Below are 113,094 nucleotides of genomic sequence, written 5' to 3' on the forward strand. Positions count from 1 at the left end.
AGGCACGATAGGGGCGCCAGGCCGGCGGAAGTAGGCGCCCGTCACTTGGTCGCCACGGATGGTTTTGCCATCCAGCGTAATTGACCACGCTGTACGAGGATGACTATCCATGGTGCACAAGGATTGTGGGAGCAACTCCGTGTTCCCGCGAAAGTATGGAGTGTTACGACGACGCACCTCGGCGACAATGTAATCCATCGTGATATCACGACGGTTGGTAACCAATAACAACATGAGCGTCTCCCCCATCAGCCTTCGTAGTACCGGGTATCCAGTCCGAAGGTGGGATCGCCATTGTCGTCGTGCTCCAGTTGGAGATTAGTCTTGGTGATCAACTCAAGGATATAAGTGGCTTCGCAGCGGTCGTCGCGTTCGGTAGTCGAATCGGTCTTGGTCACGAGTTGAAGGAGATGGTTTGCTTCCCGAGTGTACTCGTCATCGCTTTCGACTTTTTGGGCAGTCTTCGTCGTCAGCTCCAATTGCCAGGTAGCCTCATCATCCTGCTCAGCATTCACCTTCGTCTTGGTGAGGAGCTCGCTCAGCGCCCCTTGCGCGATGATGGGTTTTACGCCCTCCGCGGTATCGACAACCCACATGTCAAGGGCAGCAGAGTAGTAGCCTGGGATCTTTTCCTCACCAGTTCGCGTCGTAGCGCCATCCGCCAGAAAAGGCGAGGACGCCAACGTCTTTTCCATTGCACCCATACGTCGAACCTCCTGTTGACCTGTCGCGCCAGCGCGGCGGGTAGCTGACAGTACCATCAGGCCATCATGACGGTAAATATTAACGATCGGGATAGTGGCTGCGTACCACTACCGCCATCCTTGGAGAGATGCCTTTAGCTCATGCCAAGCGAGCGAACGACATGGTTTTTAGATTTGCAGAGCGGTGGGGCATCCGCGGTAAGGCCCCACGTAGGATCCGCCCAAGCAAGCGCAAGTCCAAAGACGTGGTCGCACACCCTTTCCGCAGGTCGCCCACGAATACACTTTCGAAGGTCTTGCTGTTGGCGCTGGCGTCGAATTGACCCATTAGTCGATGCCATGATGTTCCAACAGCAATCCGCAAAAAACCAGCACTGGTAACGGTTCATAAGGTAGAAGGTTGGATCAGTAAGGTTTCAGCCACTGGCTCAATGCTGTGCTGGCGATAACACCTGCGGCTAACAACTGAGCATCTCTGCAGCTATGTCACTGCACTGTTCGAGAAGCGCCGCTATCACAACTTGTAACTTACTCGCATCATAGGCACCTGATCCAATGGCTTCAGGGGTCGCCTTATAAAACGCCTTCGCATAGCAATCTTTGTAGTCGAGCGAACCTTGGTATATACCCAGCGACTCCTTGTAATTCGTCCAAGTGACCTGCGGTGATGGCCGGCCCTTCAGCCTGAGGTCGAGGTAACATTCGATAGCCGCCGCGCAGCCGTTGATATCAGCATTCGCAACCCCACTCGGCCCTTTAGCCGGGAAATCGCGCAACTCATCCAAATCAGGGAGCGTCATCACTCTCATGTTCACAGGGAATTTAAAGCGCTGAAGGAGGTTCCGGTAGGTATCAATGCCTTCGGCATCGTTGTCTAAAAGGAAGATCACGCGATTGTGAACATCAATTTTTACCAGCCCTTCCGCGAATTTGGAGAGATTACCGGTACCGGAGAAAGGGTGACGCTCTTCGGTATCGATGAAGCGGAAAAAATCCTCGATATCTGGCCTTAGCAGCGATAGGCCGCGCTTCAAAATGTGAGTATCAGATGTGCCTTCAGTCGCGATTAAATAAGTCTGGGTTCGACGCGCGCTGTCGACGAAATCCTCGTTTTTTGCCCAGCCGGCATCAACGAAGTTGCCGTAATCCCAGACAACATCCTCGTTCAGGTTGGCAGGATTTTCAGCAAGGACCCGAAGGGTTGAGTACGGGCTCAAGAAGCCGATCAGAGAGCCGAAGTGGCTGCGCTCCGAATAACCTCCGATGTCGCGGTCAAAACCCCCGCCCGGCAATAGCGAAACCGCTGGATCAGCGGCGAAGCGGCCTTGTCCATGCGCATGTTCAGCATCATAGCCGTCTACATACTCATTTTTAAGGTCCCTCAAAGCATGCGCCTTGATGAAGTCTACAAACTGTTCGAACGTCAAACGCTCGGGCCGTACTTCGGTGGGCTCATACTCGGCGAACTGGTCGCGGTCGAGCACGACCTGCTTTTCATACTCCGATTTGACTGATCCCATTGTGTACCCGAGTAGCTCCAGCCGTGACACCATGGAACCAAGAGTTCGGCAAAAACATAACTCCATTTGGTGAAGACCTTCAGGGCTATGGGCGTAGTCGTAATCAATATTGCCATAACGACGGAACCGGCGGTCGCTCTCCTGATAGAGCATACCGTGGTCCATACCCATGTAGCCCGTATTATAAGTGAGATCAATATCGCCCACAGACAGTGTGATTGGAGTGCTCATGAAAACCTCATCACCTAGCGTTGATCTGTTATTGATATCCCGATGCTGGCCGCAATGGCGGTACACCAGACATTCTCCAACTTTAGAACCGAGATAGCGCCCGTCGATACCAAACACCTTCCCAAAGCGGCGATACGCAAGCCCCTGAAGATGGACACCATTTTGGTACGCAAATCTATTACTAAACTTCCGTACCATGTCATTACCGCAGCCTGTCGACTCCCTGCTGCTGCGCTCTTCGTGCGTACCTACTTCAAAGCAGGAAGCTCCTCAAAACCAACTGCACGTAACTCGTCGCGCAACTCTTTGATGCAGGAAATGGGCACTGCCAACCAGAACAGATTTCTTGCTCTGGTTACCGCCACATAACCGATACGACCCTCTTCGACATCGGTGCCTGCCAATAACGCTTGGACATTGGACTTCTTCGCCACATACAGCACTGCGCCGATGGACTCAACTTTTACCTGATGGACCGTGTCTACCCTGATACCCGGCCCCTGTTTGGCATCTGCACCTTCACCAGCAAGAGGGAGCTCAAGAAGCTTGGTCTTTGCCAGCTTGTTACCAAGGGTGCCAACTGCCTTCAATCCAAACTGCTTTTCGATCGTCGCAAGCAGGATTTTAAGATTCTTCACAAGCCAGGGATGCCAATCGGTTTTGGCAATGAGAGTTGAGGACGGTAAACCATCGTTTTCATTGCGAATAAAGGCCCATAGCAGTCGCCTCAACCGCAGCATCCATCCCTCATGCGGGGCACCTTGTAACTCGGTACTGAGTCCGTGGGGAGGATCATCCAGCAAACCTACGACAGCTCTGCATACACATTTAAAGCACTCCTGATAGCGCCCTTGCTGATCGCGTAGCAACGCCGCTTCACTGAACATGGCAACGGTGCCTTGTCCCGGAGGGGCGACCTTTCCAGCCAGCACCATCGCTCGATCCGCCGATCTGCAGATAATTGCCGCATCGTCGTGCTGCATTTCCAACTCGTCGATTCGAGCTTTGAAGGAGTCAAACAGCCTGGGGAGCTCCGAATCTTTGTACCCAATGAAATAAGCTCCCCCCGCCTCGATATCTCGATCTGATTTGTCGTTCCTGCCACAAAGTCGGTTCGCAATGTCGATGATCGGTGGTAACGAACGATAATTTCGAGTCAGTTTGTATGGGGTGACACCGGCCCGCGCCGCGTAGGTGTGCAGAAACATACCGTCAGCGCCTGCGAAAGCGTAGATGCCTTGATTGACGTCCCCGATGAGGGACACGGTTGCACCGGCCTTTATCAGGAGTTCCAAGATAGCCTGATGCAGCGTGCCCAGATCCTGAGACTCATCAACGAGGATTTGCGGGTAACGGGCTACTAAAGCTCGAAGCACAGCCGGCTGCTCTACCAAGGTTCGATAAACCCAGTAGCGTCCGAGGTCATGGGTGTAAGCGCCTATGCTTCCAAGCCGTGTAACAGAATCTAGCGCCTTCCAGGTGACTAGGCGTGCTGGCCCTGCGTGGGTATCGACGAAGAAAAACGGACTCCCGTCTTCCATTCCTACCTTTAGTTCCTTGACCGAGAGCGGGCGGTCGTCGCCCCCTGGCCAATACAGATAGTTACTCAGGAACGGCTCAGAACCTGCTACGAGGTAGGCAGCCTTGGTCGCTGCCATGGACCGATAGGCATGAGGTCGAAGTACGTGCTGCGTAAAAAAACCATCCAGCGTGTTGACCTCCACTAGCTTGCGATTGACATCATCCGGCAGCGCCGACGCGAGCTGTTGGTATCCCTTGTTGAACGTGTTGACGGCCACATTGGAGAACGACAACAGCACGACACGACCCCGGCTTTTTTCCATCTTCTGCCGAACTGCGATCAGGCGTCTGATTGCGGTAGCAGTTTTTCCGCTTCCAGCACACGCCGTTACTGAAATCGGACCCAACTCGGCGTCGATGACATTTTTCTGTTCATCAGACATCCTCATGCTTGTTCACTCCCTTGCAGACGTGCCGTATCGCTTGCTCCAGGTACTCGGGTACCTTACAGCCAGGTTGCTTGGCAATGTACTCGGCGAGTGCCTGGGCGTAACGGCCTTTCTGCACATTGCTGCTACTATCTTTGCGCTCGAACATGCCGCAAAACAGTGCTTTGGCCTTCGCCGTGTTGTCTGGCTGAGCGTTGACGATCTTGCCCAACGCCTTGGCAATTCGTGGATGGGGATCGCCGAGAGCCGCCAGCATGGCCTTACGATTCTCCTCAAGAAGCGCCAAGTCATATTCCAGAGTTTTTAAACCATGGAAGATCTTCACAAATGCATCTTCCATACCCTTCATCTTGGTTGTATTGCTGGAGATCCGCACCTCATCCCCAAGGGACGGATAGACCTCAACTCGCTTGACCTTTTTCTTTTTCGCTCCGACTTCGGCTTCAGCTGGATCTTCGTCCTCTGGCTCACCGGCCTCTTCCTGTTAGCTAGCCTCAGCGAGAAGATCTTCGATCACTTCGTCGCTCAATTCACCCTGTGCCTTGCCCTGAATCTCAACCTCTTCGAAAGGGTCGGCGTCAGTGATTACAGAAACCGGAATCCGCAAACCTTTTTCGCCGAACAATGGCAGGAAGGAATCGAAATTGAGCCCCTCCACGCTGATAAGGCTGACACCATACTCACGCAGATCGAGATTTATGAGTTTTGCGAGTGCATCGACCAGCATGAGCTCGGCTGCACCTTCGACGAAGATCACTCGACGAGCAAAAAACAGCTCGGCTCTGGTTACATCCAGATAGCGTTCGAGCTTTTCGCGCTTCCCCTTCTCAAAGGTTATGTCACGGGGGAAGAACGTCTGCACACCTGCCTCGTTCTCGACCAGACAGACCAGCGCCTCAAGCTCTGAGTTACTGGCAAAATTGGGGGAATGGCTTGTGACGAAGAGTTGGACTGATTTGTCGCCCTCACTTTTAGGCACGCTAGCGAGGTAGCGAAGTAGAACCCGCTGCAATTGCGGATGCAGGTGCGCCTCAGGCTCTTCTACAATCAAACTCCGATAGGCAGCATCGGGATTTTTAGCCAGCTCGCTCAGCACCACAGCCATGAAGATCAGGTTGTTGAAGCCCAGGCCGTTCTGCTCAATCTCCAACGCCTCTGCAGTGATGGAGAGTCTTGCCGAAAGACGCTGGAAGTCCGTGGCAGTTAGGCCAATAGCAAGCGCCTGCGCCAACTGCTCACCCATCATCAAGCCGTGACGGGACGAAATTGCGGCATGAGTGCTCTTGAGTGACTCGTTCAATTGAAGTTCGTCATCCAGCTTCTTCAGCGCATCATTAATCGTCTTGCGGCCATCGTCATCGGTCAAAAGATGAAGCAAGCGGGCCAGTTGGCTGTTTCGGCTAGGACGCAGTCCCTGGGCCGCATCACGCAGAGGCTGCAAATAGACGCCGCGAAGATTCTCCATCATATCGGAGGTGAGCGCGACCTCCTGATGATCGCCGCACCATCGTTTTACTTTGAATCGTCCCGTCTGATCCGCGTCGGTGTACCGGACATGGATGTGCGCCTCCATGGTGTTGTCTTCACACGGTTTTAGCGCCGCAATGAAGTCTGCTTCATCCTCATGGCTGAGTCCTTTAAAGACAAAATGGAAGGTGATGTCGCCTGCCGGCTCGCCTTCGTTGGGACGGTGTCGGTCAGAAGTATCAAGACGGGGGTACGGTTCATCATGACCGGCGAGAAGGGTCCGAAGCGCGTCGACTACGGCGCTTTTGCCCACATTGTTTGGGCCTACCAACACATTCAGTCCCGGCTGAAATTTCAGCTTGGCGTCACGCAATTTGCGAAAGTTCTTGATCGTCAGCTCAGCGAGGTACATGAAAGACTCCATCCTTGTTTTGCAGATCAAATCCTATTGAGCTGAAGCGTGCAATAACGGATACGTGATGGATGCTGCCTCAATCGCTCCAAGCTGGAGCAGCCTCTTGCTTGCACAGTGACAAAGCCGTCCGGAGTCATGCTGGAATTTGTCAGGAACTACCATTCTCGATCGCTCACATATCGAGTGCGGTTGGGAGCAAATAATGAGGTAAATTTCATTTTTCTCTGCCTGGAACTGCCGTTCTAGAGCCAAGCCAAAATGTTTTTGGCGACCGTGAGAGTATTTGAAGAAGCCTGGCACCGCCGATAAGCTATTCAAAGACAGGCTTTACACATGCCTTCCGAGTTTTAACTCCTCAATTACGAGCCCCGCCCCTAGGTAGTCAGCTATCGGAGAGAGAATGAACGCAGTTGACGTTGGCGGGATATCAGTGCGCGACACGTCACTCACCGCTAATCCTGCGGGCGTCGACGGACTGATTAGGATCAACCCCTCCTGCTTCTGACTTTAGCCCTGACGTAACGCTGAGGTAGACTCATCGCATTCAGCCCCACAAGCGTGAGATCAATAATGGCTAGAGACACAATTACCGAAGGGGGCGGCGAGCGCTCGGCAACCCCTTTAGAAATCTATGGACGTAAGGCCAATGGGCAGTATCTCCCTCGGCTCGCACTCGCCAATCAGTTGCTCAAATGCGTGAATGTCGAAGTCACAAACATCCAGATTCATGCTGGGCGCCCGCTTGATCTGACTCCTGTCTTCGAAGCGCTTAGGGCATTACCACTGCAGCTCCAGCACCAAGCGCTGCTCAAGAGCTACAAAGGTGTACTCAATCTCTACGAAAGCTACCTCCACCATGGCGATGAGCTGTATCTCAAGGATGTGCTACTAAATTGCGCCAATGAGGTACCAGGATTCGATTCGGCGCTGGCTGAGACGCTGCAGACCCTGGTGCCTGATCCATATGATTATCGCTTCAGACAAACCCACTTGGAACCGCTCAACAGCCTCTGTAATTCGTACCTCGGCATGCTGGCCTACAACTTCCACGCCGTGACGATCTATCACCCAGCGACTGCAGCCAACGAGCCAGTGATCCAGGGGTTCGTCAACCGCGCGATTATGTTGCTCAAAACGAAGCTGGGTGAAACCCTAAGGCCCAACGGTGCTATACAGGGCTCGCTGTATCTTGAGGCATTCCACGAGGTGGACACAGATCGATTCGAACGCTACTTAGCTTACGATGACCGGAATGATTCTAGTCGGAGCATTCGTACATTCGTAGCAAATGCCAATCGCAACGAGAGTTGGGAAAACGAAGTTCGACTGGCAAAGCCGAAGGTTGACGATAGCTCCCGATGGCTCGCCGATAAGCTGATTGAGCTCATTGATCGATTCCAAGCACTAAACACCGCAAAAAATAGCTTCGACCCACAAGTGAACGACGAGCCAGGCCTCCCGATCGAAACCTGAAGCTGGCCTGAAGGGCGGCGTCAAACTCAACGCTACGACAATGCGCGTCGCCCATTCGCCACCAAACCGCAAAACCGCAAAATCCACGAAGCTTCGCAGCTTCGGCGTCATCCGTCCGGTCTTGGGCATACAAGAGATTCAAGGAGCGAGCAGGAACTGCGTACTGGGGGAGCAGCTCAACCAGTAAGGGTGATGACAAGTAAACAGGCTGCCCCGAACTGCAACCGGTTTAGACGATGGTGGCCACTTCGTTCGGAGCAGTTCCACTCACATCGGGGTGCCTGAGACCACTTCAACGTATCGGTATTTCTTACGGGCAGCCTTGATTGCCTGCTGCTCTGCCAACAGAGTGCTGAGCGTGTCAGCCTCATGGATCAGCTCAAACATGCGGCCTTCGTACTCGTTGCTGACATGTAACGTGACTTTGATCCTTGGCCTAAATGGTTTGGTTGCCTTCTTCTTGTCTGTCGGAGCACCAGGCCTGGAGAATATTACGCTTGGAACGGACTCTGGCTGGGATGCCACCCTCTCTGGCACAGCAGATTCAATGCTACCGAACAACGCTCGGCGCATCTCATCTTCGCTCAATTCAGTACCACATAACTCCTCAGGTGCAGTAGCAAACCTGCAGGATCTCACCATCATGGTAGAGAGCCACTGCACCCCGTCGACTGAACGATGCATGCTCAATTAAGCTTTCTCAGAAAGTCTGAGGCAATCGCTTTCAATCACTTACCCCCGCACATTTCCCAGTGGACTGTCGGCAGATAGGTGCCTCGCGTTTCGGACAGCAGAGCCCTCATCCACGAGCTCTCGCCGTCCCCTACCCTCAACCGTTCCTCAGCACTTCTAGACCCCGATCCATTGCAAGAGCAGCCGTTACAATCGTGTTGACCGCGGCTCGATCAAACTCATGATCTTGCTGGGAGTCGTGCGTCCCGCTGTTCAGATAACTCCATTCAATGGAGGCCCCATTGATGTGAAGCAGAGCCTCAAGCCCAGCAAGGAAGTCCTGAAGGCCCTGGGCAGGATTCGGAATCCGACCAAGCGCAGCTCGAAGCTTGAGACATTTGTTGTTCAATTCCCATTTGGCTCGGGGGCCGCCAAGCTTGAGCTCTAATCGTCCATCCTGACGTTTCCCAAACCATGTCCATGCCCGATCCGTCAAACTTTCAATTGCCGCCCTTGAGTGGCGCAATGCATCGCGCTTCTCTTCGGCTTGCAACGCCGCATTGGCAAGCAAAACGTAATTCTTTGTAGGTGGGTCGGTGTCGATGCGTAGATGATGCTCGCCATGGTGGGGAAGGAAGCGGTACCGACGAATCTGCGCTGCCCGCTGGGCGCCAATCTCCTGCTGGATTCGGTGCAAAAATTCCTCGGCATGCGAGGTGAGGATGACCTGCTTGGCATCGAGCAGACCACTCTCAAAGAAGGTACGCCAGATGCCATCTCGATGCTCATCATCAATCGCGTTGACGACATCGTCGAAGATCACGATTGGGCAGTCCTCTGCGAGATTTTTCGCCAGAAGAATCGCCAGACCCAGGCACCGGATATGTCCCTCGCTCAAGATCAGCAAGGCGTCATAACGTTCACCTGGCTGACCTACGAATTCAATTTCGATTTTCCCGTTTTCAGCCAATGGCAGCCATAGCGCATTGATCTGAGCTGGCCGTGGATCTTCCCGGTTGAACAGGTTGTAGAGATCCCGAGCACTGTCACCCAGCCCCTGCAGCAATTGAGCAGGCAATGCGGCCAGGTACGCCTGCAGCTGGAGCAGATAGGCATCGTAAGCAACCTTGATCCGCCTATTGTGCTCAAGCACCAGCGCCTCGCGCCCCACCTCTTCGATCAATTGCTGATTATCAGTTTCGAATTGGGTGATCGTTGCTTGCGCCTGAGTGAACTCTTGAAGTGCTTGAGCGCGCATCAGCCTGCAGCGCTCGATTTCACCTCTGAACCCATCGAGCGTCTGACGTTGCTGTACAAAGGTCTGTCTTTGCTCGACGACCTGACGGCTAGCAGCATCCGCCTGCTCAATGAAAGTCATCAGTTGCATCAGCGCTTGCCACGACCTCTCACTGTCACTCATCCAGGGCTGCAGCCACTGACCGACAGAAGTGGGAGGAAGTACGGGCAATTGAGCTGCCTGGAATTCGTTTGGGCATACCTGTGACGCGACATCGCACACCCGCCGCATTTCAATGAGCAACGACCGCAAGGCTTCATTGCAGTTATTGGTGGCGTCCACTGACTGTTGCTGCAAGGTTCTAAGCTCGGCGAGTTGCGCCAATCCCGTTCGCGCGCGTTCAAATGGATCATAAGCGACCCTATCCAGTGGCGTACCACACGCCGGGCACGCAGCTGCACCCTCTGCCAACTGCAGGAGGGAATCGTAGAGGTTGGAAAACGAAACGTCCGCCGCTCTGGCATTGAGCGCCTGCTGCGCTGCTTGGCTTGCCCCATGCCACTCATAGACCTGTGCGCGCATTTGCCATAGGCTCGCGGCAGTGCACCCATGGATGATGGGTAACGGTGACTCCAGGACACCTTGCAAATACGCCAATTGGCCCGGCCTCTCCTGCGTGCCAAAAATCCAGTCGACACAGCCTTGATAAGTGCTGCCCGGATAAATTCTGGCTGCCAACGCCTCCTCTCCCTGAGCAATCCCTACGAGCCGTTGTGGATAGCCATCCAAGGTCTGCTGAGAGGCGGCGACCTGGTTGCGCCTTCCCTCCAATTGAATAGCTTTGATGCTGGAAATACTAAGGTTTTCATCCAGCGTGGCATTGAAGCCCCTGACAAATTCGCTGAACTGGTCGACGCCGAACAAGGTGGCGATCAATTGGCGCTGATCACCTGGAGTTCTTGCGGCGATGCGACCGAAGTCATCGAGCCGGTTTTTCTCCACGAAGCAGAAACGAAAGCTCTCTTCGTCTGCCTGCACCTGAGCCGCAGTAGCACCGTTTAGCGAACCCATCAACCGCGGCGCTACATGGCGTCCCAAGCGTGCGTTATTACAGTAGGCGCGATTATCAAATCGCTTGGCCTCTGCCTCACTGATCGAGCCGAGCATGGCCATTTCGAGCGCTTCGAAAAAGCTGCTTTTCCCTGTCCCGTTCGGCCCGTAGATCAAGGTGATATCACGGCTCAAGTCGAATGATTCGGCCTGCATGAACCCTCGAAACGGGCCGACCTCCAATCGGTCCAGGCGCAAATGACTGCGAGCGGCTTGAGCAAGCTGAGTGGCCCCAGGTAGCTCTGCAGGCGTTTGAGCAAGCTGCTGAAGCGCGAGAGGAGCCAGCCTCGTAGAGCGCCCCCGTCTTTGGGTACCCACCTCCGCCAGAATGCGAAGATTTGCCATGATCAGGTTCGCCATGCGCCGGACGTCATCGTGCACTGGCTGGCCGGCCAGATAGACCAAAAACCGCTGATATTCCGCCTGTAAACTAGACATGACCGCTCCCTATGTTGATCAAGTAACCGCACTCCCTCTTTGGAGAGCTCGGCAAAGAGCGTAGTCGGAAAAATGCGGTACTAGCATGCGGCAACTCCCTGGCGAGGAGTGTTAGCGACCACTGTGCAGAGTGATAAGAGAAGCAGAGGTGCAACCAAGCGGCATTGTCAGCCAGAAGCGGCGATGATAGTGTCAGCACTAGGTGCTCGGTAGGTGCCTGCAGTCCACACTCGTGAAGCTTTAGCACTATCGTGATCGTTGAAGTACCCCGACCTGACTCTCATCAGGTTGCCTTGTAGTGGACGCCGGGCAAGCATTGCAGGAGCTGCTCCATGCAGATTACCTACAGCCACATCAAGAAAATCAAGCGTGTCGCGAAAGAACTGAAGCACACTCACCCTTCCCTCAAACTCGGCCAACGGCAAGACATCGCTGCCGTCCAAGAGCTTGGTGTCAGGAACTACTATGAGGCGAGTCGTCTGTATGACAGATGGCTCATGGAACATGTCCACACTCCCCCAGGTGGCACTGGCGTAAGCAAATGCTCGTTCTGTGAGTTCAGCTTCTCAGCTGACCTCAAGCAGGATCGTGATCTTCATCGTGAGATCCATGAGCGCTACCATGAAGTTAGCGAAGCGTTGGGATATGTCCCGGCTGGTTTGATGGATCGCGAACGGATGAAGCGCAACGCTTTCTACAGAAGACCTGGAAACAAGGCTCGAAGGGCTGCTACAGGCACTGCATGGCTGGTTCGACCGATCGCTCTCAAGCGCGATCTACGGCGGATACTGGCGCAAACATCCGACCTTCGACGACTACGTGTCTATGATCCAGGACACGCTCTCCGACAACTATGAAAAACTGAAAGCCGAACTCAAAACCAGATACGGGTACAGACCGGGACAGATTGCTCCCGGTGACAGTAATTGGTATCCGAAGACGCGCTAATCCTGGTGTGGGCCTTACCTGATGGGTAAGGCCTGCTGGAGAACCCAGCCTAGATGCAGATGCCATGCTCAAGCCGCATCAACCAATCATGGACATCTGAGTATCCTGATGGCCGGGACAGCAGGACGCACGGAGCTTTATGACCTAGGGCCTGGAATAACTTTGCATTTGGTTACCCAGAGGGGATCCGGCACGTTTACTCAATTGCCGGAAATAGCCCGACACTGCCTGCAACCGCGTATGCTCGAGATGCATTGACCAATATTGTGGCCGACGGCTGTGATGCCGGTATACGCGTGGGCGAGGGTCTGGCCGAACACATGGTCGCCGTCCCGATCACGCCGCCATTGTCGATGGCTGTTGTGGGCACGCCAGCCTATTTCAAATGTCACGGCCAGCCCTAAACACCCGATGATCTGGCGAAGCACAATTGCCTGCGCTTTCGCCTCCCCAGCGGCGCCATAGCCCCTTGGGAGTTCACGTCACCGAGCGAGGATGGCCACTCGTTTACTCTGGAGCCTGTTGGTAACCTCACAACCAACGAGGATGACAGTATGATCCGTGTTGCCCTGCAGAATGTGGGATTGGTGCAACACATCGACATCGCAGTGCGTGAGCACCTGGAGTCAGGCGCGCTGGTACAGGTGCTGTCAGAGTGGTGTAAATCCTTTGCAGGTTTCTACATTTACGCACCTACCCGCGCGCAGATACCAGCAAAAGTCAGTACGTTGATTGATTTTCTAGTAAAGAAACGGGAGGCATTGGCTGCCAGGCGCCCACGGTCGTGACAGGAGATTTGCCATTGAGGCCTGGATCGCAGAAGACTACCTTCCCACTACGGCAGTGAATTGAGGCTCCGCTGAAGACCACCATGCAACACCATCGGCTTCTGTCAGAAATCGCCATTCTCGATCGCCCCCATATCCCGCGCTACTGGGGGCAAAACCGGGGGCATATTTTAGTTTTTCCGACCTGGGAATACTGCACTAGAGCCAAGTCAAAATGTTTTTTGGCGCCCCTGAGAGTCTCTAGGCGTCTCCTGTCAGGCTGTTAATATAATCATTTCTGCCTTTTCATAGACCATGGAGAGCCATCCACTTCCAGAAAATTGCTACATTGGGGGCATATCTGAGGGCATGCTTTGGATGGTTTGAAAAGGATGCCCCCAGCCTCACTGGCTTGCTCCATGCGGTGTTCTGACAGCGACCGGCACACCAGGGCGCGCCGGTTACTTCCACCACCGTTAATTCTTTCCTATTGAAACAATAGTGGCGTTGCCGCCCTCTAGCCGAAAGGAGAATGTCACGCGGTCGCCGACTGTCAGCCCTGTTAGCTGATCTTCCGTGACGGAGAAGGCCATGGTCATTGGCGGCCATTTCACCGCTGGAACAGCGCCGTGAGAGAGGGTCACTATATGCTTCGTAATATCAATCGCCTTGATCGTTCCGTCAGCGGTGGCGACTGGAGCCTGGGTTGTTTCCTGCTGCATCTGCATGCCCTCCATTCCGTCCATTTTCATGCCCGGCATGTCCTCTGCGGGGACCGAAAGAGATAGAGTAAAGACAGTGCTTGCTACTGCAATCAGGGTCAGTTTCATACGAGGTTTCCTTCAGGTTTGATGGGTTCAACTGAGAGGTTTCTGCGGCGCATCAGGCGATAGGCCGCCGGAATGACAAACAGGGAAAGCAAGGGGGCCGTGACCATGCCGCCGACCATGGGCGCGGCGATTCGGCTCATCACCTCACTGCCGGTTCCACTGCCCAGCAGGATGGGTAACAGGCCGGCTATGATCACGGCAACGGTCATGGCCTTGGGTCTAACACGCTGCACGGCGCCTTCACGAATCGCCGCCACCAGCCCGCGTTCAGTACTGTCACCGAGGTCTTCACGTTCGGCCCAGGCGTTCTTCAGGTAGAGCAGCATGATTACGCCAAATTCGGCGGAAACACCGGCCAAGGCGATAAAACCGACCCCGGTGGCGACAGACAGATTGAACCCCAACAGATAGAGGAACCACGCCCCGCCAGTCAATGCGAATGGCAGAGTGGTCATGATCAATAAGGCCTCATCGAAGCGGGAGAAAGTGAGGTAGAGCAGCACGAAGATGATCAACAGCGTGGCCGGCACCACCAGTTTGAGTCGTGCGTTAGCCCTTTCGAGAAACTCGAACTGCCCTGAGTAACTCAGGCTCATGCCGGGCTGCAACTTGACCTGCTCGTTGACCACCCTACGTAGATCGGCGACTACCGAAGCAATGTCCCGGTCACGCACGTCGATGTACACCCAACCAGAGGGCCGTGCGTTCTCGCTCTTGAGCATCGGCGGACCGTCCGTGACCTTGACCTTCGCCACAGTGCCAAGGGTGATCTGGCTCCCCAAAGGGGTATAGATCGGCAATTGCTCCAGGGCGCCGAGCGAGTCACGCCACTCCCGTGGGTAACGCACGTTGATCGGGAAGCGTGCGAGCCCTTCAATGGTCTCGCCGACATTTTCACCGCCGATAGCGCCGGCCACGATGGACTGCACATCGGCGATATTCAGTCCGTAGCGAGCGGCGGCTTTGCGGTCGATATCCACATCGATATAGCGACCACCAGTTAGTCGCTCGGCCAGAGCCGAACTGACGCCGGGTACGCCCTTGGCCACCCGTTCGACTGCCTGAGTCGCGGCATCGATTTCCGATAGGTTGGTGCCCGCAACTTTCACTCCGATGGGACTCTTGATCCCCGTAGCCAGCATGTCGATACGGTTGCGAATCGGTGGTATCCAGATATTGGTAAGCCCAGGGACTCGTACCACTCGATCCAGTTCTTCCACCAATTTTTCCTGTGTCATGCCTGGACGCCATTGCTCGTGCGGCTTGAATTGGATGGTGGTTTCGAACATCTCCAGCGGTGCCGGGTCGGTGGCGGTTTCAGCGCGGCCGGCTTTACCGAAGACGTGTTCGACCTCTGGAACGGTCTTGATCAAACGGTCGGTCTGTTGCAGCAATTGCGCCGCTTTCTGCGCCGACAGCCCCGGCAGAGCGGAAGGCATATAGAGCAGGTCACCCTCGTCTAACGGGGGGAGAAACTCGCCACCCAAGCGCGACAATGGCCATAGCGCACTGACAAAAACCAGCAGCGCCACCAGCAGCGTGATTTTGGGTCGGCGCAAGACTGCGTCCAGGGCGGGCTGATAGACCCGAATCAACCACCGGTTCAACGGGTTCTGTTGTTCACTGGGAATTCGTCCCCGAATCCAGTAGCCCATCAGCACTGGCACCAAGGTCACTGACAATCCCGCCGCTGCGGCCATGGCGTAGGTCTTGGTGAAAGCCAAAGGACCGAACAGCCGTCCCTCCTGAGCCTCCAGCGTGAACACCGGAATGAACGAAAGGGTGATGATCAACAAACAGAAGAACAGTGCTGGGCCTACCTCTGCTGCCGCTTCAGTCATAACATGCCAATGACGCTCCCCCTTCAGTTCCTCTCCAGGGTTGGCCACGTGCCAAGCTTCAATCTTCTTGTGGGCGTTCTCGATCATCACCACGGCGGCATCGACCATGGCGCCGATGGCGATAGCAATCCCGCCCAAGGACATGATATTGGCGTTGATCCCTTGGTAGCGCATGACAATAAAAGCGATCAACACCCCCACCGGCAGGGAGATGATCGCTACCAGCGACGAGCGCAAGTGCCAAAGAAAGATACCGCAGACCAAGGCGACGACGATGAACTCTTCGATGAGCTTGTGGCTGAGATTTTCCACCGCGCGGTCAATCAGCTTGCTGCGATCGTAGGTGGTGACGATTTCCACGCCGGCCGGCAGGCTGCTTTTCAGTTCGTCGAGTTTGGTCTTGACCGCCGCAATGGTCTCGCGAGCGTTCTTGCCGCTGCGCAAAATCACCACGCCACCGACGGTCTCGCCTTCGCCGTCGAGTTCAGTGATGCCACGGCGCATCTCCGGGCCCAACTGAATCGTGGCGACATCGCCAAGGGCCACCGGTACGCCGCCCGCACCCAACTTGAGTGGGATCGACCGGAAGTCATTGAGCGTCTTCAGGTAGCCGGACGCGCGCACGATGAACTCGGTCTCTGCCATCTCCAGCACTGCGCCACCGGTTTCCTGATTGGCCTTGCCGATAGCCTCAGTTACCTCGGCCTGAGTGATACCCAGGCTGGCCAGTTTGAGCGGATCAAGCTGCACCTGGTACTGTTTAACCATGCCACCCACGGTGGCCACTTCCGCCACGTTGGGCAGGGTCTTGAGTTCGAACTTGAGGAACCAGTCCTGAAGTGCGCGTAGCTGCGCCAGGTCGTGTCCGCCACTGCGATCCACCAGTGCGTACTGATAGATCCAACCCACCCCCGTCGCATCCGGCCCCAACGCCGGCTTGGCGCTGACCGGCAAGCGGCTTTGTATTTGGCTCAGATACTCCAACACCCGAGAGCGGGCCCAGTACAAGTCAGTGCCGTCTTCGAACAGCACGTACACGAAGCTGTCACCGAAGAAGGAATAACCACGCACCGTCTTGGCTCCCGGCACCGAGAGCATGGTGGTGGCCAACGGATAGGTCACCTGGTTCTCGACAATCTGCGGCGCTTGTCCCGGAAAAGGGGTGCGGATGATCACCTGAACATCCGAGAGATCTGGCAGCGCATCGATGGGCGTGCTCTGCACCGACCAAATGCCCCAAGCCGTGACAAACAGCGTCGCCAGTAGCACCAGGAATCGGTTGGCCACTGACCAACGAATCAGGGCAGCGATCATCGCTGGCTCCCCGATTTTTCCAGGCGCTCAACACGCAGGCCATCGTCGGTCTGACTCACCGCAACCCGAACCTTGTCACCCGTTTTGAAGCCCTGCATCAGCGCCGGGTTGGCGAGTGGGAACGTCATCGTCATGCCCGGCATGCCCAGCGTCTTGAAGGGACCATGGGCGAGCGTGACTTCTTTGTCGTTGATCTCAACGATCTGCCCATCCGCTTCATGAAAGCTGGAGGCTGCTGCGCTGGGTGGTGACTCTTCCTCCGAGCTTGCAACGATGCCCTTGAGACTGGCCTCCGAGTCGAGCAGGAACTGGCCAGAAGTAACCACCTTCTGGCCTTCTTCCAGCCCTTTCACTATCGCCGTCTTGCCGTCGCTTTCCTGCCCGAGTTGCACCGCCACGGGACGGTAGCGGCCGGCGTCTTCAGCGAGCATCACCAGAGCACGTCGGCCCGTGCGAATGACGGCTTCGCTCGGCACCCACAACACACTTTGCCCGGTCGAGCGGTTCAGGCGTACCTGCGCGGTCAAACCCGGCCTGAGGCGCCCGTCCGGATTGGGTAGTTCCACCCGTACACGAAGGGTGCGGCTGTCCGGATTAGTCTCGGGCAAAATCGCGCTGACCTTGCCATTGAGCGTTGTCCCTGGGAGGGCTGGCAGACGCGCTTCGACCGCCTGCCCCACGGTGATCGATCCGGCATCCGATTCTGGAACGGCCACCGCTAGCCAGACACTGCTCAAGCCATTGACGCGTGCCAACGTATCGCCAGTCGCCACGGTCATGCCCGCACGTACGTTCAATTCTTGCAGCACACCGGCAATGGGGCTGGTAAGCGTCAGATAGGGCTGAACCTTACCGCTACGTTCTACCTGAGTAATCAGTGTTGCCGGCATCCCTGTGAGTCGTAGTCGCTGGCGAGCCGCAGCCAACAGGTCAGCATCCCCGTTGCGCTTCAGGGCAAGAAACTCTGTCTGGGCAGCGGCCCACTCAGGCACCAGGATATCCGCCAACGCCGCGTTGGCTTTGAGTACATCGCCGGGAGCATGGGCATAGACCCGCTCCACAAAGCCAGTGGTGCGTGCCTGAATCACAGCGACATCACGTTCGTTGAACATCAAGGCACCTGTCACATCGAGGCTCGACTCAAAGATCCCACGAGTGATAGTCGCAAAACGCAGACCTAGATTCTGGGTCAGAGCTGGATCGATACTGACGGCCGCACGGTCCCCTGCGCCATTGGCATATTGGGGAACCAGTTGCATGTCCATGAAGGGGGATTTCCCCGGCTTATCGAACTTTTGCTGCGGGTACATGGGGTCGTACCAATACAGCGCCTTGCGTTCATCCGGTGAGTTGAGGCGCTGTTCCGGGGCGGTACCTGGTACGCCGCTCATGCGCTGGTGAGCGAACCAGTAGCCACCGGCAACACCCAATGCCAGCGAGATGCCTACCAGCAATGCCCCGTTCCATTTTTTAAGGATCATTGGCTGGACTCCCCATAAGCAAAATACAGACGCGCACTGGTCAGTGCTCGCTGCTCTTCCACATCGATCTGTTTGAGACGGGCTTCGATGAGTTCACGTCGGGCGGTAACAACGGTGTTTAAATCGCCTTTGCCGGCGCGATAACTGGCCATACTGAGTTCGACCTTTTCCCTGGCCAGCGGCAACAGGCTTTCCTGGTTGCGGCTTACCGCACGATTCAAGCGCTCATAGTCAGCCAGTTCGTTTTCCAGTTGCTGAGTGTGCTCGCGTGACAGAGCATCGCGCTCAGCCTCAAGCTGACTGAGTTCAGCCTGTTTGGCTGCGATTTTGGGATTTTGCCGAGAGTCAGGAAACAGCGGTAGATCCCAGGAAAATTGCACACTGACCATGTCGCCAAACTCACGGCCACGGCGCAGGTAATCCAGTTCCCAGCTCCAGTCCGACTGCTTCTCCGACACGGCTTCACGAACCTTGGCTTGCGCTTCACGGGTCATCGGCGCAAACGCTGCCAACTCGGGGTGGTGTTGCAGTTTATGGGCGTAGCTTGAGGGATCGACAGGCCATTGAGGCAAGCTGCCCACAGGCTTGTCGTTGGCGGCGGAGCCAATCCAGCGTTTGAGGGCCGCTCGGGCCTGCACGCGCTGGCGAACCAGATCGTCCTGTTGCTCCGCCAGTTGAGCCGCTTCTTGCTTGGGCGTCACCGCATCGGCGGGTTGAGCGCGGCCACCGGCAATCTGGGCGCGGACGGTATCGGTCAGCAGGCGGTTTTCTTTGTAGAAGTCCTGGAACAACGCATCTTTGCGCTCAACCGAGTAGCTGCTGATCCAGGCCAACGCCGTGGACTGGCGTACCTTCAGGCGTTCGACTCGACGCTCCGCAGAGGCACGATCAATAGCTGCATCGGCGACTTCGATACGCGCTTTTCGCTTGTCGCTGTTGGGCATCTCCTGCCTGACCCCGACCATCTGCATGGTCATGAAGTCCTGGTCGATGCTCCAACGATCCGGGCCGCCAATGGGATAGTTCTGCACACCCACCAATAATTTGGGGTCAGGTAATTCTCCGGCTGGAACAGCCGCGCTGCTAGCAGCCTGAATTTTGGCGTCTTGTGCGGTCAGCGACGGTGCATTGTTTTCGGCCAGCCGCAACGCTTCATCGAGTGTCAAAGCGGCAGCGAAGCTCGGCAATGCCAGTACGCTTGCCGCCAGACCGGCCACGAGGGACCAACCTGTGCAATAGCACTTGGGATTCATGTTCACGATTCCTGTGATGATCCACTACGCGCTTCATAAGACATGTGCGCAGATATGCCATCCCGCTAAAGCGGAATGAGGCTCAGTGTGGTACAGGAATCAAACGCGAGGCGGTCGCCATACCCCGGACGGGGTTTGTACGGGCAGAGAATCGCTGAAGAAGGAAACCACTACGGGGCTGAATACGGTTACAGGAGGCTTGAGGATCGAGACTTGCAGCATGCCGCCAGTCTTGCATTCCTGGCCCGGCTTGCAAGGTTTGCCGTGCTCGGAAGGGCTTTTCATATCGTTGCAACAGTCCATGCCCATGTCGTCCATCATCGCCATGCCCATCGTCTTCATCGGGCAAGGTTCTGTCGGTGCCTGAACACCCGCCATCCCGCTGAGGGGAAGCGCCAGGCTGATCAAGAAGATGAGGAAAAACCGCAGATAGCGTTTCATGGGCTGGAGTGTAGTCGCTGCAAATGACTCTTACAATTGGACACGGGTCATCAACAACCACTCGTCAAAGTCTGAGGTAGGCGATAACACCTGACGTGAATTAAGCCAACATTATGTGTAAAAAAATAGGCGTTCACGCCGAATTATTTACCCGTCATACGTGGGCTCGCAACACTCCATCCCGCCATTGAGCGGGGAATTTAGCCGAGAATTGACTTGGTTACCCTAAAAGTTCGCATTCGGCACCTGTGCTGTCATCGGATCGCTTCTCGATTGTGTGGCGGGGCTAATTCGCCGAGTGATCACTTCCAATCGAACGTACTTAAAACTTCCGCCTAAACGGCGCGACCAACTGGGCTCGATACCCAGTTGGATAGTCCCGCTCTTGCAGCCCTACCTGCGCATCGCCGAGCCTGTCTGCTCCGTCATAGAAGGTTCCGAACATGTGATCCCAAAGAAGTAAGAACTCGCCGAAGTTTACTTGGGCATCTTCGAACTCTCGCTTATGGTGCCAACGATGTGTCTCCGCGACCCCAATCACGTTGCGTAACCAACCCAGTGAGTAATCCAGGTTCGAATGCTGGAAAGCCAGGTGGACGGTCAAGATGCTGAACCAAGTTGCGATTACAGCAGACGGTGCCCCTGATGCGAGCAGAACCACCAACCCTGGTCCGGCCATCAGCGCCGCATGCAGAGGATGTCTACGCTCCCCATTCATCCAATAAAGTCGCTCTGCGCTGTGATGAATCATGTGAAAACGCCACAACCAGTGCACTCGATGGCTGATGCGGTGCATGACATACAGGCTTAGATCGAGCACGGCGGCGACTAGTACCAGCTGCAACCACAGAGGACTCTCGATCGGAAAGAGGCGAACCGAAGCCGGCACCGCATCGCCAAGCCTGGCCAGGATTTCAGCAGTGAATTGAATGACGGTAAGGTTGATCAGCATGTGCAACAGGTCTGTGGCGGTGTCGTGATGATCTTCGAGCCAAGCTTCGCGAAAAGGCTGGAGTCTCTCTAAACCAACGATAACTATCAGCCCCACGGCGGCGACCAGGGGCATGATGGGCCACGACGGTACGCCGGTGTATAGCGCCCAAATCATAAAGGCGGCACTGCCACCAAATACCAGCGGATAGCTCATCCAGCGTATGGCAAATCGAAGGGAAAGAGGCATCGCTCAACTCCTGTATAGGGAGCCATGACAATACATAGCGAGGCTAACGCTTGAATTGAACGAAAGAGCTACGATCTTGGAAATTAATATTTCTATGCTTGACCTTATAGCTGCTAGAAGGTTTGTAATCGATAGGACTAAGTCCACTTGGAGAAGCGGCTCATGAGTTCTTGTGATAAATCCTGCGGCTGTGGCCCCGCTTCGGCGGGCTCGAAAGCAGCTGCTACACCTTCAGCTGAAGGGACCTGGGTCAGCAATTTTTCGGTTCCGAAAATGGACTGCCCGTCCGAAGAACGAATGATCCGGCTCGCGCTAAACGGCTTACCCGAGATCGATTCATTGTCCTTTGATCTATCGGGCAGACAGGTAAGCGTATTTCACGAAGGAGCAGTTGATCAGATTGCCATTAAGCTGGAGTCACTTGGCCTTGGAGCAACGCTGCTAGGCACACAACCAGCCAGCCGGGAGTCCGCGTCGGCCAATAGTGCCAATGAAGAGTTGAATGCTTCGAAAGAAGCCGGCACGCTGAAGATCTTGCTCGCCATCAATGCCGCAATGTTTGTCGTCGAAATGGGTGCTGGCTTATTCGCTCAGTCGACTGGTCTGATTGCTGACTCGCTGGACATGTTTGCTGATGCTGCCGTCTACGGGCTAGCTCTCTATGCGGTCGGCCGCAGCGCGCAGATGCAAGTACGTGCAGCCCATTTGGCAGGTTTTTTCCAGATCGTATTGGCTTTGGGTGTGCTTTTTGAAGTGGCTCGACGCTTTCTCTACGGCAGTGAACCTGAATCGATGCTGATGATAGGGATTGGCACCGTCGCGCTGGTGGCAAACGTCAGTTGTCTGTGGCTGATCTATGGCCACCGCGAAGGTGGCGCACACATGAAAGCGAGTTGGATTTTCTCAGCTAACGATGTGATCGCGAACATTGGCGTAATCGCTGCGGGGGCATTGGTCGCGTGGACAGGATCTCCCTCCCCAGACTTGGTTATTGGTACGGTCGTGGGCCTCATCGTTCTGAACGGTGCGCGCCGAATTCTGTCGTTGAAGGCCTAACCAATCGGATCGGCACATGGTCTTAATACCCTATGATCGCGCAGCTCGCGAGGCACTCGCTTCGTGCAGATACACCTCGGCGAGCGCCGATGAGGGATCGATGCCCAGTAGCGATCGAAAGGTCCTGGAGAAATGAGCAGAGTCGGAGAAGCCTGACTCGTGCGCGGCATTTGTCATTGGTCGTCCGCAGGCCAAGTATCGAACAGCTTGGGTCAGGCGTAGCCACTTGGCGTAGCTGCGCAGCGGCAAACCAGTTTGCTCCACGAACCAGTGCGAAAATCGAGTTGGGGACAGGTGGACCAGTGCTGCTAATTCTTCGCGTCGTACCTTGCCCTGGTGAATCGCTGTGCTGACTATCGCCAGGCGTGGATCTGGGGCTGGTAAGACGTCGAGTACCTGTAGAGCCTTTCGTACCGCAGACCGAGGGTCTCCCGCGCGTTCGTTCAGGGAATCAGCAATTCTTTGAGCGTCAGATAGTGCGATCTTAATTGGCGTCGGCGTAATGCTATGTGGCAACGCTTGCGCTACATCTGTCAGTACATCCAAGTAAATCGAAACGATGAGCGCGCCGCTGATTCGATGGCGGACTCCCGCGGGAATGAACACCGAGAACCCAGTGTGCTCGCTTTGCGGGCATTCCACGGTCACAGGCACATCGAGGCCGATGGCTATTTGATGAGCCTGATGGTGATGCCAATCCTGATGGCCGGCACGGCCAGCAAAGACCGCCAGCCCAGGCGCTAGCCAAGCGCGACCGGACCACCTGAGCGGGCCGACTGTAAGGTCGCGCTCCATCATCAGCGCTTACCTAACATCGCAGGGCTTACCAGGCTACTGACTAACAAGAGCAGCACGCCGCCAACGATGGCGATATCCGCTATATTGAACGCCGGCCAGTGCCAGCCTTGGTAGTGAAAGTCCAGATAATCCACGACAAACCCCCGGACAGACCGGTCGATGAGATTACCCACCGCCCCACCCAAGACGAGGCTATAACCCAGGGCTTCGCTCCATCGACGTTCTCGGCGAAGGATCACGATGAGCGTCGATGCAACGGCCAGGGCAATGACAACGAAGAGGTAACGCTGCCAGCCGCCAGCGTCAGCCAAGAAGCTAAACGCGGCACCGGTATTACGGGCATGCACCACGTTGAAGAAGGGGCCTACGGCGAAGGACGAACCCAGCTCATACAGGTGCTCGATGGCGAACTTGAGGCCTTGGTCGAACAATGCCAGGAAGGCCGCGATTCCCCACCACAACCCAGGCATCGGGGCGTATGTAGCCTCTTGGTAAGTGTTCATTGACTGTCCCGTAGTAGCTGTTTCAGCTCATCTGATAGCGGCATCGGTTGAAAGGCGCTGACTCTTGCTCGTCCGGTATTGCCCAGAGGCACCCATATCTTGGAGAACAGCAAAGCAGCCGGAATGCGCGCCGCCTGGCCAAGCATCTCTCGGTAGTCCCGCTCCTCCCAGCCGGCCAGAAACATCAGCCAATGGCTGTAAGCATGGAGCAGAGGCATTCGCTGCGTAAGGATGTGAGCTTTTTCCAGCCAGGGATAAGCCCGCTGAGGGGATTTTGCCCCCAGGGCCTGCCTGGCGTTCAGGAAGGATTCGTCGATAGCCGCGCGCAAGTCGTTGTTCACGTCAGTCTCACTTACGCAGCAAGCGCAGGCCATTCAGGACGACTAAAAGGCTCACCCCCATATCAGCGAATACCGCCATCCACATCGTGGCATGACCGGTGAGCGTGACGACCAGGAAGATGACTTTAATGCCCAGAGCGAGCGCGATATTTTGCGTAAGCACTGCTCCGGTCTGGCGGGAGAGACGAATGAAGGCCGGAATTTTGCGCAAATCATCATCCATGATTGCGACATCGGCGGTCTCGATCGCAGTATCGGTGCCGGCAGCGCCCATGGCGAAGCCCACATTGGCCCGAGCAAGCGCCGGTGCGTCGTTGATGCCATCACCCACCATACCCACGGTGCCTTGGTTATTGATCAGGGCTTCAATGGCACTGAGCTTGTCGATCGGCAGCAGGCTGCCCTTGGCCTCGTCGATACCCACCTGGGCGGCGATCGCCTGCGCGGTGTGCGGATTATCACCCGTCAACATCAAGGTCTTCACACCTAGTGCGTGGAGTTCCTCAATTGCGACCCGGCTGGTGTCCTTTACCGTATCGGCTACTGCAAACAATGCCAGCGCCTGGGTATCATCGGACAGAATGACCACAGTTTTACCCTGCCGCTCAAGGTGATCCAGCGCCACTTCGATGTCCGGCGAGCAGAAGCCCAGCTCTTCCAGCAAACGATGGTTGCCTAATTGGTAGCGCTTCCCCTCGATCGTGCCATGGACGCCGCGACCAAGTAGGGCTTCGAAGTTTTCCACCTCCAGTATCCGCAGCGATTGCTGGGCCGCTTGTTTGGCGATGGCCTGCGATACTGGATGATCCGAGCGGTGGGCAAGGCTCGCAGCGGCACTGCGATAATCTCCAGGCACTCCATCAGCCAGAGGCAAAAAGTCGGTTTGTATTGGCTTGCCGTGGGTAATAGTCCCAGTTTTATCCAAGGCCAGATGAGTGATCTTGCGACCGCTTTCCAAGTACACGCCACCCTTGATCAGGATGCCTTTTCTGGCCGCCGCAGCGAGACCGCTTACAATGGTAACCGGAGTGGAAATCACCAGAGCGCAAGGACACGCCACTACCAGGAGCACCAGCGCCCGATAGATCCAGTCAGTCCACAATCCGCCCAAAAGCAGCGGCGGTAATACCGCAATAGCAACGGCGAAGAAGAACACCGCCGGTGTATAAACCTTGGCAAACCTATCGACGGTCCGTTGGATCGGCGCCCGCGAACTTTGGGCTTCTTCAACCGCATGAATGATTCGAGCCAGCGTCGTATTACTGGCCTCAGCCGTCACGCGGTACTCGAAGGACCCAGACTCATTGATGGAGCCGGCATACACAGCATCATCGACAGTTTTCTCGATGGGCAGGCTCTCCCCCGTGATAGGGGCTTGGTTGACGGTAGAGTTGCCGGAGGCGACATCTCCATCCAGGCCGATACGTTCGCCAGGGCGGACCCGAACCAAGGAACCGATCTCGACGGTTTTCACATCGACTTCCAGCCAGCTGCCGTCTGACTGGCGTACCGTTGCTCGCTCCGGGGTCAGGTCCATCAGCCCCTTGATCGCATTGCGTGCACGATCCAGCGACTTGGCCTCGACCATTTCGGCAACGGTAAACAAAAACATGACCATAGCCGCTTCTGGCCACTGTCCGATCAGCACTGCTCCCGTCACCGCGATGCTCATCAAGGCATTGATGTTCAGGTTGAGGTGTTTGAGCGAAATCCAGCCTTTCTTGTAAGTCGTGGGCCCGCAGAGGGTGATGGCGACTAAGGCGACGGCCGCAACCACCCATTCCGGGGCTGACTGGGTGAAGTGCAAACCTTCCGCGACTACCGCAGCAACACCAGACAGCGCTAATGGCCACCAACTGCTTTTACGCGGTGATGAAACTTGAGGTTCGGCATGTGGCGCATCGGCGTTAGATGCCTTGCCGTCAGCCATCAACGGTTCGGCGTGCATGCCAAGCGATGACACAGCCGCTTCAATGCTCAACGTGTCCGGCAGTTTGTGCCAGACGCCCAGAGTACGCTTCATCATGTTGAACTCCAGCCTTTGAATCCCACTCATTCGAGCGAGCTTGCCCTCGATCATTGTCTGCTCGGAAGGACAGCACATTTGTCCGATCCGGAAACTGCTGAAGCGAGTCGTGTCGCCAGCATCGGCTGAAGACACTTTTGCTTCCCAAGCGCTGGAGCCATCCGCATCAGAGGTAGGACAGCACGCGTCGGTAAAGAGATCGTTACCAGCCGGGGCGGCAGGTTTGCTCGGTTCGGCGAGGGCATATAAAGTGGAAGCCGGTGTTACGGCATCGCAACTTGATTCGGCGCCGTCCAAAGAAGGAGAGCAACAACCGGTGCCTTCTGCTTTGGTCGGCACCGGATTAACGTCCAAGGTTTTCGGAGCGCAGCAACTGCTCTTGAACTGGTTCTGGACTGCGTTTGTATCGCAAGTCGTTGGGGCGGGTGCACAGCAACCTGTAAGTGGCGTCGGGTCAAAGACCTCAACGCCGGTTTGACTTTCAGTTGCTTTCTTATCATCGCAGCAGCTTTTCACAAGGACACTCTCCACAAGTCATGGTAAAGAGTGAACACCCTATAGCCACTATAAGGTCAAGCGCTGATTCGATACCGAAGAGCATTTTTCAGCGCGACCGTTCGTGCTCATCGCGATTGGTTGATTTCGCTCCAAATCAGATCATAGAGCTGCTGAGCACCGAAGTTGGTCAGCGGCTTACCATTGACGAAAAATGTCGGTGTTCCGCTTACGCCTACGGTTTTCGCATCCGCGGCATCCCGTTCAATAGTAGCTGTGATTTCTGGGGACGCCATTTCTTTACGAGCCTTGGCCACGTCTAAGCCTGCCTGAGCCGCTGCGTCCCATGCTGCTGAAGCCTGTGCATCATCATGCCATTGCGGTTGGGCCTCTAGGACAGCTTCAAGCACCGGTGCAAATACGTCCTGTTTACGCGCAGTCTCAAGAAGCCGGATGGCTTCTTCAGACCCCGGGTGAAGCTTCACATAGCGCAGCACCAGACGAACGTCGGTCGGGTGCTGGGACATCATCTTTTTGACGATAGGATAGAAGGCACGACAGCTTTCACACGACGGGTCAAAGAACTCAACAATGGTCACCGGGGCGTTGGCAGGGCCGAAGCTTGGCGAATTAAAGCGCTCCAGAGCGCTGTTTTGCGGCACGGGGACGGTGGCCTGGGGAACAGTGGTGGCACGATCATAAAAAAAAGCAACGACTGCGAAGCCCACTACTGTAAGGACGCTAATGACGAGGACGATGGTACGTCTACTCATAGGTAAATCTCCGACGGATGAGAACGAGAAGGATGGTCAGGATGCTGAACACGCCCAGCGATAACAGTGGTAGCGGAATACCACTAAGAATGGTCATGTCGGCGCCAGAGCAGGACGGACCGGCCCCGCAGGGTTTGATGGTTTCGGGGATCAGTCCGAAATAAAGCAGGTTGTGATAGAGCGCGATGAGCCAGCCCATAACGGCTAATGGCAATGCATAACGCCAAACGCCCGCGTCCGACATGCTGCAAGCAACACCCAGCACCAGGACGAGCGGGAACATGAATGCGCGTTGAAACCAACAAAGAACACAGGGCACTTGCCCCATGACTTCGCCAACGAACAACACGGCAAGTGTTGATATAAGCGCAAGCAGCCATGCGCAGAGCAGGAGCGCCCATACCCCGGATTGACGTGGTAGGTGTGTGGTTTCCATCGGATCAAAACCCTTTATGTCGCATGGTAAGGGCGAACACGGATTTGCTAATCGCCTGAAGCGAGTAGAATGAAGGTTCTAGCCACTATAAGGTCAAGCGAAATGAGTGTGGCCACTTACACGGTCGGTGCCTTGGCGAAGGCGACCGATACCAAAGCGGTAACCATCCGCTATTACGAGCAGTCAGGGCTGCTTCCTTCAGCAGGAAGATCACCATCTGGCTACCGCTTTTACACGGATGGAGAGCGCAACCGGCTATTGTTCATTCGCCGCAGCCGCGCATTGGGTTTCAGCCTGGATGATATTCGTGAGTTGCTGGACCTTGCTGATCGACGCGATGCCTCTTGTGCTGCGGTGGACGCAAAAGTCGAAGGGCAATTAGAGCAGGTGCGAATGCGTATTCGAGACTTACAAGGTTTAGAAGCCGAACTGACACGACTCAGCGCTTGCTGTCAGGGTGGTGTTATAGAGCAATGCCGCATCATTGAGTCGCTGTCGAATCGCAGTTAACTGACGAAGCATTTCGTAAAAAATGTAAAGGCAGCAGAATGGCGGCATTTAGTGCCGCCAGAAAAGGACCAAGAGACTATTTCAGTGACTTGCATGCCGGGGCAATGCAACTGAAATCAAAGCTGCAAGCAGCACGAAGACACTCGATATCCATAAGCACGCACCCAGACCATACACCTGATAAACCCAGCCGGAGAGCACCGTGCCGATCAACCGGCCCATGGCGTTCGACATGTAATAAAACCCAACATCCAGCGACACGCCGTCTTCCTTGGCATATGACACGATCAGGTAGCTGTGCAGCGACGAATTCACCGCAAACAGCACACCAAAAACCATGAGACCGCCTAGCAGTACCGTCTGCGGTGACCACCCGGCGTTGAGCCCAAGCGCAATCAATGCCGGCAGCCCCGCCAGGACAAGTGTCCACACAAAGGCCGCACGCCCATCCGGGACATGCCCACTCTTCTTGCCGGTGATGCTGGGAGCGAAAGACTGCACGATGCCGTAACCAATCACCCAGGCCGCCAGGAAGCCGCCCACCTTCCAGAAATCCCAGCCGAAGACGCTGCTCAAGTACACCGGCAAAGCCACCACGAACCAGACATCCCGGGCACCGAATAGGAACATCCGCGCCGCCGAAAGAATGTTGATCGCCCGACTCTTGGACAGGATGTCGCGAAACTTGGGTTTGGCTTTTGCCTTGCCCAGGTCCTTCTTCAACAACATCACGCTGCTGATCCAGATCACGGCCAGGACACCCGCCATGGCCAGCAAAGCGCCTTTGAAGCCGATCAGGGCCAGCAAGGCTCCGCCAAGAAAGAAGCCAACACCCTTGAGTGCGTTCTTCGAGCCGGTGAGGATCGCCACCCATTGGTAAAGCTTGCCCTGCTGACCATCGGGGACCAACAGCTTGATCGAGCTTTTGGCGCTCATCTTGTTCAGGTCTTTGGCAATCCCAGACAGCGCCTGGGCACCCATCACCCAGGGGATGGTCAGCCAGGCCACCGGAACCGTAAGCATCAGCAATGCTGCGACCTGGATGCCCAGCCCGATGTTCATGGTCCGGTTAAGACCCAGCCTGGCGCCGAGGTAACCACCCACCAGATTGGTGATCACACCAAAGATTTCGTAGAACAGAAATAACGCGGCGATTTGCAGCGGGCTGTAGCCCAACGCGTGAAAGTGCAGCACCACCAACATGCGCAGGGCGCCGTCGGTGAGGGTGAAGGCCCAGTAGTTGCCCGTCACGAGCAGGTACTGCCGCACTTCCGGAGCAAGGGCTGACAAGGCTTTCATGACCGCTCCTCAGACTGCCAGGCCGACCAGTTTGGCCAGTTCGACGGCGCGGTTGGCATAACCCCATTCGTTGTCGTACCAGGCATAGAGTTTGACCTGGGTGCCGTTGATGACCATCGTCGACAGCGCATCGATGATCGATGAGCGCGGGTCGGTACGGTAATCGATGGACACCAACGGACGCTCCTCAAAACCGAGGATGCCTTTCAGTTCGTTCTCGGAAGCGTTCTTGAGGAACTGATTCACTTCTTCGACAGTGGTAGCCCGCTCGACTTCAAAGACACAGTCAGTCAGCGAAGCGTTGGCCAGCGGCACGCGTACGGCGTGACCATTCAGGCGCCCACGCAGCTCCGGGAAGATTTCGGCGATGGCGGTGGCCGAGCCGGTGCTGGTCGGAATCAGGCTCATGCCCGAAGCACGTGCACGGCGTAGATCCTTGTGCGGCTGATCGAGAATGCTTTGGGTGTTGGTCAGGTCATGAATAGTGGTGATCGAGCCGTGGCGAATGCCCAGTTTTTCGTGGATGACTTTCACGACGGGCGCCAAACAGTTGGTGGTGCACGAAGCCGCGGTGACGATGCGGTGCAGCGCAGGATCGAACAGGTGCTGGTTGACGCCCATGACGACGTTCAAAGCGCCCTGCTCTTTCACTGGAGCGCAGACCACTACACGCTTGACGCCCTGATCCAGGTAGGCCTGCAACACGGCCACGGTTTTCATTTTGCCGCTGGCCTCGATCACCAGATCGCAGCCCGACCAATCTGTCCCGGCAATCGATTTGTTGGCCGTTACTTTGATCCGTTTTCCGTCGATGACGACGTTGTCGCCGTCGGCGGTGGCCTCATTGCTCCAACGGCCATGCACCGAGTCGAAGTTGATCAGGTGCGCATGGGTTACTGCATCCCCCGCTGGATCGTTGATCTGCACGAACTCGAACTCAGGCCAGTTCCAGGCTGCTCGTAGAGCAAGGCGACCGATCCGGCCAAAACCATTGATGCCAATTTTAATAGTCATGTTGTCGTGCTCTGTCTCTGGTGTCAGTGGGCGTTCGTCTGGGTGTCGAACTGGCCGATGTATTCAATGTGGGCGGGATGCTGGATGGCACGCGGACGCAACGACTGGACATCACGAATGGCATCGCTGAAGAGCACGCCGGTTTCGATCAACAGTTGAGCGGCGACCAAACCGGTACGGCCCGAACCGCCTTTGCAATGAATGGCGATGGTTTTCCCTTCAGTCAGCAGTTGCTTGAGTCGCGGGACGTGCTGCGCCCATGCGGCGTTGAAAGCCTCACCAGGTGCTTGATCGTCTTCTATCGGTAGGTGAAACCACTCGATGTCGAGCATCTGGCACTCTTCCGGCAGCAGGTCGATCTCGTTCTGAAGCAACTCCTCGGTTGGCATCAGCGTCAGCAATGCCGAGACACCAGCGTCTTTAAGCGTTTGCAGCGCCTCGAAAGGCCGGGTGCCCTTTGTGCCAGGGCAAGGGGTGAAGATCAGCTGGCCTTTGAACTGCACCAAGGGCAAAACGGAGTATGGATGCTGTTGCACGATGAAGAATCCTCAAAAAAATGCACCGAACTGAACGGTGCCGTGAGCTGCGCAGCCCAACTGAACACAACGTAGATGCCGAGAAACCAAGGACGGGAGCAGCCATTCATTCGGCTTCAATATATACGATAAAACAAATATAAGAACATTTGACGTCAGGGCTCCTCATCATCCTGACGGAGCGACGGCCAAGAGATATTTCAGAGTACCGATGTGAAAACCGTTGGCACGATGGCTTCCAATCCTAAAAGTGATAAGTATGTCATCCAGCAAACGCACCCGACTCATTCGAAAATACATATATGCATATTTTGTAATATGCCTGTCATTACGCAGGCGCTAATCTCACTCTGACGGTCACTCAAGCAGGAGGCTGAAATGAAGGAGCCAGTTGTGAACAGCTTGCCGGCACCAGGCGTTCGCCTTTGCTGCCGGATGCTTCGGAATCATCGCCTTGAATAACGCTCCAGACCATGAAACTCCCAAGAACGACGTGTCTCCGGTTCCATGCGCTGAGCAATTGAAGAGCGAAGCCCAAGACTGGATCGTGCGCCTCACTTCAGGGCGCGCGACCACGACTGATGCCAACGCTCTCAATGCTTGGTGCCAACGTAGTCCTGCGCATGCCCACGCGTTTGCAGAGGCAAAAGCTCTTTGGCATGCCTTGAAAAGTGCGGCACAAAGCTCGTTCTAGCCGAAAACGATGCCCCCCCTTTCAAATCGACCGCTGGTTAACACGCTTCATCAGTTCCTCTGCGGACTCCTTGCGCTCAGAATAACGATCCACCAGATAGTCCTGACGGTCGCGAAGCAGCAGCGTGAATTTCACCAACTCCTCCATCACGTCCACGACACGGTCATAGAACGCAGAAGGTTTCATCCGGCCTTGATCGTCGAATTCCATATAGGCCTTCGGCACGGAGGATTGGTTGGGGATGGTGAACATGCGCATCCAACGTCCCAGCACTCGCAGCTGATTGACCACGTTGAACGATTGCGAGCCACCGCACACCTGCATGACCGCCAGGGTTTTACCTTGGGTCGGGCGTACCGCGCCCATGGCCAGCGGCACCCAATCGATCTGCGCCTTAAACACTGCGCTCATGTTTCCGTGACGCTCTGGAGAGCACCAGACCTGCCCCTCGGACCACAGCATCAGCTCGCGCAGTTCCTTCACGCGTGGATGGTCCTCGGGGGCGTCATCTGGCAGCGGTAAACCAGACGGATTGAAAATCCGCGTCTCGGCGCCGAAGTGTTCCAGCAGTCGAGCGGCCTCCTCCACCAACAGACGACTGAAGGAGCGCTCACGAGTGGACCCGTACAGCAGCAAGATGCGCGGTTTGTGGATGGAGGTCTTTTCGATACCGAGCTTGTCTGCCGAGGGAAGATCAGCCAGGTCGGTATCGAGTTGAGGAATAGCGTCATCAAACATAGTCTTTGTCCTGCGCAACGGTGTTCTTGGATTCATCGAACCAGCGACGTTTCAGCCAGAGGGCCACACCGACCAGGGAAATCAATACCGGCACCTCTACCAACGGTCCAATCACCGTGGCGAAAGCGATCGGGGAAGCCAGGCCGAAGGTGGCAATGGCCACGGCAATCGCCAGTTCGAAGTTATTGCTGGCGGCTGTAAAAGCCAGTGCGGTGGTACGTGGGTAGTCAGCTTCGAGTAATTTGCCCATCCAGAAGCTGATGAAAAACATCACCACGAAGTAGATCGTCAGTGGAATGGCGATGCGCAACACATCCAGGGGCAACTGCAGCACCACGTCGCCCTTGAGGCTGAACATGGCCACGATAGTCAAGAGCAGCGCCACCAGCGTCAGCGGGCTAATCTTTGGAATGAAGCGCTCCTGAAACCAGGCTTCGCCTTTACGAGCGATGAGGATCTTGCGGGTCAGTAATCCTGCCAGGAATGGCACACCCAGGTAGATCAGCACCGACTCGGCAATGCTGACAAAGCTGGTTTCAATCACGCTGCCTTCCAGTCCGAACAGCGGTGGCAACAGCCCCAAGAAGACCCAGGCATACAGACTGAAAAACAGGATCTGAAAAATGCTGTTGAAGGCCACGAGTCCGGCGACGTACTGATTGTTGCCACCCGCGATCTGGTTCCAGACCAAGACCATCGCGATGCAACGAGCCAAACCGATGAGGATCAGACCGGTCATGTACTCCGGCTGGTCCCGCAGGAAGATGATCGCCAGTGCAAACATCAGCACCGGGCCGATGACCCAGTTCTGGACCAACGACAAAACGAGGATGCGCTTGTCCTTGAAGACCTCCGGCAGTTCCTCATAACGAACCTTGGCCAGAGGCGGATACATCATCACGATCAAGCCGATAGCGATGGGGATATTGGTTGTGCCCACAGAAAGACTGTTGAGCCACTGCGGCCAGCCTTCGAACAGACTCCCCAGACCGATGCCCAAAGCCATGGCGAGAAAAATCCACAGCGTCAGGTAACGGTCCAGAAATGAAAGGCGGCTTTTACTCATGATCATTGCTCCTGTGGTTACAGCGTGCCAATGAGAGCCAGCTCTGCCTTGAGCTGCTCGGCATTCAGTTGAGAAAGCGGTAAAGCCAGGAAGGCTTGGATACGGGTTTTGATCTGCTCCAGGGTGGCTTCAAACGCCGCCTCTATCTCTTCCTGAGTTCCGTGGTATTCCGAAGGGTCAGCCAACCCCCAGTGGGCCTTGGTGGCCGGCCCGAAAAAGACAGGACATGCCTCCCCGGCAGCCTTGTCGCATACCGTGATGACGAAATCAGGTGCCAAGTTCATATGGGCATCACTGGACTTGCTGGACAGCCCGAGCGTCGAGATACCGGCCTTTTCCAACGTTTTGAGACTCAGCGGGTGCACTTCGCCTTTGGGTTGACTACCCGCGCTGTAGGCTTTCATGCCGTCAGGCGCCAAATGATTGAAGACCGCCTCACAAAGGATGCTACGGCAGCTGTTGGCAGTGCAGAGAAAAAGGATTTTCATCGAGCGGTCTCATAGTCGAGGGCGGAATCAAGCGACCTTGTTTTCACAGCACACAGCTGCACGTTCAGGACGGTCACCCATTTCATCAAGGCGCTTGGCATCAGGGCTTAACCAATGCTTGTTGCTTTCGAACGTAATCGTCAGCACTTGATGAACCCAATCGGGGAGATTTGGGTGCAGCCGGTAATAAACCCATTGGCCTTGCCGACGGTCCGAAAGCAGACCACACGTGCGCAACTGCGCCAGATGCCTGGATATTTTTGGCTGACTCTCGTTCAACGCGCAGGTCAGTTCGCAGACACAAAGCTCCCCTTCCCGCGTGATGAGCAGCATGGTGCGGACACGGGTTTCATCAGCCAGGCATTTAAAAACAGTGGTGGGTGTCAGATGGTCAGCCATATGGATTCTCAGCGTTTGGTTTTCACCAAGACAAACATCTTGATGCGCTCATGAATTTCATGAAGCGTGTGGCGAAATGCGTCGGGCTTGGTGCTGGCGACCGGATCCTCGAAACTCCAAGCCAACACTTCGCCAGCACCCGGTAAGGATTGGCACTCCGCTGCTGCTTTATCGCACAACGTGATGACGAAATCGAAACGCTCACCTCGAAACTCGTCGATCGACTTACTACGCAGCCCTTCGGTACTCACCCCAAGGTGGGAGAGCGCGTCAAAGGTACGTGGATCGACCTGGGTGGGAACGGTGCCGGCGCTGAACGCCTCGAAATGCTCCGAATCGGTATGGCGCAGCAGCGCTTGCGCCAACTGCGAGCGGGCAGCGTTGGCGGTACAAATGAACAGAACACGGGTTTTGCTGGTCATCGTGGAGATCTCAGCTAACATACGGTTTTTCGAATATACGTTTCCATGCATGAGCAGTAAAGCCGTAGGCCGAAGAAAACTCTGAAAAAGTCATATTCTCCGTTCACTCCACTGCCAAGCCTCACATTTACTGGGATAGCACAAAATTACCCAGCAGAACTTCAGCGTGTGTATCTGGAAAATCGGATATATGAATTTTGTAATAAGCTTGTCATGCACTTGGGGGTAGCCTCGGCTCCGATCCAACCAACCTGGAGCCTGAGAGATGAAAAAACTGACAATCACCATTGCCTTGCTGGCCAGCCTGTTTACAGGCATCAGCTTCGCGAGCCAGTACGACAAGCCCGGATTCTTTACCAAAGTGGAAGACGGCCGCCTTTGGGTCTTCTATTCAGGCTCAGAACAGTTGAAGGAATTCAAGGCGCACGGCGAGCCGGCCAAGCAGTACACGGCAGTCGGGGCAGGCCCAGAGGGGATGACCGTTAAGTCCGGTGACGAGAAAGCGCTCAAAGACTATTTGAGTAGGGTTAAGAAATAAGACAGCTACCCGGATCCACCCTGAAACAAGGGGTGGATCCGGTAGATGGATGCTAGCCTTTGCAACAACCAGGCGAGGCCCGAGAAGCAACTTCAACCGCGTCGCCTCCAGCCCCACAACAAGAGCGCTGAACTGGCGAAACCTCCGATCGATCATCAGCCTCATCGAAGTTCGAGTTGCAAATGCCAGTCTCCGGAAGGACCAGCTCAACCCTTTTGGCCGCATCCCAATCGCCGGCCAATGCCGCGACAACAGACCGTATCTGCTCATAGCCCGTCATCAACAAAAACGTTGGTGCTCGGCCATAGCTTTTCATTCCCACAATGAACAAGCCTTCCTCGGGATGCGACAGCTCTACCGCGCCATGGGGCCTGACCGTACCGCAGCTGTGCTCGTTGGGATCAATCATTGGTGCGAGCAACACAGGGCTTCGGGTCGCAGGATCGAGTGCGATACGTAGCTCGCTGAGCAGGCTCATGTCAGGGCGGAATCCAGTCGCCACAATCAGCTCGTTCACTGGTGGTAGCACCTGCCCTCCCGCTTTCACGACCAACCCCTGGCTATTGCTTGCGACTTGATCGATAGCGACATTTTTGAACAACTCGATCACACCGTCATTGAGCAACTGACGAATTTTCAGGCCGAGCTTTCCGCGCTCTTCCAATTGGTCATTCGCACCACCACCCAGAATGCGCTCAAGAGAATTACCCCGGATCGCCCAGAGCACTTTGGTTTGCGGCGCCTCCTGAGTCAGTCGCACCAGATCCTGAAGGGCGTTGAACGCGGAGTGACCACCACCTACCACCAGCACTCTTTTGTTGGCATAACGATTCCTGGCGCGCCCCAATACCTGCGGAATGCCGTACGTAATGCGTGCTACATGCTCGATCTCGCCCAAAGCAGGGATGCCATGGGCGCCCATCCAGTTGGGTGTCAGATAGGTGCCCGAGGCATCAATGACAGCGCAGGCCAGCACATCTTGTTCACCCGCTGCTCCTGCGACACGCAGTAAAAAAGGCGCTGCCGATCTGCCCTGGGTCTTCATCACATCCTGACCGAGGCGCGTGACCGCCAGAACACGGGTCTTAAGTTGCAAATGACGCTTGATCTGGTCCAGGTCCGCGAGCGGTCGAACAAACCGGTCCAGCAGTTCACGGCCCGTCGGATACTCGTTTTCCGGTGGTGGAATCCAACCATTGGCGAGCAAAAGCTTGGCCGCCTCCTTGTCCACGTTGAACTGCCATGGAGAAAACATCTTCACGTGCGCCCACTCTTCAATACTGGACCCGGCTTTCGGGCCAGCTTCCAGAATCAGCGGTGTGAGACCTCTGGCCAGCAGGTGAGCGGCGGCGGCAAGGCCCACTGGCCCCGCGCCAATGATGGCTACCGGCAGTTGATTGTTCTCCATGTTTGAGTCCTTCTTCAGGCTGGCTGATTAATCGGAAACAGGCGCTCGACAATCGCGCAGTCGAGCCAGCGACCTTCGAGACAAGCGTGTTTTTCATACACCCCCACCTGGCGGAAACCGCAGGCTTCGCACAAAGCGAGGCTGGCGTGATTGAAGGTAAAAATGCGCGAAAGGACTTTCCAGAATCCGTGCGTTTCGGCTTCTTTCAACAATGACTGAAGTAACTGCTTGCCGAGTCCCTGACCGCGAATGCTGCTATCCAGGTAGATGGAAAAGTCCGCAATGCCGTCGTAACAGGCGCGAGCGCGGTAACTACTGAGCCCAGCCCACCCAACAACCCGATCTGCATCGTCGACCATGACCAGCACCGGATAACGTTTCATAGAGTTGATGCGTTCAAGCATGTCTGCGGGACTTCGAGGTGTCGTCTCGAACGTAGAGCTGCGCTCTTCGATCCCCTGGTTGTAGATGGCCGCAATTAAAACAGCGTCTTTGGGTTCAGCTGGACGAACTCGCATTGATGGAGCCCTATTACGTTGGTAGTAACAACATTATTGGCAAAAAAAGGGAAATTCTCCCCTTTCAATCCTTGCTCGTCACGGCTGGGCAGCAGTCACTCGCGAGCCCGCAGCGAATCTCCGTGGCCCGTGTAATCTGCCTGAGCAAACTCAGCGCTCCTTGCCTGGCTTCAGCCGAGAGGTTCTCGATCATCCCTCGCTCCTCAGCAATCAGGTCAGCCCTGATTTTCTCGTATAACTCACGTCCAGCATCCGTTGCCTGGATTCGTACTGCACGCCGATCTTCATCATCCTCAACACGGGAAACATACCCTTTGCGTTCCAAGGTATCGACCACGCGGCTTGCCGTGCTTTTGTCCAGGAACATTTCTTCTGCCAAGACCTGAAGACGCAGAGCGCCCTTCTTGACCAGCGTCTCGACGGCATAACATTGGGTTACTGATACGTCATAGCAGCAGATCCGATCCCGATCCCGAAACTGATAGACGCGTACCAACTGGTTCAACGCCTCATACAGGTCCTCGGCATCCTGGGCCAGTTGATCGTTTTTACGCTTCGTCATAATCGTCACAAATTAGTTGTTAGGTGCAACAATAAGCCTGATCTGTCGAGATCGTCAACACTGACTCTCGGTTGACGTTAGTCAATGGAAGGCGCTAGCTTGTTGTTACTGACAACAAAAGCATGGACGTACCGGTTGTGACACTTCCAGAGCAGATTCATCCTCCGATCAATCGCTCCAGGCTCGTATGGGCCATGGGGTTCACCCAGATTCTCGCCTGGGGTTCGACCTACTACTTGCCGGCGGTGCTTGCGTCTCCGATAGCCAAAGAGACGGGATGGTCCATGACCAGTGTGGTGGGCGGCCTGTCCTGGGGGCTACTGGTAGCGGGTGCGTCCTCGCCGGCCGTTGGTCGTCAGATTGACCGCCGTGGTGGGCGTTCTGTCCTGGCCGCCAGTTCGCTGCTGCTAGCTCTCGGCATGCTATTGATGGGACTCGCGGACAACATTGCCACCTACTATGTCGCCTGGACTCTGATCGGCATTGCCATGGCGGCAGGCCTATACGACGCCGCCTTCTCAACCTTGGGCCGACTTTTCGGCGAGTCGGCTCGAACGTCAATCACCGGGCTGACCTTGTTGGGTGGCTTCGCCAGCACCCTAGGTTGGCCGTTGATTGCGGGACTGGAGAGTTGGATCGGCTGGCGATACGCCTGCCTTACCCTCGCCGCAGCTCATCTGCTGATCGGATTGCCCATCCATGCGTTGTTGATTCCTGGAAGCACAAAGCAACCGCCCCACCCCGTAGCAGTAGAATCACCCAATGCATCCGAGCTTCGCCCTAGGGCCACCCACCAATTGTTTTTGCTGATTGCCGCCATGCTGACGGTTCTGGCGCTGGTCGTATCAGGTATCTCAGTACACCTGCTCAATGTCCTCAAGCAATTGGGCATCGCGACTGCCGTGGCCTTAGCCATCGGCATGGTGATTGGTCCTGCGCAAGTTTTGGCACGGGTGGCGGAGTTTTCCGTAGGCAGGCACCTCCATCCAACCTGGTCCGCACGGGCCGGTGTGTTGCTGTGTTTGATTGGGCTTGGGCTGCTGATTGCAGGCCTGCCCTGGCTGGCCTTTGTGGCGATAGCATTTTACGGCGCCGGTAACGGCATCCTCACCATCGCTCGCGGTACCCTCCCCTTGGCGCTGTTCGGGCCTCAAGGATATGGCGTACGAATGGGACTGCTCGCAAGACCCGTCCTGGTCGCCCAAGCCTGCGGCCCCATCGCCGCCGCTTACGTTCTGGACAGCTTCGGAGCATCAGTTCTGCTAAATGTGATGTGCGGGCTTCTGTTGCTGTGCTTCATCGCCACTTGGCGCCTGCCAACTACACAAAAAGACATGTAGACGCAGTGCTGAGCGGGAAAACTGATTCCTGGCATCAAGCGAACACGGGGTGCGATGCATTGTCGATGTAGCGCATCAAACTGGGGATGATGTGAGAAGCATCTGGCCCAACGCCTCTGAGGGTGGCCGAGGCAAAATTGCGCTGCTTCGGTAATCCCACGAAATACAAACCCGGCACATGCTCCGCCTCTCCGTTGCGTTGAGTCAGACTTTCGTTTCCCGCCACGTGCAGACCTGCCAAAAAACCAAGATTCGGACGAAACCCTGTCGCAAAAATCAGACTGTCCACCTCAGCATGCTGCCCATCAGCCCAGATAACGCCCGTTGGCGTTACCTGCGTGAACATTGGTTTGCGTTCAAACACTCCCCGCTTCATGGCTCGACGATAGGTGCCGTCATCCAGCACAGGGGTACTTTGATCATTCAACCAACGAGTCTTCTCCAGTCCTGTCCACTCGAGCCAAGCATGGAAATCCACACCGAGGACCTTTTGCGGAAAAAACCGAATCGATTCCCTCGTTGCCAATACGACTCGGCTGACTTGAGCCAATTCATGGGCAATTTGTACAGCTGAGTTGGCCGCACCGATGACCACGACGCGTTGATCACCCAAGCCGTCGACATTTCGGTAATCCGCACTGTGTAAACGTTGCCCGCGAAAACTTCCCAGCCCTGGAATGTCAGGAGTGAAAGGCTGATTGAATCCACCTGTGCAAACAATCAATGCTTTTGAGCGGAAACACCGGCCATCAGATGTGTGAAGCAAAAATAGTCCATCCTCCCTACGCACTTTCTGGACGCGTGTGTTCTGCCGAATGGGTAGCTGGAAAACGTCCGCGTACTGCTCCAGATAACGTACGACTTCATCGCGTAGCGGGTAATGCTTGGCTTGCGCCGGAAAAGGCAATCCAGGTAACGATGAATAAGCAGCAGGGGAAAAAAGTCTCAGATTGTCGTAATAATTGCGCCAATTTCCACCTGGCTGGCTCTCGGCATCCAGGATAAGAAACCTGAGGTTCTGCTGCTGCAGATGCCAACCGCACGCGAGCCCAGCTTGGCCCGCACCAACAACGATGACATCCGTGGACTCGTTAACTACGTTCATATGTGCACATCCATGCATATATACAGATAAATAAAAACTACTTTGGTGCACCAGGGCAGCAAAACGGGGCCAGACTCTTCATGTGCTGGAGAATGGCTTCGAGCCGTGTCACCACCGCCGGTCCATCCACCTCATAGAACATCTGCCGACTGACCTTGGTAGCACGGACGATGCCCGCCTCTAACAGCACTTGCAGATGTCGGGATACCACTGAACGCTCTTGAGGCAGCCCTTCGGCAATCTCGGCGATATCCGCTCGCCCCAGTTGCATGACTCGCTTGAGCACAGCTACCCGCGACGGCTCGCACAGAGCTTTGAAGAAAGCGCCATCGAGAGAGTCGATAGCAGCATCAATTGCACAGGTACGTGTAGAGGTTGGGTTTGTCATGCGGAAGACTATATGTGCACGATCATACACACGTCAACTTGCCGAAGCAGTGACCGACATTCAGCTTTGGGTGAACTACTTTGAAATATCGTTTCGCGATTTCCTGACCATAAACGAGTACGTTGCGCTTGGAAGGCGGAGTACCCGCGGAACGCAGCTCGTCAGACGCAAATCCCAAACCGTGTGCTCGCAGGCGAAATGGCATAATATGCCAATTATGTTTGTCCAGATCTGGAGCTAATCATGGCGACGCGAAACGTTGTGCTCACCCCTCACCAGGAGCAGGTTATCCATGATCTGGTTCAGTCCGGCCGTTATCAGAATGCCAGTGAAGTGATGCGAGAAGGCTTGCGGCTATTGGAACAGCGTGTCGCCGAAGATGCCGCCAAAATCGAGGCCCTGCGTCAGGCGACCTCAATCGGCATCATGGATCTTGATCGCGGACACTTCACTCAATTAAATGAAGGGGATCTGGAGCAATACCTTGAGGGGTTGAGCCAGGAGGCCAGTGTCCCGGCGAGGGAGAAGCACTGAGCATGCCGCAGTATCGGATTTCCAATGCAGCACGCGCAGACATTGTCGACATCCTCAGGCTCTCCCAGACGCAGTTTGGCGATCAAGCACGCCAGCGCTACCAGGCGCTAATCCTCGCGGCGCTGCAAGCTCTTGCCGACACGCCTTATCGCATTGGCAGCCACGACCGCGATGAGCTCGCTCCGGGTCTTCGCAGCTATCACCTCATCTATTCACGTCAGCAGGCCAAACACCCCCACGGGACGGTCAAAAGCCCACGCCATATCGTGTTTTATCGTGTGGCAAGCGACGACGTGATCGAGGTCGTCCGACTTCTTCATGACGCCATGGAAGTGCAGTTGCACTTGCCTAATGACTGATCAGCGACCTGGATCATCGGCTTAACTGGCCAAGAACAGCCGGCAACTCCGCTTAAGAATATCGACTCATTACTCATATCCTCTTCCGAACGGCCAAGGACCTGCCAGATATTGGTTGCTCATCCAGCATACTGGAGTGCACTGAATACCAGCCAGTGCCACACTGGAGTCCGTCGGAGATCGCCATTCGCGATCGCTCGCACACCCGATGTGGATGGGGGCAAAACTGGGGGCACAATTCGTTTATTTCAGGCTAAAACAATCGCGCTAGAGCCCTGTCAAAATGTTTTTTGGTGACCCCGATAGCCTTTAGCGGAAAATCCACAAAACGCCACAAAACAACTCAATAACAAGCGGCTACAGCGGCAGTCAGCCCACTACCTCTTCAGCGCTCACGGGGTATAACTACATGTTCCTGTCAGCCTCCGATCCCTCTGACGTCAGATCCTTCTCCGGCCGTAAACGACGAGATGCGCATGTTCAACGCCGCAACGATGTGTCCGCCGCCGTCAGTCATGGGCGATCAATCGAAATCACCTGACACGCTCAAAGACGATGTGAACCTTCGTCCCATCGGGGCGCCGAAAGTTTTCCACCATCCGGTCGCCATCGACCTTCAGTTGCAGGTCATCCTGCGTACGCACGGCGCCCACCCAGTTTGGAAAAGTAGACCCTTCGACGGTGTTGCCCGTGAACTCGCCATTCTGGTTAACGGTATATCGTCCAAAGAAACCTATGCTACCCGCCATGGCCGCGCGATTTTCCTCATCGGTGCCTTCGCCGCGCACGTTGGAGCGAAACGCCGGCACGCGTGGATCAGTGAGCACTTCAACAAATGTCAATTCTGGTGTGAAAACGAGCCAGCCATGAGGATTAGGGCCATAAGCATTTGAGCGGTTGCCCTCTCGCTCAACCGTTGCGCTGACCACGCGCCACGTGCCGACCAACGAGTTTTCCGCGCCCGCGAAGGCCGTGGAGAAAACCGAAAAGGCAATGACCGCACCTACTCCCAGTACCTTGTTTTTTAGAGTCATCCGTATCACCTTCCATTAACCGTAAGGACGCGATGAAGAATAAAAACTTTCATGCCCTGGTCCAGATAAGTGCCGGGCGTAGGGGGACGTCTTTTCTTCGTCCTCGACAATGAGCAGACGCATCAAGTGACTCCTCGTGGAAACCGGGGCAACGTGGAGAGTCTAGACAGCAGAGGTGTCTGGAGGCTGACCGCTTGCTGACACTCCTGTCAGAAATCGTTTCGACCGCCGGCGCCTGGTCTCGATTGTTTGGATCGAATGGAGCCTCAGCGTGGGCATTTTGTAATGAGCCGCTGCGGGAAACCGCGAGGAAGACCCGCATAGCACCCCAGCCCATGCCTCACCCGGTACACAAATCAACGGTGAGACTGCGACGATGGCACCGCCGTAGCAATCCCGCGCCCCACAGGTTTTCCTGCATAAACGTCCGTCGGAACACCCTCCGTGGACTGGAAATGAACATTGGCTTTACCGGTGTTCGTATACTGGCCTAAAACCGCTGCGCCACCACGTCCCAAGGTCGCGTTGCCACCCATCCCAGCAGCAAGGTCGCGAAAACGATGACTCCGTACCCCTCACTGACGTCCTTCGCCCCCTGCGAACTCGGCACCCTGCTGCGGAGCCTGCAGCCCATTGCGCCGCTGCTCGATACGCTCTTGGACACGGTGTTTTTCATCAAGGACGACCACGCCCGCTACGCATTCGTCAACCAGACCCTGGCTCGACGTTGCGGCTTCAAGCAAGGTGACGACCTGTTGGGCCTTACCGCCGAGCACGTGTTCCCGGAGCGTTTCGGGCCGTTGTACACCGAGCAGGATCGGCGCGTGCTGGCCAGCGGGCGGGTACTGGCCGACCAGCTCGAATTGCATTTGTATTATGGCAATCAGCCGGTGTGGTGCCTGACGCACAAGCTCGCGTTGCGCGATGCCGAGGGCAGGATCGTCGGCCTGGCCGGAATTTCCCGTGATTTGCAATCGCCGCAATCGAGCCATCCGGCGTTCCAGAAACTGGCGGCGGTGGACGCGCATATCAAGCAGCACTTCGCCCGCCCTATCAGTCTGGCGGAACTCACCGCCATCGCCGGCCTGTCGGTTGCGCAGCTGGAGCGACACTGCAAGCGCATCTTCCAGCTCACGCCCCGCCAGATGATTCACAAGGCCCGCCTGGAGGAAGCCTCGCGATTGTTACTGGAGCAGGATTTGCCCATCACCGAAATTGCCTTGCGCTGCGGCTACACCGATCACAGTGCGTTCAGCCGTCAATTCCGTGCGCTGACGAGCCTTTCTCCCAGCCAGTACCGAGAGAACCAGCGCTGACGTTGTTCCTTTACAGGGCAGCCCCCACCCCATTGCTCCCATCTGTAACACCTGCCTTCGCCCCTTGTCCGCAAGCAGCAGGGGCGCAGTTAAAACAATCGCCTAGTAATCAAAGCCTTACCAAAAGCTGAACCTGCAATACAAAACAGGCACGTCGATTGCTTATCTAATATCGTATACGAAATCCTCAATACGATATCTCACCGCACTCATTCGACAGCGAGGCCTTTATGAAAAACCGTGCATTAGCCGCAGCCCTCAGCGTTGTCCTCCTTCCCCTGATTGCCCTTCCCGCCCACGCCGACAAGCTCGACGACATCATCGGCTCGGGCAAGCTGCGTTGCGCCGTGACACTGGATTTCCCACCGATGGGCTTTCGCGATAAAAGCAACGAACCGGCGGGATTCGACGTGGATTATTGCAACGATCTGGCAAAAGTCCTTGGCGTAGACGCCGAAGTCGTGGAGACGCCATTTTCCGACCGCATCCCCGCACTGCTATCAGGTCGCGCCGACGTCATCGTCGCCTCCACTTCCGACACCCTGGAGCGAGCCAAGACCGTCGGCCTGACCGTGCCCTACTTCGCCTTCCAAATGGTGGTGCTGACCCGCGAAGACACCGGTATCAACAGCTACACCGACCTCAAGGGCAAAAAACTCGGTAATACCAGCAGCACTTATGAAGCCATCGCCCTGGAAAAGGACCAGAAGAATTGGGGCAGCGGCAGTTTCCGCGCCTACCAATCGCAGAACGACACACTGCTGGCCGTCGCCCAGGGGCATATCGACGCCACCGTGGTAACCAACACCGTAGCCGCCGCGACCATCAAGTCGGGCAAGTACAAGGGTCTGAAAATCGCCGGTGATGCGCCTTACGTCATCGACTACGTGTCCCTCGGCGCCAAGCGCAGCGAGTACGGCTTGCTCAACTACCTCAACCTGTTCATCAACCAGCAAGTGCGCACGGGCCGCTACAACGAGCTGTTCGTCAAATGGGTCGGCAAGGAGATCCCGCCGGCCAACCTGACCGTGCCCCAGGTCTATTACTGAGGATCGCGGCATGCCAAGCACGCCTGTTCGCCTGTACGGCCGCAGCCTGGTGGAGGGTGCCGCCCAGGGCACCCTGTTGTTCGCCGATGTCGGCTTGAGTTTCTGGGGCGGGGTCGATCCGGTCACCGGTGAGGTCATCGACCGGCATCATCCCCTCAGTGGTGAACACCTGGCCGGCCGCGTTCTGGCAATTCCCAGCGGGCGCGGCTCCTGCACCGGCAGCAGCGTGTTGATGGAGCTCATCAGCAATGGCCATGCGCCGGCCGCCCTGATACTGGCCGAAGTGGATGAGATCCTGGCCCTGGGCGTGCTCGTGGCCGAGGTGATCTTCCAGCGCTCGCTGCCGGTGTTGTGCATTGGCCGCGAGGCGTTCGAGGGTTTACGGGGTCAAGGGTTCGGGCGCGTCGAGGGCAACTGCCTGACGTTGTCCGGCCGCCGGCCCAACGATCAATGGCACGGAACGGGGACGGCCCCGCAGCCGTCCATGCCGTCCAGCGTCCAGTTGAGCGAGCGCGATCGAGCGATGCTCGACGGCACGCACGGCAAGGCAACCCAAGTGGCAATGCAAATAGTCCTGCGCATGGCCGAGATCCAGGACGCCGATGAACTGCTGGACATCACCCAGGCGCACATCGACGGTTGCATCTACACCGGCCCCGCCAGCCTGCGTTTTGCCGAACAATGGGTGCAGTGGGGGGCAAAGGTGAGCGTGCCCACGACGCTCAATTCGATTTCCGTCGACCAGCGCCGCTGGCGCGAGTTGGGCGTCGACCCGGCACTGGGCGAACCGGCCAGCGCGTTGGGCGACGCGTACATGGCCATGGGTGCGCAATTGAGCTTTACCTGTGCGCCCTACCTGCTCGACACCGCGCCCACGGCCGGCGAGCAAATCGTCTGGGCCGAGTCCAATGCGGTGGTCTACGCCAACAGCGTGCTTGGCGCCCGCACACAGAAATACCCGGACTTCCTCGATATCTGCATCGCGCTGTGCGGTCGCGCACCGCTGGCCGGTTGTCACCTCGATGGGCCGCGCAAGGCTGGGATGATCGTCGAAGTCCCCAGCCTCGGCTCGGTGGACGACAGCTTCTATCCGCTGTTGGGCTATCACATCGGCAGCCTGACCGGGCGACGCGTCCCACTGATACACGGCCTGGAAAATGCCGCGCCGACCTTGGATGACCTGAAGGCTTTCGGTGCCGCGTTCGCGACCACCAGCGCCGCTGTTCCACATCGCCGGCGTGACGCCGGAGGCCATGGATGCGGCCAAGGTGCTGGACCGCGACGCCGTGCTGCCCATGGAAACCGTCAACACGACGGGGCTGCTCGCCAGTTGGCGCGAGCTCAACAGCGCCCGGCACCGTCACGTGGATGTGGTTTCCCTGGGCAACCCGCATTTCTCCCTCAGCGAATTCGCCGCCTTGTCACGCCTGTGCACGGGGCGCACCAAACACGCTGAAGTGGTGCTGGCAATCACCTGCGGCCGGGCCGTGCTGGAACAGGCGCGCCAGGCCGGCTACCTGGTCGCGATCCAGGCCTTCGGCGCAACGCTGGTCACCGACACCTGCTGGTGCATGCTGGGCGAGCCGGTAATCCCGCCAGCCGCAACGACGCTGATGACCAACTCCGGCAAATACGCGCACTACGCGCCGGGCCTGGTGGGTCGCGGCGTGCATTTTGCCAGCCTTGCCGATTGCGTCGAGGCCGCCTGCACCGCCACCGCCAGCGATCATCCTCCGCAATGGTTGCGGCCCTGCGCACCCGAGGAGATCCCGAGCGATGTTTGACTACAGCTTCCAATGGCGCCCGGCCTTGCGCGCCCTGCCCGACATGCTGGCCGGCGCCTGGGTGACCTTCGAAACCGCGGCGCTGTCGATGATTTTCGGCGTGCTGATCGCCCTGGTCCTGACAGTGATGCGCCAGGCCCGCCATCCGCTGCTGCGCGGTGTCGGCAACGGCTGGGTGTCGATCGCCCGCAACACGCCGTCGTTGTTCCAGATCTACATCCTCTACTTCGGCCTCGGCTCCCTCGGGTTGCACGTCAGTTCCTGGTTTGCCCTGTTGGCCGGTATCACCTTCAACAATGCGGGCTACCTGGCGGAGAACTTTCGCGGCGGCCTCAAGGCGGTGCCGGACACGCAGATGCGCGCCGCTCGCTCCCTGGGCATGAGCGCATTCCAGGCCTACCGGATGATCATCGTCCCGCAGCTGCTGCGTATCGTCTTCTACCCATTGACCAACCAAATGGTCTGGGCGGTGCTGATGACGTCCCTGGGCGTGGTGGTCGGCCTGAACAACGACCTCACCGGGGTGACCCAGGAATACAACGTCAAGACGTTCCGCACCTTCGAATACTTCGCCCTCGCGGCGGTGCTGTATTACCTGATCGCCAAGCTGATTGTCGGGCTGGCCCGGCTGTTGTCCTGGCGGCTGTTTCGTTATTGAGGGCGGGTCATGTTTTCTACAAGCCTTACCGTTAACGACGTGTTGTATCTACTCGAAGGTGCCTGGGTCACCGTGCAATTGACCGCCTGGTCGATTTTGCTGGGCACGCTGGCCGGCTTGCTCTTCGGCCTGCTGCGGGCGCTGCTGCCCCGGGCTAGCCTGCCATTGGCCTGGGTGCTCGACGCGTTTCGCAGCGTACCGCTGCTGATCCAGTTCGTGCTGTTCAATTCCCTGAAGAGCATCGTCGGCCTGCAACTCAGCGCCTTTGCCGTCGGTTGCATCGTGCTCGGGGTCTACGCCGCCGCGTATTTCACCGAAATCGTCCGAGGTGGCGTCCTCGCAGTGCCGTTGAGTACCCGACGAGCCAGCCGATCCCTGGGGCTGACGTACTTGCAGGACCTGCGCTTCATCGTCCTGCCGATCGCCACGCGGGTGGCGTTTCCGGGTTGGCTGAACCTGGTGCTGGGGGTGATGAAAGACACCGCGCTGGTGATGTGGATTGGCATTGTCGAGCTGCTGCGGGCATCGCAAACCATCGTCACGCGCATTCAGGAACCCCTGCTGGTGCTGTGCATCGCGGGCCTCATCTATTACGTCATGAGCCTGGTGGTCGCCCGCCTCGGCGCTCGCCTGGAAAGAAGGTGGCAGGAAAATGATTGAGATCGAAAACGTGCACAAGTCCTTCGGCCACCTCGAAGTGGTCAAGGGCGTCAGCCTCACCGTGGACAAGGGCGAAGTCGTGTCGATCATCGGTGGCTCCGGCTCCGGCAAATCGACCTTGCTGATGTGCATCAACGGCCTGGAGCCGATCCAGAAAGGCCGCATTCGCGTGGACGGCGTCGAGGTCCATGACAGCGCCACCGACCTCAACCGGCTGCGGCAAAAGATCGGCATCGTCTTCCAGCAGTGGAATGCCTTTCCCCACCTGACCGTGCTGGAAAATGTGATGCTCGCGCCGCGCAAGGTGCTGGGCAAGAGCAAGCAGGATGCCGAGGCGCTGGCGGTCAGGCAGCTTGAGCACGTGGGCCTGGGGGACAAGCTCAAGGCCTTCCCGGGCAAGCTCTCCGGCGGCCAGCAGCAGCGCATGGCAATCGCCCGCGCCCTGGCGATGTCGCCGGACTACATGCTGTTCGACGAAGCCACCTCGGCCCTCGATCCGCAACTGGTCGGCGAGGTGCTGGACACCATGCGCATGCTCGCCGAAGACGGCATGACCATGGTGCTGGTGACCCACGAGATCCGCTTCGCCCGGGACGTGTCCGACCGGGTGGCGTTCTTCTGCAATGGCCGGGTCCATGAGATCGGGCCGCCGGACCAGGTGATCGGCAACCCGATGCAGCCGGAGACGGCGGCGTTTCTCAAGTCGGTCAAATAGCGATTAGGCCCGACCAGAAAACACAAGGATCTGACCCATGCGCTCATCCAGAATCATCCACATAGTCAGTTGCCACGCCGAAGGCGAAGTCGGCGATGTCATCGTCGGCGGCGTCGCGCCGCCACCCGGCGCCTCGGTGTGGGAACAGTCGCGCTGGATCGCCCAGGACCAGACCCTGCGCAACTTCGTCCTCAACGAGCCCCGTGGCGGGGTGTTCCGCCATGTCAACCTGCTGGTGCCGGCCAAGGACCCGCGGGCGCAGATGGCCTGGATCATCATGGAACCGGCCGATACGCCGCCCATGTCCGGTTCCAATTCGCTATGCGTCGCCACCGTGCTACTGGACAGCGGCATCCTGCCGATGACCGAACCCCAGACGCGCTTGATATTGGAGGCACCGGGCGGATTGATCGAGGCGGTGGCCGACTGCCGAGAGGGCAAGGTGCAGCGGGTCGAAATCAAGAACGTCCCCTCCTTCGCTGACCGCCTCGATGCGTGGATCGAAGTCCAAGGCCTGGGGTCGTTGCAAGTGGACACTGCCTACGGTGGCGACAGCTTCGTCATCGTTGATGCCGAGCGCCTGGGCTTCGCCATTCGCCCGGACGAAGCGGCCGAGCTGGTGGCCGTGGGGCTGAAAATCACCGCGGCCGCCAACGAGCAACTGGGCTTCGTACATCGATTGAATCCCGACTGGTCGCACATCTCGTTCTGCCAGGTCGCAGCGCCCATCGTCCGGGAAAACGGCATCGCTACCGGCGCCAACGCCGTCGTCATCCAACCCGGCAAGATCGACCGCTCGCCCACCGGCACCGGCTGCTCGGCACGCATGGCGGTGCTGCACGCCAAGGGTTTGATGCAGGTCGGCGAGCGGTTTATTGGCCGCTCGATCATCGGCTCCGAGTTCCACTGCCGCATCGACTCACTGGCCGAGGTGGCCGGACGCCCGGCGATTTATCCGTGCATCGCCGGACGTGCGTGGATCACCGGGACCCACCAATTGCTGCTCGACCCGGCCGATCCGTGGCCACAGGGCTACCGGCTCTCGGATACCTGGCCGGGCGCATGACTTTTACACACAACCTCTGTGGCGAGGGGATTTATCCCCGCTGGGCTGCAAAGCAGCCCCCTGGAGCCAACTGACAAACCGAGTCGCCAAATTTCAGGACCGCTTCGCGGCCCAACGGGGATAAATCCCCTCGCCACATACCATAACCGGAGACAACCCATGAGCAAACGCATCAACTGGAGCGGCGTCTTCCCTGCCGTCACCACCCAATTCAACGACGACTTTTCCATCAATCTGGAAAAAACCCACCAGGTCATTTCCAACGTGATTCGCGACGGCGTGTCCGGCCTGGTGGTCTGCGGCTCGGTGGGGGAAAACACCTCCCTGAGCGCCGAGGAAAAAATCGCCGTGACCGAAGTCGCGGTAGACGCCTCCCGTGGCCGGGTGCCGGTGATCTGCGGCGTGGCCGAGTTCACCAGCGTGCAGGCCGCCAAGGTTGCCAACGCAGTGCGCAAGGTCGGTGTCGACGGGGTAATGCTGATGCCGGCGCTGGTCTACGGCTCCAAGCCGTTCGAGACCGCCGAGCATTTTCGCTACGTCGCCCGGCATGCGGACGTGCCGCTGATGGTCTACAACAACCCGCCCATCTACAAGAACGACGTCACCCCGGACATCCTCATTTCGCTGGCCGATTGCGACAACGTGGTGTGCTTCAAGGATTCATCCGGCGACACCCGGCGCTTCATCGATGTGCGCAACGAAGTCGGCGATCGCTTCGTGCTGTTCGCCGGTCTTGACGATGTGGTGCTCGAAAGTCTCGCCGTGGGCGCCGAAGGTTGGGTATCTGGCATGTCCAACGTGTTCCCGAAGGAAGGTGAAACCATCTTCCGCCTGGCCCGCGCCGGACGCTTCGCCGAAGCCATGCCGATCTACGAATGGCTGATGCCGATCCTGCACCTCGACGCCCGCGCCGACCTGGTGCAATGCATCAAGCTATGCGAAGCCATCGCCGGGCGAGGCAGCGCCCTCACTCGCCCACCGCGCCTGGCCCTGCCGGAAGACGACCGGGCGTATGTGGAACAGATCATGGCCAAGGCGATGGCCAATCGGCCGCAGTTGCCGGACGTGGGGCTATAAATACCGACATGAAACTTGATGATTGAATGAGAGGCCTGTGGGAACGGGCCTGCTCGCGAAGGCGGCGTGTCAGGCAACCTGTTCATATCGGGCAAGCCGCTTTCGCGCGCAAGCCCGCTCCCACGAAGGATCCACGCTCCGCAACGGGACCAACCGACCAGCAGCACGGCGCCATCGCCAGTCTTTGCTACGCTTTTCCCGGCGCAATAACGCACGGGAGGCGTCCGATGAATTACTTCCTGGCTCAGGCCCTCAACAACCGATGGGCCAACCACAGGCTGCTGGACGCCTGCGCGCAGCTCAATACTGCGGAGTACGAAGCCTACCGCACCAGCTTTTTTCCCTCCATCCAAGCCACGCTGTGCCATATCCTCGAAGTCGACCGTTATTACCTGACCGCCCTCGAAGGCGACGTAGCGGGCCAGGAACGAGATTTCTCCGAGATGCTGGCGTTCACCCAACTCAGGGAAAGCCAGGACCGGACCGACCGGCAACTGGCGGCATTCTGCGAAAACCTTACCCATGACGACCTGTCCCGCGCCATCGACCTGGTGCGTACCGACGGCAAGGTGCGCGAAAGGATCGACCGGTTGCTGCTGCACCTGTTCGAGCACCAGATCCATCACCGCGGCCAGGTCCACACCATGCTCAGCGCCACCCATGTGGATCCGCCACAGCTCGACGAGTTCTTCCTCGATTGCGACCGCAGGTTCCGCGACGCAGAGGAACAGCTGCTGCAACTGGACGAGCAGCGGGTCTGGCGCGATTACCAACCCGATTGAATCGACTGTCCCAAGGAGAGTTTGCCATGAACATGATTCTTCGCTGCTTCGGCCTGTCTTCGATGCTGGTAGCCACCGCGGCCCTTGCCCACCATGGCTGGAGCGAATACGACGCGAGCAAGCCACTGACGCTCGAAGGCACGATAAAAGAGTCGGGGTATTCCCATCCCCACGGCACCGTGCGCCTGCAAACCACGGAAAAGACCTGGACCGTCGTGCTCGCTCCGCCTTCGCGCATGGAGAATCGGGGGCTGACCAAAGACATGCTCAAGGCCGGCAACCGGGCCACCGTGGTCGGCTACGCCAATAAAAACAAGCCTGACGAGCTACGCGCCGAACGCATCACCATCGACGACAAGACCACCGAGCTGCGCTGATGCCGGTCGCCGGCCCCGTCGCGCAAAGCTGGATCGATAGACTGGGCGACTCGTCCCTGGGCGTGGCGATGCGCAGCGACCTTTGGCTTTATCCGCTGGTGGAAGTGGTGCACATCGTCGGGTTTTCTGTCCTGGTCGGCGCGGTGGTGATGTTCGACCTGCGCGTCCTCGGGCTGTCCAGGGACATCGCCGTGACCGCGCTGGCGCGCCATCTGCTGCGATGGGCCGTCGGGGCACTGCTGCTGATCGTGCCTGCCGGCTTGATGATGTTCAGCGCCCACCCTCACGATTTCGCCGGCAACAACGTGTTCATCCTCAAGCTGTGCCTGATCGCGGTGGCAGGCCTCAATGCCCTGCTGTTCCACGTGGGACCCTACCGTAACGTCGAGCGATGGAATATCGGCCGCACCGCGCCGGCCCTGGCCAGAATCCAGGCGCTGCTGTCCGTGGTGCTCTGGATCGCGGTGATTGGCTGCGGTCGCCTGCTGGCCTACACCTGAGGCACGCCCCCAAAAAAAGCGATGGCCGCTGCCGGCCATCGCCAAATCGCCCACCTCAGGCGCTCTCAGATCCGTGCGGGTGACACGATGATTTTCACGTTGTGTTCCTTGTTGTTCACCAGTTCCTCGAAGCCCTGCCCGACGATCTCCTCCAACTGGATGCGCCCGGTCACCAGCGGCGAGATGTCCAGGCGCCCGTCGGCGATGAAGGCAATCACGTCGGCGAACTCGCCGTTGTAGGCAAGCGCGCCCAGCACCTGCTTCTCGGTGGAGACCAGCTCGAAGAAGTTGAACTCGCTCGGTTCTTCGAAAATCCCCACCAGGACACATTTGCCGGCCTTGCGGATCAGGTCGATGGCGAACTTGGCGGTGTGCTTGTTGCCGATGCACTCGAAGCTCACATCGGCGCCCAGCCCACCGGTCAGGCGCCGAACTTCGGCCAAGGCGTCGCATTCATTCGGATCGATCACATGGCTGGCCCCGACTTCCAGGGCCTTGGCCTTGCGGGCGCCGGACATTTCCAAGGCAATCACCTGGGCCGCGCCGGCCGCCCTGGCGCACATGATCGTGCAGAGGCCGATGGTCCCGGCACCCACCACCACGACGTTCTGGCCCAACAGGCTGCCGGCCTTCTTCACCGCATGCATGCCCACCGCCAGCGGCTCGATCAACGCACCGGCCTCGGCGGGAAAGTTGGCCGGCAGTTTGTAGAGCAAATTCGCCGGGACGTTGACCAGCTCCGCGAACGCACCGTTGTTCATCAGCCCGGTGAAGGCCAGGTTTTCGCAGATGTTGTACAGCCCGTGGGTGCAGTAATAGCAGGTGCCGCAGTGTTGGCAGGCGTCCGCCGCCACTGGCTCGCCGACGCTGAAGCCCTCGACGCCCTCACCCAGCTCGACGATTTCCCCACAAAACTCATGGCCGAGGATGCACTGCCCCTTGATTCCGGTCAGCGGGTGCGGCGCCTCCACCGGGATGAACACCGGCCCGGCCACGTATTCGTGCAGATCCGAACCGCAGATGCCACACCATTGCACGCGGATCTGCACCCAACCGGCGGGCGGTGAAACCGGCAGCGGCACGTCTTCGACGCGGATGTCGTTGCGGCCATGCCAGACGGCGGCGCGCATGCTGCGGGTCGGTTTGATTGAAACGTTCATAGCGTTGCCTCCAGAATTTTCATAGGGGCGACGACTCAAGCGTCGCCCGCTTGGTCAGTGCTGTCCGATGAAGTCGAGAATCAATCGATTGACCTGTTCCGCTGCTTCCATCTGCACCATGTGCCCCTGGCCCGGCAGGACTTCGACCCGCGCCGATAACCCTTCGGCGTGAGACGCCGGGATGATCGCGTCGTCGCTGCCCCAGATCACCAGGGTCGGGACGTGGCCGGCCTGCACGACGTCGCGCAGGTCCGCCTGCTGGCGGCCGTCCTTGAACAAATTCCCGGCCAGTTGGCGCAATGCGATGTCCGCGCCTTCCAGGCGCTTGTACTTGAGCATGTCGTCGAGCATCTGCCGGTTGACCAGCTCGGCATTCGAGAACAGCTGTACGAGCTGTGGCTTGAGGGCGTTGCGATTGGCCGCGTCGACGAAGCCTTGCAGGTAACCGCCGTTGATCTCCGCGCCCAGGCCGGCGCTGCCGATCAAGGTCAGCGAGCGCAAGCGTTGCGGCATCAGGCGCGCGGTATTGAGTGAGACGGCCCCTCCCATGGAATGCCCGACGAGATGGGCCGTGTTGATATCCAGGTGATCGAGCAACGCCAGTACCACACCGCTCAGCTCATCGAGGTCGCCGCGTTCCAGGGTTTTTGCCGACTCGCCATGGCCCGGCAGGTCCAGGGCAATCACTCGACGCCCCGCTGCCAATGCTTCATGGTTGAAAAGCCAGTTGTTCAAGTCGCCGCCAAAACCGTGCACCAGCACCAGCGGCGTACCGCCCTCGCCGCGTTCGAAATAGCGGATCACCCGGCCGTCCAACTCGACTTTCTGCGGTTTCGGACCACTGTCCTCATCAGCCGCGTCGCCGGGGACGAAGTTGGATTGGAACTGCTCGATGACCGCATCGATCTCGGCGTCGCTGGCCTCGCCTTCGACGACGATGCCGAGCAAGGCGCCGACCGCGAGGGTTTCGTCCTGCCGGGCAACCTGGCGGCGCAGGACTCCGGAAAACGGTGCTTCGACGCTGCTGGAGATCTTGTCCGTCTCCACGTCCATCACTTCCTCACCCTTGGTGATGGCCTGCCCCTCCTCCTTGAGCCAGGCATCGACCCGGCCCTCGGTCATCGACAGGCCCCACTTGGGCATGGTCAGGGTAAAAATCTGGCTCATCAGCGCTTGCTCCACTCGATCACGTTGAGCACGGCTTGTTCGATCTTCGCCGCGTCAGGGATGTACAAGTCTTCCAGGGAATCGGAGAACGGCACCGGCGTGTGCGGCGCGGTGACCATTTCAATCGGAGCCTTGAGCGCGCCGAAGGCCTTTTGCGCCACCAGCGCCGAGATGTCGGTCGCCATGGAGCAGCGCGGGTTGGCCTCGTCGATCACCACCAGGCGCCCGGTCTTCTCGACGCTTTCAAGGATGCTGTCCTCGTCCAGCGGGCTGGTGGTGCGCAGGTCGATCACTTCGCAGTCGATGCCGCGGCCGGCCAGGTTGCGCGCCGCGTCCATGGCGGTGTTGACCAGCCGCCCGTAGGACACCAGGGTCACGTCCTTGCCGTCGCGCAGGAAGTTGGCCTCGCCGAACGGCACGGTGTAGAGCTCTTCCGGCACCTCGCCCTGCATGCTGTAGAGCAACTTGTGCTCGCAGAAGATCACCGGATCGTTGTCGCGAATGGCCTGGATCAGCAGGCCCTTGGCGTCGTAGGGCGATGATGGGCACACCACTTTCAGCCCCGGAATATGCGTCCACAAAGACGTGAGCATCTGTGAATGTTGCGCCGCGGCACGCAGGCCGGCCCCGACCATGGTGCGGATGACCAGGGGTGTGGAGGCCTTGCCGCCGAACATGTAGCGGAATTTCGCCGCCTGGTTGAGGATCTGGTCCAGGCAGCAGCCGGCGAAGTCGACGAACATCAGTTCGCACACCGGGCGCACGCCGCAGGTGGCAGCGCCGACCGCCGCGCCGACATAACCGATTTCCGACAGCGGCGTGTCCAGCACGCGTCCGGGAAACTGGTCGTAAAGCCCCTTGGTGACGCCGAGCACGCCGCCCCAGGCATCGTTCTCACCGGGTGCGCCGGCACCACCGGCCACGTCCTCACCCATGATGAACACGCTGGAGTCGCGGCGCATTTCCTGGGCCAAGGCTTCGTTGATTGCCTGCTGATAGCTGATTTTTCTCGCCATGATGGGATTCTCTCTTGTTGTTTTTAGGAGGGCGTTCAGGGATAGCTGACGTAGACGTCGGTCAACAGGTCCGCCGCGCAAGGCTTGGGATCGGACTTGGCCTTGTACACGGCGTTTTCAATCAGCATCTCGACTTCCTTGTCGATCTGGTCCAACTGCTCGACGGTGAGCAGCCCAGCCCGGGTGGTACGGTCGCGGAACTGCATCAGGCAGTCCTGGTTATCGCGGAAATGCTTGACCTCGTCGGGTGCGCGATAGGTCTGGGCGTCGCCCTCGAAGTGGCCGTAGTAGCGGGTCAGCTTGACCTCGATCAACGACGGCCCCTCCCCGGCACGGGCGCGTTCCACAGCAGCTCCGGCGGCTTCATGGACGGCAAAGAAGTCAAAGCCATCGACGGTCACGCCGGGCATGCCGAAGCCGGCGGCGCGGTCGGCGATGTGGTCGCAGGCGACCGACCAGTTCGACGCGGTGGCTTCGGCGTAGCCATTGTTTTCCGCGATGAACAGGCACGGCAGGTTCCACACCGAGGCCATGTTCATGGCTTCGAACACAGCGCCTTCGTTGGAGCCGCCGTCGCCGAAAAACACCACGGCGACGCTGTCGGTGCCCTTGAGCCGCGCCGCGAGGGCCGCGCCGACTACCAATGGCGCACCGGCGCCGACGATGCCGTTGGCGCCGAGCATGCCTTTCTCGAAATCGGCGATGTGCATCGAGCCGCCCTTGCCTTGGCAGACGCCGGTTTTCTTGCCATAGATCTCGGCCATCATCCCGTAGACGTCCACGCCCTTGGCGATGCAATGGCCGTGGCCACGGTGGTTGGAGGCGATGCAGTCGTCATCGCCCAGGTGGGCCATGACGCCGGCGGCCGAGGCCTCTTCGCCGGCATACAAGTGGACGAAACCAGGGATCTCGCCAGTGGCGAACTCCACGTGCAGGCGCTCTTCGAAGGCGCGGATGGTGCGCATGACCTGATAGGCGTGCAGCAATTGATCATGGGTGAGCGATGTCGACATTTTTATTCTCCAGGGGTGTCTTCTTGAAGGTTCAAGGGGTGTTGCGGGTGCTCGCGGCCGATGGCCAACAAGCGTTGTTGCGCGGCGTAGGTGAGCACCGCGTTGACGTCGATGCTCAGCGGGCCGCCGGCATCGAGGGTGACCGTGGGCCGGTCCTGCACGTTGAATTCGATTTCCCGCTCGCCATCCAGGGCCAACGTGCCGGCCGAAAGCGACAAGCCATGGGCGACGCCGGGTGCCAGCGGGCCAGCGGCCAGTACCCCACAGCCTTGCAACAAGCCCGGCGCGAGCGGCACCAGCAGCGCTTCGGGCGATTGCGGGTCCAGGCGCATCCAGGCACCGCCCGGCGCCTGGCGGGACACCGGAAACCACAAACCGCACAGCGCCGACAAGCCGATGGACTGCGGCTCGGCGAAGGTCACGAACACTTCGGCCAGATCCTGTGCCCGGCTGATGGCCCGGGCGCCGACGAAGCGCAGCGGCGACACGGCAACGTCCACCAGGGCGACTTCACGCAAGCCGCGAGCGGCATCGCATACCAGCAAACGCTTGTTGCGGCGCAAACCGATTTCGTCCGGGATCCTGCCGCTGGCGTACAGCCCGCCGGCCAGCCCGGCGCTGGTGGCCTCGCGCAGTTCGGGGAAAGCATTGTTGGTGCCGGTGGAAAGGGTCAGCAGAGGAATGTCGCCAACCTCGGCCGCCACGGCTTTGTGGGTCCCGTCGCCGCCCAGCACGGCGATCAACGCCACCCCGCGCTCGGCCATCAGGCGTGCGGCGCGGCGGGTGTCTTCGACGGTCTGGCGCAGGGTCAGGTCGAGGAATTCCAGGGCCGGCCAGTGGCTGCTGCGGGCCTGGCGACTGTGGCTGTTCTTCAGCACGGCGGCGGCCATGCCGATCATGTCGGTGGGCATCAGCACGTGCTCGATGCCGGTGGCGCCGAACGCGGCCAGCAGGCGCTGGATCACCGAAACCTTGTCGGTACTGGAAAACAGCCCGGCATTGGCGGTCAGGCGCCGCACGTCACGGCCCGATGCGGGGTTGGCGATGATGCCGACAGTGAGCGGTTGGCGGCTCATGGCGCCACCGTGGCGGAAACGATCAGCTGGCTTGGCGTGCAAGTCATAGGCACCTCTTTTTATTATTGGAAGCCCAGCGGGTGTGGGTCCAAGGCCTAGAGCAAGGCCGGTGCCAATTGCTCGATACCTGGCGAGAATGCCCGAGATAGAGGGCTCGCGGCGTCCCGTGGCAAACGTCGCCGCCAAGTCCGGTGAGACGCCACATGCCAGCCTGCACGACCAAGCCGCGAGACGCTGAGACGTGGCGTCTCACGTCGGCCCCCGCGCTCCGTCGGGCTTGTCTGAGCCCGGCGATCAGCGCTTAATGTGCCGACAACGACAAGAAGCTGAACCGGAGGCCCCTATGCTTTCCGCTCACTCCAGGGCGCATGTGGATTGCGTCAGCCGCGTGCTGAAGAACGCCACCCAACTGCCGCAATTGCCCGTGCCGGACCTGATCCTCGACTCCTGGCGCCGCTCCATGGAGCAACATCACCTGGACCCCGGCTCGCTGCAGGGGCCGCGAATCCTGTCCAACGACGTGCTCAAGCAATGTCGCGAGCGCTCGGAACTGTTCCTCAATATCGCCAGCGACGAAGTGGCACGCCTGCATGGCCGGGTGCGCGATGCCGACTATTGCGTGCTGTTGACCGATGCCCAAGGCCAGACCATCGACTATCGGGTGGAAACCACTCTTCGCAACGACTGCCGCAAGGCCGGGCTGTACCTGGGCACATGTTGGTCGGAAGGTGAAGAAGGCACCTGCGGCGTGGCGGCGGTGCTCACGGCCAAGACGGCGGTGACGGTGCACAAGCGCGACCACTTCCGCGCGGCATTCATCGGCCTGACTTGCTCCGCCGCGCCGGTATTCGACCCCCAAGGCGAATTGCTCGGCGTGCTGGACGTCTCGGCGGTGCGCTCGCCGGATGACCGACGCTCCCAGCACCTGATCCGGCAAATGGTGGTTCAGAGCGCCCGGGAAATCGAACAGGCATTTTTCATGAGCAGTGCCCAGGGCTATTGGGTACTGCGGGCCCATCGCAACGCCGGCTACGTCGACAGCCAGCCGGATTTCCTCTTTGCCTGGGATGACGACGGCTGCCTGCAAGCCCTGAACCCGGCGGCGCGCCAGTACCTGATGCAACGCTATGGCCAGCTGCCTCGCCACATCAGCCAGGTCTTCGACCCACAATTGCTGCACCGCGCCCGGGACGAAAGCCTCTACCCCCTGGAAATGGACTTGCATGGCCGCTTGAGCGCGCCACGCCGCCGCGCCACATCGCGCCAGCGCGCCGCAATGACGCCGACCGAACTCGACCCACGCCTGGCTGACAGCCTGAACCTGGCGGTGCGCGTCAAGGACCGTAACCTGCCGGTGCTGATCCAGGGCGAGACCGGTTCCGGCAAGGAAGTCTTCGCCCGCCAGCTGCACCAGGCCAGCCAGCGCCGCGACCGACCTTTCGTGGCCTTGAACTGCGCGGCCATCCCCGAAAGCCTGATCGAGAGCGAATTGTTCGGCTATGTCGCCGGCGCCTTTACCGGCGCCTCGGCCAAGGGCATGCAAGGCCTGTTGCAGCAGGCCGACGGTGGCACGCTGTTCCTCGATGAAATCGGTGACATGCCGCTGGCCTTGCAAACGCGCTTGTTGCGGGTGCTGGCAGAAGGCGAAGTGGCGCCGTTGGGGGCCTCACGGCGCAAGGCCGTGGACATCCAGGTGATTTGCGCCACCCACCGCGACCTGGAAGCCCTGGTGGCGGCCGGCGAGTTTCGCGAGGATTTGTATTTCCGCCTTGGCGGTGCGCGCTTCCAGCTGCCGCCGCTGCGTGAGCGTACCGACCGGTTGGCGTTGATCAATCGCATCCTGGAGGAAGAGGTGGCGCTGTGCGGGGGGCCGGTGCAACTGAGCGGCGCGGCGCTGGAATGCCTGCTGGGGTATCACTGGCCGGGCAACGTCCGGCAACTGAGGCATGTGCTGCGCTATGCCTGCGCAGTCTGCGAAGCGAGCGTAATCCAGCTCGACCATTTACCGGAATCACTGCACGGCGAACAAACCACCGCGAACGCCGACGAACCCAGCGCCAGTCCGGAACGCCAGGCGCTGCTGGATGCCTTGGTGCGGCATCGCTGGAAACCCACCCCCACGGCCCGGGCGCTGGGTATTTCCCGGGCCACGCTGTACCGCCGGGTGCATCAGCATGGGATCGAAATGCCCGGCAGGCGCCCCGGGTGAGCGCTTATCGTCGCGCCAGCTCATGCCGCACGCATTGTTCGTAGTAGGTCTGCTTGACGGCGGCGGGCTTGAGCCGCGAGGCGCTGTTGTAGGTCTGTTCGGTGATGCCCAGGGCAGTCATGCGCATCCAGGGGCGAGGAAACTTGCGCACCTGCAGCTTCTTGCGTGCGCCATACAGGCTGACCCCGGACAGCTTCGACGCCTGGGCGCCCGCTGCGATGTCCGAACCCCAGCGACACACCGACTGCTGGTTTGCCGTCAGGGCCCGGGCCTGGGCTTCAAGCGAAACGGCGGCCATGAGCATGGCCGCCGCGATCCAGATAGAAACACGCATAGGTTTGTCGTCCAACTTTCTGAAATGAAAGAAGTTTGACTTCAACTTAATGAGCAAGGGGCCAGCACGATCAGGCAATTTTTTGTGGCGAGGGGATTATCCCCTCGCCACCAGATTACTTACCGGCCTTCGCCTCCTGCAGCAATTGCTGGATCACCTGCTCCTGCTCGCCATAGCGCCCTTCGCCAAAGTGGCTGTAGCGTACCTGTCCCTTGGCATCGATGAAGTAATGGGCCGGCCAGTATTGGTTGTTGAAGGCGCGCCAGATTGCATACTGGTTGTCGATGGCCACCGGGTAGTGGATGTCGAGCTTGCGCACCTGCTCGCGCACGTTATTGATGATCTTCTCGTAACCGTACTCCGGGGTGTGCACGCCAATGACCACCAGCCCGTCCTTCTCGTATTTCTTCGCCCAATCGTTCACATACGGCAGCGTGCGCTGGCAGTTGATGCAGTCGTAGGTCCAGAAATCCACCAGTACCACCTTGCCCCGCAACGATTCGCTGCTCAGCGGCGGCGAGTTGAGCCATTGCACTGCGCCGTCCAGCGCAGGCATTGCACCTTGGGCATCGAGCGTCGGCATGGTGCTCGCGCCCGCCTTGCTCACCACGTAGTCGATGGCCTTGGGCACATTCTCCAGCAGGCTTTTCTCCAGGCTGGCCGACTGTTGCGATGACGTCGCCGCCAATAACCGGTCATCCGCCCCAGTGCCGATTGCCACAGCCGCCAGCAAGACCAGCGTACCGGTGGCCCGACGCAGCCAGGCCGTGATCGGCAGCGAGGGTTTCAGCCGACCGATCAAGCCCCGACCGGCAAGGATCAACGTCCCCAGCGACAAGGCACTGCCCAGGCCGTAGGCGAGCAACAACAGGCTGGTCTGCGCACTGGCACCCTGCAGCATCGCCCCGGTCAGGATGACGCCGAGGATCGGCCCGGCGCACGGTGCCCAGAGCAGCCCGGTGGCAATGCCGATCAGCACCGACGCGACAGGCCCGCCCATCCGCCCGGCACCGGCATCAAGACGATTGCCCAGGCTGACCAGGGGCCGGGCGAGCCAGGTACCGACCCGGCTGAACATCAACGACAAGGCGAACAGCACCATCACCACCAGGGCGACTTGCCGACCGACGCTGCTGGCCCGTATGACCCACTCGCTGCTGGCAACCGCCAGGCTCGACACCAGGGCAAAGGTCAGCACCATGCCTCCCAGCGTCAATAACACCGAGCTGCGCGATTGATTGGCCCGGGCGAACAGGAACGGCACCACGGGAAGAATACAAGGGCTGAGGATCGTCAGGATCCCGCCGAGAAATGCGATCAGAAGCATGGCAACACCTCAAAATGGAATGAAGCACGAAAAAGTGCGGGCACCTTTGTGGCGAGGGAATTCATTCCCTCGCCACAACCGCGCATGCATGGCTGGCGTGGTGCTTTCAACTCTGGTTGGTGCAGTTATCGGAAAGCTTGCGGTAGTCCAGCGCCTGCTCATGACCCGCCGAATCCAGGTAGGTCATGTGCGCATTCACCACGCCGCAGGCCGGCTGTGGGTCCTCACTCAGCGACAGCACCTTGCGCACATCCAGGTGAGTGCCATAGGTATAGGTTTGCGCCTGGACGTTGCTTTCGGCCCGGGCCGACAGGGTGCAGATGTTCAGTGCGGCGAACAGGCAGGCGGCGTAGATGGCTTTGGTGTTCATGGTGCGCTCCTCGATTCAATGGTTGTTTATCGCTGAGGCCGGTTGGGTTGCCTCGATGGAAGCCATTGAATGCCACCCAGGTGTCGCGCCTGTATCGAGCCGGGGGGCTTTTTGCATCGCCGTGTATCCGCCGAGCGCCAGATACACTGCAATACAAACCGTCGCGAGCCAGGCCGGCTGGTGGCTGTAGACTGACCCACATCAAAACGCCAAGGGGCAGAACACCATGGATCATGTCGATCATGTGTTGATCGTGGATGACGATCGCGAGATCAGGGAACTGGTAGGCAACTACCTGAAAAAGAACGGCCTGCGCACCACGGTGGTCGCGGATGGCCGGCAAATGCGCGCTTTTCTGGAAACCACGCCGGTCGACCTGATCGTGCTGGACATCATGATGCCCGGCGACGATGGCCTGGTGTTGTGCCGGGAACTGCGCGCCGGCAAGCACAAGGCCACGCCGGTCTTGATGCTCACCGCTCGCAACGACGAGACCGACCGCATCATCGGCCTGGAAATGGGCGCCGACGATTACCTGGTCAAGCCTTTCGCCGCCCGGGAGCTGCTGGCGCGGATCAACGCGGTGTTGCGGCGCACGCGCATGCTGCCACCCAACCTGGTGGTCACCGAGAGCGGGCGCCTCCTGGCATTCGGCCGCTGGAGGCTGGACACCACGGCTCGGCACCTGCTGGACAGCGACGGCACCATGGTGGCCTTGAGCGGCGCCGAATACCGCCTCCTACGGGTGTTCCTCGACCATCCGCAGCGGGTGCTCAACCGCGACCAGCTGCTGAACCTGACCCAGGGCCGTGACGCCGACCTGTTCGACCGTTCCATCGACTTGCTGGTCAGTCGCCTGCGCCAACGCCTGTTGGACGACGCCCGCGAACCCGCGTACATCAAGACCGTTCGCAGCGAAGGCTATGTGTTTTCGCTGCCGGTGGAGATTCTCGAGGCTCCGGTATGAGACTGCCGCTGCGTTGGCCGCGCACCCTCGCCTCGCGGTTGTCGCTGATCTTCCTCATCGGCCTGATCCTGGCCCAAGGCTTGTCATTCGGCGTCCAGTACTACGAACGCTACGAGAGTGCGAAAAACACCATGCTTGGCAATCTGGAGACCGACGTCTCGACGTCGGTGGCGATACTTGATCGCCTGCCGGCCGCGGAGCGCCCCGCGTGGCTGCCCAAGCTTGCGCGACGCAACTACGGCTACGTGCTCGACGAAGGCCAGCCAGGCACGCCGATGCTTCCCAACAACGCGCCGATATCGGTCAGCTCGATCCAGCAAGCCCTCGGCGAAACCTACACGCTGACCTACAACCAGATCCCGGGCCCGAAAATGCACTACCAGGCGCACCTGCGCCTCAAGGACGGCAACCCGCTGACCATCGATGTGCGCCCGGCCATGGCGCCGCTTTCGCCTTGGTTGCCGATGGTCTTGCTGGGGCAACTGGCGCTGCTGATCGGCTGTACCTGGCTGGCCGTGCGGATCGCCGTCAGCCCCCTCACCCGGCTGGCGCAGGCGGTGGAGACCCTGGATCCCAACGCCCACGGTGTACGCCTGGACGAAAAAGGCCCGACCGAGGTTGTCCACGCGGCCAAGGCCTTCAACGCCATGCAGGACCGCATCGCTGTCTATCTAAAGGAGCGGATGCACCTCTTGGCCGCGATCTCCCATGATTTGCAGACCCCTATCACCCGCATGAAGCTACGGGCCGAATTCATGGACGATGGCATCGAAAAGGACAAGCTTTACAGCGACCTGGGCGAAATGGAGCATCTGGTGCGCGAAGGCGTGGCCTACGCCCGCAGCATCCATGGCGCCACCGAAGCCAGTTGCCGGATCAGCCTGGATGCGTTTCTCGACAGCCTGGTGTTCGACTACCAGGACACCGGGCAAGACGTGCAACTGTCCGGCAAGAACGCCGCGATCATCGATACACGCCCGCACGCGTTGCGTCGGGTGCTGGTCAACCTGGTGGACAACGCATTGAAGTTCGGCGGCTCGGCGCAGATCCAGGTCCAGCCTGCCGCCAACGGACAATTGGCGATCCAGGTGTTGGACCGAGGGCCCGGTATCAGCGAGCAGGAGCTGGCCGAAGTGCTCAAGCCGTTCTACCGGGTAGAAAGCTCGCGCAACCGGGAAACCGGCGGCACGGGCCTGGGCCTGGCGATCGCCCAGCAACTGGCGAACGCCATGGGCGGCGCGCTGACCTTGAGCAATCGCGAAGGCGGTGGCTTGTGCGCCGAGTTGCGATTGGGGTGCGATCCCCAGGCGTGAAGTTGATAAAGACCCCGTGGGAGCGGTCAGGTTTGTATATCAGTGTGTCAACCAGCACAGCGCATACACAAACTTGCACACCGCCCCCCTTCCGGACACACCCCGCTTACACCCATTTGAAAGACTCCTCATGTCCCCGGCCACCACGGCGCCGGGCCCCGATTTCCAAGGAGCTTTCCCATGCCTACCGCCACCGCAACGCCGCCTGCTTTCCGCTACCAGGGTTGGTCGCTGTTCAACCTGATTGCCGCCCTGGTGCTGCTGATGACCGCGCTTATCCTGATCATCAACCCGGACCTGACCGAAGGCGTGCGCAGTGCCATTCGCGCCACCGCTCGCTCATCCTTCGTCCTCTTCCTGCTGGCCTTCACGGCCTCGGCGTTTGCCGTGCTGGTGCCCTCGCCCCTGAGCAAATCCCTGGTGCGCGAACGGCGCTTCATCGGGCTGGCCTTTGCCTTTTCCCATCTGGTCCACGCCTTGTTGATCTACTGGTACGGCCAGCTCAACACCGAGTTCTGGCCTGGCCGGACCACGCTTGGCAATGTGCCCGGCACCGTAGGCTACGTGTTCATCCTGCTGCTGGCCCTGACCTCATTCAAAAGCACTACGCGACTGATTGGCACCACCGCCTGGAAGCGCCTGCACACGACCGGCATGTGGGTAGTGGCGGCGATCTTTGCCTACTCCAACTTCAAACGCATTCCCATGAGTGACTGGTACGTGCTGCCGTTCGGCCTGATCTGCGCCGCCACGGCGATCCGCCTGGTGGGCAAGCTGGCCCAGGCCAACAAGCGCCAATCCTTGGCACGTGCGGCCTGAGCGAAGGAGAACGATCATGTACGCAACTGTCTCGAAAGCGTTGAACGGCCTGCACGTCAACCTCAATCACGCCGGATCGTGGCTCGCACCGCTGGGGCTGCGCCTGTTCCTCGCTTGGGAGTTCTTCGAATCCGGCCTGGAGAAATGGAACGGCCAGAACTGGTTCGCCGAGATCCAGTCGGCCTTCCCCTTCCCGTTCAACCATGTGCCGGCCAGTTGGAACTGGGAATTGTCGATGTGGGCGGAGCTGATCTGCGCCCTCGCCCTGTTGATCGGCTTGGGCACACGGGCGTCGGCGCTGGTATTGATGGTCGTTACCGTGGTTGCCACTGCCGCCGTGCATTGGCCCGCCGACTGGTCGAGCCTGAGTGAGCTGGCCCAGGGGTACGCGATCACCAACAAGGGCTACGGGAACTTCAAGCTGCCGTTGATCTACCTGATTGCGCTGCTGCCGTTGCTGTTGCAGGGAGCCGGCAAGTTGAGCGTGGATGCGCTGCTCAAGTCATTGCCCTGGACAAAAAAATCGAAACCTTGAAGGGCTTGCGTCGGTCCAGTCCTGTATGAGCCATGGCGCTGCGTACCGCTGCCACAGCGGTCGCGGCCCCCTCAAGACAGCCCATCAGGACGAGGAACAGACATGAGCATGACCGTCGGCGATTTTCTGGTTGAACGCCTTTACGAATGGGGCGTTCGTCGCATCTACGGCTATCCGGGCGATGGCATCAATGGCGTGTTCGGGGCCTTGAACCGGGCCAAGGGAAAAATTCGCTTTATCCAGGCCCGGCATGAAGAAATGGCCGCGTTCATGGCCTGCGCCCATGCCAAGTTCACCGGCGAGCTGGGGGTCTGTATCGCAACGTCTGGCCCTGGGGCGTCGCACCTGATTACCGGTCTGTATGACGCACGCATGGACCACATGCCGGTGCTGGCGATCAGCGGCCAGCAGGCGCGCAACGCGTTGGGTGGGCATTATCAGCAAGAACTTGACCTTGTCAGCCTGTTCAAGGATGTTGCCGGCGCGTTCGTCCAGCAAGCCAGTGCCCCGGCCCAGGTCCGCCACCTGCTCGACCGCGCGGTACGCACGGCGGTGGGTGAACGTCGAGTGACTGCGTTGATCCTGCCCAACGACCTGCAGGACCTGGAATACACGCCACCGCCCCACAAGCATGGCACGCTGCATTCAGGTGTCGGCTACCGCAAACCCAAGGTCGTGCCCTACGAGGAAGATCTGCGCCGGGCCGCCGACGTGCTCAATGCCGGCAAGAAAGTCGCTATCCTGGTCGGCGCCGGAGCCCTGCACGCCACGGACGAAGTAATTGCCATCGCCGACAAACTCGGCGCCGGCGTCGCCAAGGCCCTGCTCGGCAAAGCAGCGGTGCCCGACGAGTTGCCATGGGTGACCGGCTCAATCGGGCTGCTGGGCACCGAGCCCAGCGACAATCTCATGGCCGGTTGCGACACCTTGCTGATGATCGGATCCGGCTTCCCCTATGCCGAATTCCTGCCCGGCGAAGGCCAGGCGCGTGGCGTGCAGATCGACCTTCAGCCAGACATGCTCAGCCTGCGCTATCCCATGGAAGTCAACCTGCAAGGCGACAGCGCCGACACCCTGCGGGCGTTGTTGCCGTTGATCGAAGAAAAAACCGATCGGGCCTGGCGCGAAAAGATCGAACATTGGCGCGCGGACTGGGACAAGACCCTGGAAAAACGCGCCCTGGTATCGGCCAAGCCGATCAACCCGCAGCGCGTCACCTTCGAACTGTCGCCACGACTGCCGGACCGCGCCATCATCACCTGCGACTCCGGCTCCTGCGCCAACTGGTACGCACGGGACGTCCAGATCCGTCGCGGCATGATGTGTTCACTCTCCGGCGGCCTCGCCTCCATGGGCGCGGCCGTGCCCTACGCCATCGCCGCCAAGTTCTGCCACCCGGACCGACCGGTCATCGCGCTGGTGGGCGACGGCGCGATGCAGATGAATAACATGGCCGAGTTGATCACTGTCGCCAAATACTGGCGCACCTGGACCAACATCACCTGGATCTGCGCGGTGTTCAACAACCAGGACCTGAACCAGGTGACCTGGGAGCAACGGGTCATGGAAGGCGACCCGAAATTCGAGGCGTCCCAGAACATACCCGACGTGCCCTACCATCTGTTCGCCGAGTCCATCGGCCTCAAGGGCATCCTCGTGGATCAGGAAAGCGACGTCGCCAGCGCCTGGGAACAGGCATTCGTCGCCGAACGCCCGGTGCTGATCGAGTTCCGCACCGACCCCGACGTTCCACCGCTGCCGCCGCATATCAAGCTGGAGCAGGCGAAGAAATTCGCATCCACCCTGCTCCAGGGCGACCCGAACGAACGCGGCATCGTGGTCGAGACGGCCAAACAGGTGCTCGGTGCGTTACTGCCGGGGCATCGCAAGGACAAAGAATAAACATGCAGACCCGAGCGAGCCGTTATGAGCTGGTCCTGCTGGGAAGCTTCGTCGTCCTATGGACATGGCTGGCCATCGCCCCGGTCAAACGCAGCGACTGGCTGGCTGAAAACCTGCTGGTCGTTGCCCTGCTGGTGGCTCTGGTGGCGGTCCACCGGCGGTTCAGCTTTTCGCGCCTGTCCGCCACGCTGGTATTCGTGTTTCTCTGTATTCACGAGGTAGGCGCCCACTACACCTATGCGAAAGTCCCCTATAACCAGTGGTGGCAAGCCCTGACCGGTGGCGAGCCGCTCGACGAACTCCTGGGTTTCCAGCGCAACCAGTTCGATCGCCTGGTGCACTTCAGCTATGGATTGCTGCTGGCCTATCCGGTGCGCGAGGCGCTGCTGCGGGTCATCCCGGCCCGGGGTTTCACGGGTTACTTCCTGGCGTGGAACCTGATCCTGTCCTCATCGGCGATCTACGAGCTGATCGAATGGATTGGCGGTGCGTACATGGGCGGCGACACGGCCAAGGCGTTTGTCGGTGCGCAACAGGACCCGTGGGATTCACAAAAAGACATGGCCCTGGCGGCACTGGCTGCTTGCTTGACGCTGATGGTGGCGGCCACTGTCAATTATTTCCAACAACGGGACTTCGCCCGGGAATGGGCGCTGCGCGGCAAAACCAGCAGTTGAAAGCGATCGCACGGCGAAAATGGAGCAACCGGTCAACAATCGCCTACTTTTATTAAGTTAATCAGGCGGTCAGCCGATACAACCCTAGTGCGGGGTATCTCGCGTTCAGCTGATGGCTTTGTTTTTATGATTGAACATGCTGGCAACGGCTCCACGGTGCTTTCCGGCGAGCGGCCTACCCGAAGTTTTACCCGCCGCACCTTTCCGGCCATCATGCTGTTGCTCTTTGTCATGTCTTCACTGGCAATCGCGGTGCTGCTCAACATCACCCGGACCCAGGACGAACAGGCACGCGACCAGAGCCTGTTCTTTGCCCAGCGAGCCATCGACGGTATTCGTACAGGCATCGGTCGTGACTTGAGCGACTATTCCAAATGGAGCGATGCCTACCGTCACCTGCACGTAATGGTCGACAAAGACTGGGCCTATGACCAGGAAAACGTCGGCAGCAGCGTGTTTTCGCTGTATGGCTACCAAGCAGTTTTCGTCATCTCGCCGACCGGCAAGACGGTTTATTCGGTCATCGATGGCCAGATGAGCGAAGTGGCGGCCGACACCTGGCTGACCGGCGACCTGCGGGCGCTCGCCAGGAAGGCCAGCGCCGCGGAGAATCGCGATGAGGTGATCGTCGAAATGCTCCATCATGAAGACGCGCCCGCCTTTGTCGCCGTCTCCGCGATCACCACCGGTACCGACAACAGCGTTGAAGAAATTCCTGGCCCGCCCAGCCTGCTTTTGTTCGTCAAAGTTCTCGACAGCGCTGCGTTGCAGAGCCTGTCACGGGACTTTGCCCTGCCCAATGCACATATCGCCCATACGCCAGGCCCGAAAGACACCGCGCAATTGCTGCTCGACGACCTGACCCGCGAAGCCCTGGCCTGGCGTCCCGCAACGCCCGGCAAGGACCTGCGCAAGGTGCTGCTGCCGCTATTGGCGCTGGCATTGTTGTTTCTTGCGATCATGGCCATGGCGGTGTTGCGTCATGCCTTGATCATGCTCCGCGCCCAGGAACGCCAGTACGCCAGCCTCCTGGCCCATCGCAAGGCGTTGGAACGCAGCGAGGAACGCTTTCGCGACATCGCCGAAGTGTCGTCCGACTGGTTGTGGGAGGTCGACGCGACCGGAACCTTGACCTACCTGTCGGAACGCTTCGAACAGGTGACGGGCTTCAGCCCCACGGAATGGGTCGGCAAACCGTTGCACCGGTTGCTGCACCCCCACAACGGATCGATCTCCATCGCCCATTGGCTGCTCGGCGGGGCCAACAGCGCTTCGTCTGCCCCGTTGCTGTGCGAATACACCGCGCGCAACCAACGCGTCCGCACCTGCAAGCTCTCGGTGCGAGCCATCGACGCCGGCAGCCAAGGCTTTCGCGGCACCGCCACCGACATCACCGACGAGTTGCGGGCGCTGGCGCAGATCAAGCATCTTTCCTTGCACGACCCACTCACCGGGCTGGCCAACCGCAACCGCCTGTTCGATTGCCTGAGCGAGCACCTGGACCAGGCGCAAAGCACGCCATTGGCGCTATTGAACCTGGACATGGACCGGTTCAAACCGGTCAACGACTCCCTGGGCCATGCCGTAGGCGACAAGGTCCTCAAGGAAGTGGCCCACATCCTCCAGCAAAACGTGCGCGACACCGACCTGGTGGCACGACTGGGGGGCGACGAATTCGTCATCGTCATGCCCAACCCCGGCAGCGCCAGCGACCTCGATCAGCTCTGCGAACGCTTGATCGACTGCATGCAACGCCCCATGCACCTGGACGGCAATACGCTGTACCTGGGCGTAAGCATCGGCGTGGCCTGGTCGCAACCCCTCGACCCGCGAGCCGAAGAACTGTTGCGCCAGGCCGACATCGCCCTGTATGCGGCCAAGGCCGCCGGGCGCAATACCTGGCGCATCTATGAAGAGGCCATGGGCAATATCGCCCGCGACAAACGCCGCTACGAACAGCAACTACGCGATGCGATGCAACAGGGCCAGCTTGAACTGCGTTACCTGCCCCGATTCGACGTCAGTGCCGAGCAGTTGCATGGATTCGAAGCCCAGGCGTTCTGGCACCATCCGGAGCGCGGCGAACTGGCTGGAAGCGACTTCATCCCGGTTGCCGAAGCGTCTGGCCAACTGGAGGAACTGGGCACCTGGATGTTGATCAACGCCTGCGAAGAAGCGACGGCCTGGCCCAACGAGCTCAACGTTTCCCTGGCTGTTTCGCCTCGGTGGTTCAGCAGCAGTTTCCTGTTCAACCAGGTGCACAAGGCGCTGGAGACCAGCGGGCTGTCAGCCCAGCGCCTGACGCTTGAAGTGGCCGAAGGGGTATTGCTGACGGATCACAAGACGCTCGCCAATACCTTGCATGCCCTCAAGGCCCTGGGTGTGCGGATCAATATCGATAAGTTCGGCACCAATATCGCATCTCTGCGGGAGGTCCTCGACCAGCCGTTCGACGGCATTCGCTTTGATCGCAATATTCTTGCGCAGTTGGGTCTGGAGCAGGATGAAGAAGGTGTGCTGGCGATGATTCGGTTGAGTCGCAGCGTCGGGCTGATTGTCACCGCCGAGGGCATCGAGACTGCCCGGCAGTTCAATCAGTTGCGCAGTGTGGCGTGTGATCATGTGCAAGGTCCTTATTTCGGCGCGGCGTTGGCTCGGTCGCAGATGGCTTCGTTCTTTACTACGCCGCGATGGCTCTAGCCTCTAGCGTTGACAGGCAGCCTCGTAAGCCCCGCCTACCCCCCCGGACTCTGCCGAAAACTGACCGCCAACCGATTCCAGCTATTGATAGTGCTGATCACCATAGTCAGGTCCACCAGTTCCTCTTCGCTAAAACTGCCACGGGCCAACGCAAAGACGTCATCCGGCACCCGGCTTTCAGCCAACAGCGTGACCGCTTCAGTCCATGCCAGGGCAGCCCGCTCGCGATCGCTGAAAAAGCCACTGTCGCGCCACACCGCTACCGCATAGAGGCGCCGCTCCGTCTCGCCTTGGCGCCGTGCATCCACCGAGTGCATGTCGGTGCAGAAGGCGCAGCCGTTGAGTTGCGAAGCGCGAATCCTGATCAACCGCAGCAACGCCGGCTCGATGCTCAGGCGGCTGGTCAGCGCTTCCAGGCCAATCATTGCCCTCATCGCCCCGGGGGATGCACTGTAGTAATCAAGACGCGGGCTCATGGTGGGTTCCTTAGTGGTTGATCGATCCACGGTAGGACGCCGAGGCCGTCCGCGACAGGTCCAATGCGTCGATAAACGTCCACGCAACTTCTCCGGTCCGGCGCATTGCGGGTAATCTTGCGTCTCGCCCCTTGCCGCAATCGATCACCCAGGAGCCCGCGGGTATGGAACTTCATGTCGTCATCAACGGCCGCAAGGACCTGACGGGTCAGTTGTATCGACAATTGCGCAGCGCCATCGAAAGCGGTCGTCTTGCCGCCGGCACGCAACTGCCGCCCAGCCGGCTGCTGGCCGAGCAACTGGGCGTTTCGCGCAAGACCGTTTCCGACACCTACGCGCAACTGACCTACGAGAATCTGCTCACCGGCATCATCGGCAAGGGCACCTATGTCAACGCGCGCCCGGCCAGCGTTGTGCGCAAACAGAGTCACCGTGAGCTTGCCGGGGCGGACGTGGTCGAGACCTGGCGCAACATGCCGGACTTGCTGCGCCATCCGCTGCCCGAAAGCGCGCTGCGCTATGACTTCATCGGTGGCGCCACCGGCAAGGGGCAGTTTCCCCTGGACGACTGGCGTCGCTGCACCGCCCATGCCCTGCGCCAGATCGCCAATGCCAAGGGTTTCTACAGCCAGCCCGAAGGCTTGCCGGCGCTGCGCAACGCCATCGCCCGGCACATCGCGTTTTCCCGGGGGGTTAATTGCCAGGACGAGGACGTGCTGGTTTGCAACGGCGCGCAACAGGCCCTCGACCTGATTTCCCGGGTACTGACTCGCCCCGGCAGCCTGGTCGCCATGGAGGACCCGGGCTATCCGCCGGCGCGCCTGTTGTTCGGTTCCCATGGCGCGACGGTGGCTGGGGTGCCGGTGGACGAGCAAGGCATGCGCGTCGACTTGATTCCCGACGGTACGCGGCTGATCTACGTGACACCGTCCCACCAGTTCCCGCTGGGCATGCCCATGAGCCAGCCCCGGCGCGAGGCCCTGCTGGCTCGGGCTTATGAACTCGGGGCGATCATCATCGAAGACGACTATGACAGTGAATTCCGCTACGAGGGCCGCCCCACCGACTCGTTGCAGAGCATGGACGAGCGCGGGATCGTCGCGTACGTCGGGACATTTTCCAAGACCTTGCTGCCGGAGCTGCGGCTCGGCTATACCGTCCTGCCACCCGCGATTCTCGAGGCGGTGATCCTCGCCAAGCGCCTTACTGACCAACACACCTCCACCCTGCCCCAATGGGCCCTGGCCAAATTCATCGCCGAGGGCTGCCTGCTCAAGCACATCCGCCGGTGCCACGCCCTGTATGCCGGTCGGCGCGAACGGATCCTGTCGCGCATGGGCGATGACCTGTCGCCCTGGTTCGAAGCCGTACCCACCACGGCGGGCTTCCATATGGCGGTGCTGTGCAAGGCGCCGATGGACCTGCCGTTGGTGATCGATTTGGCGAAAAAAGCCGAGGTCGGGCTCTACAGCCTCGACGGCTTCTTCAATGAGGCACCGGTGCGTCCTGGCCTGATACTGGGCTTTGGCGCCATCGAATTGCTCGACATCGATATCGCCCTTGACCGCTTGCGAGACATCCTGCAGCAGGTTGCCTGATCGATTGGACTGGGGATTTATCCGCCTATTGGCTGTTTTAGCCTGGTCCTGCCGAGCCTATCCTTCCTGGGTGTCATCAGATTCCGTTCGACTTGATTCAGGAGCCAGGACAATGTCTCGCCAAGTAATCAATACCGTTCAGGTGCAGGCCGCTACCGGGCGCTCGGAAGAACTGGGCCGGCAGCTGCAGCAAATCGTCGAAACCCTGCGAGCCTTGCCAGGCTGCGACGCCTATATGGTCGACCGCTGCCCGCAAGACAACGAGCGCTGGAACGTCAGCGCCCGCTGGCAATCGGAAGCGGCCATGCAAGCACATTTCAACTGTCCCGAAGTCCAGGGTTTCATCAGCCTGATCGAAAGCCGCCTGGCTCGAAGCGTGGATTTCAACAGTTTCCCGGTGGTCTGACCTACGCTTACGCCCTCGCCATGGGTGGTCTACGCATCTTTCAAAAAATTGGACGTTTGTCCCCGGTACCTTGGGGCTTAGGGTGAACGGGAACTCATTCGCCCCCCCAGAGGTACTGCCCGATGAAATCGCTCTATTTGTTCGCCGCCCTGAGCCTGATTCCCATTGCCCCGCTTTATGCCCACGAAACCGCGCCGTCGGAAAACGTACAGGTACTCCAGGAAAAACTGTTGAAGAACCTGCCCGGCAAGAAAGCCATGATGCTTACCGTCGACTATGGACCGGGCCAGTCGTCCATTGCCCACAAGCATGAAGGCACGGCCATGGCCTATGTGCTCGAAGGCGCGATAACCTCGCAAGTGAAGGGCGAACCGGCCATCACCTACAAGGCTGGCGAGTTCTGGTACGAAGCAGCCGGTTCCGAGCATCTGGTGTCGAAGAACGCCAGCGCCACCCAACCGGCCAAACTCCTGGTGTTCATGGTGATGGGCGAGGACGAAGCCGTGCTGATTCCGCTCAAGAACTGAGCATGTCGAGGCCGGACAGGCCCGTCAGCTGCCTGCGCCCCCGTGGGCCGTCTCGATCTGCGATGATAGTAAACTCCCCTTCACGACGCCCGTACCGAGTCGACGCGACCATGAACGAGATGACCCATGACATCCACATCGTCACCGAGTCGATGTCTCAACCGCGCGCATTGGTGTTCCTCGCTTACCCGCAGATGGGCTTGCTCGACCTGACCGGCGCCCAGACCGTGTTCTGGGCGGCGACCAAAGCCATGGCCGAGCGCGGCCGGCCGGGTTATCAGATGCACACCGCGAGCCTGGGCGGCGGACTGATGCAGACCGCCGAAGGGCTGGTCGTGGAAACGGCGTCCCTGCGCCAGTTCGACGGCGCCATTATCGACACGCTGATCGTGCCCGGCGCCCCGAATATCCGTCAGGCGATGATTGATTGTGTCGAGCTGGTGGACTGGCTGCGCGAGGCCTCCGCCAGGGCCCGGCGCACGGCGTCGGTGTGCAGCGGGACCTTCCTGATGGCCCAGGCCGGCTTGCTCGATGGGCGCCGAGCCGCCACGCATTGGGCCATGTGCGAAATGCTCAAGAGCGGCTTCCCATTGGTCGAAGTGGACCTCGACGCCATCTTCGTCCAACAGGACAAGGTCTGGACCTCGGCGGGTGTAAGCGCCGGCATCGACATGGCCCTGGCGCTGGTGGAGGCAGACTGCGGTCGCGACGTCGCGTTGCAAGTGGCCCGGGAATTGGTGGTATTTCTCAAGCGCCCCGGCGGGCAAGCCCAGTTCAGCCAATTGTTGCTGTCGCAGACTCAGGACAGCGCCGGGTTCGATCAATTGCATGCCTGGCTGGCCGAGCACCTGGACGAGGCCGACCTGACCATCGAGCGAATGGCCCGGCAGGCACGGATGAGCCCGCGCAATTTCGCCCGGGTCTACAAGCTCCAGACCGGGCGAACCCCGGCCAAGGCTGTCGAAATGTTCCGCCTCGAAGCCGCGCGCAGATTGCTGGAGGATTCCGAGCGCAACATCGACCAGATTGCCCGAACATGCGGCTTTGGCGACGAAGAGCGAATGCGCAACACCTTCCAGCGCCACCTCTCGGTTTCACCTCGTGAGTATCGCAGCCGTTTCTCCCGTTGAAGCGAACGGTGCTATTGCTTCAAGCCACGCGGCGAGCTGGGGCCCGGGAATCGGAGAGCTCGGCAAGGAACGCGCAGCACCGGGAACGCAACCAGCGCTCCCCAGGATCATTATGGGACGTCCCCCGCCAGACCATCGTCAGTTCATGCTCTGGCAGCGGAATCGGCGCTGCCTCAGCACGCAAGTCCGTCGCCATCGCCATGGCCTGCGCCACATAGTCGGGCACGATAGCGATCATGTCGCTGCCGGCCAGCAACCTCGGCAACGCGCTGAACTGCGGCACCGTCAGCACCACCCGCCGATGCCGGCCCGCCTGGCTCAATGCCCGGTCCGAGTCATCGATTACATGCCCCATGGACGAAACCACGGCGTGGGGTCGGCGGCAGAACTCATCCAAGGACAATTCGCCGGGACGCGAATCCGCCCGCAACAGCATGGGCCGGATCGGTCGCAATGTCTTGCGCCGGGCATTGGCGGGCAACTCCAGGGTGTGACTGATCCCCACGGTAATCTCGCCGCACGACAGCAACTGGCACATTTGCCATTGATCGGCGCGGCGTACCACCAGCGTCGTGCCGGGCGCCTCGATGCGCAGGCGGTGCAACAGTTCTGGGAGCAAGGCGTATTCGACATCATCGGACAAGCCGACATGAAATGTGGCGTCGCTGGTGGCGGGGTCGAACGCCTGGCAGCGACTCAAGGCGGCGGCGATTCCGTCCAGCGCGGGAGTCAGGTTGGAAAAGATTTCCTCTGCGCGCGAGGTCGGCTCCATGACCCGGCCCCCGCGGATGAACAAAGGGTCGTCGAACATCAGGCGCAAACGCGCCAGGGCGGCACTGATAGTCGGTTGACCGAGTGACAACTTCTCGCTCACGCGGGTGACGTTTCGCTCATGCATCATCGTTTCGAAGACAACCAGCAGATTGATGTCAGCACGACGCAGGTCATTTCTGTTCATCATGGTAGTCATTCCAGGCACAGGGCCGTTGAATCAAGGAAAGTCGCACCCGGAACGTCTTGCAGGGCCGACGCGATGGAATGTTTGAAGGTTAAGCCAAGGACCGGTGGGAGTCTCTTGTACCGGAGGACGCTCGGCCCACCCTTTGGGTCGAGTCATCGAAACCTGGGTATGGAGGATGACTGCCAGCGTTGGCAGGATTTCAGGGTTTTATGTCCTACCCCGGGCCGAGGGCAACTTTTAAGATCCGGTACCGATGCCCCCCGATTCTTCCTTCACCGGGGGGGTGGACCAGAAAAATAGAAGGATTGCAGCGTGCCCACACCCGCCAAAATGCTCAGGAACGTCTACCAAAGCCTGCGGCATACCCCTTGCCCAAAGGCGTCGGGGCCTTCAATGGCAGTCAGCACTCACCCGCTGGTCAATGCGTTGGGCTGGGCCGTCGGCCTGGTGGTGGCCTGCGGGATCGTCATTATCAACTCCGAAACCCATTCCGACCTGGCGCCGACGCTGCTCTACATCACCTTGCTGCTGATGGCGGCGAATCTGTTTTCCATCAACCTGGTGATCACCGTTGCCCTGATGTGCATGTTCCTGCTGACGACGACGTTCTTGTACAACGGCGGCTATCACCGATGGGAATCGATCACGGGCTTCTTCCGCTGCCTGACGGCCCTGTCTGCCATCGCGTTCCTGGCGCTGCGCAGCAAGCAGGCCTCGGACAGCCTGCGGCACAACCAGGCGTACCTGATCGAGGCCCAGGCTCATTTGGCCCACGCCACCCGGTTGACCTCCCTGGGAGAAATGGCCGCATCCATAGCCCATGAAGTCAACCAACCACTGACGGCCATCACCAGCAGCGGCGAGGCATGTCGTCGCTGGCTGGATCGTCCGGTCCCAGACCTCAAGGAAGCCCTCGACTCGCTGGAGCGGATCGCCACCAACGCGTGTCGCGCCAGTGAAGTGATCAATCGTACCCGAGCGATGGCGCGCAAATGCGATCCGCTGCGCCGGCCTGAAAACCTGGACGAGATTGTCAACGAATCCCTCGACCTGGTGCGCCAGCAATTGGTCCTTCACAGAGTCAGTGTGAAGACGGACCTCGCAGCGACGGCAAGCCGGGTCAACGCCGACCGCGTGCAGCTGCAGCAAGTGATCATCAACCTGATCATCAATGCGTGCCACGCCATGGAGGCGATAAAGGTGCGCGACCGAGTCCTGCGCATACGCACCTGGACACAAGCGCATGAGGTGCTGCTGGAGATCGTGGACCAGGGGGTCGGCATCGATGAAGAGGTCCTGCCCTCGTTGTTCGTCCCGTTTTTTACCACCAAGGAAAACGGCCTGGGCATCGGGCTTTCCATCTGTCGCTCCATCATGGACTTCCATGAGGGCAGGATCTGGGCCGCCAGCGCAGTGGGCCAAGGCACCTCCTTCACGTTTTCGTTGCCGCTACTTCCCTCTGCATGCCCCGCCAAGGACGCTGTCGATGAACCCAAGCCACGCCATGAACCCTGCTCTCACCACTGAGCCCATCGTCTATGTGGTCGATGACGATCCATCGCTGCGCGAAGCACTTCGCAGCTTGCTACGCTCCATCGGCCTGCGGGTCGAACTGTTCGACTCGGTTGCGGATTTCATGGGCCATCCGCGCGCCGACACACCCAGTTGCCTGTTGCTGGACGTGCGCCTTCGCGGCATCAGCGGCCTGGATTTCCAGCAACAACTGGCGAGTGCCAACGTTCATCTGCCGATCGTATTCATGACCGGCCATGGCGACATCGCCATGACGGTGCGCGCCATGAAGGCCGGCGCCGTGGACTTCTTGACCAAGCCCTTTCGCGAACAGGACCTGATCGATGCGGTGTCCACCGCCCACCAGCGCGACCGATTGCGCCGAGAGTCCGAACGCAGCCGGCAGTTGCTCCACGACCGCTACGCCAGTCTTACCGCCCGGGAACGCCAGGTGATGGCATTGGCCGCGTCAGGGCTGATGAACAAGCAGATTGCCGGGCAAATCGGCTTGAGCGAGATCACCGTCAAGATCCATCGTGGCCAGGCCATGCGCAAGATGGGCGCGCGCTCGTTTGCCGAGCTGGTGCGCATGGCCCAGGCACTGGACCTGGATCGCGGTCATTGAAAGTTCATACCCACGTATACTAGGCGCGGCCTTTGGACCGCGTATCTTGCAGTGATGGGGGCGCCTTTATGGCGACCTGACATTACTGCCAGGTTTCGAAATGTCCGACACCGCAATTATTTCAATCATCGATGACGATGAATCGGTTCGAGTTGCATTGGATGGGTTGCTGCGCTCCCACGGTTATCGCGTCAGGACGTATGCCAGCGCCATCGATTTTCTATCTTCAGGTGGATTTGAGAACACCGCGTGCTTGCTGTCGGACATCCAGATGCCGGAAATGACTGGCACCCAACTGAGCGATGAGCTTTGTCTTCGCGGCATCGAGATTCCGCTTATTTTCATCACCGGTCTTCCCGCTGTACCGCCACGAGCGAGGCCCGGAGGAACGGGGCCGGTAGCGGTTTTTCCCAAGCCGTTCAATTGCGCCGAACTGATTGCTTGTATTGAATCGGTGCTTGGTCGTCTGGCTTGACGTGGTGTTGTGTATACCGTTGGTGCTGACGAAAAAAAACGGCGCCCTTCCTATCCGGAAAAGGCGCCGTCTTCAACTCGACAGCTCACGCCAGAAACAGATATCCAAGGATATCAGTCATCGCGTCCCATCAAGCCGAACAGCTGCAACAAGCTGACGAACAGGTTGTAGATCGATACATACAGGCTGATGGTCGCCATGATGTAGTTACGCTCGCCGCCGTGGATGATGGCGCTGGTCTGATAAAGGATGCAGACCGACGAGAACAGCACGAAGCCGGCGCTGATCGCCAGTTGCAGGCCGCTGATCTGGAAGAAGAAGCTTGCCACGACCGCACCCAGCAACACGAAGAAGCCTGCGGTGATGAAACCGCTCAGGAAGCTCATGTCCTTGCGGGAGATCAACACGTAGGCCGACAGGCCGCCAAACACCAGGGCGGTCATGGCGAAGGCCGAGCTGACGACTTCGGCGCCGCCCTGCATCCCCAGGTAACGGTTGAGGATCGGGCCGAGCAGGAAGCCCATGAAACCGGTCAGGGCGAAGGCGGAAACCAGGCCCCAGGCCGAATCGCGGAGCTTGTTGGTGAGGAAGAAAAGGCCGTAGAAACCGATCAGCACGACAAAGATGTTCGGATAACCGACACGCATCTGTTGTGCGACGAAGGCCATCACGCCGCTGAAAGCGAGCGTGAGTGCCAGCAGGCCATAAGTGTTGCGCAGGACGCGGCTAACCTCTAGCTGCTCAGCCTGCACGCTGTTGTTCACTGCGTAATCCTGTTCGCGCATGGCGACACTCCTCCGGTTCTGAAACATTCAGTGGCAACGATCATAACAGACGCTCTGTAACAAGCTACGTAGAGAGTTTGACAGTGTGTTTCATTCGGGTATTATGGCGCCCGCAACGCAATACGGAGGTGTGGCCGAGTGGTTTAAGGCAACGGTCTTGAAAACCGTCGACTGTAACAGGTCCATGAGTTCGAATCCCATCGCCTCCGCCATCTTTTAACGACAAAGCCCTGATTATTCAGGGCTTTGTCGTTTCCGGGCCCAGGAAATTCCCTCCAGCTCTTGCGTAATCGTTTCCCTATGGGTCCGCCGGATCGGCTGGATGTTGCGCCTGACTCGCACTTGCTCGTAGTCACCCGTCTTAAGGTGACAACGTCCATGCTGGTCAGGGATGCATTGATCCCAGACGGAGAGATAAAAGAAAAATCTTCTAGCTCACGGATTCAATCCTACAATTTCGGTAGCAACGTCACGTCGACTGCAAGAAGTACGGCATACCGAGAATTTACCCCGCGATCCAGGTATGAAATCGGGCATTCAAGAGCCCCGTGCATATCGAATGGTCTCGTTTCAGATTCTCGAGCTGCGCACACCAATGGCCGTGCCATTGCCCTAGCGACATCCACTGGACGAGCAGGTCAGCGATGTATCAGAACCTAGCCCTGCTTGCCGCGTTCCTCCTGACCTACAGCATATTTGCAGGACGTTTCGAGTCACGCCTGCTAAATGGTCCGCTGATGTTCATGCTTGCCGGCCTGATTCTCGGCCCGGCGTTTCTAGGTATTCTGCAACCTCGCATTGACAAGGACGGCCTACGGATCCTGGCCGAGCTGACACTGGCAATTGTTCTTTTCAGCGATGCCGCCAACGCCAACCTCAAGACTCTAAAAGCATACGAAGGTCTACCGTTACGCTTGTTGCTGCTGGGGCTACCACTGACCATGCTGAGTGGCTGGCTGGTGGGCATTTGGTTGTTTCCACAGGTACCGTCATTGGAGCTGGCAATACTGGCGACCCTTCTGGCGCCCACCGACGCGGCGCTGGGCAAGGCCGTTGTGAGCAATCCCAAGGTTCCCGCGTCCGTGCGTGAAGGGTTGAATGTAGAGAGCGGATTGAATGATGGCATCTGTGTTCCGGTGTTGCTGATGTTCCTGGCGCTGCTGATCGAAGAACAGACACGTTCTCCCCTCTCGATGGCCGGGCTGCTGTTTATCGAGGAGCTTGGCATCGGCGCGGTGACCGGTGTCGTCCTGACGCTTATCGCCTGGAGGTTGCAGCGTTACTCTGGACAACATCAATGGCAGACGCCCGTGTGGTCACAACTGATGCTGCCCGGCTTAGCCGTTCTTTGCTTTGCCACAGCTCAAGCAATAGGCGGGAGCGGGTTTATCGCCGCATTTGTCGGCGGGTTGTTCGCCAGCTATCTGTTTACCCAGCAAAAGCATCACCTGCTAAAGGCCAGCGAAGAATTCGCCAGCCTGTTATCGGTCGTTACCTGGGTCGTATTTGGCGCGCTGGTAGTTCCTCGGGCCTGGAGCAGCCTTACCGTGGAGGTCTGGCTATACGCGCTGCTCAGCCTGACCGTGATCCGCGTACTGCCGGTACTGATCAGCCTTGCAGGAAGCCGCTTCGATCTCGAAACCCGGCTGTTCATCGGCTGGTTCGGCCCGCGAGGCCTGGCAAGCATTGTCTTCGCCGTCATGATATTGGAGTACCCCCTTGAAGCCAGCCATACCTTGGTAGCTGTTGCCGTCTGTACCGTTTTCCTGAGCGTGTTACTCCATGGCTTGACGGCCAACCCATGGGTTGCTCGGCTGGCTCGCCACGATCATTGATTTTTGTCAGGAATCACCCCGCTCGCGAATGCTAGCGTTGTGATCAAAGAGCGCTACGCGTTCGTTCAAGCAACCTTTGCGGGGCAGCATACGGTCGGGCACATGAATCTTGCCAGGCAGTTGCGAAGAAGGCCCTGGACAATGCCGTCGGAGATGAACGTCAAACCAGGGCTGGCATGCTCGCCGCCAAGGGTTCAGTTCGAACCGGACAGTTGAATCTCAGTTGCACCGCCCGGCCCAAGCACAGGTTGCCCTCCGCCCTCGGTTGCGCATCCATGCGAGGGCTAATCAACTTCGTTCCTTTGCAGCCATCTACCAGGAGGCAATCAATTGGAGCCCACACCGATCGCCGAGAGATCGTTCTCTCACAGTCTGCTCAATGTACTGATTCGCGCAGGGCTGATTGCGGTTCTGGTGATTGTCTGCTTCCAGATCTTCAGTCCGTTCAAGGAACTGTTGCTTTGGTCATTGATCCTGGCGATTACACTTTATCCGTTGCAGCGTCGGCTGAAGGACATGCTGGGGCAAAAGGACGGGTACATTTCAACGCTGATCGTGCTGATCACCATTGGTATCCTCACCGTGCCGATCTATCTGTTAGGCACTTCCATCGCCGACTCAGTGAACAGTGTCATAAGTCTGCTCAAGAGCGGCAATCTGCATGTTCCACCGCCGCCCGATTCGATCGCCGCTTGGCCACTCGTGGGCAAACCACTGCATGACCTCTGGCAACAGGCAGCGTCCGACCTGCCGGACCTGGTGTACAAGTTCGTACCGCAGATCAAAGGGATCAGCCTGGCACTGTTGAGCAAGCTCGCCGGGGTCAGCATGGGCTTGATCAGCTTCATCTTCGCCCTGGTCATCGCCGGCATAATCATGGCCCATGGAGAAAACGGCAGTCGCAGCGCGGTACAGATCGCTACGCGCTTAAGCGGTCCGATCAGAGGGCCGCAGATCGCTGGACTGTGTACTGCCACAATCCGTGCGGTGGCGCTTGGGGTGGTCGGAATCGCCTTCATCCAGATGCTGCTGATTGGTGTCGGTTTCGTGATCATGGGTATCCCTGGCGCGGGTCTACTGGCCCTCGCGGTTCTGCTGATCGGCATCATTCAGCTACCGGCGACACTCATTACCCTCCCGGTGATCGTCTTCGTTTTCGCCACCGAAGGCGCCAGCACGGCGACCATTGTGTTCGCCATCTACATCTTCGTCGCCGGCCTGGTAGACAACGTACTCAAGCCACTATTGTTGGGACGCGGTGTCGATGTACCGATGCCGGTGGTGTTAATCGGGGCATTGGGGGGAATGGTCACCAGCGGCGTCATCGGGTTGTTCATCGGCCCGGTGGTGCTGGCTGTCGGTTACCAGCTCTTTTGGCAGTGGGTGCGTAGCGCGCCCGACGACTAGCCGAAAACCTGGTTGGGGCCCAGCTCCGCCCCGTCGCAATACTCGGCCCGTTCGCAAGAGCGAGGAACCGGTACGTCAGTGCTTGTCCCGCTCTGCGGCCCGTACTGCAATCTCGATAGCCCGAATACTGATCGACGCAAATATCGCCGTCATCAGGATGCCGTTAAAACCGAGCAGGATCGCAAGCACACGAGTGATGACCAGCTTTGGTGCGAAGTCCCCGTACCCGATGGTCAAGCCCGTCACGAAGGCAAAATAGATGCCGTCAAAAGGACTCCACGCTTCCAGATAGCTGATGATCAGGCCGATCAGCACGATACTAATGATGATGAGAGACAGAATCGGCCAGACCACATGCAAATAGAACCACACTGTTTTGTAGAACTCACGACGGATGTGCTTTGCATGGGCGAAGTTCATGTCACGGTTTCCTGAGGTTTACCTTGCCGGCAACTGAATGCCGCAGCCTTGATTATCATCCTTAAGCTTGGCACACATTCTCGAAACCGACGCAAAAGCCAACTAAACCATTGGTGCGATGTGCCTGTAGAGCAGCCATCGAGCAAAAATATCAATTGTCAGATGTCGATAATTAAACGATGGATAAAAAGACAAGGATTGTTGATTTTTATCAATAGTCTTTCGGTCAACCGAGGACACGCTGACGTTGAGGCAACGCAGTGGACTGCTGAGGGTCGGCACCTGCAAGGCGTCACAGCTTTGATGAAGCAGTATTTTTTTACGCTGGGGTTGTGCGAACAAATAAGCGCACTACGGTATTTGATAGTTGCCCGCGAACACGGTTACCCATCGACCTGGCACAGCACTACCCCGTACAGATCGTCTCTTATCCGCCTGGCATTGCGTTGATGATGCCCGGCGAAAAAGCCGGCACTGATAACAAGGCCATTATTGATTACTTGTTGGCGATGGAGCTGTTCGATGGCCATTTCCCTGGCTTCGAGCATGACAATCATGGCGTGGAACTCGAACGCGATAGCCAAGGCCAACTCATCTACAAGGTCCATGTAATCAAACACTAGGGTTCTAACCCTCTGTCCGACGACCTTTCAAGGGCCGGAACCGGGGTCAATGCGTTGAGCAGATCAAGGAGTTCCCGATGGCCGACTCAAGCAAAAAAATGAGCCTTATGGGGCTCACCACATTGGTGACCGTGAACATGATGGGCTCAGGCATCATCATGCTGCCGACGAGCATGGCTCAACTCGGTGCCGTTTCACTCTTGTCATGGATCGTCACCGCCGTCGGCTCCATGGCCATCGCCTACTGCTTTTCCCAGTGCGGCATCTATTGTCCGCGCTCAGGCGGCTTATCTGCCTATACCGAAGAGGCACACGCCAAATCCGGGTTTTTTCTCTGCTCCTATCTGTACTTCCTTTCGCTGGCCATCGCCAACGTCGCGGTTGCCATCTCCGCAGTGGGGTACATGACCTCATTCGTGCCCTGGTTGGGCAGTGGCGCCATTCCGCTTTTCACCGGAACGGTCGGCTTGCTCTGGTTGACTACCGTGGCCAACTTCGGCGGCCCTGGTATCACCGGCAAGATCGGTGCGATTACCGTGTGGGGTGTAATCATCCCGGTCGCAGGCTTGAGCATCATCGGCTGGTTCTGGTTCAAACCCGATTTGCTGGTTGCCGCGTGGAACCCTAACGACCTGCCAATTTCCGAAGCGATCAGCAAGGCAATTCCCCTGACCTTATGGGCTTTTCTCGGCATGGAATCAGCAGCACAGGCCTCCGATGCAGTGGAAGACCCCAAGCGCACGGTACCCTTGGCTTGCCTGTTCGGCACGTTGGGTGCGGCAGTGGTTTACGTTCTGTCGACTACCGTTATTCAGGGGATCATACCCAACGCAGAGCTTGCCAACTCATCGGCGCCTTTTGCGCTGGTCTACGCCCACATGTTCAACCCCACGGTCGGCAACATCGTCATGGCGCTGGCGGTAATGGCGTGTGTGGGGTCGCTACTGGGCTGGCAGTTTACCCTGGCGCAAACAGCCAAGATGACGGCTGACCAGGGAATGTTCCTCAAGCTGTTCGCCAAGGTCAATGCACGAAATGCCCCGATAGTCGGAATGCTGGTCTGTGGCGTGTTGCAGACCTTGTTGGCGCTATCGACCATTTCGCCCAATGCCAGCGCTCAATTCGGAAAACTCGTCAGCCTTGCGGCAGTGACCAATCTGATTCCCTACGTGACGGCCGCGACCGGCCTGCTGGTAATGATGCACAAAGCCAAGGTTGGTGTCGGCATACACCTCCGCAACACAACGCTTTTGCTGGTCGCGGTGGCCTATTCCTTATACGCGCTGTATGCCTGCGGCACAGATGCCGTATTCGGCGGCAGCCTCGTCTTGGTTTTCGGCTACCTGCTCTACGGTTTCCTGGCCAAACGTTTCGTCGGAGCCGCTCCAACCGCTGGCCAGCCTTGACCGTTGTCTTCAGGACTGCACTCAACACATCTGAATTCAGGGAACCAGGATATGAACGTCAAACCGACCAAGACCCAGAATCTGCTGCTCGTTTGTCTGCTGGCGCTGGTACCGGTGCTGGCCGATGCCAATACGCTTGAGCGAGTGCGAGCGAGCAATGCCTTCACCCTCGGCTATGTGCCGGATTTCGCGCCTTTTAGCGTTCAGGCCACCGATAAAGCCAGCGGTTATGCAATGGATCTCTGCCTGAAAATCGCCGACAGGGTCAAATCCGAGTTGGGTTTGCCCGAGCTGGAAATTCGCTACCAGCCCGTCTCGGGCGTCGAACAGGTCAGTGCCGTCAGTTCAGGAAAGGTGGACATTCTCTGTACACCCACCGCCCCCACACTTGAGCGGCGCAAGACGGTCAGTTACTCAGTTCCGATCTACACAGCCGGTCTCTCGGTAGTGGTGCGCCAAGATGCATCACCGGCGTTGCTCAACGTGCTCAATGGCAAGGTTGCCCATACCGGGCCAACGTGGCGAGCGACTATCAATCGTGGTCTGTCGAACCAAACCTATGCCGCCATCGCAGGCGGAATCACCGACACGTGGATCCGTCATCAGCTGCGATTATTGGGCGTGGTAGCCAATCTGGTCACCGTCGAGAACACAGACGCAGGCCTTAAACTGGTTGCCGACGGAAAAGCCGATGCCTTCTTCGCTGAGCGCCTGATGCTCAACAATCTCCTTAGTACGCGTTATCCAGACGCCAACCTGATTCTGCTGGAACGTATTTTTGAGTATGCCCCCACGGTAATGACAGTAGACCGAGACGACGAGGACTTCCGTTTGCTGGTCGACACGACGCTAAGTGAAATGTATCGCTCCGGCGAGATCGAGCAGGCGTTCGACAAACATCTGGGCGGAGCCAGCGACACGGCCAAAAAATTGTTCAAGGTTTATGCGATACCGGATTGAAACACTAATCATGTCCGGCATGGCTAGCACACGACGGAACTACGGAGATAACTGATGCGGATGCCCAAAGTCCAAACGCCGACAGACTGATAAATAGGTCGTGGATTGGGCTACGTAGAAAGTTTGACAGTGTGTTTCACTCGGGTATCATGACGGCCGCAACGCAGTACGAAGGTGGCCGAGTGGTTTAAGGCAAAGGTCTTGAAAAGCGTCGACCCTAACAGGTCCACGAGTTCTAACTCCATCGCATCCGCCTTCTTATTAAGTAAAGCCCTGACTTGTCAGGGCTTTTTCGTGTCTGGCGTTTGAAAAAACAGTGACGGTCTTCACAAAGGAAACAGTGCATGCCATCTCCTAAACCGCTCAAGGAAAGTAAAGTGACCAGTAAAACCATCGGTTCGATCGGCGCAGCCATTATCGGCGTGGCCCTGTTGTTTGTTTTCTTCGGCAGTTGGTACACGGTTGATGAAACCGAACGCGGCGTGCTTCTGCGCAACGGCGCGCTGGTCGGAGTGGTTGAACCGGGGCTGTCGTTCAAGACGCCATTCATTGAATCGGTGCGCCTGATCAGCACGCAGAGCCAAGTGACTTCCTACGACGACTTGCAAGCCTACAGCAAGGACCAGCAATCGGCCGAGCTGAAGGTGTCCGTGTCCTGGCACATCGCGCCTTCCGACGTGGCGAAAGTCTATACCCAGTTCAAGGACCTGGAAGGCATTCGCGACCGCATGATCAGCCGGCAGGTGCCAACCCAGGTGGAGAACGTGTTCGGCAAGTTCAACGCTGTCGCCGCGGTGCAGAATCGCGTCCAACTGGTCAACGATATTTCCGCTGCGATCAAATCGACGATTACCGGGCCGGTGATCATCGACAGCGTCCAGGTTGAAAACATTGACTTCAGTGACGCCTATGAAAAGGCCATCGAAGCGCGCATGGCTGCGGAAGTGCAGGTCAAGACTCGCGAGCAGCAACTCGCCACCGAGCAGGTCCAGGCGCAGATTCGCGTCACCCAGGCCCAGGCGGAAGCCGATTCGCAAGTGGCCCAGGCCAAGGCGGACGCCCTCGCCACTGAACTGCGTGGCAAGGCGGAGGCAGAGGCGATCAAGGCCCGCGCCCAAGCATTGTCCAGCAACCAGAACCTGGTGGAGCTGACCAAGGCCGAGCGCTGGAACGGCCAGCTGCCTACCACTATGCTGCCCAACAGTGCGCTGCCATTCATTGATCTGAAGTAACCTCCCCCGGCGCGGTCAATCCTGGCCGCGCCCTCTATTTACCCTGCACAGCGCCGGCGAACAGCAACGTCGCCCCGCCCGGTTGACGCTACACTTGGGTCACTGACGACCCGATGTTCACCGTTAGCAGGGAGCTCTACGTGTATCCAGGCAAAATACCAGCGCAATTGTTCCGCTATCTTCCTTTCCCCGCCGCTCGTCCCGATAAACGTTTTTCATCGCCAAACCCTGCTTCGGCATTCGTCCTGGACAGGAGAAACATGTGACGGTCCTCATAAAGAAGTACAAGTGGCCCGCGCTGTTGGCCGCGGCCCTGGTTGTTTTCTCTGCGCTGATCTTCTTTTTAGTCAAATCCTACACGTACGATTCCGCGACCTATTTCGAATCACGGGACTTCATTCGCCAACTCAAACAAGCCGACGCCAACTGGAATGTCAAAATCCTCAGGAAGAAAATCGGCGTCAACAACAACCTGTCGCTCACCCCGCCGCCTGAAGCACAGGCTCGCTGGGAGCAATTGGAGCGCCTGAACAATTCCGGCCCGCTGGCGACCCTCTGGGCGTCGAGACGCCAAGGTTATGTGGACGCAGTCCAGAACAAGCGCTTGCTGGTGGAGCAATTCGAGCAACACAACGCCAAGCTGCGGGCATCCCTGGACGAAATGCCGACGGTAGAAGATAAGATCCAGACGTTGTTGAACGACATGAAGGCCGACGGAGAAATTGCGCGCTTGACCGCTGCCTCCAACATCCTCGACCTGACGCTGACGACCCTCGAATACGCGCTTTACGTCACGTCCGACAAAGCACAGGAAGTGCAGGACCAGTTAAACGAACTCGAATATCAGATCGAGCAACTGCCCTCCTCCTACCAGCCCACGTTTTTCTCACTGACACAGCACGTCAAGACCATCATCCAGGAACAACCGCGGGTCAACGATCTGCTGGATCGTATCAGTGTCATCCCGGTCGCCCAGGAGTTGGACAGCATCAACGAGTTGCTGAACGAAACGCAACGCAGGACTGCCGCCACGGACCGTAAATACCATATGTACCTGGCGGTATGCGCGGGCCTGATGGCGCTCTTGATGATTTACCTCGCCGTTCGGCTAGTGCGCAGTTATTCGGTCATCAACCAGATCAACCGTGAACTGCAGACTGCCAATGACAACTTGGAAGAACGCGTCCAGGAGCGCACCCGCGAGCTGAAAGCCGCCGAACGCGAATTGGTGGATGCCGCTCGCATGGCAGGCATGGCCGAAATCGCCACGAACGTGTTGCACAACGTCGGCAACGTTCTTAACAGCGTGAATATTTCGGCGGACCTGGTAACCCGCAAGTTGAAAAACAGCAAGACACAAGGGCTGGGCAAGGCGGTGAAGATGATGAACGAACATGCAACGGACCTGGGCCAGTTCATCACCGAGGACGAAAAAGGCAAGTTACTGCCCCGCTACTTCAATGAATTGGTGGACTCTGTCGCCGCCGAACAAGCGTTGCTCATCGACGAACTTGCACAACTGACCAAAAGCATCGATCACATCAAGGAAATCGTCACCACTCAACAAACCTATGCCGGGGCTGCGAGGCTGATCGAGCCGCTGAACGTCGCCGATCTGTTCGAAGATGCGCTGCGCATGAATTCGGGATCCCTGAGCCGGCATCACGTCACCGTGATCAAGGATTACCAGGACACCCCTGTGATCCTGGGCGACAAGCACCGGTTATTGCTGATCCTGATCAACCTGATCAGCAACGCCAAGTTCGCCATGTCCAACGTTGAGCATCCACGGGAAATGACGCTAGGGATCCGCATCGTGGACCAGACGACATTACACATCAGCGTCCAGGACCGTGGTGAAGGGATCTCCAGGGAAAACCAGGCCAGGATCTTCAATCATGGATTCACCACCCGCAAGGAAGGCCATGGATTTGGCCTGCACAGCTGCGCCCTGGCAGCCGTCGAGATGAATGGCCGCCTCCAGGCGTACAGCGAGGGCCCAGGACAAGGCGCCCTGTTCACTCTGGAAATCCCCCTGGAGCTCGCAGGCGCGTGAGCTGGTTGACCGCACGGCGGACATCCCTGTCCACCTGAAGGAACCGCCAGGCTACTTGATGTTCCCGGACGGAGCGCTACGGCGTCTCCTGGCAGGCAGCGCAGCGGCATAGGCCAGCGCTTCCTCCCGTGAAGTGAAGGAGCCCAGTCGATCAGCCTGGGTACAGACTCGCCAAGGTCCACTGTTTACGCTGAGTACGTCATAGCCATTGATATGCAGTTTCGTCAGCATCGCAGTACTCATGGTCATCACCTCCTGCAAAGTACCGGGTTACGCTGCCTACCTTACTCCCGGTTCGGCGATCGGTGCCTACCGGGCGTCGAGTCATTCGCTGGCACGCTGATCATTCGTGAGGCTCAATGGGAGTCCGAATCCCATAGCCAATCCCACAAACCCGGCAGGCGCACGGGCTGGGAGGTGTCGCGAACCGAGCGAGCCAAGGCCGCTCGCTCAAGGGCCCGGCGGTCGTCGTAGAAAGGCTTCGCATCGGTCCTGAGGCCGGTCTCCCTCGCGCTGTCGAGAAGGATTTGCAGGTACTCACGGGCGTGACGAGCGGTATAGCGATTGAGGTCGTGAAACGTCACGACGATGGGTATCACACCGTCCACGGTGGGCAGTTGTCCCCCGGCGATGCGCTCGCGCACTTCGGAAAGCTGGCGGGTCAGGTTCATCCGCCGCCTCGGGCTCATCGTAATACCCCAGACCTTGCCATCATTGGCGCTCAAGTCCGTCAGCAATACGTGCATACCGTGTCGCTGATAAGCGGCAAACGTGCGCCTGTCGAAACTCCAGAATGGAGGTCGTACCAGGCTTGGCGGCGCGCCTGTGATCGCAGCGATATCGTTGGCGCCGTTGCCCAGGGACTGCTCCAGTTCTGCCGGATCCAGGAAGCGATGGTTGGTGTGCCAATGGGTCGCGGTATGAAAGCCCAGCACATGGCCCTGCGAATGCTCGCGATACATGATCGAGCGGCCGATTTCGCTGCCACCGGCTCGCGGCGCCCGCGTCTGGAGGAAAAATACCGCTTTTATCCCGGGCTGCACCGGGTTCCGCGCCAAGGCGTCCAGCACCTGCATGCTCGGATTCCAGAACGACGATGCGCTGGGGCCGTCATCGAATGTCAGCAGGAATCGAATGGGGGCCTGGACGCGCAAATGCTGCTCGGTTTGCGGGGTCAATTCGATGGGCGGGCCAATGCACCCCGACAACGGTACGGCGAGCAGCGCCATGACCAGCGCCCTGGCGAAGTTGTTCATGTCTTGCCTTTATTCAATGCCACGTTACGTCGCCTTTGATCCCTGGCACCGGTGCTTTCAAGCTCACCTTGGAGAAGGTTACCCGGGTTTGGTTCCACACCGTGAGCACGGTTGTTTCGCCACCGACAGCGTCCCCTCCCCGGCCCCCGATCTTGACCGTCTGGAAATCAGATGGAATTTTCCGAACGGCTCCGTATCCATCCGTATAGGATCAATTAGGGAGGATTTATGGGCGGTCCATCGCTTTACATCATCGACTACATGCTCCATGGCGAGCCCAAGTCTTTCATCATTCGCGCTGAAGTGATGAATAACTCCGAAGCTTGGCATTGGGCCAGTTGCGACGCGGGTGTTGGGCGCATACCCAAATTCGGCAGGGAGAAGGTCAAGCGGGTTTCCAAACCCATGGCAGAGAAATATGGCATTACCGATGTGCGCTGGCGAGCCTCCGTCGCGCCATCCTGGGTCAAGGAGTCCGGCTGAACACGATATGACGCGCTCCGGTGCACCGACTGTCCAGTCGTGCGCCGGATTTCAACAGAGTCGAAATAATCCAACTACGCTTAATGCAGCGTTACCCGTCCTTGTCGACGGGTTTCGTGCTGGCTCATCCAACCTTGAAATGGAGGTGTGACATGTCCGAAAAAGAGTCCATCACCACCTTGCTCACCTTATTGGAGTCGCGCCAGGCGCGGCTGACAGCCGCCTGCAAGGAAATCGCCGACTGGGTCGACCACCAGGGCGGACACCCCGCCGCAGTTCGCATCCGCGATCGACTCAACGACATCGAGAAGGATGCCCCATCGATCCAGAGCGCCCTGTCGTCACTGAAACCGGTGGACCGTCCGTTGCCCAAGTTTCGTTGAGGATAAGTTTCGTTGAGGAAAAGCTTAGTGAATGAAACGTTTCGTTAACGACCTGCCACACCGGTTGCCCTGAACTCCACCGGCCGTAAAACCGATGGAACGACGGCGTACTTTTGCACCTCGATATTGATAGGTATCGATGCAAGAGCCGTCATAAGGGAGAACCAACATGAATGCCAGAGTCCTGCTGCTGATCGCCTGCGCCTGCCCCGCCACTGTGATGGCGCAAGGTTGTGAAGTCATCACCCGATCCCAAAGCCAGGCAGTAGCGGAAATCGAAACCCGCAGTTGCTATGAATACAAGGGCGTCCCTTCCGAATCCATCGGCTGGTCATGCAGCAACGAAAGCAAAGGAACCTTGAGCACCGAAAAGAAACCGGTCGAACGGTGTGCCGAGGGCTACGTGGCCACATGCCAGGCGAGGTTGACCCAAGAAGCGCTGGCCAACCCACACTCCACCAGCAAGGACCGAAGCGGCGGCTCGGCGAATATCCCGGACAATGCGCAGGTGACTTGGTACTACTACAGTGCGCAACAGGTCCAGCAGGCACAAAAAGACTGCGAAACCACCGGCGGCCAATGGAAAAACCGCTGACCGGGTGGTTCGCATTTCAGGGCGTCAACCCTTGCTGTGCTCTGGGGACGAAGGCGGATTCTTGACGCCCCGCGGCCCGGCCACTCCCCAGACGATCAAGCCCAACACAGGCAAGATAATCAGCAGCAGCGCCCATCCCGCCTTGGTACCGGCCGATTTGTCGCTGCGAAAGACGCTGACGATCGCCCAAAGGTCCACGAGCAATATCAACACGGCAACGGCAATCCAGAAATAACTGGCTAGTTCAGACATGGCCTCAATCCTCTTGTCAGTCTATGGATTAGGCATGACCGCGCCAGGTCCGTTCAAAGAATCTGTCTTGCTGTTGCTGTTGACGATCGTGCAGCTACACGCGCTCGTTGAGGTAGGCGACCCATTGTTCATAGGCCTCGTGTTGACGCCGGACAGCCTCGTCCCAGGCCGTCCCGGACATTTGATGGACACAGATCAACGCCATCATTTCTGATGTGGCTGTATCGAGTTCAACCAAAAGCTCATGGGATTTGACTTTGAAATCTTCAACGGTAGTCATCATTCCTCGCTTCCCCATACCAGGGCCGGCTCGTCCACCCAACATTGATACGTTTTTTCGGCGCTGATTCATTTTTGGCGATGATCGGTCGTTCGCGCGGCCCTACCTCCAGGTTTTCCAACCGCTCGTGAAATAAACGAAGCCTTTCCCCTTTCAGGGCGGTCCCATGGACATGAGCGAAAACTATTGGTTTGAACACTCCAAAGGAGCAAGGCTCAAATATTGCAGTTATATTGCACTTTAATGACAGTCGAGGCTGGACAAGGTTATGAAGATTCGAGCGACCGTCATCTGCGAAGAAGACCGCCACATTCTGCTGGTGCGAAAACCAAAAAGCCGCTGGGCGTTGCCAGGCGGAACCGTTGAGCGCGGCGAAACCCACGCCGACGCCGCTCTCAGGGAATTGGCGGAAGAAACCGGACTGAGTGCCGAGAACCTGCTTTACCTGATGCACGTCAGCGAAGGCGGTACCGAACACCACGTGTTCGAGGCTGCGGTCAATGATTCAACGGCCGCCAGGCCACAGAATGAGATCAGCGACTGTGTGTGGCACCCGTTGGATGCCATTGCCCAGTTGCAGATGAAGAAAGGCATGCGAGAGATATTAGAGGCGTTTCGGCGCAGATTGTGAGCGCTGTCGAGCTTGAGTAAGCATGGACTGTAGCGTCGGCCTGACAAAAAAACACAGAAGAGCGCACGGCGCAGTCTCTCGTTCTCTTTGTGCGCCATAGTCTTCGGCCTCTCGTCGCTCATGTATACAAGCGCATGGAATGATGGTGCCAGAAGAATAACCATCACAGGCTACAGCTATGGGTTCTACGTCTGGATGTCGGCGTTTGTATGGCTGGCGCTCTTGGCGGGCCGAAAATCCCTACAGTCGGAATACTGACAGCACACTCCCCCCAGCAGCCTCCGCCTGAAACGAAAAAGGGTTTGCATCAGCTTTCGCTCGCAAACCCTTGATCTTGGATGGTGCCCGAAGCCGGAATCGAACCGGCACGCCCTTACGAGCGGGGGATTTTAAGTCCCATGCGTCTACCAGTTTCGCCATTCGGGCGGTAGCGCGGTCAAGCCGTGCGACACTGGCAGATAGGCATCTGGCAGGATCGAGGCTGGTGCAACAGAGGGGGAAATATATACATCCCTCCCGGGTGAAGCAAGGCGGCCGATGCCCTTTTCAAGACAAAACCTTTCATTGCCCCGTAAACAAAAAAGCTCTGTAGATCATGAATCTACAGAGCTTTTTAAAAGTGGAGGCCGAAGTCGGAATCGAACCGGCGTAGGTGGATTTGCAATCCACTGCATAACCATTTTGCTATTCGGCCTCAATACGCCTGATGCAATACAACCACACCCTGCGGATAAAAACTTATCCGGATAAAGCCGCTAATAGCGAGCTATCTCCTTGAAAACATTGAAGTTTTTTACGCCTCGATGCATTCGATGGGCGCAATTATGTACTCATTTGCCTAGGCTGACAACCCCTTGATTTCAAAAAAATTTGCCAGGCGGTCGACCCCTGGGATGTTTTTCCCAGCGCAACACGGCGAGCCGAAACCAGCGGCCTCCGGCTCATCGGGAAACCCGTGACCCCAACGGAACAACCTCCTTCGCCTCGGTTCATTCGTTATGTCGTCCCCTGGATCAGCAAGGAGAACCATCATGACTGAACGACCACACTTGGTGGCGAGCCGCGCTCCGGTGCCCACCTCTTCACACCCCAATCTCGGCACGCCGGAGCGACTGGTCTCGTTGGCGGCCGGAACGTTATTGCTTGCCAACGGACTGCGCCAGGGAGGGCTCAAGGGTTGGTCGCAAGTGCTGTTTGGCGCATGCGCGGCCTGGCGTGCCTACTCCGGCACATGCAGGGTCAAGCAGGCGCTGACGCATAGCCCCTTCGAGCAGACGTTCGAACAGGACCGCGATTGGGACGGCAGCAAGGTGATATCCCGCAGCATCACGGTGGGCAAGCCGAGGGATGAGGTCTATGGGTTTTGCAGCAACCCGGCCAACCTGGGTGCTCTCATGCCCTGGGTGGACGCCATCGAGCAGATTGGCGAACGAACTTATCGCTGGGTCGCCCATGGGCCGATGGACAAGACGCTGCACTGCGACGTCGAACAGTGCGAACCCAAGGAAGGCCGCAAGCTGCACTGGATAGCCGGCCCTGACAGGCGCTTCAAACACGATATCCAGATGCATTTCAGCGATGCGCCGGCCGGTCGCGGTACGCAGATCAAAGTCATCGTGGCATGCGAAACGCCCCTCGGCACGGCCGGCTATGCCCTCGCCGCCGCCATCTCCCGGTTCTCCGACAAAGCCCTTTTGAACGTGCTGCGCAGCATCAAGCAGCAGTTGGAAACAGGCGAAATCAGCACCAACAAGATGCGCGATCCACAGACGAAGGATTTCCTCTTCGTGCACCCGGCGTCCAGCGCGACGCGAGCATCGGCCAATGACTCATCCACTGACAAAACCGAACTTGATGGAGGTACCGTCTGATGCGCGCATTGACGTGGCAAGGCCCCAATAAACTGCAAGTCGAGACGGTCGACGACCCTTCCATCCTCAACCCCCGCGATGCCATCGTCCGGGTGATCCTGTCCTCGGTGTGCGGCTCGGATTTGCACCTGCTGGGCGGCTACGTGCCAACGATGCAGGCCGGCGACATCATTGGACATGAGTTCATGGGCGAAGTGGTGGAAACCGGCTCGGCTGTCACGCAAATCAAGAAAGGCGACCGGGTCGTCACGGTGTCGATTGTCGGCTGCGGCGAATGCGAGCATTGCCAGCGCTCGGACTTTTCCTGCTGCGACAACTCCAATCCGAACCCTACCGCCACCGACATCGCCTACGGTCAACCCGCCTGCGGCATCATTGGCTACAGCCATGCGTTCGGCGGTTATGCCGGCAGCCATGCCACCTATATCCGGGTGCCTTTCGCCGACGTCAACCTGTTCACCATTCCCGAAGGCGTCAGGGACGAACAGGCTGTGTTCGTCTCCGATGCGGTGCCCACTGGTTTCTTTGCCGCCGACAACGCCGATATCCAGCCCGGCGATACGGTGGCGGTCTGGGGGTGCGGCGGGGTCGGGCTGATGGCCATGTCCAGTGCCTACCTGCTCGGCGCCGAGCGGGTGATCGCCATTGACCGCTTTGCCGATCGCCTGCGCCTGGCCGAGGAAAAGGCCGGCGCCATCGCCCTCAATTACGAAACCACCGATGTGCACGCCGCCCTGCTGGAATTGACTGGCGGCCGCGGACCGGATCGCTGCATCGATTGCGTCGGCATGGAAGCCCACGGCACCGAAGTGGATTATTTCTATGACAAGACCAAGCAGATGCTGCGCTTGCACACCGAGCGCGGAACCGTGCTGCGCCAGTCGATACGCGCGTGTCGCAAAGGTGGGACCGTATCGGTGGTCGGAGTGTACGGCGGCTTGCTGGACAAGTTCCCGATGGGGGCGATTGTCAACAAGGCACTGACCCTGCGTTCCGGCCAGCAACCGGGACAGCGCTACGTGAAGCGGCTGTTCGAACACATCCAGAAAGGCGAACTGGACCCCTCCTATCTCCTGACTCATCCCATGGGCCTGGAGCAATCGGTTGAGGGCTACGCGATGTTCAAGGAGAAACGCCAGGATTGCCTGCGGGCGGTGTTTCGGCCGGAGTGAAGGGCGATCCCGTGGCGAGGGTTTAGGCTCCCTCGCCACGGATTTGACGGACTTATGGACAGTCGCGGTGCGCCGTCATAATCGGTAACATACCGGCCTTTCCCGCAGCCTTTCTGCGCCCTGCCAAATAAGCCCATTCCATGCCTTTTGAACTCAGCGTCGACCTTTCCACCCTCGCTATCCTGGCCGTCGTGGCGTTCATCGCCGGCTTCATCGACGCCATTGCCGGCGGTGGCGGCCTGCTCACCACACCGGCCCTGTTGACCGCCGGCCTGCCGCCGCATCTGGTGTTGGGCACCAACAAGCTCAGTTCAACCTTTGGCTCGGCCACGGCCAGCTTTACGTTCTACAAGCGCAAACTGTTTCACCCGCGACAGTGGACCCACGCGCTCGTCGGCACGCTGATCGGCGCCTTGGCCGGTGCCGTCGTCGCCCATTACCTGCCCGCCGAGTGGCTGAACAAGATGTTGCCGGTGATTGTCTTTGCCTGCGGCCTGTACCTGCTGTTCGGCGGCACGCCCAAGGCACCGCTGGACAGCAACGCGCCGATCAAGAAAACCTGGCAGTCGCCGCAGGGCTTTACCCTTGGCTTCTATGACGGCGTCGCCGGTCCGGGCACTGGCGCGTTCTGGACCGTCAGCAGCCTGCTGCTCTACCCCATCGATCTGGTCAAGGCCAGTGGCGTGGCCCGCAGCATGAACTTCGTCAGCAACATCGCGGCGCTGTCGGTGTTCATCTTCTCGGGCCAGGTGGATTGGATCATCGGCTTGAGCATGGGCCTGTCGGTGATGATCGGCGCGTTCTTCGGCGCGCGCACCGCCATCAGCGGCGGCGCGAAATTCATCCGCCCGGTGTTCATCACCGTGGTGCTGGCCCTGACCGTGCGCCTAGCCTGGCAACACTGGTTCAGCATGGCCTAAGCGACGGGCCACGTAGAGGTCGATCAAATACCGGGCAATCGAGCGCGAGGCTGGAAGCGGTGGCAGGTCGTGGACGTTGAACCATTGCGCGTCTTCGATCTCGTCTTCCTGGGGCACAATGTCACCGCTGGCGTATTCGGCGTGGAAGCCCAGCATCATCGAGTGCGGAAACGGCCAACACTGGCTGCCCACATATTGGATGTTCTTCACTTCGATACTGACTTCCTCGCGGACCTCGCGAACAAGGCAGTCCTCGGCCGACTCGCCCGGCTCGGCAAACCCTGCCAAGGTGCTGTAGACGCCCGTGACGAAACGGGGCGAGCGTGCCAACAGGACTTCATCGCCACGAGTGATCAGCACGATCATGCTAGGTGAGATCCGCGGATAATGTCGCAGCTCGCAGGCATCGCAATACATCGCCCGCTCTCGCGGGACCTGGCTCATGCGCTGGCCGCAACTGCCGCAAAAACGATGCTCGCGAGCCCAGGTGCCGATCTGCGCCGCGTAGCCCAACACCTTGAACAGCGTGTGGTCGTCTTCGAGCATGAACGCCCGCAAGCCTTTCCAATTACAGCCGGGAATGTCCAGGGCGCTGTGCAGTTCCAACAGATAGACCGGCTCGCCATCGAGATGGCCGATACCGTGCTCGGCAAGGATCGACAGGTCCTGGCGCTTGAGCCAGTCGCGGGGAAACAGCGCGCCGTTGTCATCGTACAAAAAACCTTCCGGGCTGCGGGCCACGGCCCAGCCGCCGGGAAGGTCGGTGTCGAGTACTGCGGTGGTCCAGCGTGAAATCATGATCGATCAATCCAGAAATTCGGGTTTCTGTTTGCTCATATGGGCGGCCATGGCCACGCGCAGGTCATTGGATTGCAGCATGGCGGCGTTCCACGTAGCGACATATTCCAAGCCGTCGTCGATGCGGTGGTCGCGCATGTAGCTGATCATTTCCTTGGTGCCGGTAACGGCGATCGGCGACTTGGCGGCGATGTCCCGGGCGATGCCCATCACACCTTCGAGCAAGCTGGCGGTATCGCTGTAGACACGATTGACCAGGCCAATGCTGCGCGCTTCGTCGGCACCGAAGGTGCGCCCCGTATAAGCGAGTTCACGCAGCATGCCGTCCCCGATGATCCGGGGCAAGCGTTGCAAGGTGCCAACATCGGCCGCCATGCCGATGTCGATTTCCTTGATCGAGAACTGCGCGTCCTCGGCGGCGTAGCGCATGTCGCAGGCGGAAATCAGGTCGATGGCACCACCCAGGCAATAGCCCTGGACCGCCGCGAGGACCGGTTTGCGACAGTTGTCCACGGCATTGAACGAAGCTTGCAGCTGCAGGATCTTGCGCCGCAGTACCCGGGCGTTACGGCCCACATCCTTGCCCAACTCGTTGGCCACGCCGGCCAGCATCATCAGGTCGATGCCTGAAGAGAAATGCTTGCCGGCACCGCTCAAGACCACCACTCGCACTTCGTCGGTCTCGTCGATCCATTGGAAAATGTCGACGATTTCGCTCCAGAACGCCGCGTTCATGGCGTTGATCTTGTCCGGTCGATTGATTTGCACATGGGCGATGTTGTCTGCAAGTTCGACGTTGAACGCTTGGTATTGCGACATGGCAGTGTCCTTTGACCGGTTGTAAGAGGCCTGAACTATAACAAGCGATCGCGACGGGACGTAGGCAGTGCATCGGCCAAAAGCGGGACTGGCGGCCTGCGAGTAACCTGTGGCGAGGGAGCCTGCTTGCGCTTGAGTGCGCAGCGCTCATAAATTAGGGGGCCGCTACGCAGCCCAGCGGGAGCAAGCTCCATCGCCACAAAAGCCTGATGCGTTTACGGCTTGTCATCCGCCTCCAACTGCCCATCCCAACCACCGCCCAATGCGGCAATCAACTGCACACTGGCAATCAACCGGCTCTGTTGCAGGCTCAGCACGCTGCGCTCGTTGCTCAGGGCAGTGGCCTGGACGGTGACCACGTCGAGGTAGCCAATCAGCCCTGCCCTGTACTGGTTCTGCGTCAGGCGCAAAGACTCGCGCGCCGCGTCCAGGGCTTCCTGGCGGACGCGGGCTTCGTCCTCGAGCACCTTGAGCTGGATCATGTAGTTTTCGACTTCGCGGAAGCCGTCGAGCACGGTCTGGCGATAGGTGGCGACGGTCTGGTCATAGGCGGCGACGCTGCGGTCGACCTCCGCCGAGCGCTGGCCACCGTCGAACAAGGTCATCGCCAGTTGCGGGCCGACCGACCAGAAGCGGTTTGGCACGCTCACCCAATTATCATAGGTGCTGCTGCTATAGCCTCCACTCAGGCTCAGGGTCAGGTCCGGATAATAGGCCGCCTTCGCCACCCCGATATTGGCGTTGGCGGCCATGACCGAGCGCTCCGCCGACGCGATGTCCGGGCGGCGTTCGAGCAATTGCGACGGAACTGCAACCGGGACCTGCGGCAGCGCCGGGATGTCCTGGGTCTCGGCCAGGCTGAACTCGGCGGGCGGCAGGCCGATCAGCACGGCGATGGCGTTTTCGAACTGCGCGCGCTGCCAGATCAGGTCGATCAGGTCGGCCTGGGTGGTCTTGAGCTGGTTCTGCGCCTGGGCCACCGCGTCCTTGCCGGATACGCCGGCGCGGTACTGGTTTTCGGTCATTTTCAGCGAGCGTTGATAGTTGTCGACCGTGGTCTGCAACAAACGCTTCTGCTGGTCGATCACCCGCAATTGCAGGTAGTTCTGCACCAGCTCCGATTGCTGGCTCAGGCGCATCGCCGCCAGGTCGGCAAAACTGGCTTGCGCGCTGGCTTCGTCGGCTTCAAGCGTGCGGCGCAACTTGCCCCACACGTCCGCCTCCCAGCTCACGCCGGCCTGGGCGCTGTAGGTGTCGCGAATGCCGCTGGAAGAACTGCTCAGGCTCGAACTGCTGCTGCCGGTGCCCTGGCTGGAACGGGTCTTGCCAACCGTGAGATCGACCGTCGGAAAAAATGCCCCGCGCGCACTGCGCGCCAAGGCCTGGGCCTGGCGGTACTGGGCTTCGGCCTGGGCCACGGTCTGGTTGGAGGCGTTGAGTTTTTCCACCAGCTCGTTGAGACGGGTGTCAGCGTACAGCTCCCACCAGGCGCCACGGGCCAGGGCGTCGCTAGGGTTGGCCTGGCGCCAGCCTTGGGCTTCCTTGTACTGCACCGGTGCGGTGGCCGACGGGCGCTGATAATCCGGACCGATCGCGCAGGCACTGAGCAGTGCCACGCACAGCGCCAGGCTCAGGACACGCGAGCCACGGGCGGTCGCCAACGGTGCGACAAGGTTGAACAGCGTACGATCGGTCATAGCGGAGTTTCCAGGGCAGCATCAGTGCGCACCCCACGCCAGCGGTTGAAACGATGGCGCAGGTTATCGAGATAGAGGTAGACCACGGGGGTGGTGTAAAGCGTCAGGACTTGGCTGAACACCAGCCCGCCGATGATCGTCAGGCCCAGCGGCTGGCGCATTTCCGAGCCTTCGGCACCGCCGAGCAACAGCGGCAAGGCTCCGAGGATCGCCGCCAGGGTGGTCATCAGGATCGGCCTCAGCCGCAACAGGCAAGCACTGCGGATCGACTCCAACGACGTTTGGCCGGCGCGCTCCAATTGCAGCGCGAGGTCGATCATCAGGATGGCGTTTTTCTTCACCACCCCGATCAACAGGAACAACCCAAGCAGCGAGATCAGGCTGAACTCGCTGCCCAGCACGTAGATCGACAGCAACGCGCCCACCCCGGCCGAGGGCAAGGTGGACAGGATGGTCAGCGGATGTATGTAGCTCTCGTAGAGCACGCCCAGCACCAGGTACACCGCCAGCAACGCCCCGAGGATCATGAAGGGCTGGCTTTTCTGGGTCGCGGCGAATGCATCGGCGGTGCCGGCCATTTTTGCGATGACATCCTCGGGCATCCCGAGCTTGGCAATCGCCCGCTCGATCGCCGCGGTGCCCTGCTCCACCGTGACGCCTTCGGCCATGTCGAACGAAATACCTTCGGACGCGAACTGGCCTTCGTGGCTGACGCGGTCGTCTTCCAGGCTGTTTTCATAATGGGCAATCGCCGACAGCGGCACTCGCGCGCCGTCGGCGGTGATCACCTGGACCTGCTCGAGCGTATTGGGGTCCTGGGCATATTTGGGATTGACCTCCATCACCACCTGATACTGGTTGAGGCTGTCGTATATGGTCGAGATCTGCCGCTGACTGTACGCGTTGTTCAGCACCGAAGTGACCATGTCCATGTCGATGCCCAGGCGCTTGGCCTGGTCGCGGTCCACCACCAGCGTCACCTGCTGCGCCCCGCCACCGTCGCGGGCGTCGATCGCGGTCAGCTCCGGCAAGGCGCGGAAAGCGGCGACGACCTTGGGGTACCAGGTGCGCAGCGACGCCAGGTCCGCACTTTGCAGGATGTAGGAATACTGCGACGTGGTCTGCTCACGCCCGCCACCGAACTGCAGATCCTGGTCGGCCATCAGCATCAATTGGCCGCCGGGCACCTTGGGCATTTCCTTGCGCAAGCGCTCGATGACTTTCTGAGCGGAGATCCCGCGTTCCTTGATCGGCTTGAGGCGCACCAGCATGAAAGCGTTATTGGTGCCGTTGTTGCCGCCGATGAACCCCGCCACGCTCTGCACCGCTTCGTCCTTGAGCACAGCGCGACGGAAGATTTCCATCTTCGGCTGCATCACGTTGAACGACAGCCCGTCGTCGCCGCGCACGAAACCGATCAACTGGCCGGTGTCCTGCTGCGGCATGAAGGTTTTTGGCACCACCACATACAGCGCAATGTTCACTCCGATGGTCACCAACAGGCTGAACAAGGTCAGGCGACGATGGCGCAGCACCCAGTCCAGGCTACGGGCGTAACCCCGGACCATGCGCTCATTGAGGCCATGACTCCAGCGCTGCAAGCGGTTTTCCTGCCCCGGCACATGAGGCTTGAGCCATCGCGCGCAGAGCATCGGCGTGAGGGTCAGGGACACCACCAGCGAGACGACAATGGCAGCCGCCAGGGTGATGGAAAATTCGCGGAACAGACTCTCGACGATCCCGCCCATGAACAGGATCGACAGGAACACCGCCACCAGCGAGGCGTTCATTGACAACAAGGTAAAGCCCACTTCCTCGGCGCCGAGGTAGGCCGCTTTCATCGGCGGCACGCCTTCATCGATGTGCCGGGAAATGTTTTCCAGCACCACGATGGCATCATCCACCACCAGCCCCGTGGCGAGGATCAACGCCATCAGCGACAGGTTGTTCAGCGAGAATCCATAGACGTACATCACCGCGAACGTGCCCACCAGCGACACCGGCACCGCCAGCGTCGGGATCAGCGAAGCGCGGAAATTGCCGAGGAACAGGAACACCACCAGCACCACCAGGGCAACGGCGATCAGCAGGGTCATTTCCGCTTCGTGCAGGGTGGCCTTGATTACCGGCGAGCGGTCCATGGCCAGGTCCAGCTTGACGCTGGCGGGCAGTACCGCTTGCAGGGCGGGCAGTTGGTTCTTGATCTCGTTGACGGTCTCGATGATGTTGGCGCCGGCCTGGCGATTGATCACCAATAGCACGGCGGCGTCATTGTTGAAGAATCCGCTGTTATAGCGGTCCTCGACGCCATCGCTGACCTTTGCCACGTCCTTGAGCCGCAATACCGAGCCATCCTGGTAACGGATGACCAGTGTTTCGTAGTCCTTGGCTTTCTCCAACTGGTCGTTGGCCTGCACTTGCCACATGCGCTTGTCGTCTTCGACTGACCCCTTGGGTCGGCGCACATTGCTATTGGCGATCGCAGTGCGTACGTCGTCCAGCGCCACGCCGTACTGGTTGAGCAATTGCGGCTCCAGCTCGATGCGCACCGCCGGCAAGGAGCTGCCGCCAATCTGCACCTCACCGACACCCGCCACCTGGGACAGGCTCTGGGACAGGATCGTCGAGGCCAGGTCATAGAGCTGGCCTTTCTCCAACACATCGGAGGTCAGCGAAAGCACCATGATGGGCGCCTGGGACGGGTTGACCTTCTTGTAGGTGGGCATGCTGCGCATGCCACTGGGCAGCAAGTTCCGCGAGGCGTTGATGGCCGCTTGCACCTCCCGGGCCGCGCCGTTGATGTCGCGGTCCAAGTCGAATTGCAGGATCACCCGCGTCGAGCCCTGGCTCGAGCGGCTGCTCATGGTGTTGACCCCAGCGATGGCGCCGAATGAGCGTTCCAGCGGCGTCGCCACCGTGGAAGCCATCACCTCGGGGCTTGCCCCCGGTAGGTTGGCCTGGACCACGATCACCGGAAAATCCATTTGCGGCAACGGCGAAACCGGTAGCAAGCCAAAGCACACGCCGCCGAGCAGCATGATGGCGAAGCTCAGCAGCATGGTTGCTACAGGACGACGGATGAAGGGGCCGGAGAGGTTCATCGGCCACAGCCCCTTGCTTCAACGGACAGGCTTTTGTGGCGAGGGAGCTTGCTCGCGCTTGAGTGCGCAGCGCTCACAAAAGGGGCCGCCAAGCGACCCAGCGGGAGCAAGCTCCCTCGCCACGAAGAGCCTTGGCATGGCAAAAAAGCCGTCATACCCGCACCTCGTCCGCCTCAGGCCTGGCAAACCGACGCCCCAGGCGATCGAAGTACAGGTAGATCACCGGCGTGGTGAACAGCGTCAACACCTGGCTCACCAGCAACCCGCCCACCATCACCAGGCCCAACGGCTGGCGCAATTCGGCGCCGGAGCCGGTGGCAAGCATCAGCGGCACAGCGCCGAACAGCGCCGCCAGGGTGGTCATCAGGATTGGCCGGAAGCGCAACAGCGCGGCCTGATAGATGGCGGTCTGCGGGTCCATGCCCTGGTTGCGCTCGGCGTCGAGGGCAAAGTCGATCATCATGATCGCGTTCTTCTTGACGATGCCGATCAGCAGGATGATGCCAATGATCGCGATCATGCCCAGGTCGTTACCGGTCAGCATCAACGCCAGCAACGCGCCAATGGCGGCCGAGGGCAAGGTGGAAAGAATCGTGATTGGATGGATGTAGCTCTCATAGAGCACGCCCAGCACGATGTACATGGTCACCACCGCCGCCAGGATCAGCAACAAGGTGCTCGACAGCGAAGCCTGGAACGCCTGGGCCGCGCCCTGGAATTCGGTCTGCACGCCGACTGGCATGCCGATGTCCTTCTGGACCTTCTCGATGACATCGACGGCGTGCCCGAGGGCCACGCCTGGCGCCAGGTTGAACGACATCATCACCGCCGGGAACTGGCCGATGTGGGCAATTGCCAATTGCGCCTGGCGCTCCTCCACCCGTGCCAGGCTCGACAGGCGAACTTGCCCGCCGTCAGTGGTCTTGACGTGAATCTGGTCCAGCGCCTGCGGGCCGATCTTTTCCCCGGCCTGGGCTTGAAGCACCACGCGGTACTGACTGGCCTGGGTGTAGATGGTGGAAATCTGCCGCTGGCCGAAGGCGTCGTAGAGCGCATCGGTAATGTTCGACACCGACACACCCAGGCGCGATGCGGCGTCACGGTCGATCACCAAGTAGACCTGCAACCCCTTGTCCTGCAGATCACTGGCGACGTCGGTGAGTTCCGGCTGTCGGACCAGGGCTTCGACGAGCCGTCCGCTCCAGAGGCTGAGCAACTCGGCATCCGGCGACGACAGGCTGAACTGATACTGGGTGCGGCTGACCCGATCTTCGATGGTCAGGTCCTGCACCGGTTGCATGAACAGCCGGATCCCCACCAGCCGGTCCAGCTGCGGTTGCAGGCGGGCGATGATCTCGCTGGCGCTGTCGTCACGTTCGCTGTGGGGCTTGAGGTTGATCAGCAGCCGTCCACTGTTGAGCGTTGCGTTGTCGCCGTCCACGCCGATGTAGGAAGAGAGACTCTGCACCGCTGGATCGGCGAGGATGACCTTGGCCAATTGCTGCTGGCGCTCGCCCATGGCGGCGAAGGAAATCGATTGCGGCGCCTCGGAAATGCCCTGGATCACGCCCGTGTCCTGCACCGGGAAAAAGCCCTTGGGCACGGCCAGGTACAACACCACCGTCAATACGAGACTGCCCACCGCCACCAACAGCGTCAGCGGCTGGTGCTTGAGCACCCATTGCAACTTGCGTCCGTAGGCGGCGATCAACCAGTCGATCCAGGCGCCGCTGGCGCGGTAGAAGCGGCCCTGCTCCTCTTCCTTCGGCTCACGCTTGAGCAGCCGGGCGCACATCATCGGCGTCAGGGTCAGGGACACCAGCAGCGAAATCAGGATCGCCACCGCCAGGGTGATGGCGAATTCGCGGAACAGACGACCGACCACGTCCGCCATGAACAACAGCGGGATCAGCACCGCAATCAACGACAGTGTCAGGGAAATCAGGGTGAAGCCGATCTGCCTCGCGCCCTTGAGCGCTGCCTGCATCGGGCTCTCGCCCTCTTCGATATAGCGGGCGATGTTCTCCAGCATGACGATGGCATCGTCCACCACGAAACCGGTGGCGATGGTCAGGGCCATCAGGGTCAGGTTGTTGATGGAGAAGCCGGCCAGGTACATGACGCCGAACGTACCGATCAACGACAACGGCACGGCCACCGACGGAATGATCGTGGCGCTGACCCGACGCAGGAACAGGAAGGTCACCATGACCACAAGGGCGATGGCGATGAGCAATTCATGCTGAACGTCGGTGACGGAAGCACGGATGGTCTGGGTGCGGTCGGTCAGCACGGCAACGTCCAGGCCGGCCGGCAGGTTGTCGGTGATGCTCGGCAACATGGCCTTGATCCGGTCCACCACTTCGATGACGTTGGCCCCGGGCTGGCGCTGGATATTCAGGAGCACGGCCTGGTTTTCATTGGCCCAGGCGGCGAGGCGCTCGTTCTCTGCGCCATCGACGATCTCTGCGACGTCCTTGAGTCGCAGCGGCGCACCGTTGGCGTAGGCCAGGATCAACTCGGCGTAGTCCTTGGGCGAGGTCAACTGGTCGTTGGCATCGAGCATGGAGACCCGGGTCGGGCCGTCGAAATTGCCCTTGGGCTGGTTGACGTTGGAAGCGCCGATCAAGCTGCGCACGTCCGCCAGGTTCAAGCCAGCGGATGCCAGGGCTTGCGGGTTGACCTTGATCCGCACAGCCTGGCGCTGGCCACCGGCGATGGTCACCATGCCGACGCCGCTGATCTGGGCGATCTTCTGCGCCATGCGCGTGTCCACCAGGTCATTGAGCTTGGGCAACAGCATGGTCTTGGAAGTAATTGCCAGGGTCAGCACCGGGGTGTCGGCCGGGTTGACCTTGTTGTACACCGGCGGCGCCGGCAAATCGTCGGGCAGCAGATTGGTCGCCGCGTTGATCGCGGCCTGCACCTGCTGCTCGGCAACGTCCATGTTGATGTCCAGGTTGAAGCGCAGGGTAATCACCGAGGCGCCGCCGGAGCTGGTGGACGCCATCTGTGTCAGGCCGGGCATTTGTCCGAACTGGCGCTCCAGGGGCGCGGTCACGGCGCTGGTCATCACGTCAGGGCTCGCGCCCGGGTACAGCGTCATGACTCGGATGGTCGGGTAGTCGACCTGGGGTAATGCAGACACCGGCAGCAACCGATAGGCAATCAGGCCTGCCAGGACAATGGCCAGCATGCTCAGCGTGGTGGCGACCGGGCGAAGGATGAACAGTCGCGAGAGATTCATGCGCCGCCCTTTTTCGCCTTGTCGGCCACGGCCGGCTCAGTCGGGGCCGCGGCGGTCTTGCCTTGCAAGTGCTCGGTCGGCGTGGTCGGCACTTGCTGGCTGTCGTTGACCACCTCCACCTCGCTGCCCTCTTTCAAGCGGTCGGTGCCTTCGAGCACCACCCGGTCGCCGGCGGCGAGGCCTTCGGTAACGACGGTCTTGTCGCCATCGCTGGCGCCGATCTTGAGCTTCTTGATGGTGACTTTCTTGTCGCCATCCAACGCATAGACGAACGTGCCGTTGGTGCCGAACTGAATCGCAGCGGTCGGCGCGAGGACCACGCCTTTCAGCGTGTCCGCCAGCAGGCGCACGTTGACAAACTGATTGGGAAACAGCGACTGGTCGCGGTTCTCGTAGCGGGCCTTGAATTTCAAGGTGCCTGTGGTGACATCGATCTGGTTGTCCAGGCTTTGCAAGACGCCGCTGGCCTGGAGCTTCACATCGCCACGGTCCCAGGCCTCGACGGGCAGTTTCGCCCCGCTGCGATAGCGGGCGAGTACGGTTTCGAGGTTGTTTTCCGGCAGCGTGAAGGCGACGCTGATGGGTTGGGTCTGGGTTATGACGGCCAAGGCCGTGGTGTCGTTGGCCGCTACCAGATTGCCGACGTCCAGTTGACGCAAACCTACGCGGCCGCTGATCGGCGCGCGGATCCTGGTGAATTCCAGGTTGAGCTTGGCGTCGTTGACCGCCGCCTGGTTGGTCTTGACCGTGCCCTGGTATTGGCCCACCAGCGCAGCCGCGGTGTCGAGAGTCTGCTTGGCGATGCTGTCTTCAGCGTACAGGCCGCGATAACGCTCGAGGTCGACCTGGGCGTTCTTCAACTGGGCCTGGTTTTGCAGCAAGGTGCCTTCGGCCTGGAGCAAAGCGTTCTGGTACGGACGCGGATCGATCTCGGCCAGCAGATCCCCGGCCTTGACCATCTGCCCTTCTTCGAACGCGATCTTCACCAACTCGCCGCCCACGCGGCTGCGCACGTTGATGGTATTGAGCGCCGTGACCGTGCCCAGCGCCTTGTAATACAGCGGAAAATCCCCGGTGACCGCCGTTGCCACCCGAACCGGAATCGGCCCCGTCGCACCACCAAAGCCCGGTCGCATGCCGCCCGAGCGCCCCGCCTGTCCGGCCGCGCCCTTCTGCCCGGCTTCATTTTTCGAGTCGGTGCCGGCAGGCCAGAATTTCCAAGCCAGCAAGGCAACGGCCAGCACAATGAGCAGGCCGAACAGCCAGCGACGTGATTTGCGGGAAACGGAGGATTGCATTGAATGGTCAACCATTGGGCGCGTGGGGTTCTTCTACAGGAGGCTGAACGATAAGCACTGGCGGATATTTAGCAAAGCGCCTTTACCGGCAATTTACCTTGCGCTTACCTTTCGCCTACTCGGCTAAGGCTTTGAAACACAAATGAAAACGGCCTGGTCAGGCCAGGCCGTTAACAATTGTAATAAATACTTTGTTTCGGAACAGTTATTTCAGGACCGCGAGCGCCGCATCGTAGTTCGGCTCTTCAGCGATTTCCTTGACCAGCTCGCTGTGCAGTACGGTGTCGTTTTCGTCCAGCACCACCACGGCGCGGGCAGTCAGGCCTTTGAGCGGGCCGTCGGCAATCGCAACACCGTAGTTCTCGATGAACTCGGCACCGCGCAGGGTGGACAGGTTCTGTACGTTCTCAAGGCCTTCGGCACCACAGAAACGGGCCTGGGCAAACGGCAGGTCGGCGGAAATGCACAGCACCACGGTGTTATCCAGGTCGTTGGCCTGGGCGTTGAACTTGCGTACGGAAGTGGCGCAGGTCGGCGTGTCGACGCTTGGGAAAATATTCAGCACCTTGCGCTTGCCGGCGAAGTCCTTCAGGGAAACGTCCGACAGATTGCCGGCAACCAGGGAAAAGGCTGGCGCCTTGGAACCGGCTTGTGGCAGTTGGCCGTTGACTTGGACAGGGTTGCCTTTGAGGGTGACTTGAGCCATGAACGGATTCCTTCTGACAGGTTTGAAAATAGTGAGGCCGGAGTTAACCATGAAATGGTGCTCCGACCTATACCTGTACACAAAAAGTCACGAGTGACGGCGCCCGTTATTTAGCCTTGAGCTGCAAAAACGACTGATGCAGATCCGCAGCCCAGCCATCGATAACTCCTTTGACATCATCGGCCTTCATGACCTGCGACTCGTTGGATAAAGGCTTACCCGTCCCCTTGCGCACCACCTGGGCGATCACCGCGTTGTTGCCGCCGTCGAGAAACACCGCCTCGGTGCCCAACGTGGTTTCTTGATCACGAATGCCGCTGGCCGTACTGACCGCGGCAGCCACCAAGGCAATCGGAATCACCTCATAAGGCTTCAACCCCTCGGTCTTGCTGCTGACGGCGGTAATGGCCGCCCGCACCACCAATACGCCCGGCCCGGGACTGGTCGCCAAAGGCAAGGACTTGCCCGCCTCCCGCTTGAGCGCCTGGTCGTAGTAGCTGGTGATACCGGCCAAGGTGCCGGCGGGAATCTTCACGGTCGGTTGGGGCTTGGGGAAAAGCTGCGTCGGCTCGATATACACGCTGGAGTATTTGGCCAGATCGATCTTCGGATCGACCCATCGCATCACCTCGGCCCCCGACGGCGACTTTTCTTCCTTGAGCCGGCTGTAGTCTCCCAGGAAGCCGGAGTACTCGTCCGGCTGGGTGACTTTGCTGGAGCAACCCATCAACGCGAGCGAAGCGATGCAGACAGTGCCAATCATGGAGGCGAATTTCATGCTGTTACTCCTGTGGACCACACCCGACGGGGGCGGAACTACAGGTATAGCCTGCTCAACGCAGCCGCGCCATCGCCAGGGTGTCGACCCAGCGCCCGTCACGCACGGCGTAGTCGCGCAACAAACCTTCCGTTTCGAAGCCGAATTTGCGGTATAGGCCAATGGCCGCTTCGTTGTCGGCATATACCGTCAATTCAACCCTTCGCAGGTTCATCCAATTGTCCGCCACGTCCAGCGCGGCGGCCAACAGCATCGACCCCACCCCCTTGCCCTGCCAGGCAACCGCGACGCCCATGCCCAGGTTGGCGCAGTGAGCGCGACGGATACGGGCAAACTGCTCCAGGCCAAGATTGCCGATGACGTCGCCTTCATGCAGGGCCACCAGTTTCAACTGGCGCTCGTCGTTTGTTGCCAGACGCTGACGCCAGACTTCCGTGGACTGAAAAGGCATCTGCAATACCTGGCGGGTGACGGCAGGGTCGTTGTAGAGCGCGGTGACGCCGGGGATATGAGCTTCAGTGAAACGTGCAAGAGTGATCGAGGACTCGGACATTCGGGCTCCTTCCTGGAGACGTTGGGATGACTAGCTACTATAAGTGGCTGATCGTCCATGACGCGAACTGGCGATCGAGATTCTCAAAGGATGGGCTGTCGAACATGAAGCTCTCAGCGCGAGCAAGCTCGCTCCCAAAGTGGATCGAATCCTGTGGGTGTGGGCTTGCTCGCGATGAAGACCTTCAAGACTGATCGATTACTGATGCTGCACCTGCACCATCGAACTCACCTGCACCCGCGCCTGCATCTGCTCCGCCCCGCCCCCCCGGCGCATGCCGCGAACCGGGCAGGCGTCGAGGTAATCCAGGCCAACCGCCAGTTTCAGGTGACGGTCGGGGCGGGTCAGCCGATTGGTCACGTCGAAGCTGTACCAGCCGTCATCCAGCCAAGCCTCAGCCCAGGCGTGGCTTGCCAGATGGTTCTCGTCCTCGGTGCACAGGTAGCCGGACACATAACGCGCCGGCACGCCCAGGCTGCGGGCACAGGCCACAAACGCATGGGCATGGTCCTGGCAGACGCCGGCGCCACCGGCAAACGCCTCGGCGGCCGTGCTGCTGACGGCGGTCGCGCCGGGGCTGTAGGGCATGCGATCGGCGAGGCCATTCATCAAGTCGCTCAAACCCGCGCGATCACGTCGTGTTCCGCATTGCGCCACGGCAAAGGCGCTGAGGCTGTCATCCGCCTGGGTAAGGCGACTGTGACGCAAGAATGGCAATGGTGATTGATCATCGGGCTCCATCTCCACCGATTGATGGATCTGCACCTCGCCATAAGCCGTCAATATCAGTGCGCCGTGGGGTTCGTCCATGGTCATGACGTGCAGGATATTGCCGTACGGATCGAGTTGGCTGCGCACCAGGCGCGGCAATTCCAAGTGCCATTGCAGGATGGTCTGGCGCGGAGTGTCCTTGGGCGTCAGGCGCAGGAACTGGATGCTGGTGCAAACCTCGTCGGCGTAGCTATAGGTCGTATCGTGGCGTATGGACAGTTTCATACGACCTCCAGATAAGATTCATGGACGGTCTGGCCCAGATGGCGAATCTGGCCAATCAGTTCGGTCAGCCACTGGTGCAGGCCCGAGGCGAGGATCTCGTCAATCCCGGAATACCGCAGCCGCGCATTCAATTCCGCAGCCAGGCGCTGGGCAGGTCGGCCGTTGTTGCCCGGCAGGCTGGCGAGGATATGGTCCAGTTCTTCAATGCAGGCATGCAGCGAGCGTGGCACGTCGGCCCGCAGCAGCAACATCTCCGAGACCTGCTCGGCGTTGGGTGCGTTGCGGTAGATCTCGTTGAAGGCTTCGAACGACGACAACGCCCGCAGCAACGCACTCCATTGGTAATAGCCGCGCGCCGAGTTGTCGCTGACCTCCTCCGATTCTTCGCCGAACATTTCGTAGCGCGCGTCCAGCAACCGCAAGGTGTTGTCGGCGCGCTCGATGAACGTCCCCAGGCGAATGAAACAGTAGGCATCGTTGCGCATGATCGTGCCCGACGTCGCGCCACGGAACAGGTGCGAGCGCTCCTTCACCCACTCGCAGAAATGACTGATGCCGTAGCGACCCAGGCCGTTGCTGGCGATGTTGCGCATTTCCAGCCAGGTGGCGTTGATGTTCTCCCACATGTCCGCAGTGATGCGTCCGCGCACCGCATGGGCATTGGTCCGCGCCGCCCGAAGGCAGCTGTAGATACTGCCCGGATTTGTTTCATCCAAGGCGAAAAAATGCAGCATGCGCTCGGTGTTGAGCGCGTCATAACGGGCGTTGTAATCATCCAGCGTACCGGCCGCCAGCAGCGACATCGCCAGCTCGGCCTGGCCGTCGCCGCGTCCGGCCTGGGGCATCAGCGACAGCGAATAACTGACTTCGAGCATGCGCGCCAGGTTTTCGGCGCGCTCCAGGTAGCGGGACATCCAATAGAGGTCCGAAGCGGTTCTTGAAAGCATGTCTTAGTCCTCCACTACCCAAGTGTCTTTGGTGCCGCCGCCCTGGGACGAGTTCACCACCAGCGAGCCTTCGCGCAGCGCCACGCGGGTCAGGCCGCCGGGCACCAGGCGGGTTTCCTTGCCGGACAGCACGAAGGGACGCAAGTCGATGTGACGAGGGGCGATGCCGCTTTCGACAAAGGTCGGACAGGTAGAAAGGCTCAAGGTCGGCTGGGCGATATAGGCCTCCGGACGGGCCTTGAGGCGAGCGCGGAAATCTTCGATCTCCGCTGCGGTGGCCGCCGGCCCGACCAGCATGCCGTAGCCGCCGGAGCCCTGGGTTTCCTTGACCACCAGGTCTGGCAGGTTCGCCAGCACGTGGGACAGATCCTGGGGCTTGCGGCACTGCCAGGTGGGCACGTTCTTCAGGATCGGCTCCTCTGTGAGGTAGAAACGGATCATGTCGTCGACGTAGGGGTAGATCGACTTGTCATCCGCCACGCCCGTGCCGACTGCGTTTGCCAACACCACATTGCCTGCACGGTAAACCGCGATCAGCCCCGGAACGCCGAGCATGGAATCTGGATTGAAAGACAGCGGATCGAGGTAGGCATCGTCCAGGCGACGGTAGATCACATCCACCTGCTTGGGCCCCGC

General features: G+C 59.1%; 111 protein-coding genes, 3 tRNA genes and 1 pseudogene (2 of these 115 cut by a window edge). 51 read left to right on the forward strand and 64 right to left on the reverse strand.

The genetic code is table 11. The annotated features are described in order from the left end of the window. The 6 genes from JZ00_RS05445 to JZ00_RS05465 form a co-directional block, all read right to left on the reverse strand. Positions 1-234, reverse strand: partial view of a 30S ribosomal protein S6 modification protein RimK gene (locus JZ00_RS05445; RefSeq protein ID WP_039588816.1) — the 5' portion only. Its footprint begins 720 nt before the window's first position; the window shows 234 of its 954 coding nt (coding positions 1-234); the start codon lies at positions 232-234; its stop codon lies off the left edge, out of view. A 14-nt stretch (positions 235-248) separates the two neighbouring features. Next, the gene (locus tag JZ00_RS31380) at positions 249-704 is read right to left on the reverse strand and encodes a hypothetical protein (RefSeq protein ID WP_049866967.1); all 456 of its coding nucleotides are present in this window, start codon (positions 702-704) and stop codon (positions 249-251) included. 458 nt (positions 705-1,162) lie between these two features. Then, positions 1,163-2,455 (reverse strand): HEPN/Toprim-associated domain-containing protein, encoded by a 1,293-nt coding sequence (locus JZ00_RS05455; protein WP_039588692.1) that lies wholly within the window; start codon positions 2,453-2,455, stop codon positions 1,163-1,165. Positions 2,456-2,703: 248 nt separating this feature from the next. Then, the gene (locus tag JZ00_RS05460) at positions 2,704-4,419 is read right to left on the reverse strand and encodes a UvrD-helicase domain-containing protein (RefSeq protein WP_235433048.1); all 1,716 of its coding nucleotides are present in this window, start codon (positions 4,417-4,419) and stop codon (positions 2,704-2,706) included. Next, positions 4,412-4,765 carry a hypothetical protein gene (locus JZ00_RS31385; RefSeq protein WP_235433049.1) on the reverse strand — a complete coding sequence of 118 codons (354 nt, stop codon included), beginning with the start codon at positions 4,763-4,765 and terminating at the stop codon, positions 4,412-4,414. Before JZ00_RS31385 ends, JZ00_RS05460 begins: the two co-directional genes overlap by 8 nt. A 144-nt stretch (positions 4,766-4,909) precedes the next feature. Then, complete coding sequence (locus tag JZ00_RS05465) at positions 4,910-6,304, reverse strand: ATP-dependent nuclease (RefSeq protein WP_235433050.1); 1,395 nt, start codon at positions 6,302-6,304, stop codon at positions 4,910-4,912. A 573-nt stretch (positions 6,305-6,877) separates the two neighbouring features. Here JZ00_RS05465 and JZ00_RS05470 point away from each other — a divergent pair. Then, entirely contained in the window at positions 6,878-7,780 is a 903-nt protein-coding gene (locus tag JZ00_RS05470) for a hypothetical protein (protein ID WP_025214508.1), read from the forward strand. 267 nt (positions 7,781-8,047) lie between these two features. Here JZ00_RS05470 and JZ00_RS05475 read toward each other — a convergent pair whose 3' ends face one another. Then, the gene (locus JZ00_RS05475) at positions 8,048-8,353 is read right to left on the reverse strand and encodes a hypothetical protein (protein ID WP_025214509.1); all 306 of its coding nucleotides are present in this window, start codon (positions 8,351-8,353) and stop codon (positions 8,048-8,050) included. A gap of 256 nt (positions 8,354-8,609) precedes the next feature. Further along, on the reverse strand, positions 8,610-11,237 hold the full coding sequence (locus tag JZ00_RS05480; protein WP_039588694.1) for an AAA family ATPase: 2,628 nt from the start codon (positions 11,235-11,237) through the stop codon (positions 8,610-8,612). A gap of 332 nt (positions 11,238-11,569) precedes the next feature. Between JZ00_RS05480 and JZ00_RS05485 the strand changes: the two genes are divergently transcribed. Both JZ00_RS05485 and JZ00_RS05490 read left to right on the forward strand, forming a co-directional pair. After that, positions 11,570-12,094, forward strand: coding sequence for a hypothetical protein (locus tag JZ00_RS05485; RefSeq protein ID WP_235433051.1), 525 nt, complete (start codon positions 11,570-11,572; stop codon positions 12,092-12,094). Between the two features lie 507 nt (positions 12,095-12,601). Next, on the forward strand, positions 12,602-12,973 hold the full coding sequence (locus tag JZ00_RS05490; protein ID WP_268794799.1) for a LysR substrate-binding domain-containing protein: 372 nt from the start codon (positions 12,602-12,604) through the stop codon (positions 12,971-12,973). Between the two features lie 455 nt (positions 12,974-13,428). Here the strand turns inward: JZ00_RS05490 and JZ00_RS05495 are convergent, their stop codons facing one another. From JZ00_RS05495 to JZ00_RS05520, 6 genes are all read right to left on the reverse strand, one after another. After that, the gene (locus tag JZ00_RS05495; protein ID WP_039588695.1) at positions 13,429-13,782 is read right to left on the reverse strand and encodes a copper-binding protein; all 354 of its coding nucleotides are present in this window, start codon (positions 13,780-13,782) and stop codon (positions 13,429-13,431) included. Next, on the reverse strand, positions 13,779-16,937 hold the full coding sequence (locus tag JZ00_RS05500) for an efflux RND transporter permease subunit (RefSeq protein WP_039588696.1): 3,159 nt from the start codon (positions 16,935-16,937) through the stop codon (positions 13,779-13,781). The genes JZ00_RS05495 and JZ00_RS05500 overlap by 4 nt, the downstream gene beginning before the upstream one ends. Then, positions 16,934-18,418 (reverse strand): efflux RND transporter periplasmic adaptor subunit, encoded by a 1,485-nt coding sequence (locus JZ00_RS05505; protein ID WP_039588697.1) that lies wholly within the window; start codon positions 18,416-18,418, stop codon positions 16,934-16,936. The genes JZ00_RS05500 and JZ00_RS05505 overlap by 4 nt, the downstream gene beginning before the upstream one ends. Then, positions 18,415-19,671 (reverse strand): TolC family protein, encoded by a 1,257-nt coding sequence (locus JZ00_RS05510; RefSeq protein ID WP_039588698.1) that lies wholly within the window; start codon positions 19,669-19,671, stop codon positions 18,415-18,417. The genes JZ00_RS05505 and JZ00_RS05510 overlap by 4 nt, the downstream gene beginning before the upstream one ends. 99 nt (positions 19,672-19,770) lie before the next feature. After that, on the reverse strand, positions 19,771-20,112 hold the full coding sequence (locus JZ00_RS05515; RefSeq protein ID WP_039588699.1) for a hypothetical protein: 342 nt from the start codon (positions 20,110-20,112) through the stop codon (positions 19,771-19,773). Between the two features lie 322 nt (positions 20,113-20,434). Then, positions 20,435-21,292, reverse strand: a complete 858-nt coding sequence (locus tag JZ00_RS05520; protein WP_039588700.1) for a sterol desaturase family protein — start codon at positions 21,290-21,292, stop codon at positions 20,435-20,437. Between the two features lie 162 nt (positions 21,293-21,454). On the opposite strand from JZ00_RS05520, the gene JZ00_RS05525 reads away from it, so the two are divergent. Continuing rightward, positions 21,455-22,348, forward strand: coding sequence for a cation transporter (locus tag JZ00_RS05525; protein WP_082112041.1), 894 nt, complete (start codon positions 21,455-21,457; stop codon positions 22,346-22,348). 30 nt (positions 22,349-22,378) lie between these two features. On the opposite strand, the gene JZ00_RS29930 is transcribed toward JZ00_RS05525, so the two are convergent. From JZ00_RS29930 to JZ00_RS05555, 6 genes are all read right to left on the reverse strand, one after another. Beyond that, positions 22,379-23,146 (reverse strand): helix-turn-helix transcriptional regulator, encoded by a 768-nt coding sequence (locus JZ00_RS29930; RefSeq protein WP_312023777.1) that lies wholly within the window; start codon positions 23,144-23,146, stop codon positions 22,379-22,381. Then, positions 23,146-23,649, reverse strand: a complete 504-nt coding sequence (lspA, locus tag JZ00_RS05535; RefSeq protein ID WP_046509174.1) for a signal peptidase II — start codon at positions 23,647-23,649, stop codon at positions 23,146-23,148. The genes JZ00_RS29930 and lspA overlap by 1 nt, the downstream gene beginning before the upstream one ends. Next, positions 23,646-23,990, reverse strand: a complete 345-nt coding sequence (locus tag JZ00_RS05540) for a DUF3703 domain-containing protein (RefSeq protein ID WP_039588703.1) — start codon at positions 23,988-23,990, stop codon at positions 23,646-23,648. Before JZ00_RS05540 ends, lspA begins: the two co-directional genes overlap by 4 nt. A 7-nt stretch (positions 23,991-23,997) precedes the next feature. After that, positions 23,998-26,094, reverse strand: a complete 2,097-nt coding sequence (locus JZ00_RS05545; protein ID WP_039588704.1) for a heavy metal translocating P-type ATPase — start codon at positions 26,092-26,094, stop codon at positions 23,998-24,000. Positions 26,095-26,639: 545 nt separating this feature from the next. Then, on the reverse strand, positions 26,640-27,284 hold the full coding sequence (locus tag JZ00_RS05550; protein ID WP_039588705.1) for a DsbA family protein: 645 nt from the start codon (positions 27,282-27,284) through the stop codon (positions 26,640-26,642). After that, on the reverse strand, positions 27,277-27,720 hold the full coding sequence (locus JZ00_RS05555; protein WP_039588706.1) for a disulfide bond formation protein B: 444 nt from the start codon (positions 27,718-27,720) through the stop codon (positions 27,277-27,279). Before JZ00_RS05555 ends, JZ00_RS05550 begins: the two co-directional genes overlap by 8 nt. A gap of 102 nt (positions 27,721-27,822) precedes the next feature. Here JZ00_RS05555 and JZ00_RS29935 point away from each other — a divergent pair, with 102 nt between their 5' ends. Continuing rightward, a complete protein-coding gene (locus JZ00_RS29935; protein ID WP_039588707.1) occupies positions 27,823-28,230 on the forward strand; it encodes a MerR family transcriptional regulator in 408 nt (135 codons plus the stop codon). Positions 28,231-28,311: 81 nt separating this feature from the next. Here JZ00_RS29935 and arsJ read toward each other — a convergent pair whose 3' ends face one another. The 3 genes from arsJ to JZ00_RS05570 are packed head-to-tail and all read right to left on the reverse strand — an operon-like array spanning position 28,312 to position 31,079. Further along, complete coding sequence (gene arsJ, locus JZ00_RS05560; RefSeq protein WP_039588708.1) at positions 28,312-29,529, reverse strand: organoarsenical effux MFS transporter ArsJ; 1,218 nt, start codon at positions 29,527-29,529, stop codon at positions 28,312-28,314. Between the two features lie 9 nt (positions 29,530-29,538). Next, on the reverse strand, positions 29,539-30,543 hold the full coding sequence (locus JZ00_RS05565) for an ArsJ-associated glyceraldehyde-3-phosphate dehydrogenase (protein WP_039588709.1): 1,005 nt from the start codon (positions 30,541-30,543) through the stop codon (positions 29,539-29,541). A gap of 23 nt (positions 30,544-30,566) precedes the next feature. After that, positions 30,567-31,079 carry a cyclin-dependent kinase inhibitor 3 family protein gene (locus tag JZ00_RS05570; protein ID WP_039588710.1) on the reverse strand — a complete coding sequence of 171 codons (513 nt, stop codon included), beginning with the start codon at positions 31,077-31,079 and terminating at the stop codon, positions 30,567-30,569. 493 nt (positions 31,080-31,572) lie between these two features. On the opposite strand from JZ00_RS05570, the gene JZ00_RS29940 reads away from it, so the two are divergent. Next, positions 31,573-31,773: a FecR/PupR family sigma factor regulator gene (locus tag JZ00_RS29940; protein WP_082112048.1), complete on the forward strand. Its 201-nt coding sequence runs from the start codon at positions 31,573-31,575 to the stop codon at positions 31,771-31,773. A gap of 21 nt (positions 31,774-31,794) precedes the next feature. On the opposite strand, the gene arsH is transcribed toward JZ00_RS29940, so the two are convergent. From arsH to JZ00_RS05590, 5 genes are read right to left on the reverse strand one after another with little or no spacing between them, the layout of a single operon-like run. Beyond that, the gene (arsH, locus tag JZ00_RS05575) at positions 31,795-32,511 is read right to left on the reverse strand and encodes an arsenical resistance protein ArsH (RefSeq protein WP_039588711.1); all 717 of its coding nucleotides are present in this window, start codon (positions 32,509-32,511) and stop codon (positions 31,795-31,797) included. Then, complete coding sequence (gene arsB, locus JZ00_RS05580) at positions 32,504-33,577, reverse strand: ACR3 family arsenite efflux transporter (RefSeq protein ID WP_039588712.1); 1,074 nt, start codon at positions 33,575-33,577, stop codon at positions 32,504-32,506. Before arsB ends, arsH begins: the two co-directional genes overlap by 8 nt. 17 nt (positions 33,578-33,594) lie before the next feature. Further along, complete coding sequence (locus tag JZ00_RS05585) at positions 33,595-34,065, reverse strand: arsenate reductase ArsC (RefSeq protein WP_039588713.1); 471 nt, start codon at positions 34,063-34,065, stop codon at positions 33,595-33,597. Positions 34,066-34,092: 27 nt separating this feature from the next. Next, a complete protein-coding gene (locus tag JZ00_RS29945) occupies positions 34,093-34,464 on the reverse strand; it encodes a metalloregulator ArsR/SmtB family transcription factor (RefSeq protein WP_082112043.1) in 372 nt (123 codons plus the stop codon). 8 nt (positions 34,465-34,472) lie between these two features. Next, positions 34,473-34,886, reverse strand: coding sequence for an arsenate reductase ArsC (locus tag JZ00_RS05590; RefSeq protein WP_039588714.1), 414 nt, complete (start codon positions 34,884-34,886; stop codon positions 34,473-34,475). A gap of 265 nt (positions 34,887-35,151) precedes the next feature. Between JZ00_RS05590 and JZ00_RS05595 the strand changes: the two genes are divergently transcribed. After that, entirely contained in the window at positions 35,152-35,424 is a 273-nt protein-coding gene (locus JZ00_RS05595; protein WP_039588715.1) for a hypothetical protein, read from the forward strand. A 52-nt stretch (positions 35,425-35,476) separates the two neighbouring features. Here JZ00_RS05595 and JZ00_RS05600 read toward each other — a convergent pair whose 3' ends face one another. The 3 genes from JZ00_RS05600 to JZ00_RS05610 all read right to left on the reverse strand — a co-directional run bounded on the left by JZ00_RS05600 (position 35,477) and on the right by JZ00_RS05610 (position 37,912). Then, positions 35,477-36,832 (reverse strand): FAD-dependent oxidoreductase, encoded by a 1,356-nt coding sequence (locus tag JZ00_RS05600; protein ID WP_046509180.1) that lies wholly within the window; start codon positions 36,830-36,832, stop codon positions 35,477-35,479. A 14-nt stretch (positions 36,833-36,846) separates the two neighbouring features. Next, the gene (locus tag JZ00_RS05605; protein WP_039588716.1) at positions 36,847-37,350 is read right to left on the reverse strand and encodes an arsinothricin resistance N-acetyltransferase ArsN1 family A; all 504 of its coding nucleotides are present in this window, start codon (positions 37,348-37,350) and stop codon (positions 36,847-36,849) included. Positions 37,351-37,414: 64 nt separating this feature from the next. After that, positions 37,415-37,912, reverse strand: a complete 498-nt coding sequence (locus tag JZ00_RS05610; RefSeq protein WP_039588717.1) for a MarR family winged helix-turn-helix transcriptional regulator — start codon at positions 37,910-37,912, stop codon at positions 37,415-37,417. A gap of 122 nt (positions 37,913-38,034) precedes the next feature. On the opposite strand from JZ00_RS05610, the gene JZ00_RS05615 reads away from it, so the two are divergent. Then, positions 38,035-39,252 carry an MFS transporter gene (locus JZ00_RS05615; protein WP_235433052.1) on the forward strand — a complete coding sequence of 406 codons (1,218 nt, stop codon included), beginning with the start codon at positions 38,035-38,037 and terminating at the stop codon, positions 39,250-39,252. 34 nt (positions 39,253-39,286) lie between these two features. Here JZ00_RS05615 and JZ00_RS05620 read toward each other — a convergent pair whose 3' ends face one another. Together JZ00_RS05620 and JZ00_RS05625 are read right to left on the reverse strand one after the other, a co-directional pair. Then, on the reverse strand, positions 39,287-40,357 hold the full coding sequence (locus JZ00_RS05620; protein WP_039588718.1) for a flavin-containing monooxygenase: 1,071 nt from the start codon (positions 40,355-40,357) through the stop codon (positions 39,287-39,289). Positions 40,358-40,394: 37 nt separating this feature from the next. Next, positions 40,395-40,745 (reverse strand): ArsR/SmtB family transcription factor, encoded by a 351-nt coding sequence (locus tag JZ00_RS05625; protein ID WP_039588719.1) that lies wholly within the window; start codon positions 40,743-40,745, stop codon positions 40,395-40,397. Between the two features lie 243 nt (positions 40,746-40,988). Here JZ00_RS05625 and JZ00_RS05635 point away from each other — a divergent pair, with 243 nt between their 5' ends. Next, a complete protein-coding gene (locus tag JZ00_RS05635; RefSeq protein WP_039588721.1) occupies positions 40,989-41,279 on the forward strand; it encodes a type II toxin-antitoxin system ParD family antitoxin in 291 nt (96 codons plus the stop codon). A 2-nt stretch (positions 41,280-41,281) separates the two neighbouring features. Then, a complete protein-coding gene (locus tag JZ00_RS05640; protein WP_039588722.1) occupies positions 41,282-41,638 on the forward strand; it encodes a type II toxin-antitoxin system RelE/ParE family toxin in 357 nt (118 codons plus the stop codon). A 533-nt stretch (positions 41,639-42,171) separates the two neighbouring features. Here JZ00_RS05640 and JZ00_RS05645 read toward each other — a convergent pair. Next, complete coding sequence (locus JZ00_RS05645; RefSeq protein WP_039588723.1) at positions 42,172-42,672, reverse strand: lipocalin-like domain-containing protein; 501 nt, start codon at positions 42,670-42,672, stop codon at positions 42,172-42,174. A 560-nt stretch (positions 42,673-43,232) separates the two neighbouring features. Between JZ00_RS05645 and JZ00_RS05650 the strand changes: the two genes are divergently transcribed. From JZ00_RS05650 to JZ00_RS05700, 11 genes and pseudogenes are all read left to right on the forward strand, one after another. Further along, on the forward strand, positions 43,233-43,988 hold the full coding sequence (locus JZ00_RS05650) for an AraC family transcriptional regulator (RefSeq protein ID WP_039588724.1): 756 nt from the start codon (positions 43,233-43,235) through the stop codon (positions 43,986-43,988). A 230-nt stretch (positions 43,989-44,218) separates the two neighbouring features. Continuing rightward, positions 44,219-45,037 carry an ABC transporter substrate-binding protein gene (locus JZ00_RS05655; RefSeq protein ID WP_039588725.1) on the forward strand — a complete coding sequence of 273 codons (819 nt, stop codon included), beginning with the start codon at positions 44,219-44,221 and terminating at the stop codon, positions 45,035-45,037. 10 nt (positions 45,038-45,047) lie between these two features. After that, positions 45,048-46,821 (forward strand): annotated as a pseudogene (gene lhpI / locus JZ00_RS05660) (cis-3-hydroxy-L-proline dehydratase). Next, a complete protein-coding gene (locus JZ00_RS05665) occupies positions 46,814-47,479 on the forward strand; it encodes an amino acid ABC transporter permease (RefSeq protein ID WP_039588726.1) in 666 nt (221 codons plus the stop codon). Before lhpI ends, JZ00_RS05665 begins: the two are co-directional and overlap by 8 nt. A 9-nt stretch (positions 47,480-47,488) precedes the next feature. Beyond that, positions 47,489-48,139 (forward strand): amino acid ABC transporter permease, encoded by a 651-nt coding sequence (locus JZ00_RS05670; protein ID WP_039588727.1) that lies wholly within the window; start codon positions 47,489-47,491, stop codon positions 48,137-48,139. Next, a complete protein-coding gene (locus tag JZ00_RS05675; RefSeq protein ID WP_039588728.1) occupies positions 48,132-48,854 on the forward strand; it encodes an amino acid ABC transporter ATP-binding protein in 723 nt (240 codons plus the stop codon). Before JZ00_RS05670 ends, JZ00_RS05675 begins: the two co-directional genes overlap by 8 nt. Positions 48,855-48,891: 37 nt before the next feature. Continuing rightward, on the forward strand, positions 48,892-49,920 hold the full coding sequence (locus JZ00_RS05680) for a trans-3-hydroxy-L-proline dehydratase (RefSeq protein WP_039588729.1): 1,029 nt from the start codon (positions 48,892-48,894) through the stop codon (positions 49,918-49,920). A 159-nt stretch (positions 49,921-50,079) separates the two neighbouring features. Continuing rightward, positions 50,080-50,997, forward strand: coding sequence for a dihydrodipicolinate synthase family protein (locus JZ00_RS05685; protein ID WP_039588730.1), 918 nt, complete (start codon positions 50,080-50,082; stop codon positions 50,995-50,997). Between the two features lie 227 nt (positions 50,998-51,224). Next, a complete protein-coding gene (locus tag JZ00_RS05690) occupies positions 51,225-51,779 on the forward strand; it encodes a DinB family protein (RefSeq protein WP_039588731.1) in 555 nt (184 codons plus the stop codon). Between the two features lie 26 nt (positions 51,780-51,805). Further along, positions 51,806-52,156 (forward strand): DUF6152 family protein, encoded by a 351-nt coding sequence (locus tag JZ00_RS05695; protein WP_039588732.1) that lies wholly within the window; start codon positions 51,806-51,808, stop codon positions 52,154-52,156. Continuing rightward, positions 52,156-52,656, forward strand: a complete 501-nt coding sequence (locus JZ00_RS05700; protein WP_039588733.1) for a DUF6644 family protein — start codon at positions 52,156-52,158, stop codon at positions 52,654-52,656. Before JZ00_RS05695 ends, JZ00_RS05700 begins: the two co-directional genes overlap by 1 nt. 65 nt (positions 52,657-52,721) lie before the next feature. Here the strand turns inward: JZ00_RS05700 and JZ00_RS05705 are convergent, their stop codons facing one another. From JZ00_RS05705 to JZ00_RS05725, 5 genes are all read right to left on the reverse strand, one after another. Then, a complete protein-coding gene (locus JZ00_RS05705) occupies positions 52,722-53,786 on the reverse strand; it encodes a 2,3-butanediol dehydrogenase (RefSeq protein WP_230633457.1) in 1,065 nt (354 codons plus the stop codon). Positions 53,787-53,870: 84 nt separating this feature from the next. Continuing rightward, positions 53,871-54,983 (reverse strand): acetoin dehydrogenase dihydrolipoyllysine-residue acetyltransferase subunit, encoded by a 1,113-nt coding sequence (locus tag JZ00_RS05710; RefSeq protein ID WP_039588735.1) that lies wholly within the window; start codon positions 54,981-54,983, stop codon positions 53,871-53,873. After that, entirely contained in the window at positions 54,983-55,999 is a 1,017-nt protein-coding gene (locus tag JZ00_RS05715; protein WP_039588736.1) for an alpha-ketoacid dehydrogenase subunit beta, read from the reverse strand. The genes JZ00_RS05710 and JZ00_RS05715 overlap by 1 nt, the downstream gene beginning before the upstream one ends. Before the next feature lie 35 nt (positions 56,000-56,034). Beyond that, positions 56,035-57,012, reverse strand: coding sequence for a thiamine pyrophosphate-dependent dehydrogenase E1 component subunit alpha (locus tag JZ00_RS05720; protein WP_039588737.1), 978 nt, complete (start codon positions 57,010-57,012; stop codon positions 56,035-56,037). Positions 57,013-57,014: 2 nt separating this feature from the next. Further along, entirely contained in the window at positions 57,015-58,088 is a 1,074-nt protein-coding gene (locus JZ00_RS05725; RefSeq protein WP_039588820.1) for an ATP-NAD kinase family protein, read from the reverse strand. A 343-nt stretch (positions 58,089-58,431) separates the two neighbouring features. On the opposite strand from JZ00_RS05725, the gene JZ00_RS05730 reads away from it, so the two are divergent. After that, on the forward strand, positions 58,432-60,297 hold the full coding sequence (locus tag JZ00_RS05730) for a sigma-54-dependent Fis family transcriptional regulator (RefSeq protein ID WP_039588738.1): 1,866 nt from the start codon (positions 58,432-58,434) through the stop codon (positions 60,295-60,297). Positions 60,298-60,301: 4 nt separating this feature from the next. Here the strand turns inward: JZ00_RS05730 and JZ00_RS05735 are convergent, their stop codons facing one another. From JZ00_RS05735 to JZ00_RS05745, 3 genes are all read right to left on the reverse strand, one after another. After that, the gene (locus JZ00_RS05735; RefSeq protein ID WP_411829974.1) at positions 60,302-60,595 is read right to left on the reverse strand and encodes a hypothetical protein; all 294 of its coding nucleotides are present in this window, start codon (positions 60,593-60,595) and stop codon (positions 60,302-60,304) included. 151 nt (positions 60,596-60,746) lie between these two features. Further along, positions 60,747-61,958: a cytochrome c biogenesis protein DipZ gene (locus JZ00_RS05740; protein WP_039588740.1), complete on the reverse strand. Its 1,212-nt coding sequence runs from the start codon at positions 61,956-61,958 to the stop codon at positions 60,747-60,749. A gap of 106 nt (positions 61,959-62,064) precedes the next feature. Beyond that, complete coding sequence (locus JZ00_RS05745) at positions 62,065-62,328, reverse strand: DUF2790 domain-containing protein (RefSeq protein WP_039588741.1); 264 nt, start codon at positions 62,326-62,328, stop codon at positions 62,065-62,067. 226 nt (positions 62,329-62,554) lie between these two features. Here JZ00_RS05745 and JZ00_RS05750 point away from each other — a divergent pair, with 226 nt between their 5' ends. The 7 genes from JZ00_RS05750 to JZ00_RS05780 all read left to right on the forward strand — a co-directional run bounded on the left by JZ00_RS05750 (position 62,555) and on the right by JZ00_RS05780 (position 71,241). Next, positions 62,555-63,295, forward strand: a complete 741-nt coding sequence (locus tag JZ00_RS05750) for a response regulator (protein ID WP_039588742.1) — start codon at positions 62,555-62,557, stop codon at positions 63,293-63,295. Next, positions 63,292-64,608 (forward strand): ATP-binding protein, encoded by a 1,317-nt coding sequence (locus JZ00_RS05755; RefSeq protein ID WP_039588743.1) that lies wholly within the window; start codon positions 63,292-63,294, stop codon positions 64,606-64,608. Before JZ00_RS05750 ends, JZ00_RS05755 begins: the two co-directional genes overlap by 4 nt. Before the next feature lie 180 nt (positions 64,609-64,788). Further along, entirely contained in the window at positions 64,789-65,427 is a 639-nt protein-coding gene (locus JZ00_RS05760; RefSeq protein WP_039588744.1) for a ferric reductase-like transmembrane domain-containing protein, read from the forward strand. A 16-nt stretch (positions 65,428-65,443) separates the two neighbouring features. Continuing rightward, on the forward strand, positions 65,444-65,962 hold the full coding sequence (locus JZ00_RS05765) for an HvfX family Cu-binding RiPP maturation protein (RefSeq protein ID WP_039588745.1): 519 nt from the start codon (positions 65,444-65,446) through the stop codon (positions 65,960-65,962). Positions 65,963-66,064: 102 nt separating this feature from the next. Further along, complete coding sequence (locus JZ00_RS05770) at positions 66,065-67,864, forward strand: thiamine pyrophosphate-requiring protein (protein ID WP_039588746.1); 1,800 nt, start codon at positions 66,065-66,067, stop codon at positions 67,862-67,864. A gap of 2 nt (positions 67,865-67,866) precedes the next feature. Continuing rightward, positions 67,867-68,541, forward strand: a complete 675-nt coding sequence (locus JZ00_RS05775) for a DUF2238 domain-containing protein (RefSeq protein ID WP_039588747.1) — start codon at positions 67,867-67,869, stop codon at positions 68,539-68,541. 126 nt (positions 68,542-68,667) lie between these two features. Beyond that, complete coding sequence (locus tag JZ00_RS05780) at positions 68,668-71,241, forward strand: bifunctional diguanylate cyclase/phosphodiesterase (protein WP_039588748.1); 2,574 nt, start codon at positions 68,668-68,670, stop codon at positions 71,239-71,241. A gap of 35 nt (positions 71,242-71,276) precedes the next feature. Here JZ00_RS05780 and JZ00_RS05785 read toward each other — a convergent pair whose 3' ends face one another. Then, positions 71,277-71,717, reverse strand: coding sequence for a carboxymuconolactone decarboxylase family protein (locus JZ00_RS05785; RefSeq protein ID WP_039588749.1), 441 nt, complete (start codon positions 71,715-71,717; stop codon positions 71,277-71,279). A gap of 164 nt (positions 71,718-71,881) precedes the next feature. On the opposite strand from JZ00_RS05785, the gene pdxR reads away from it, so the two are divergent. The 4 genes from pdxR to JZ00_RS05805 all read left to right on the forward strand — a co-directional run bounded on the left by pdxR (position 71,882) and on the right by JZ00_RS05805 (position 75,378). Next, positions 71,882-73,315, forward strand: a complete 1,434-nt coding sequence (gene pdxR / locus JZ00_RS05790; RefSeq protein WP_039588750.1) for a MocR-like pyridoxine biosynthesis transcription factor PdxR — start codon at positions 71,882-71,884, stop codon at positions 73,313-73,315. A gap of 112 nt (positions 73,316-73,427) precedes the next feature. Next, positions 73,428-73,721 carry an antibiotic biosynthesis monooxygenase family protein gene (locus JZ00_RS05795; RefSeq protein ID WP_039588751.1) on the forward strand — a complete coding sequence of 98 codons (294 nt, stop codon included), beginning with the start codon at positions 73,428-73,430 and terminating at the stop codon, positions 73,719-73,721. 122 nt (positions 73,722-73,843) lie between these two features. Then, a complete protein-coding gene (locus JZ00_RS05800) occupies positions 73,844-74,248 on the forward strand; it encodes a cupin domain-containing protein (RefSeq protein WP_039588752.1) in 405 nt (134 codons plus the stop codon). 110 nt (positions 74,249-74,358) lie between these two features. Further along, complete coding sequence (locus JZ00_RS05805; RefSeq protein WP_039588753.1) at positions 74,359-75,378, forward strand: GlxA family transcriptional regulator; 1,020 nt, start codon at positions 74,359-74,361, stop codon at positions 75,376-75,378. Between the two features lie 19 nt (positions 75,379-75,397). Here JZ00_RS05805 and JZ00_RS05810 read toward each other — a convergent pair whose 3' ends face one another. Next, positions 75,398-76,339, reverse strand: coding sequence for a LysR family transcriptional regulator (locus tag JZ00_RS05810; protein ID WP_039588754.1), 942 nt, complete (start codon positions 76,337-76,339; stop codon positions 75,398-75,400). A 393-nt stretch (positions 76,340-76,732) separates the two neighbouring features. Between JZ00_RS05810 and JZ00_RS05815 the strand changes: the two genes are divergently transcribed. The 3 genes from JZ00_RS05815 to JZ00_RS05825 all read left to right on the forward strand — a co-directional run bounded on the left by JZ00_RS05815 (position 76,733) and on the right by JZ00_RS05825 (position 78,951). Then, the gene (locus JZ00_RS05815) at positions 76,733-77,866 is read left to right on the forward strand and encodes a sensor histidine kinase (protein WP_046509194.1); all 1,134 of its coding nucleotides are present in this window, start codon (positions 76,733-76,735) and stop codon (positions 77,864-77,866) included. Beyond that, complete coding sequence (locus tag JZ00_RS05820) at positions 77,826-78,476, forward strand: response regulator transcription factor (RefSeq protein WP_039588821.1); 651 nt, start codon at positions 77,826-77,828, stop codon at positions 78,474-78,476. Before JZ00_RS05815 ends, JZ00_RS05820 begins: the two co-directional genes overlap by 41 nt. Positions 78,477-78,576: 100 nt before the next feature. Further along, positions 78,577-78,951 carry a response regulator transcription factor gene (locus JZ00_RS05825; protein WP_039588755.1) on the forward strand — a complete coding sequence of 125 codons (375 nt, stop codon included), beginning with the start codon at positions 78,577-78,579 and terminating at the stop codon, positions 78,949-78,951. A 113-nt stretch (positions 78,952-79,064) separates the two neighbouring features. On the opposite strand, the gene JZ00_RS05830 is transcribed toward JZ00_RS05825, so the two are convergent. Further along, complete coding sequence (locus JZ00_RS05830) at positions 79,065-79,736, reverse strand: Bax inhibitor-1/YccA family protein (RefSeq protein ID WP_039588756.1); 672 nt, start codon at positions 79,734-79,736, stop codon at positions 79,065-79,067. A gap of 124 nt (positions 79,737-79,860) precedes the next feature. On the opposite strand from JZ00_RS05830, the gene JZ00_RS05835 reads away from it, so the two are divergent. From JZ00_RS05835 to JZ00_RS05845, 3 genes are all read left to right on the forward strand, one after another. Then, positions 79,861-79,948, forward strand: a tRNA-Ser gene (locus tag JZ00_RS05835). A gap of 432 nt (positions 79,949-80,380) precedes the next feature. Further along, on the forward strand, positions 80,381-81,571 hold the full coding sequence (locus JZ00_RS05840) for a cation:proton antiporter (RefSeq protein WP_039588757.1): 1,191 nt from the start codon (positions 80,381-80,383) through the stop codon (positions 81,569-81,571). Positions 81,572-81,901: 330 nt separating this feature from the next. Beyond that, entirely contained in the window at positions 81,902-82,978 is a 1,077-nt protein-coding gene (locus JZ00_RS05845) for an AI-2E family transporter (RefSeq protein ID WP_039588758.1), read from the forward strand. A 75-nt stretch (positions 82,979-83,053) separates the two neighbouring features. Here the strand turns inward: JZ00_RS05845 and JZ00_RS05850 are convergent, their stop codons facing one another. Then, positions 83,054-83,398: a potassium channel family protein gene (locus tag JZ00_RS05850; RefSeq protein ID WP_039588759.1), complete on the reverse strand. Its 345-nt coding sequence runs from the start codon at positions 83,396-83,398 to the stop codon at positions 83,054-83,056. Between the two features lie 452 nt (positions 83,399-83,850). Between JZ00_RS05850 and JZ00_RS29950 the strand changes: the two genes are divergently transcribed. The 5 genes from JZ00_RS29950 to JZ00_RS05870 all read left to right on the forward strand — a co-directional run bounded on the left by JZ00_RS29950 (position 83,851) and on the right by JZ00_RS05870 (position 89,675). Beyond that, positions 83,851-84,021 carry an Orn/Lys/Arg family decarboxylase gene (locus JZ00_RS29950; protein WP_235433053.1) on the forward strand — a complete coding sequence of 57 codons (171 nt, stop codon included), beginning with the start codon at positions 83,851-83,853 and terminating at the stop codon, positions 84,019-84,021. Positions 84,022-84,098: 77 nt separating this feature from the next. Continuing rightward, on the forward strand, positions 84,099-85,427 hold the full coding sequence (potE, locus tag JZ00_RS05855; RefSeq protein WP_039588760.1) for a putrescine-ornithine antiporter: 1,329 nt from the start codon (positions 84,099-84,101) through the stop codon (positions 85,425-85,427). A gap of 51 nt (positions 85,428-85,478) precedes the next feature. Then, positions 85,479-86,387 carry an amino acid ABC transporter substrate-binding protein gene (locus JZ00_RS05860; protein WP_039588761.1) on the forward strand — a complete coding sequence of 303 codons (909 nt, stop codon included), beginning with the start codon at positions 85,479-85,481 and terminating at the stop codon, positions 86,385-86,387. Positions 86,388-86,764: 377 nt separating this feature from the next. Beyond that, the gene (locus tag JZ00_RS05865) at positions 86,765-87,619 is read left to right on the forward strand and encodes an SPFH domain-containing protein (RefSeq protein ID WP_039588762.1); all 855 of its coding nucleotides are present in this window, start codon (positions 86,765-86,767) and stop codon (positions 87,617-87,619) included. Between the two features lie 262 nt (positions 87,620-87,881). Beyond that, on the forward strand, positions 87,882-89,675 hold the full coding sequence (locus tag JZ00_RS05870) for a DAHL domain-containing protein (RefSeq protein WP_039588763.1): 1,794 nt from the start codon (positions 87,882-87,884) through the stop codon (positions 89,673-89,675). 51 nt (positions 89,676-89,726) lie between these two features. Here the strand turns inward: JZ00_RS05870 and JZ00_RS29955 are convergent, their stop codons facing one another. Further along, positions 89,727-89,918 carry a DUF2188 domain-containing protein gene (locus tag JZ00_RS29955; RefSeq protein WP_082112044.1) on the reverse strand — a complete coding sequence of 64 codons (192 nt, stop codon included), beginning with the start codon at positions 89,916-89,918 and terminating at the stop codon, positions 89,727-89,729. 113 nt (positions 89,919-90,031) lie between these two features. Then, positions 90,032-90,931, reverse strand: a complete 900-nt coding sequence (locus JZ00_RS05875) for a polysaccharide deacetylase family protein (protein WP_039588764.1) — start codon at positions 90,929-90,931, stop codon at positions 90,032-90,034. Positions 90,932-91,159: 228 nt separating this feature from the next. Between JZ00_RS05875 and JZ00_RS05880 the strand changes: the two genes are divergently transcribed. The 3 genes from JZ00_RS05880 to JZ00_RS05890 all read left to right on the forward strand — a co-directional run bounded on the left by JZ00_RS05880 (position 91,160) and on the right by JZ00_RS05890 (position 92,392). Then, on the forward strand, positions 91,160-91,414 hold the full coding sequence (locus tag JZ00_RS05880) for a DUF6555 family protein (protein ID WP_039588765.1): 255 nt from the start codon (positions 91,160-91,162) through the stop codon (positions 91,412-91,414). Between the two features lie 152 nt (positions 91,415-91,566). Beyond that, positions 91,567-91,797 (forward strand): hypothetical protein, encoded by a 231-nt coding sequence (locus tag JZ00_RS05885; protein WP_039588766.1) that lies wholly within the window; start codon positions 91,567-91,569, stop codon positions 91,795-91,797. 169 nt (positions 91,798-91,966) lie between these two features. Further along, positions 91,967-92,392 (forward strand): hypothetical protein, encoded by a 426-nt coding sequence (locus JZ00_RS05890; RefSeq protein WP_039588767.1) that lies wholly within the window; start codon positions 91,967-91,969, stop codon positions 92,390-92,392. A gap of 24 nt (positions 92,393-92,416) precedes the next feature. On the opposite strand, the gene JZ00_RS05895 is transcribed toward JZ00_RS05890, so the two are convergent. Next, positions 92,417-92,644: a PLD nuclease N-terminal domain-containing protein gene (locus JZ00_RS05895; protein ID WP_039588768.1), complete on the reverse strand. Its 228-nt coding sequence runs from the start codon at positions 92,642-92,644 to the stop codon at positions 92,417-92,419. Between the two features lie 94 nt (positions 92,645-92,738). Next, positions 92,739-92,927 carry a hypothetical protein gene (locus JZ00_RS05900; protein WP_325917692.1) on the reverse strand — a complete coding sequence of 63 codons (189 nt, stop codon included), beginning with the start codon at positions 92,925-92,927 and terminating at the stop codon, positions 92,739-92,741. Positions 92,928-93,192: 265 nt separating this feature from the next. Between JZ00_RS05900 and JZ00_RS05905 the strand changes: the two genes are divergently transcribed. Beyond that, positions 93,193-93,555, forward strand: a complete 363-nt coding sequence (locus JZ00_RS05905) for an NUDIX hydrolase (protein ID WP_039588769.1) — start codon at positions 93,193-93,195, stop codon at positions 93,553-93,555. Positions 93,556-93,894: 339 nt separating this feature from the next. On the opposite strand, the gene JZ00_RS05910 is transcribed toward JZ00_RS05905, so the two are convergent. Then, a tRNA-Leu gene (locus JZ00_RS05910) sits at positions 93,895-93,981 on the reverse strand. A 194-nt stretch (positions 93,982-94,175) separates the two neighbouring features. Beyond that, a tRNA-Cys gene (locus tag JZ00_RS05915) sits at positions 94,176-94,249 on the reverse strand. Between the two features lie 337 nt (positions 94,250-94,586). On the opposite strand from JZ00_RS05915, the gene JZ00_RS05920 reads away from it, so the two are divergent. The 3 genes from JZ00_RS05920 to JZ00_RS05930 all read left to right on the forward strand — a co-directional run bounded on the left by JZ00_RS05920 (position 94,587) and on the right by JZ00_RS05930 (position 97,518). Continuing rightward, the gene (locus tag JZ00_RS05920) at positions 94,587-95,426 is read left to right on the forward strand and encodes an SRPBCC family protein (RefSeq protein ID WP_039588770.1); all 840 of its coding nucleotides are present in this window, start codon (positions 94,587-94,589) and stop codon (positions 95,424-95,426) included. Further along, positions 95,426-96,598, forward strand: coding sequence for a zinc-dependent alcohol dehydrogenase (locus JZ00_RS05925; protein ID WP_039588771.1), 1,173 nt, complete (start codon positions 95,426-95,428; stop codon positions 96,596-96,598). The genes JZ00_RS05920 and JZ00_RS05925 overlap by 1 nt, the downstream gene beginning before the upstream one ends. 140 nt (positions 96,599-96,738) lie before the next feature. After that, positions 96,739-97,518: a TSUP family transporter gene (locus tag JZ00_RS05930; protein WP_039588772.1), complete on the forward strand. Its 780-nt coding sequence runs from the start codon at positions 96,739-96,741 to the stop codon at positions 97,516-97,518. On the opposite strand, the gene nudC is transcribed toward JZ00_RS05930, so the two are convergent. The 12 genes from nudC to JZ00_RS05990 all read right to left on the reverse strand — a co-directional run. Continuing rightward, positions 97,486-98,316, reverse strand: coding sequence for an NAD(+) diphosphatase (gene nudC, locus JZ00_RS05935; RefSeq protein WP_039588773.1), 831 nt, complete (start codon positions 98,314-98,316; stop codon positions 97,486-97,488). The genes JZ00_RS05930 and nudC overlap by 33 nt on opposite strands. A gap of 6 nt (positions 98,317-98,322) precedes the next feature. Then, complete coding sequence (locus JZ00_RS05940) at positions 98,323-99,135, reverse strand: crotonase/enoyl-CoA hydratase family protein (RefSeq protein WP_039588774.1); 813 nt, start codon at positions 99,133-99,135, stop codon at positions 98,323-98,325. Positions 99,136-99,350: 215 nt separating this feature from the next. Next, positions 99,351-100,832, reverse strand: a complete 1,482-nt coding sequence (locus JZ00_RS05945; protein ID WP_039588775.1) for an efflux transporter outer membrane subunit — start codon at positions 100,830-100,832, stop codon at positions 99,351-99,353. Beyond that, a complete protein-coding gene (locus JZ00_RS05950) occupies positions 100,829-103,933 on the reverse strand; it encodes an efflux RND transporter permease subunit (RefSeq protein WP_039588776.1) in 3,105 nt (1,034 codons plus the stop codon). Before JZ00_RS05950 ends, JZ00_RS05945 begins: the two co-directional genes overlap by 4 nt. Before the next feature lie 151 nt (positions 103,934-104,084). Then, positions 104,085-107,180 (reverse strand): MdtB/MuxB family multidrug efflux RND transporter permease subunit, encoded by a 3,096-nt coding sequence (locus JZ00_RS05955; RefSeq protein ID WP_039588777.1) that lies wholly within the window; start codon positions 107,178-107,180, stop codon positions 104,085-104,087. Beyond that, positions 107,177-108,493 (reverse strand): MdtA/MuxA family multidrug efflux RND transporter periplasmic adaptor subunit, encoded by a 1,317-nt coding sequence (locus tag JZ00_RS05960; RefSeq protein WP_039588778.1) that lies wholly within the window; start codon positions 108,491-108,493, stop codon positions 107,177-107,179. The genes JZ00_RS05955 and JZ00_RS05960 overlap by 4 nt, the downstream gene beginning before the upstream one ends. 190 nt (positions 108,494-108,683) lie before the next feature. After that, positions 108,684-109,184: a thiol peroxidase gene (gene tpx, locus JZ00_RS05965; protein ID WP_039588779.1), complete on the reverse strand. Its 501-nt coding sequence runs from the start codon at positions 109,182-109,184 to the stop codon at positions 108,684-108,686. Positions 109,185-109,290: 106 nt separating this feature from the next. After that, positions 109,291-109,962 (reverse strand): DUF3313 domain-containing protein, encoded by a 672-nt coding sequence (locus JZ00_RS05970; RefSeq protein ID WP_039588780.1) that lies wholly within the window; start codon positions 109,960-109,962, stop codon positions 109,291-109,293. Positions 109,963-110,017: 55 nt separating this feature from the next. Continuing rightward, entirely contained in the window at positions 110,018-110,515 is a 498-nt protein-coding gene (locus JZ00_RS05975; RefSeq protein WP_039588781.1) for a GNAT family N-acetyltransferase, read from the reverse strand. Between the two features lie 198 nt (positions 110,516-110,713). Then, complete coding sequence (locus JZ00_RS05980) at positions 110,714-111,511, reverse strand: transglutaminase family protein (RefSeq protein WP_039588782.1); 798 nt, start codon at positions 111,509-111,511, stop codon at positions 110,714-110,716. After that, positions 111,508-112,458 (reverse strand): alpha-E domain-containing protein, encoded by a 951-nt coding sequence (locus JZ00_RS05985; RefSeq protein ID WP_030142556.1) that lies wholly within the window; start codon positions 112,456-112,458, stop codon positions 111,508-111,510. Before JZ00_RS05985 ends, JZ00_RS05980 begins: the two co-directional genes overlap by 4 nt. A 3-nt stretch (positions 112,459-112,461) precedes the next feature. Next, positions 112,462-113,094, reverse strand: the 3' portion of a protein-coding gene (locus JZ00_RS05990; protein ID WP_039588783.1) for a circularly permuted type 2 ATP-grasp protein. It continues 777 nt past the right edge of the window; only the last 633 of its 1,410 coding nucleotides appear in the window; its start codon lies beyond the right edge, outside the window; it ends in the stop codon at positions 112,462-112,464.

Source organism: Pseudomonas frederiksbergensis (assembly GCF_000802155.2).
Lineage (GTDB): Bacteria > Pseudomonadota > Gammaproteobacteria > Pseudomonadales > Pseudomonadaceae > Aquipseudomonas > Aquipseudomonas frederiksbergensis_A.

Bases quoted from the DNA above. Each gene is read 5' to 3' on its own strand.
- JZ00_RS05485 (WP_235433051.1), top strand. From the start codon at position 11,570: ATGCAGATTACCTACAGCCACATCAAGAAAATCAAGCGTGTCGCGAAA.
- JZ00_RS05585 (WP_039588713.1), bottom strand. From the start codon at position 34,065: ATGAAAATCCTTTTTCTCTGCACTGCCAACAGCTGCCGTAGCATCCTT.
- JZ00_RS05880 (WP_039588765.1), top strand. From the start codon at position 91,160: ATGGGCGGTCCATCGCTTTACATCATCGACTACATGCTCCATGGCGAG.
- JZ00_RS05655 (WP_039588725.1), top strand. From the start codon at position 44,219: ATGAAAAACCGTGCATTAGCCGCAGCCCTCAGCGTTGTCCTCCTTCCC.
- JZ00_RS05780 (WP_039588748.1), top strand. From the start codon at position 68,668: ATGATTGAACATGCTGGCAACGGCTCCACGGTGCTTTCCGGCGAGCGG.
- lspA (WP_046509174.1), bottom strand. From the start codon at position 23,649: ATGAACACTTACCAAGAGGCTACATACGCCCCGATGCCTGGGTTGTGG.
- JZ00_RS05850 (WP_039588759.1), bottom strand. From the start codon at position 83,398: ATGAACTTCGCCCATGCAAAGCACATCCGTCGTGAGTTCTACAAAACA.
- JZ00_RS05945 (WP_039588775.1), bottom strand. From the start codon at position 100,832: ATGACCGATCGTACGCTGTTCAACCTTGTCGCACCGTTGGCGACCGCC.
- JZ00_RS05500 (WP_039588696.1), bottom strand. From the start codon at position 16,937: ATGATCGCTGCCCTGATTCGTTGGTCAGTGGCCAACCGATTCCTGGTG.
- JZ00_RS05705 (WP_230633457.1), bottom strand. From the start codon at position 53,786: ATGCGCGCCGCCGTCTGGCATGGCCGCAACGACATCCGCGTCGAAGAC.
- JZ00_RS05565 (WP_039588709.1), bottom strand. From the start codon at position 30,543: ATGACTATTAAAATTGGCATCAATGGTTTTGGCCGGATCGGTCGCCTT.
- JZ00_RS29930 (WP_312023777.1), bottom strand. From the start codon at position 23,146: ATGATGGAGCGCGACCTTACAGTCGGCCCGCTCAGGTGGTCCGGTCGC.
- JZ00_RS05785 (WP_039588749.1), bottom strand. From the start codon at position 71,717: ATGAGCCCGCGTCTTGATTACTACAGTGCATCCCCCGGGGCGATGAGG.
- JZ00_RS05470 (WP_025214508.1), top strand. From the start codon at position 6,878: ATGGCTAGAGACACAATTACCGAAGGGGGCGGCGAGCGCTCGGCAACC.
- JZ00_RS05465 (WP_235433050.1), bottom strand. From the start codon at position 6,304: ATGTACCTCGCTGAGCTGACGATCAAGAACTTTCGCAAATTGCGTGAC.
- JZ00_RS05730 (WP_039588738.1), top strand. From the start codon at position 58,432: ATGCTTTCCGCTCACTCCAGGGCGCATGTGGATTGCGTCAGCCGCGTG.
- JZ00_RS05970 (WP_039588780.1), bottom strand. From the start codon at position 109,962: ATGAAATTCGCCTCCATGATTGGCACTGTCTGCATCGCTTCGCTCGCG.
- JZ00_RS05765 (WP_039588745.1), top strand. From the start codon at position 65,444: ATGTACGCAACTGTCTCGAAAGCGTTGAACGGCCTGCACGTCAACCTC.
- JZ00_RS05675 (WP_039588728.1), top strand. From the start codon at position 48,132: ATGATTGAGATCGAAAACGTGCACAAGTCCTTCGGCCACCTCGAAGTG.
- JZ00_RS05825 (WP_039588755.1), top strand. From the start codon at position 78,577: ATGTCCGACACCGCAATTATTTCAATCATCGATGACGATGAATCGGTT.
- JZ00_RS05940 (WP_039588774.1), bottom strand. From the start codon at position 99,135: ATGTCGCAATACCAAGCGTTCAACGTCGAACTTGCAGACAACATCGCC.
- JZ00_RS05595 (WP_039588715.1), top strand. From the start codon at position 35,152: ATGAAAAAACTGACAATCACCATTGCCTTGCTGGCCAGCCTGTTTACA.
- JZ00_RS05505 (WP_039588697.1), bottom strand. From the start codon at position 18,418: ATGATCCTTAAAAAATGGAACGGGGCATTGCTGGTAGGCATCTCGCTG.
- JZ00_RS05725 (WP_039588820.1), bottom strand. From the start codon at position 58,088: ATGAGCCGCCAACCGCTCACTGTCGGCATCATCGCCAACCCCGCATCG.
- JZ00_RS05555 (WP_039588706.1), bottom strand. From the start codon at position 27,720: ATGGAAACCACACACCTACCACGTCAATCCGGGGTATGGGCGCTCCTG.
- JZ00_RS05860 (WP_039588761.1), top strand. From the start codon at position 85,479: ATGAACGTCAAACCGACCAAGACCCAGAATCTGCTGCTCGTTTGTCTG.
- JZ00_RS05755 (WP_039588743.1), top strand. From the start codon at position 63,292: ATGAGACTGCCGCTGCGTTGGCCGCGCACCCTCGCCTCGCGGTTGTCG.
- JZ00_RS29950 (WP_235433053.1), top strand. From the start codon at position 83,851: ATGCCCGGCGAAAAAGCCGGCACTGATAACAAGGCCATTATTGATTAC.
- JZ00_RS05775 (WP_039588747.1), top strand. From the start codon at position 67,867: ATGCAGACCCGAGCGAGCCGTTATGAGCTGGTCCTGCTGGGAAGCTTC.
- JZ00_RS05805 (WP_039588753.1), top strand. From the start codon at position 74,359: ATGAACGAGATGACCCATGACATCCACATCGTCACCGAGTCGATGTCT.
- JZ00_RS05545 (WP_039588704.1), bottom strand. From the start codon at position 26,094: ATGTGCTGTCCTTCCGAGCAGACAATGATCGAGGGCAAGCTCGCTCGA.
- JZ00_RS05605 (WP_039588716.1), bottom strand. From the start codon at position 37,350: ATGCGAGTTCGTCCAGCTGAACCCAAAGACGCTGTTTTAATTGCGGCC.
- JZ00_RS05610 (WP_039588717.1), bottom strand. From the start codon at position 37,912: ATGACGAAGCGTAAAAACGATCAACTGGCCCAGGATGCCGAGGACCTG.
- JZ00_RS05665 (WP_039588726.1), top strand. From the start codon at position 46,814: ATGTTTGACTACAGCTTCCAATGGCGCCCGGCCTTGCGCGCCCTGCCC.
- JZ00_RS05680 (WP_039588729.1), top strand. From the start codon at position 48,892: ATGCGCTCATCCAGAATCATCCACATAGTCAGTTGCCACGCCGAAGGC.
- arsH (WP_039588711.1), bottom strand. From the start codon at position 32,511: ATGTTTGATGACGCTATTCCTCAACTCGATACCGACCTGGCTGATCTT.
- JZ00_RS05820 (WP_039588821.1), top strand. From the start codon at position 77,826: ATGAACCCAAGCCACGCCATGAACCCTGCTCTCACCACTGAGCCCATC.
- arsB (WP_039588712.1), bottom strand. From the start codon at position 33,577: ATGAGTAAAAGCCGCCTTTCATTTCTGGACCGTTACCTGACGCTGTGG.
- JZ00_RS05645 (WP_039588723.1), bottom strand. From the start codon at position 42,672: ATGACTCTAAAAAACAAGGTACTGGGAGTAGGTGCGGTCATTGCCTTT.
- pdxR (WP_039588750.1), top strand. From the start codon at position 71,882: ATGGAACTTCATGTCGTCATCAACGGCCGCAAGGACCTGACGGGTCAG.
- JZ00_RS05735 (WP_411829974.1), bottom strand. From the start codon at position 60,595: ATGGCCGCCGTTTCGCTTGAAGCCCAGGCCCGGGCCCTGACGGCAAAC.
- JZ00_RS05800 (WP_039588752.1), top strand. From the start codon at position 73,844: ATGAAATCGCTCTATTTGTTCGCCGCCCTGAGCCTGATTCCCATTGCC.
- JZ00_RS05620 (WP_039588718.1), bottom strand. From the start codon at position 40,357: ATGAACGTAGTTAACGAGTCCACGGATGTCATCGTTGTTGGTGCGGGC.
- JZ00_RS05925 (WP_039588771.1), top strand. From the start codon at position 95,426: ATGCGCGCATTGACGTGGCAAGGCCCCAATAAACTGCAAGTCGAGACG.
- JZ00_RS05710 (WP_039588735.1), bottom strand. From the start codon at position 54,983: ATGAGCCAGATTTTTACCCTGACCATGCCCAAGTGGGGCCTGTCGATG.
- JZ00_RS31385 (WP_235433049.1), bottom strand. From the start codon at position 4,765: ATGGAAGATGCATTTGTGAAGATCTTCCATGGTTTAAAAACTCTGGAA.
- JZ00_RS05900 (WP_325917692.1), bottom strand. From the start codon at position 92,927: ATGATGACTACCGTTGAAGATTTCAAAGTCAAATCCCATGAGCTTTTG.
- JZ00_RS05980 (WP_039588782.1), bottom strand. From the start codon at position 111,511: ATGAAACTGTCCATACGCCACGATACGACCTATAGCTACGCCGACGAG.
- JZ00_RS05750 (WP_039588742.1), top strand. From the start codon at position 62,555: ATGGATCATGTCGATCATGTGTTGATCGTGGATGACGATCGCGAGATC.
- JZ00_RS05510 (WP_039588698.1), bottom strand. From the start codon at position 19,671: ATGAATCCCAAGTGCTATTGCACAGGTTGGTCCCTCGTGGCCGGTCTG.
- JZ00_RS05740 (WP_039588740.1), bottom strand. From the start codon at position 61,958: ATGCTTCTGATCGCATTTCTCGGCGGGATCCTGACGATCCTCAGCCCT.
- JZ00_RS05615 (WP_235433052.1), top strand. From the start codon at position 38,035: ATGGACGTACCGGTTGTGACACTTCCAGAGCAGATTCATCCTCCGATC.
- JZ00_RS05460 (WP_235433048.1), bottom strand. From the start codon at position 4,419: ATGTCTGATGAACAGAAAAATGTCATCGACGCCGAGTTGGGTCCGATT.
- JZ00_RS05955 (WP_039588777.1), bottom strand. From the start codon at position 107,180: ATGAATCTCTCGCGACTGTTCATCCTTCGCCCGGTCGCCACCACGCTG.
- JZ00_RS05625 (WP_039588719.1), bottom strand. From the start codon at position 40,745: ATGACAAACCCAACCTCTACACGTACCTGTGCAATTGATGCTGCTATC.
- JZ00_RS29945 (WP_082112043.1), bottom strand. From the start codon at position 34,464: ATGGCTGACCATCTGACACCCACCACTGTTTTTAAATGCCTGGCTGAT.
- JZ00_RS05975 (WP_039588781.1), bottom strand. From the start codon at position 110,515: ATGTCCGAGTCCTCGATCACTCTTGCACGTTTCACTGAAGCTCATATC.
- JZ00_RS05525 (WP_082112041.1), top strand. From the start codon at position 21,455: ATGAGTTCTTGTGATAAATCCTGCGGCTGTGGCCCCGCTTCGGCGGGC.
- JZ00_RS05715 (WP_039588736.1), bottom strand. From the start codon at position 55,999: ATGGCGAGAAAAATCAGCTATCAGCAGGCAATCAACGAAGCCTTGGCC.
- JZ00_RS05985 (WP_030142556.1), bottom strand. From the start codon at position 112,458: ATGCTTTCAAGAACCGCTTCGGACCTCTATTGGATGTCCCGCTACCTG.
- potE (WP_039588760.1), top strand. From the start codon at position 84,099: ATGGCCGACTCAAGCAAAAAAATGAGCCTTATGGGGCTCACCACATTG.
- JZ00_RS05905 (WP_039588769.1), top strand. From the start codon at position 93,193: ATGAAGATTCGAGCGACCGTCATCTGCGAAGAAGACCGCCACATTCTG.
- JZ00_RS05495 (WP_039588695.1), bottom strand. From the start codon at position 13,782: ATGAAACTGACCCTGATTGCAGTAGCAAGCACTGTCTTTACTCTATCT.
- JZ00_RS05720 (WP_039588737.1), bottom strand. From the start codon at position 57,012: ATGTCGACATCGCTCACCCATGATCAATTGCTGCACGCCTATCAGGTC.
- JZ00_RS05695 (WP_039588732.1), top strand. From the start codon at position 51,806: ATGAACATGATTCTTCGCTGCTTCGGCCTGTCTTCGATGCTGGTAGCC.
- JZ00_RS05890 (WP_039588767.1), top strand. From the start codon at position 91,967: ATGAATGCCAGAGTCCTGCTGCTGATCGCCTGCGCCTGCCCCGCCACT.
- JZ00_RS05885 (WP_039588766.1), top strand. From the start codon at position 91,567: ATGTCCGAAAAAGAGTCCATCACCACCTTGCTCACCTTATTGGAGTCG.
- JZ00_RS05815 (WP_046509194.1), top strand. From the start codon at position 76,733: ATGGCAGTCAGCACTCACCCGCTGGTCAATGCGTTGGGCTGGGCCGTC.
- JZ00_RS05600 (WP_046509180.1), bottom strand. From the start codon at position 36,832: ATGGAGAACAATCAACTGCCGGTAGCCATCATTGGCGCGGGGCCAGTG.
- arsJ (WP_039588708.1), bottom strand. From the start codon at position 29,529: ATGAAAGCCTTGTCAGCCCTTGCTCCGGAAGTGCGGCAGTACCTGCTC.
- JZ00_RS05685 (WP_039588730.1), top strand. From the start codon at position 50,080: ATGAGCAAACGCATCAACTGGAGCGGCGTCTTCCCTGCCGTCACCACC.
- JZ00_RS05670 (WP_039588727.1), top strand. From the start codon at position 47,489: ATGTTTTCTACAAGCCTTACCGTTAACGACGTGTTGTATCTACTCGAA.
- JZ00_RS29955 (WP_082112044.1), bottom strand. From the start codon at position 89,918: ATGAGTACTGCGATGCTGACGAAACTGCATATCAATGGCTATGACGTA.
- JZ00_RS05480 (WP_039588694.1), bottom strand. From the start codon at position 11,237: ATGTCTAGTTTACAGGCGGAATATCAGCGGTTTTTGGTCTATCTGGCC.
- JZ00_RS05690 (WP_039588731.1), top strand. From the start codon at position 51,225: ATGAATTACTTCCTGGCTCAGGCCCTCAACAACCGATGGGCCAACCAC.
- JZ00_RS05640 (WP_039588722.1), top strand. From the start codon at position 41,282: ATGCCGCAGTATCGGATTTCCAATGCAGCACGCGCAGACATTGTCGAC.
- JZ00_RS05810 (WP_039588754.1), bottom strand. From the start codon at position 76,339: ATGATGAACAGAAATGACCTGCGTCGTGCTGACATCAATCTGCTGGTT.
- JZ00_RS05590 (WP_039588714.1), bottom strand. From the start codon at position 34,886: ATGACCAGCAAAACCCGTGTTCTGTTCATTTGTACCGCCAACGCTGCC.
- JZ00_RS05550 (WP_039588705.1), bottom strand. From the start codon at position 27,284: ATGAGTAGACGTACCATCGTCCTCGTCATTAGCGTCCTTACAGTAGTG.
- JZ00_RS05455 (WP_039588692.1), bottom strand. From the start codon at position 2,455: ATGAGCACTCCAATCACACTGTCTGTGGGCGATATTGATCTCACTTAT.
- JZ00_RS05830 (WP_039588756.1), bottom strand. From the start codon at position 79,736: ATGCGCGAACAGGATTACGCAGTGAACAACAGCGTGCAGGCTGAGCAG.
- JZ00_RS31380 (WP_049866967.1), bottom strand. From the start codon at position 704: ATGGGTGCAATGGAAAAGACGTTGGCGTCCTCGCCTTTTCTGGCGGAT.
- JZ00_RS05875 (WP_039588764.1), bottom strand. From the start codon at position 90,931: ATGAACAACTTCGCCAGGGCGCTGGTCATGGCGCTGCTCGCCGTACCG.
- JZ00_RS05700 (WP_039588733.1), top strand. From the start codon at position 52,156: ATGCCGGTCGCCGGCCCCGTCGCGCAAAGCTGGATCGATAGACTGGGC.
- JZ00_RS05520 (WP_039588700.1), bottom strand. From the start codon at position 21,292: ATGCCTCTTTCCCTTCGATTTGCCATACGCTGGATGAGCTATCCGCTG.
- JZ00_RS05650 (WP_039588724.1), top strand. From the start codon at position 43,233: ATGACTCCGTACCCCTCACTGACGTCCTTCGCCCCCTGCGAACTCGGC.
- JZ00_RS05475 (WP_025214509.1), bottom strand. From the start codon at position 8,353: ATGCGCCGAGCGTTGTTCGGTAGCATTGAATCTGCTGTGCCAGAGAGG.
- JZ00_RS05760 (WP_039588744.1), top strand. From the start codon at position 64,789: ATGCCTACCGCCACCGCAACGCCGCCTGCTTTCCGCTACCAGGGTTGG.
- tpx (WP_039588779.1), bottom strand. From the start codon at position 109,184: ATGGCTCAAGTCACCCTCAAAGGCAACCCTGTCCAAGTCAACGGCCAA.
- JZ00_RS05840 (WP_039588757.1), top strand. From the start codon at position 80,381: ATGTATCAGAACCTAGCCCTGCTTGCCGCGTTCCTCCTGACCTACAGC.
- JZ00_RS05950 (WP_039588776.1), bottom strand. From the start codon at position 103,933: ATGAACCTCTCCGGCCCCTTCATCCGTCGTCCTGTAGCAACCATGCTG.
- JZ00_RS05770 (WP_039588746.1), top strand. From the start codon at position 66,065: ATGAGCATGACCGTCGGCGATTTTCTGGTTGAACGCCTTTACGAATGG.
- JZ00_RS05795 (WP_039588751.1), top strand. From the start codon at position 73,428: ATGTCTCGCCAAGTAATCAATACCGTTCAGGTGCAGGCCGCTACCGGG.
- JZ00_RS05960 (WP_039588778.1), bottom strand. From the start codon at position 108,493: ATGGTTGACCATTCAATGCAATCCTCCGTTTCCCGCAAATCACGTCGC.
- JZ00_RS05745 (WP_039588741.1), bottom strand. From the start codon at position 62,328: ATGAACACCAAAGCCATCTACGCCGCCTGCCTGTTCGCCGCACTGAAC.
- JZ00_RS05930 (WP_039588772.1), top strand. From the start codon at position 96,739: ATGCCTTTTGAACTCAGCGTCGACCTTTCCACCCTCGCTATCCTGGCC.
- JZ00_RS05920 (WP_039588770.1), top strand. From the start codon at position 94,587: ATGACTGAACGACCACACTTGGTGGCGAGCCGCGCTCCGGTGCCCACC.
- nudC (WP_039588773.1), bottom strand. From the start codon at position 98,316: ATGATTTCACGCTGGACCACCGCAGTACTCGACACCGACCTTCCCGGC.
- JZ00_RS05895 (WP_039588768.1), bottom strand. From the start codon at position 92,644: ATGTCTGAACTAGCCAGTTATTTCTGGATTGCCGTTGCCGTGTTGATA.
- JZ00_RS05515 (WP_039588699.1), bottom strand. From the start codon at position 20,112: ATGAAACGCTATCTGCGGTTTTTCCTCATCTTCTTGATCAGCCTGGCG.
- JZ00_RS29935 (WP_039588707.1), top strand. From the start codon at position 27,823: ATGAGTGTGGCCACTTACACGGTCGGTGCCTTGGCGAAGGCGACCGAT.
- JZ00_RS05635 (WP_039588721.1), top strand. From the start codon at position 40,989: ATGGCGACGCGAAACGTTGTGCTCACCCCTCACCAGGAGCAGGTTATC.